A 115,343-nucleotide genomic window follows, 5' to 3' on the forward strand; every position below is an offset into this window, starting at 1 on the left:
GAGAATAATAGGTTGTTTTATAATAATTACACTTGTCCTTATTTACATAGTAGCAACATAGATATTTGAGGGTAATGTAGTCATTTTTTGTTATTAAACTTGTGAAGGTTGAATTCTTCTCAATCGCATAATGGGAAAATAAGTTTACCAAGGCTTTTAAAGCTTTGGTATTTTTAATTTTTTTATGAAGGAGATACGCTTTTCTTGAAGAAGTTAAGTTAATGAAAGGTCAGTTCGAGGTAATAGCCCAAAGGAGGAATTCTAAATGGCTGAATTAATTTATCATATTGCCACTACTGTTGATCTTTTTATTGCTGATAAGGATGGAATAGCTGATGATTCAGTATTTTTATACGCTGATGATGGTGGTGATTTTCTTGAAAGTGTACGTCAATATGATGTTGTTCTGATGGGTCGGAAAACATACGAATATGGCTTTCAATATGGACTCAATCCAGGCGAGCCTTCAGGAATAGCGCAAGTGGCTAATCCTGAATTAAAACATTATATTTTCTCAAACCAATTAAAGTTTGATTCAAATGAAAATGTAGAACTTGTTGAGGAGGATGTCGTGACATTCTGCACAAGATTAAAAAGCGATCCTATGCATGAGCAAAAAAAATATGGTTATGCGGAGGAGGGGAGCTAGCCGGAAAGCTGTTAGAGCATGAGTTAATTGACACGTTAATTCTTAAGATTAATCCTGTCATGCTTGGTGAAGGGATTCCTTTGTTTGGATTAAGTAAGCAGAAAATTAATTTGAATTTGAAAGACATCAAGACTTATGAAAGTGGAGTCATTGTACCAACATATCAAATCATTTATAGCAACTGATTAAACTAAATTTGATCATTCGAGAGATGTAGGGGCCACAAAATTTAGGTGGAAAAGTGGAGGACTCTAGCAATGAATAACAATGATGAAGTAGTTTTAGAGCCCGAATTATTATCACTTGTGTTAAGTAGAATGCTTAACAAAACGATAGTCCGAGCAGATTCTCAACTTAAGAAACTGCAAGGTGGAACATTGGGGAATGTTCAACTTGTAACAGGTAGGGCGGAAACGTCTGAAGGTGAAAATCTTCCTTATAAAATTGTCTGGAAAACACAGAAAAAATTTGAACGCTATGGGGATCCGGGATCATGGAGAAGAGAATACGACCTGCATACATCGAATTTCAGTAAAATCTTTTCTGAATCGTTGCGTTTGCCAGAGTGTTACCATGCCGAAATAAATGATGATGAGATTCAATTATGGTTAGAATATATCGATGGCGTATCTGGAGTAGATCTAACCTTGGAGATGTATAAACGAGTATCTGAGGGGTTGGGGCGATTTCAAGGTAAGCTGTATGCTGAACAACCAGACACCTTAAGGAATCTGACCAATTTAAGTGAAGTTGATTTTGTCAGAAAGAACTATCAGCGATATCGGTCATGGGATGTTTTATTTGATTATATACGTTCGGAGGATTGTGATATTTCGGCGCACCTATGTAACATGCTCATAGACTTTGATAACAATGCGGATGAGATATTCAGTAAGATTGAGCAATTACCAGTGGTATTTTGCCACCGGGATTTCTGGATAGAAAATATACTCTATACAGGTAATGCATTCGTGCTTATTGATTGGGACACCACAGGATGGGGGTACCTAGGAGAAGATCTCGCAAGCTTAATTGCTGATGAAATGGACCTTTCTCATATGATCGAAGCCTACCAAAAATGTGTTCCATTGTACTATAAAGGCCTCTCTGAATATGTGGACCTTTCTCATATAAACGACCGTTTTATGTTTGAAATAATTGTGGCGATGTTCGGCTACCGACTTTTAGAGTCGTATAAATTCGCTAATTCTCCTGAAGATAAATCATTGTATCTGAATACCTTACAGAAAATATATGAGCTAGGGGAACTGTAAGGCTTTTATGAGAAATAATTTCTTGAAAAAAGAATAATTAACATTAGTTAATTATACCTTGAGTTTTTATCATTCATCATATTCTAAGATATCCCATAAATCAGTACTCAAGTATTTTGTACCTGAATCAGGAATGATAATTAAGATGATTTTTCCTTTTAATTCGCTTTTTAATAATTTGAGTGCAGCTGCAGCATTTGCCCCTCCAGAATACCCTGCAAAGATACACTCCTCAGAGGCCAGTAATCGTGTAGATTCGATGGCTTCTTTGTCACTCACTTTAATAAAATCACTTATGATCTCTTTATTCTCATCAATAAATTTTAGTGGTACATGATACCCACCACCTTGGATAATATGAGTACCAGCCGTACTTTCTATAGAGTTATAAAATGCCGCATTTACTGGCTCAACACCAAAGCATTGGATAGGAGGAAACGCTTTTTTTAAAGCATTGGATACACCAATAAATGACCCTTCTGTCCCCATAAAATCAACGAACGCATCAATTTTAGTATCTCCTAATTGTGTAATGATTTCGGGTCCGAGACGAGTCTCACCTGTCGTCACGCTGCCAGGGTTGTTGAATTGATCAATTTTGAATGCATTATACTTTCTTGTTAACTCTTTCGTTTTTTCTTCAACAAGCTCTAAATCTTTACCCGTCACTTTTCCCTTTTGGGAATCTGGATGTTGATCAACAAGTACTACCTTAGCACCAAAAGCTTGCATCACTTGCGCCCGTTCAATGGAATTTCCTTTAGACATCACAGCAATAAAGGGATATTTTTTTAGATTACACACAATGGCAAGCCCAGTACCCATACTACCGCTTGTCAATTCAATAATAGGTTGTCCTTTTTCTAGCAAACCTTTCTCTTCAGCACTTTCGATCATTTCAAGTGCTATTCGATCTTTTTTACTTAAACCTGGTGAGAAATACTCTAATTTCGCAAATATATTTCCTTCCACATGCTTTGTAAATTGGTTCAGTCTTACTAATGGTGTTGAACCTATAGAGTTTAGTACACTTTCTGCTATTTGTAGCATATATATTCCTCCTATGTCATCAGTAATATTAACAATAATGATAGTGTTCTAAAGGTTTATAAACACAATGAACATTCGAGAATGATAAATTAGTTTGGGAGTAAGTAGAAATAAAATTTGATTAAACATTAAACTGTTTTAAATGAGTATTTGGCCATAATCATTCCATACGATGTATATAAAATATTAAATATACTCATTTAGGCTTCCAAACTAGCTTCGCTAATAATTTTATGTTTAAGCAAATGACCATTTACGTGTTACTCTCTTTGAAAACGTTAGAAAGCGATATTAAAATAAATTACGGAGAAAAAAAAGATATAAAGAGAAATCATAATACTGGCAATCAAAAGTAAAAGATTACCGTTAAATATAAAATGGTCGATCACTATTTTTTGGGGGTTTTTTGGGTTGTAGTACACATCCACCTTACGTCCTACGCGAAATGCCGGTTGAAGAGAAACTCTTGAAGTAACTTCCAACGTTTGGTTACTGTCCGTAGAAAACTGAATGGTTGGAGCGAATCCTCTTTGGCCGCTCACATGATTGTTTCTAATAATCTCACCCTCAGCCCACACCCAACGTTTTTTACGAAGCTTTATAATAATATTTATTAAGGTAAGTATAAGTGCAGGTACCCCAGTAATAATTGAAAAAGCCATGGCCACCACTTGTGCATCTGACATAATCATTCCCCCTCCTGATGTCATTTATTACTAAGTATAACTCATACACTCATTATTTTTGAGAAAGTCATTAATGTTTTCTATCTTGTTTCATATAATTCTTATTATAGTGTTTAGTAATTCTGCAATTGGGAATAGAGATGTGTATAAAAATTAATAAATCAGTTATACTGTCTAGTAATAAAATAAGTTTTATCTAGGAGGAGCCTGTCACCATGGGATAACTATGCCCATATGGTAACAGGCTCTTTTTGTGTAGGGAGGAAAAAAATGAATGTTAATGTACAATGTTTGGCTCTAAAAAGAGCTCATGGCTACCCGCTAACCCATTTAAAAGAACACATTAAATATATAGGACAGCACAATCCCGATTCATTTTACAACAAAGACGATGATAACGTCGCTAGAACATCCTTTCTCATATCATTAAATAAACAGCCAACAAAAGGAAATGATTGCGGGTACAAATTAATTGTTACATTCTCTTCTGAAGTATCGTTTATGAACGAATGCTATGTAAAACAAGTAATCAGATCTAGTATTAAAGAGTTTGAATCTACAGTGAAGTCAACAATAGATTGGATAGCAATTAATCATTTTCACAGAAGTAATGAGGAAGCTCATAGTCATATCATTATTAGAGGATATTCTGCTGGGCTGAAGGTTACGTTGCAATCATATCATTGGAAGGTGTTAGAAAAGTTATTTAAGTCAAATTTTGATAAAGCACGTAAAAGTCATGATCTAAAAATAGGAGTATAAAACGAACTTTACAAGACATTCTTATTTATAGAAAGGTGGTGGGGGGGCAGTGAAGTATAAAAAATTGGTTGGAGCTTTAATATTAGTTGTCCTCATAGCTGTATTACTTTTTAACTTAGCGATTTATAATGAAAATTATTAAAAAATATATGAGTTATAGGGACCTTGAAAACCCTGTTAATATAATAACATACCTTCTGAAGTAACCTGTCACCAAGGAATAAATATGCCTTGGTGACGGGCTTTTTTCTTGTGCGTAGCTTTTTTAAGTAAATTAATCTGCAAAGAGTTCGATGTCATCAATAGAGTCACGTGACTCTGAAAATGCTGCGGAAGCTTTTACCTTATCATCTTCATAAACAAAGTAATGATAGTCACCTTTAACTCCGTTTAAATCAAAATACACCTCAACAAAATACGGATAATTCTTAGCATTACGATTATATATAGAATTCATATGAACATTTAACATGCGTGAGGCGCCATCCTGATCAAAATGTTCCTGTACCCCTTGCTTCATCTGATAATGAATGTAAGGATTTCCATTTAAAAATAAATAGGTGGATAAGCTAATTATTGATATTGTTGCCCCAACTATGATTAAGAGTAGCTTTTTATTGTTCAATGCTGTACCTCCTAATTATGGTGGTAAGAATTTATTTTCTCATAGTTCAAAGGTGCTCTCAACCTACCTCCCTTATATATTTTTAATATATAATCTTATCATGAAGCGTGATCGCTTAAACTAAAAATATTGGAGGGGTGATGAAAGAATGGAGCATAGACCAGCGGGATTTTGGATAAGAGTGGCAGCAGCATTAATAGATATTATTATTATCTCCATGGCGGGTCAAGTTCTTTCATATATTTTCGATGAACCTCATAGGAATATAGACAATTCTGCATCAGCTAATACCTTTGCATTCATTTATATCGTTGTTTGTATTATTTATTTAACCGCAAGTAAGTATAAAGGAACACCAGGAAAACTCATATTAGGACTGCAAGTCTTAACAGTGGATCATGAGAGAATCGGTATAGGTCGCTCCATAGGTCGTTTCTTTGCCTATTACCTTTCGCTTATATTCTTCTATATAGGTTTTATTATGGTGGCATTTACAGATGAGAAAAAAGGATTACATGATATGATTTGTGGAACTCGAGTTGTATATCGAAAATAGATGAATCTTAAATCTCTGAAATAGAGGAAACTAAGAAGTACCAAGGCTTTTTGAGCCCTGGTGCTTTTTTTATATTGAAACCTAGAATTCATCATGCTAAGGAGATGTATATAGTCAGGTTAAACTTGATTTTGGTTGTGTATATAATAAAAGATCACTAGAAAATAATGTATAAAAATATCTTTAATTATGGGGGAACTCCTATACAAAATGACGTTATTAAAAAGTATAGTAAGCAAGGTAAAAGTCTCGTTTCTACTATTAATGGTATTAACGCTGCTGCAGACGGGTCTATCCTTTGGCATTCCCTGGATAAATAAAATCCTTATTGACGAGATATTAATTGGAAATCAGTTTCAGTTAATATTTTTTGTCGTATGTGCCTATCTACTGTTTTCAATTATGAGTGTCATACTATATATGTTAGTACCAAGAAAAAGTGTATTTCTAAATGAAACCATTACCCTTATGTTAAGGAATGCATTAACGCGGGGAGTCCTCTATAGTAATGTAGGATTTAGTAGTTCATCTAATAAAGGAAACATAGTGAATATTTATAGTGGTGACATACCGAATATCTCATCATTAATTACCCGCACATTAAAAGATTTAATAGAACACTCTTTAACTTTGGTCGTCATCGTTTCTGTCCTGCTCTTCATTGACTATAGAATTGGCTTGTTATCTTTAGTTAGCATGCCATTTTATCTACTATTGCCCATGTTATTTAGAAATAAGGTTGCGCAATCAAGTAAAAATGTTCAAGAGAAGCAATCAGAAATACATTCTATTATCCATGAAGGTTTGAATGGTTTAAAGCAAATTAAAATTTTTAATAAACACGAATATTTTATTAACAGGTCAAAGGATGTATTTGAAAGTATTGTGCCGCTTAAACTTAAACATGTCTTTTTCTCCACAGCTTCAAATGCCACGTTACTTATTTACTGGATTAGTATGCTAGCTGTGTTTTGGATTGGTGGAAGTCGAGTCGTAGCTGGAGATTTAAGCATCGGACTATTGCTTATATTGGTTAATTATATGGACAGAGTTGAATGGCCGATCACAAGGATCTCTCAAATCATTACCGAGTACAATTCAGGAAAGGTATCCATTAAACGCTTTGAAAAATATACCACAGTAAAAAAGGAAACAGAGCCTACACATGTAAAAGATATAGCTGTGATAAATAAGATCTCTATGAATGATATCTGCTTCAAATATCCAACTAGCTCTGCTAACACATTTGCTGAATTAAATTGGAATATATCCAGTGGTCAACGAATTGGAATAATAGGTGAAAGTGGGATAGGGAAATCAACATTCATCCATTTAATCGTTGGTTTTTTAGAACCGGATAAAGGGAGTATTTATTTTAATAATATCTCCTCTAAAGAATTATCTGTAAAAAGTATTAGAGAGCAAATTGCGTATATATCTCAAGAGAACTACTTATTTGAAGTAAGTATCAAGGAAAATATCTCCTTTGGATCAAACAAAGAACATTCACTAGAAGAAGTAATGAACGCAGCTAAGATGGCAGGGGCTCATAGCTTTATTGATGAATTAGAGAATAAATATGATTCTATATATGGTAAGGATGACACGGAATTGTCTACTGGCCAAAAGCAAAGAATAGCCTTAAGTAGAGTATTTTTGAAGAACCCAAGTGTAATCATCCTAGATGAACCTACATCAAATTTAGATAATCAAACAACAGAGTTTGTGATAGATTCCTTAATTAACTATTGTGGTGACAGGAAAATGTTAATAGTGGTAACTCATGATTTGCATACATTACGAAGGTTTGATTCAATTCTCACTTTAGAAGATGGGGAATTTAAATTAGTTAGGTGATATCTATTTTCTGTATTTTTATGTAATGGCAAGTCACTTTATAACAAAGTAAATGGTAAATTACTTATTCGGGAAAAGACATAGCCGTTATGAGTTCTCAAAAAAACAAAACAACCATATACATTGCTACTGAATATTACTAGATTACTTGGATTGCTATGGAATGAGAATAAGTTCATGCATGTATCTTATTTGGTGTGATCTTGCTTCTCGGACTGCGGCAAATCTAGATTCAATGTTAGGACCTACATTTGGTGGAATTGATTTATCTGGGGGGCAGTGGCAAAAAGTGGCTACAACAAGAGGTTTTTTAAACCAAGCCCACTAACCATATTAGATGAACCGACTGCTTCCTTAGATTCGTTCTCTGAAAAAAATCTATATGATCTATTTAAAGAAATGACTGAAGACACCACCGCTATTTTAATCTCTCATAGATTGGGAATGGCGAGTTGGGCAGATAGAATTATTGTTATGGAGGATGGAGAAATGATCGAAGTAGGGACACACAATGAGCTTTTACAATTAGATAAGAAGTATGCAAGCTTAATAAAATTGCAAAAAGAGTATTATTGTTAGTTGCTTTCAAACATTTTTAAAATACAGGCTCATCAGAAGGAGTAGATTAATTGGGTGAGACTAGAAAGATTATAATTAGTACATTAAAACGTAATAAGTATATTCTTTTCATCATTCTATTGTTCAATTTTCTAGCTTCACTGTCCTTCATGCTACAGCCAATAGCGTTTCAACGACTATTCGACGAATCTCTCCCCGATCAGAATCTAAGTCAATCAATTCTGTTAGTCATTGTCATTGTATTCATTCCGGTTATCTTTGCTTTATTTAATAGCGCTACGATTTACTTTAATAACTCATTAGGAAATAGATTAGCAAAAGAGTTGAGGATGAGAACGTTTGAACGTATATTGTATGCCAAACTACCAGAGATAGACAAGATAGGTAAAGGAGAAACGATTAATCGGATAACGCAGCAAATTGGGCAATTATGTACGGTCTTTATTGTGAATACCTTCATGACGTTTGTGACAAATGCAATCATGTTGGTTGTTACCATTGGGATCATGTTTACACTGAGTATTCCTTTAACGATGTCTTCTCTCATCGCTTTTCCTTTATTAATGATCTTGATGAGAAAATTCAGGTCAAAGACAGGAGAATTAGAATCTCATTATTATAAAGTGTTAGATAAGGGACTAGTTTATTTAAATGACTTTTTTAGAAATATTAAAACGGTCCACATTTTTAATGGACAACAGAAAGAGAAAGAAACATGGTCAACTTGGAATGATGATGTAACTGAGATTAATAAAAAATCAGCAGTGTTTCATGAGACATATTTGAATTTTATGTCGGACATTATTGTTTCTATTATGATGGGGATTGTGTACGTGTACAGCTTATATTTAGTATTCTCAGGTGAATTAACCATTGGAACGATATTAGCTTTCATCGTCATATTGCCTAGGTTATTTTCAATTTTAAAAGTATTATTTACGACTAATATTGATATGGAGAGGATGAATATAATTGAAAGGAATATAGATGAAGTATTGAATATTGAATGCATTGAAAGTGGATCTGAAACGATGATTGGCTCTATAACCCCACGTATCACCATGCAAAATGTACGCTTCTATTACGAAAACAATAACGCTGCAGGTTTAAAAAATATAGATTTAACGATTGAACCTGGTTCTTTAGTTGGCATTGTAGGAGTAAGTGGTTCAGGTAAATCCACTATCTTTGAATTGCTGCATCGACATATTGAGCCATTGAAAGGTTCAATTACTTTAAATGGGACCCCAATTGAAAATCTTGACATTCACCATTTAAGAGAAATAATAAATTACACTCCACAAGCACATGTATTATGGAACGAGACCATCATGGATAATATTATTTATCCGTTAAAGGAAGCTGAGTTAAGTCAGTCAGATTGGAATCTCTTTAAAGAAATAACAGTAAAAACACAGGTAGATCCATTCGTGAAAAGATTACCTGCTCAATACGACACCGTTATAAAAAATAACGGAAATAATTTGTCAGGCGGAGAAATCCAACGAATCATACTAGCAAGAACGTTTATGCATAAATCAAGCATATTGTTACTGGATGAATTTACTTCCGCACTAGATGCCATGACAGAAAGTGAATTAAATAAGCTAATTATGGAGTATAAAGGTGCAAAGACGATCATTATCATTGCCCATCGAATATCAACAATCAAACGTGCAGATGAAATCATTGTCTTTGAAGATGGAGAGGTATGTGAAAAAGGGACTATGGAGGATTTACTGGCCTTAAAAGGGGTTTTTTATAAGCTTTATGAGCAGCAAAAAATCTAACAAGAGTTTTATAAAGTTTGGGAATAATGATCATTATTTGGTAAAAATATTAATATAAATGGTATAATAGTATGAAAAGATAGCAAAGGCTTTCTTACATAAGGATCATTCAAAAAACGAGATAAGGGGGGATTTAGTAGTGGTGTTCTTCTTACTATTTCTAATGTTTGCGGCTTTTTCAAGTATGTTAGTTTTTTTTATCTTCGCCTTTGTGGAAGATAAATCAAAAAGAGTTAGAAACTTTGTTAAGTCAGGTATTAGTTTGTTTACATTGATTGTAATTTCATTTTTAACAGTTGTAGTGATGATTGTAGACATGAGTGATGAGGAAGCTCCAGTTTCTCAAGAAGCAACGGCTAAAGTTTCATCAGAAGAAGATCAAGAAACTGATGAGAAGGAAGACGAAGAAAAAAAAGCTGATGAACAACCAAAGCAAGAGAAAAAAGTAAATGAAGATGAAGAGAAGAAAAAGCAGGAAGAAGAAGTTAAAAAAGCTGAGGAACAAGCAAAGAAAGAACAAGAAGAAAAAGAGGCTGAAGAAAAGAAAAAGCAGGAAGAGGAAGCTAAGAAAGTCGAAGAACAAAAAGCGAAAGCGGCTAAGGAAGAAGAAGCAAAGAAAGAAGAGGAAGAGCAGAAAGCGAAAGAAGCTACAGAGACCAGCTTAACGGTTTCTCAAGGTCAAGCTATTTCTATGGCTGAAGATTATCTTAATTATACGGCATTCTCTAAACCAGGTTTGGTTGAACAATTAGTGTTTGAGGGATTCAGCCAAGACGAAGCATCTTTTGCTGTAGAAAGTGTTTCGGTTGATTGGCAGGGGCAGGCTGACGATATGGCACAGAACTACCTTGACTACACGGCATTCTCTAAATCAGGTTTAGTTGAACAATTAGTGTTTGAGGGGTTTGGTCAAAATGAAGCATCCTCTGCTGTAGAGAGTGTTTCCGTTGATTGGCAAGAACAAGCCGTTCAGATGGCTCAAAACTATCTTGACTACACCTCTTTCTCAAGACAAGGTCTAATTGATCAATTGATCTTTGAAGGATTTAGTTCAGAACACGCGAAGTACGCTGCAGATCAAATTGGTTTATAATTAATAGGTTAGATTAGGGAGTAGGTATCTTTGCTACTCTCTTTTTGTTTATTCCTCCCGCCGCTTTTGAGTGGTTCGCGCCGATAAGGGATCTCCTCCCGCCGCTTTTGAGTGGTTCGCGCCGATAAGGGATCTCCTCCCGCCGCTTTCGAGTGGATCGTGCCGATTCGGGTTCTCCTCCCGCCGCTCCACCTCTCATCTTATCCATTGAGATTAGATTGTTTTAAAAAGCGATGTTAGCTTGTTTAACTGGTGTTCAATGGAATCCAAGACATCTCCGCCTATCCAGTTTCCTGGCAAGAAATCAGGAGGTAGCATGGGGTCATTATTTATCAATTCTTCTTTAACGATTGTAAGCCTTAGATAATGCGATAATAGCAATTGATAATCAACGTTTGAGGTGTTAATGAGCTTAATGATATCATGTTTACTTTTGTCTACTACTTTAGATTTATCTTTATACATCAATGATATATTATCTAAGTCCCATACTCTTCTAGCTGCATTCGCCCCTGAAAATCCTTCATAACTAATTTTGTTAAAAAGAAATTCTTCACTTTGGATAATGGTTATATACTCTTCTATTTCTAAAGTGTCAATTTCGTCGATAATCCTATCACTTATATTCCAAGGGTAAACATAAACATTATTATATAGATGACCAAATCCCAAATTTATTAATAAAGTAACTCCTATATAACAATAACAAATAAAAATCTTTTAAAAAGATAGATTGACAACAAAAATGATGTATTATACTATTTGGTTAACCGGTTAAATGAAAGCGCTTAAATATAATATTGATGGTTAGTAGCTAGACAATAACATCAAGACTATTGGAGGGAATTTATGATTAAAGAAGCAATTTATCATAGGCCGAAAGATAATTTTGCATATGCCTATGATAAAGAAACACTACATATTCGTTTAAGATCAAAGAAAGGCGATCTAACAAAAGTTTCATTAATTTATGGTGACCCTTATGAATGGAATGACGAAGGGTGGAAAAACTCTAAAAAAACAATGACGTTAGAAGGAACTGATGAACTATTTGATATTTGGTTTGTAGAAGTGAAACCTAAATATAAACGAATGCGTTATGGCTTTGAAATAAAATCTAATGAGAATTTTTTAATATATGGAGAAGATGGTTTTATCGAGAAAGACCCTAAAAATGCTCATTTTTACTTCTGTTTCCCTTTTTTAAACGAAAATGATGTGTTTAACGCTCCAGCTTGGGTGAAAGATACAATTTGGTATCAAATATTCCCTGAAAGATTTGCTAATGGAAACCCACTGTTGAATCCTAAAAATACAATTCCTTGGGGGAGCACAGAACCACAATTTGATACTTTTTTTGGTGGCGACTTAGAGGGAATCATAAACAATATTGGTCATTTGACTGAGTTAGGTGTTAACGGAATTTATTTAACTCCTATTTTTAAAGCTAAATCAAATCATAAATATGACACGATTGATTATATGGAAATAGACCCGCAATTTGGAGATAAAAAAACATTTAAAAAGCTCATTGAAGTTTGTCATGAGAATAATATTCGTGTCATGCTAGATGCTGTATTTAATCATAGTGGATTTTATTTTGAACCCTTTCAACATGTTCTGGAATATCAAGAAAAATCTAAATATAGAGATTGGTTTCATCTTAGAGATATTAAAGTAAAGGCCTTACCTGAAGCCAACTACGATACGTTTGCATTCACACATCTTATGCCTAAATTAAATACTGAAAACGAAGAATTAAAAAAATATTTACTTGAAGTAGGTAAATATTGGGTTGAAGAATTTGATATTGATGGATGGCGTCTAGATGTAGCAAATGAAGTCGATCATCAATTTTGGAGAGACTTTAGAAAGACCGTTAAATCAGTAAAACCAGATGCCTATATACTTGGGGAAGTTTGGCACGATTCTATGCCATGGCTGCAAGGAGATCAATTTGATGCCGTAATGAATTATCCTTTTACACAAGCGGTAGTAGAGTATATCGCTAAAGATGAAATAAATTCAGAAGTATTCAAACATAAATTGATTAAACTACTATCTAACTACCCGAAAAATGTAAATGAATATAATTTCAATTTGTTAGGAAGTCATGATACTCCTAGAATATTAACTTTATGTCAGGATAATAAAGATAAATTAAAATTACTTTTTCTTTTGCAATTCTCTTTTATTGGATCACCTTGTATCTATTATGGTGATGAAATAGGGTTAACCGGTGAAGGGGATCCAAGTTGTCGAAAATGTATGGTCTGGGATAAAGACGCTCAGGATACTGATTTGTTTACTTTTCTAAAAAAATTAATAGATTTAAGAAAAAGATACTCTGCTTTTGGGGCTAATGGCCAGTTTGAGGTTATTGAATCTGCTAAAGAAACAAACCATATTATGTATTCTAAAAAAACAGTGGAAGAACAGATCATCATAACTATAAATAATTCTAATAGTGCATTAAAAGTACATTTGCCATTTGATATTTCAAAAAATGAATCAATGAATCTATGGGACAATAAGCCACAGAAAATCTCGGAAATTGAAATAGAGCCTCTTAGTTTTTCAATAATAAAACTTTAATATGCTGATGCCTAGAAAAATCATGAAGACGTATGACTAGTTAACCGGTTAACAAAAAAGGGGGTGCAAAAGCGCTAGAGAGAGGACGCAAAAGAGAGATTATTTAGTTGTTATTAAACTGGATGCAGCTTTTGCAGGACAAGAATTTCATTCTTTATTCAAATATAAATGAAGGGTCTGTGATGATGATGAAGAGAAAGCTTAGTACAGTTGGGTCTTTTGTAATGATAGGAGCAATGCTAGCTGCTTGTTCAGGACCACCACAAAGTGCACCACCTGAAACCACTCCAGCAAGTGGAGAAAATATGGACGATATTGAAATTATACCTGAAGAAGGTGCAGAACTAGTCGTGTGGGGGAACGGTGATGAGCATGGGGAGTGGGCAGAATATGTTGCTGAAAAGTTTACAGAGGAATATGGCATTCCAGTAATTTTAGAAGAGGTGAGCCATACTGAGGCACCGGGAATTTTACAGACTGATGGACCAGCAGGACTGGGAGCGGATGTTTTTACAGCACCTCATGATCATGTAGGAAATATGGATGCTGCAGGCTTACTTATTGAAAATTTCTTTCCTGAGTATTATAAAGAAAATTTTATGGATGCAGCGATATTAGGGACATCACTCGATGATACGTTATTTGGATACCCGTATGCAGTAGAGAACACAGCACTTTATTACAATAAAGATTTAGTAGACAGCGCACCAGAAACCTTTGAAGAGCTTTTAGAATTATCGAAGGATTTTACTGATACTAGATCAGACCACTATGGAATCATGTTTCCGCCAGATGATTTCTATTTTGTTTATGCGTTTCTAGGTGGATACGGGGGATATGTGTTTGGAAATGATAACACTGATCCTTCAGAAATTGGATTAAATAATGAAGGCTCCGTTCAAGCAGGTGAATTTTTGCGCGAAGTAAAAGAAGCAAGTTTGCCTCTTAATTCAGAGGATATTACATCTGATATTATTGGGACCTTATTTAATGAGGATCAAGTCATGTTTAGGATATCTGGACCTTGGGATGTAGCACCTCATACAGAAGCAGGAGTTAACTTTGGGGTAGCACCGTTTCCAACATTAAGTAATGGAGAATATCCCACTAATTTTTCAGGCATTATTTCTTATTTTGTAAATGCCTATACTGATTACCCGGATGCTGCTGCTCTTTATGCGCAGTTCGCGACAAGTGAGGAGATGCTTGAGAAACGCTTTGAGATGACAAGTCAATTACCTCCGCATACAGCATTACTAGAAAGTGAGGTTGTTTTATCAGATCCTATCTTATCAGGCTTTTTAGAACAGGCACAATATAGTCAACCTATGCCAAATATTTCCGAAATGGAAGTTGTTTGGGGGCCGATGGCAGATGCATTAACAAGCATCTGGAATACAGATCGTGATATTCAAGAGATTTTAGATAGTTCAGTTAATCAAATTGAAGAATCCATAGAAGCACAAAATAATTAACTAAAAAGAAATTCCCAAGTTCAAATACGTTAACTTGGGAATCGCTTTATTGGGAGGTAAAGGGAAATGTCTACCCCGGTTGTAGAAAAAAAGAATAATAAATCGTTCCTTGAATTAATTAAAACAAATGCTTTTAGAGCAGCTATTCTATCCACCGTATTTATGGGTTTTGGACAGTTTTACAACCGGCAATTTGTAAAAGGTCTGCTCTATTCCATTGGTTGGTTAGTAACCCTAGTTTTTTATAGTCAACCTTTCCTGTGGGCGATGTGGGGTCTTCGAACATTAGGAGAAACTCCGCAAATTCGAGAACGGGGTAGGGTTGTTTTTGAGGGGCATCATTCTATCTTCTTAATGATAGAAGGAATTATTGCTCTCTTAATAGCTGTTATTATTTTGTGTATCTATATTTCTAGTGTACGTGACGCTTATAAAGTAGGAAAAAAAAGAGATAGTGGTTTAGTACCTTATACCTTTAAACAATCTCTACAAAACAGTTGGCAGAATGGATTTGCCTATATTCTTTTAACTCCAACCATTTTCTTTACATTATTTTTAACGGTACTTCCATTAATCTTTTCAATTATGATTGCATTTACTAACTATTCCGCACCGAACTATTTGCCCCCAAGAAATTTAGTAGACTGGGTTGGATTTCAAACATTTATTAATTTATTTAATATGGAATCATGGAGTAGAACGTTTTACGGTGTTTTCACTTGGACAATTATTTGGGCCGTAGCCTCAACGTTTACAACATTTTTTCTAGGTTTTTTCTATGCGGTTTTAATTGAAACAAAAGGTGTCAGATTTAAAAAAATGTGGCGCAGTATTTTTATCTTACCTTGGGCAATCCCTGCATTCGTTATGATTCTAATTATGCGAAATATATTTAATGGCCAATTTGGTCCAATAAATAAATACATTAATAATCTAATTGATCATTATCCATTTTTAGCAGAATGGGGGCTTAGTGCCATTCCGTTTTTTTCGGATCCAACATGGGCAAAACTCACATTAATTGGAGTTAACATGTGGTTTGGATTCCCTTTTTGGATGATTTTAATGTCAGGGGTCATGACTGGAATTGATAAGGAACAGTATGAGGCAGCCGAAATAGATGGAGCTAATGCTTGGCAAAAGTTTCGCAGAATTACTTTTCCTATTGTGATGTTCTCAACGTCTCCATTATTAATTATGAGTTTTGCAAACAATTTTAATAATTTTAATATGATCTATCTTTTTACAGAGGGCCGGCCGTCGAATACAGACTATAATTTTGCAGGATCAACAGATATTCTAATTAGTTGGATGTATAAAATGACTTTAGAAAATAGCCAATTTGCAGTCGCCTCGGCAGTTGGTTTGTTAATCTTTATTGTTGTAGCGATTTTCTCTGTTTGGAACTTCAGTAAAACTAGAGCATTTAAAGAAGAGGATATGATGCGATGATGAATAAAAAGAAGAGAAATTTGAAGAGGCTCTCTATTATATATGGAATTTTAGTGTTAACAAGCATATTTATTTTGTTTCCTGTTTACTTTGTTATTATTGGCTCGCTAAATCCAGGAAATACACTGCATGCCACAAGTTTATTTCCTAATAATTTATCTCTTCGTCACTTTAGCTATCTTTTTACAGAAACTGATTATGCACGTTGGTATTTAAATACGTTAAAAATAGCTTTCTGGAATATGATTATTTCAACATTTTTAATTTTAACTTCAGCATATGCATTCTCACGCTTTCGTTTTACTGGAAGAAGAGCAGGATTGATGACAATTTTGGTGCTACAAATGTTCCCGAGTTTTATGGCCATGATTGCCATATACATTTTGTTACTACAAATGAATTTATTAGATAATCATTTAGGACTCATTTTAGTATATGCAGGTGGTTCTATTCCATTTGGTGCATGGCTTGTAAAGGGATATTTTGACGGGATGCCAAGGAGTTTAGAGGAAGCAGCAACAATTGATGGAGCAGGTCATTTAACCATCTTTTGGAAAATTATGATGCCATTATCGATTCCAATTGTGGTTTTTATTGCTGTTACTAATTTTATTGGGCCTTGGATGGACTTTATTCTAGCAAGATTAGTACTTAGATCTGATAACAATAAAACGCTAGCAGTGGGTTTATTTGAGATGGTAACTGGTCGTGGAAATACAGAATTTACTACTTTTGCAGCTGGTGCAGTACTCGTTGCTATTCCTATAACGATTTTGTTTATGTTGCTTCAGAAACCTTTAACAGAAGGGTTAAGAGCAGGTGCAAATAAAGGATAAGAACTGACTTTCTATTAAACATACTAATGTGACATCATGAGTGTCGTAGATTTCTCTTTTCATGATTTGATAAAAAGAAAGGAAGATATGATGATTTTACTCAGAAAGATCACACTATTAATGTTGATTTTAACAATGGTTGCTTGTCAATCAAGAGATCAAATAGTAAATGAAAACGTAGATGCAGGAGATTCAGTAGAAGAAGTGGAATCTGTAGAGGGAGTCGAAGATGAAATGAAATCAGAAGTATTGAGTAATGCCCTGGTACCAGAGTGGTCAAAGGATTCAGTTATCTATGAAGTGAATTTTAGACATTATACTAAAGAGGGGACATTTGAATCTTTTAAAGAACACCTTCCTCGTCTTCAAGAATTAGGCGTTGATATTTTATGGTTTATGCCGATTCACCCTATTTCTGAAGAAAATAGATTAGGCACACTAGGGTCGTATTATGCAGTAAAGGATTACAAAGAAGTTAATCCGGAGTTTGGTACGATGGACGATTTTAGAGATTTAGTGGAGACCGCACAAGATATGGGTTTCTATGTCATATTAGATTGGGTAGCGAACCACACTGGTTGGGACCACAGTTGGATTCATGAGAATCCGAATTGGTATCAACAAAATAGTGAGGGGGAGATTATCAACCCACAAGAATTTAATTGGACGGACGTTGCACAATTAAATTTTGAGAATACAGAAATGCGTCAAGAAATGAAAGATGCCATGTTATTCTGGGTCGAAGAAGTAGGGGTAGATGGATTTAGGGCAGATTATGCGAACGGTGTACCGTTAGATTTTTGGGAGGATATTAGTGCAGAATTAAACGAGATTAAAGAAGTTTTTATGCTAGCAGAAGACGATAAAATAATGGAGTTACTAAATGAAGCCTTTCTTGTAAATTGGGGCTGGGGCTTTTATCATTTGATGAATGATATTGCAAATGAAAAAAGAGGAGTAACCGCTATACAGTCCTATACACAATGGGTAGATAAAACATATCCAAAAGGTTCTTATCCAATGAACTTTATGACAAATCATGATGAAAACTCTTGGAATGGAACAATTGAAGAGAAGTTTGGTGACGCCTCAGAAGCAATGGCAGCTTTATATTTTACGATTCCTGGCATCCCGCTGATATACTCTGGACAAGAAGCAGGGGATAAAAAAGGATTAGAGTTTTTTGATAAAGATGAAATTGATTGGTCTGATTTATCACTTCAACATTTTTATGCAGATTTAATACAATTGAAAAAAAATAATGAGGCACTATGGAATGGAAGTGCAGGTGGAGAGATCACTTTTTTCAATACATCCCACAACAAGCTATTGGCTTTTAAAAGAGAAAAAGAGGATAACCAGGTCATTGTAATTATGAACTTATCTTCTGAGGAGATCGAGGCGACTATTGAATTTGGCTTTGAAGGGAATTTTCAATTATTTCAAACGAACACTAGTGAAACATTAGGTATAGAAGGAACCTATCAATTAAGTCCTTGGGAGTATCGTATTTTATCAAATGAATAAGAAGTTTTTGATATATGCAAAGACTTTGCTATACTTACAAAAAGAAAAAAACTAGAACGTATCGTATAGCAACTAACGTTAGTAGAATGAGTAATATTAACCGGTTAAATAGGAGAGGGAAATGAATAAAAAACTAACCATTCGTGACGTAGCAAAGCATGCAGGCGTCTCACATGCAACGGTTTCATACGTTTTGAATGATGTAAAAAAAGTATCGGAAGAGACCAAATTAAAAGTACTTGCGTCCATTAAAGAATTAGATTACCATCCTGATTTCACTGCAATTAGCTTATCTAAAAGAAAATCTAACATTATTGGTCTGATGGTACCGTTAATTAAAGATTCTCCAGCATCCATGTTCACTAAGAACCAATATTATTATGAACTTTTAAGTGGTGTTGAGACAGTCGCTAGAGAGAATAATTTTGACACGATGATCACTGGTGTTGGAGAACCTGAAGAGTGTAGGGACTGGGTAATTAAACGTAATTTGGACGGCTTGATTATTCTGGGTATCTTCCCTGAACAATTATATACGGAGATGAAGAAACTAGATATACCTATTGTATTGATTGACACATACGAAGAACACACGAACGAATATAATAATGTAAAAATAGATGATGAATTAGGGGGTTATTTGGCGACTAAACATTTAGTGGAACTTGGTCATAGAAATATAGGATTTGTAGGTACTAATTTAAAAACAAGCCCGGTCGATATTAGACGATTTGAGGGATTTAAGAAGGTACATCGCGAGTATAATATCTTATTCGATGAAAAATTATTATTTGAGAGCTTTGATATTACCTTTGATCATGCTGTTAGTTTAGGGGAACATATATTGAGTATCCATCAAGATATCACTGCTATCGTCACTGTCTCGGATATATTAGGAATTGGGATAATTAATGCCTTTCAAAAGAATAAAAAGCATATACCTAATGATTGTTCAATTGTAGGGTTCGATGACTTGAGCATATGTAAGTATATTAACCCAGGTTTAACTACAATTAAACAAGATATTTTAAGTAAGGGAATGGTAGCTGCAGAATTAATAGTTAAATCACTCCAACTAGGTAGCTCCTCTTTTGCAAATAAGACTGTTGAGATACCTATTAATTTAGTAGTCAGAGGTTCAACAAAAGCAATATAATCAATAGTGCAAAGCTGTGCAACGAAAAAGCGCATAGCTCTGCACTATTTTTAAAAATTGGTAAGGAAGTTCACTTTTTTCATGATGGGTTTTTTAAATGTAATTTCATCCCATCATGACTTGATTCAAACCCTAACCTTTCGTAAAATCGATGCGCGTCTTTTCTTTTTTTATCCGTAGTCAGTTCTACCATACTACAGTTTTCTTTTTTGGATAGAGAGATAGCTTCTTTAAATAATTTTTCTCCAACGCCTTTTCCTCGGTGTTTTTGATCCACTCGAACGCCTTCAATTTGAGCACGCTTCATGCCCAGCCTTGATAATCCAGGTATAAATGTTAGCTGTAAAAAACCTAACAGCTGTTCGTTTTCAACGGCCACTAATACTTGATTGCCTTGTTGATTTTCCATTTCCTGAAAGGCTTCATAATATGCTGTGGGTAAAGGGTCTTCATATTGTTCTCTTTTTGAACCTAGCTCGTCATCTGCTAGCATACGGACAATTTCTGGTAGATCATACACAATTGCTTTTCTAAAAATCATGTTTATAAGCCTCCTTGAATTAAACTTTTTTCTCGAAAATACATTTGCAACACCTATTCGCTTTGCGTCATCCCGATAATCAGTAGAAGTATGCGAATCTGGTGTATAGCCATGATTTTTATAAATTGGAATATGCAAGTGAGAATCAAAGATTTTCATAAATTCTCATTCTTGTTTTTAGACTTTAGTTTAATCCTATCAAATTATTAATTTCACAGCCAGCTGTTAGCCAACGCTTAAAAAGTATTGATGTCTACTGGGGAACAATTATCTATACAAACCTCAAAAATATATAGACTTAATTAGTATTAAGAATATAAATACTTAACTAGGAGAGGTGTATTTATATTTGTATTGAATATATATCCGAGGAGGTGTTACCAATCTTGAAGATGAAAAGTTCATTGTTTACTGTGTTCATGCTTATTTGTTTTATACTTGTTGGCTGCTTAGGTGGCACAGAAAACAACACAGTGAGTAACACAGAAGAGAACATGACAGCAGAAGAGTTTTTAACACAAAATCCAGAATCTGATATGTTTATGTTTTACGGCATTATTCATAATACAAACGTTGATTGGGTAGACGAATTGACATTAACCAAGGGTGAACAGGTAGGAGAAATTAAAGAACAGGTAGCTGAAGGAAACTATGACTATGCCAATGGAACTGCAAACAAACTGCCAGTAGGTACGATCATTTATGAAGCAAAAGAAAGAGACGATATTCTGATCGTAGAAGTAAATGGAGAAGAGAAATATTATTATGCTTTAGTAGAGGGATAAGTGTTTCATTTGTTTAATGGACTATAGTTTTAGACCTTTTGAGAGGGGATTCTATATATGGGAATTAGAAATTATTTGATTGAGGGCGTTTCAGGTACCAGCAAAACAACCGTTTGCGAAGAATTGCAGCGGCGTGGCTACCACGCTATTCATGGTGACCGTGAATTGGCTTATCAAGGTAATCCTGAAACGGGAGAGCCATCAGATGGTAGCTTACATAAAAACCACATTTGGGATATGGACAAAGTAAATTCGTTTATTAATAATCAAACTGAGGCGGTGATATTTTTCTGCGGTGGTTCTAGAAATTATTCGAAATTCATAGATCAATTTGACGGGGTGTTTATCCTTGAGGTCGATCTTGACACATTGATAGGGCGGCTTAAGGAACGACCAAGTGATGAGTTTGGAGGCAAAAAAACGGAGCGGGAATTCATTGTGCGATTGCATCAAACAAAAGAAGACACTCCTAATGGAATACTAATTGATGCTACCGCACCGATCGAGCATGTAGTGGACGAGATTATCCGTCAAATTTGAGAACATGAATCATCATTGTTAACATTTTTATTAATCGTATATTTAAAACAACACCATGGCTCCTAGAGCAATGGCGTTCTACAACTGTTAACTATATTAAATTTCGCTCTTTTTCTAATGCTTGAACGGCTGATTCAAGATCTCTAATGCGTTTTAGCATACTCATGAATAGTGGCACATAACAAATTAGTATAACAATCATAATCCCCATAACTAGAATCCCCCAGTTTTTCAAATGAAATAAAAACCTTTACAGTTATCATACCAGTTTTTATGGAACATATTGATAAATTTTTTAAGTGAGCGTTGTTTTATTAAGAAGAGAGAATGGAAGAATAATAGGAAATTCCCAATAGCGAAAAAAGTGATATCTAATACATATAAGCTAAGAGTGATAGTAATCACACTTAGCTTTGTATATTTCTGAATGTCATTTAGTTAATCAAACGATCCAAGAATGTACTAGCATCACTGTTAAACTTCCACATTACACCGAACCTGTCTATTAACATGCCAAAGCTTGAGGACCAGGGTACTGAAGAAATAGGCATGATGATAGTGCCGTCTTTAGAGAGGTTTTCAAAGTATTGTTTATTCGACTCGGGGTCACCATCTATAATACTTATTATTACATTCGTGCCTTGAGCAACCTCACCTGTCACTGCTTGCATGGAAGGTAGTACATCAGAAATCATTATGATATTCTTTTCAAATTCGACGCTAGATTCCATAATCATGTTTTGTTCATCTTCTGTGAGCGGAGCAGATGAATCTGGTGGAAGTACCCCAAAATTCACTTTCTTTACTCTGGCGTGTAACGCGGTCTCATAAAAGTTGAGTGCCTCTTCTGCTTGTCCGTTAAATTGCAAATATGCGATTGCTTTCATCATTTGTTGCCTCCTCTACGTTATATCCATAGTATAATTGGGCATAGGCGACAACAGTATGTCGTATATAGGAGGTATTATGCAAAAGATAGAACGACTTATTTCAATCGTTATGATTTTATTACAAAAAGAGGTCGTCTCGGCCACGGAATTCAGCCGTCTTTTTAATGTCTCCAAGCGTACCATTCAGCGGGATATGGATTCACTAAGCTATGCCAATATCCCGATCTTTGCAAAGCATGGTCATGAGGGCGGATATGCGCTGATGGAAGAATATAAATTTGATAAACGTTTATTAAACCATCAAGATATTGAAAATATTGTGGTAGCATTAGGTGGATTTGAGCAGCTCGTAACCAATGAAGATATTCAGATAACCATTCAGAAAATTAAAGGAATGAGCCATGTAGATTTATCCCCGAAACTTGATGTCACATTTTATGATTGGCTAGGGAGAAGCCAATTAAAAGAAGAGATGAACTTTATCATGCAATCAATTGAACAGCATCTGTTAATCGAATTTGATTATGTAGATCAAAAAGGTGATATCACACATAGAACCATAGAGCCCTATTACTTACAGCTTAATGAGATGAAGTGGTATGTAGTTGGCCACTGTTTAGAACGTGAAGACTTTCGAACGTTTAAGATAACAAGGATGACTAATTTCAAAAGAAAAGGTTTCTTTGTTCCTAGGTCTTATAAAGAGTCTAAAAAAGAAAAACAACCCGTTGAGCATCCACGCATGATTAGCATTACATTGATGATTGATGTTTCTGTTAGAGATCAATTTATTGAGAGATATGGAAAACGATCTGTAACAAGAAAAACTAACAGAAATCATATCGTAAACATCGACTTACCTGAAAACCAATTTGCCTACCAATTTCTCGCTGGTTTCGGCGATAAAGTGAAAATTATCGAGCCAGAGAGTTATATCAATAAATATAGAAACTTTTTAGAGGAAGCATTGAGGCTTTATTACTAGCTCATGCTTCCTTAGGTCGGGGGAAAAGTTCTAGCTTTCGTTAGATTTCGATCGTTTATTGGACAGCTTTAAAAATTCTTCTCTGTACACGGTGTCTACCATTTGTAGCACCCTAGCACTTGTCTCAACCCAGGGTAGCCCGCCGGATGCTTCTTTTGTGAGGTAAGCGCCATTATCATAGTCATGTGCATGTATAGCGGCTTTAAGTAACCGGTTAGCCCCCTTACTCGGATGGGGGTAAAAAAATCGCATGATTAAATGTATTGGAAAAGGCAGTCCCGAATCTTTTCCTTTTCTTGTTGTATTATTACTGCCAGGGTCTACGCTAAGTATCTGGATATCATTACTGTCTCCTGTCGTGGCAACTTCCTTTGTCCATAAAGACAGAGCTAACTTAGAGGCCGCATAAGGACCCATTAACTTCTTAAAGGTGAGTGGTTTATGAATGTAATCAAGATCAAATTCTTTTAAAAATCGGAAAGCCTCTGTTGTTGTTTGGATCACTGTTTTTTTGTTTCCTTTAGTTAATAGCTCATTTAATTCCTTGTATATGATATAAGGTACGATGGTTTGCAACTCGTAATGCAGCTCTCGATGTTGCTTTGAAAACAGTAAGCTTGAAAAGCTCCCACCCGCATTATTAAAGATCACATCCAAATGATGTTCATGTTCTTTGATTTGATCTAATACGCTTTTAAGTTCGTTAAAGTCAGTAAGATCCGCATGATAAACTCTTAAATTTCCAAATGACAAAGCCTTTTCAATTTCTTCTGTTTTCTCTACAAAATCAGATCTTATGATGACCGCAACCTGCCATCCTTCTTTTAATAAGCTTTTTGTAAGCTCAAACCCAATACCGGAGCTTGCTCCTGTCACCAATGCCGTTCGGTCAAGCTGACTTTTTGTCATGATTATGCCTCCATCAATCTGCCTGAGCAGTAGTTAATAGAGAATAGTTTATAAGTTAAAGTCAACTTCAGGTCAAGAACTTTTTTTGAAACTATTGACTTGGAGTTAACTCCAGGTATTATACTGTAAAAAATTGAAAAGGAGTGAGCGTATGTATAGCATTGCTGAGGTCTCCAAGATAACAGGTCTAACAACAGATACGGTACGGTACTATGAAAAAATTGACTTACTGCCTCCGATAAGGAGAAAAACAAATGGGCATAGTATCTATTCTGATACAGATCTCCAAACGTTTCTTTTGATCAACTGTTTAAAGAAAACGGGTTTATCTTTGGTTGAAATCAAGCCATTTCTTAGCTTATCGATGGATACGAACATTGAAGATCACCCTGAATTAGAAGCAATGATAAGCAATCATAAAAACCATATTGAACATCAAATAGCCGAGTTACAAAAGGTATTGGATTTTATTGAAGTGTTTTTCTCCAAAAAGAATACAGGTGAACATTGTCACACTCAAAATCAATCAGCGTAGATCCCTAAATGTTAACCAAATACAATAAAAGTCACCTAGCGTCCTAGGATAATTTTATATTTGTACATTAAACATGATAATATAAGGCTTTTCACCTTACTATCAACATGTTTTTTCTTTGAAAATAGGGGTAAAGATGATAAAGAGCATAATAAGACTTAGGAGTCTAAAAAACAAAAGATTAACAAATGGTGGAGGGATTTTTTTTGGCATATTTAATTCAAGTCTATGTCATTGGACGTGAAGAACCAATTTATGAATCAGAAAGATACGATGGAGATGTGAAGAAAGGTGTAAAGGCTGTTGATGGAGCTTTAACTGACAATAAGATTGTATCATTTGGACTAATGGGTGAAGATGAAATTCTCATTCGCTCAGAAAATGTCACGCATGTGGAAATAACTGAGATCAAAGAAAAATAAGAGATTTTAAAGAGTAGCGGTCTAATCTGCTACTTTTTTTCTATCTATCTGAAATATTTATGGCAATTATATGATGTCTTAAAATGGTAAAAAAGCTAAGAGAATATCGGTCCTCTTAGCTTTTTCTTAAAAACTTAATCCAGCCATTCATCTACCACATCACGGTTGTTTTCTATCCATTCTGAAGCGGCACCAATTTCTTGTCGCAGGGAAAGAAGGTCAGAAAGCTGCTCTTCTGTAAAGAAGCTATTTTTAAGCCATCTATCGACCTCTGAGAAATCCTCTTTAATCCCATTACGACCAATGTAATAAATATCATCTGTTTCTCCAAAAACTTGGTCAGGATCTTCTAAGTATTTTAAATCATAATCTTCAAACGCATAATGAGGATTCCATAACGTAACAACAATAGGCTCTTGATTCTGATAAGCGTTGTCGAGCTGCTGCATCATAGCTTGTTCAGACGATTTAGTTAGTTCAAATGATTCTAAATCATAATGTGGCATAACCTCTTCTTCTAAAATCTGCATCATGGATGCCCCTGGATCAATACCAGTGATTGTAAAATCAAATTCATCTGCATAGTCTACGGGTCCTGCAAGGAGTTAATGTCCTCCATATACGCGGGAACAGCAAGACCAAGCTTAGCATCCTCGTAAAGCATGCCTTTTTCGGTAATTTCCATCTAGTCTGTATTCAATTGGACATAGGCTTGATCCGTAAAAGGCAGCCATGCTAGAAAAGCTACATCTAGATCGCCATCTCCAGCGTCACTCTCTCCACATGCAGATAGTGTTAGAGCGCCTGTTAAAATCATTCCAGATACATTTTTTGAGTTATTCAGTTATAAAAGAAAAAACAAGATAAATCGTGTTGACGAGGTAATGAACCATTTCTCTTTTTAATGCATAGGCTAACGCATAGATAAATTAAAAAGGAGATGGCTGGAGTGGCGATATTAGACATTGATTTTACTTCACCTGATGTTGAATATTTCTCAGATATAAGCGACAATAACTTCTTTACACTTGATGAGAATAATCTAATCAATGCGTTAGGGAGAAATAATCTAAACTCACTTGGAAACGTTTCACTACTAGATATTTATTTAAGTCGCGAAAAAGTGGTAGAACCGCATTATCATCAAAATGCCTCAGAACTTGTGTATTGTATTACGGGAAGTGCTTTAGTTTCTTTTATCAATCCATTCACAAATGAGTTAAATGAAATCAAAATTGAACCTGGTCAGGTAGCAAACGTGCCTCAGGGCTGGTGGCATTATGAAATTGCCCAAGAAGATGACACCCATCTACTAGCGGTTTTTGATGCACCTTATCCTCAGGTGATCTTAGGATCGGATCTTTTAAGGCTTACTCCTAAAGACGTGTTAGCACATACGTACTGTTTAGATGAGGAACAAGTAAGCGAAGCACTTTCACCGATTCAGTCTTCAGTGATTATCGGACCTTCTGATGATTGTGCTAATCCTGCTCAGTTGCAGCGCAAACAGTCACCGACTTATCATCAACACCCAAGGCACTACCCAGCGAATCCTTACCACCAAGGATATGCTAATTACCCACCACACCCACAGCAGACTTATACTCATCCTTATAATAGATATTACTAAAGTATAAACTGATAGAATCTATACTAATTTCATCGATGTATTTTGATAGAGGCGGGCTAATGTTTTGATTGCTTCGATTGCCGCTTCCAAAAAAAACGGGGGCACTTACCTGAGGGAAGGTATTGAGATAATCCGACTACGTCGGTTTATCTCAATGAACCTTTTATCAAGGACACTGAAAAAGACGTCTTCGTTTAACCACGTAATAACAGTTTAATCTTATCACAAGGATTTCGGGAATGAGAGGTAGATCCATCGGGTGGAAAGTGATATCTATAGGAAGAAAGCCCATCACATCGCAAGAATATCTAAACTCGCGTGCGTATGTCGGTAAGCCCAGCTAACCCAACCAACATCCCTGACCATGGATGGAAAATGCACGAAAATCATCGTGTGGTGCACGAAAAAGAGGAGGGCGTGCGCGGAAGTCAGGAAGCATAGCCAATCCACTTAAATAGGAATGATATGATCCAATGTCTGATTAGAAACGTACGCGAAAGAAGAAAACGAAGCTCCAGCGGGCCAGCACGCGGGTGCGTGCCCCATCCCAGTAGCGCAGCCGAAGCTATATTCATTTTTTGATTATAACTGATTATTTATCCATGATTTCATTCATTCGAACTGCATCATACATCGTTATGGGTTTTTTATCATGAACAGCAGAGTGGTACATGGCTTGTGCTACAACGCTTGGTTTAATCCCCATTTTTGCTTGAATTGTGACAGGGAAAATCCATGAGGTGAATTGAAAAATCTTAATGGCAAACAGTTCGCCTAGTCTAAATTCTTCACGATTCCCAACTAATAAGGATGGACGGAAAATGGATACTTTGGGAATATTTAATGATAAGAGTTTATCTTCTACCTCACCTTTTATTCGCGAGTAAAAAATTCGTGAAGATGAATTTGCTCCAACCGCACTGACTAGCAGAAAGTGGTTTAAACCATGCTTCATTGCAAGTATTGCTACTTTAAAGGGATACTCGACGTCAATTTTATACATATTCTCTTTTGTTTTTGCTTGTTTAATTGTAGTCCCTAAACAGCAGAATACATCTTCTGGATCGATTGTGGGATACTCTTCCTCTAGAGTATCAAAGTTAACGATGAAGACTTGGAGTTTATTATGAGTAATTTGAAGAGGCTTTCGTGCAAGGACAAAGATTTCACTATATGTATCTTTCTGCAAGAGGGTGTCAAGTAGTTCGGTGCCAACTAAACCACTAGCTCCTATGACTAATGCTTTTTTATCGTGCAATCTTATCATCTCCAGTTTATTTTTAACCATCGTGAAGGACATTAGTTTATTTACTCATAGAATAGAATTCAACATCTGATACTGTTACAGTAACACATTTCTCAAAATAACAAATAAAGAACGTTCCTACATACGGGACGTTCTTTATTTCATTTATTTGCTTTTTTCCTGTTTATAATATTAACAAAAAGAGATTTCTCATTTAGAAAGTTCGTCTAATTTTTTCTGTAATTGTTGAATTTGCTGCTCCATTGATCGTAATCGCTTATCCTGAAGGCTACTTTGTACATTCTGATCTGCGCTTTCTGCAAGTGTCTCATCAATAGCAACTCTTGCTGCAATTGTTGCAATGGCATCACCAATTGTTGTTAGGACTCCACCTAACAGAGCCAGCTTTAAACTGAAGGCAATCCCATCGTCATTAGGATTATTTTTTAATTGATTCATTTGATCATAATTTTTAGTCATACACTCACCTATATCTTTTAATACAGTAGCTTATTCACTTGAAGCGAAATGAGTTCCAGTTATTTGAACCGTTTCTATGCAAAAAGTATAAGGTTTAACGCAGCTAAACTAATTAAAATGAGGATAACCCTTTTTATAAAGGCTGCATTTACTATATTTAATAGTTTAAGGCCAAAGTACGTTCCCAAGACAACGGCCATGGTTCCTACAAGAAGGTATGCAACTAGTGGTGAATGAAAGTCCCCATTAAATGCATGCATTGTCAGAGAGAAACCGCTGGATAGGACGGATGTCAATTGAATGCCTACTATGTAACGGTATTTGCTACTTGGATAGACTAATAAGAAGTAACTAGCAAAAAATACCCCACCTATTCCAAAAAGACCGCCTGTTAATCCAGCTAACATTCCTAAGATCAATACAACTACGTGTTTTGGTGTTGGATTTGGCACGTCAGTTTTTCCTTTTAGTTTGGATAGTATTAATTGGTAGGCAACGATAAGAAGTAGAAAAAAACCTAACCACACTTTAATTTGTTCCAATTCACCATATTCACTTAGTATAAAAAACGCCGCAATTCTTCCTACCAAAACATACACCAAAAAAGTACGTATCGGTTTCCATTCAATGTAACGATAATATTTACTAACTACCGTAATACCACTGACAACTAATAATGTTAATACAATTAAAGTCGTGTCTTTAACCGTCATAAACATCGGTAATACCGCCGCAATGGTAAGTCCTATTCCAAGCCCAGTAGCGCCTTGCAGAAATGCCCCAATAAGTACAACACTGAAAACAATTATAAGTAGAGTAATAAGATCAGCTCAATTCTGTTAGTAAAAAGGATTCATGTTTAATTCTATTTTATCAATTGTATATTTATTATCTAGGATCAAGTATCAGATGATATAAAGTTTCGTTTTACAATCGAAGAAAGTCAGATGCGAAGTGTGAATATGGGTGATGAGGGGGGCATAGATAGTTTAGAGCTTTAACGATATAGGACCGGTATTAATAACATTATGCCAGGTAATTGCCGGCACCCTGATGGCACTATTGTCCATCACATGTGTTTGATAGTCACCTGCAAATGTTCACCTGTCCAGATTGCAGTATGATAGGTATCGTTGCCTTTTGCAGCTTCTGATATGTTAAGGGTGGGGGAGAGAGGATCCAAAGAATAAAGAAACGTAGAAATGACTGAAGTAATCTTTAGAAAAAGAAGGTTACACTGTATTGTATACCTCCTTTTGGTCTCTCTTTGACCTTGGCGCGATCTTTTTATCTTTAAATGTAATGACATTTTACACTATTCAAGGTTTGGTTCTTTGATCATAATGTGAAGTTGATAGCACTATATAGAAAGAGGTGGGGAGATAGATGGGATGTCAGCGTATACCACTTGTTTTGAGATTGTTCATTGTGTTTATGGCTACAGCAATCATTTGGTGGATCGTTAGAGGAGTAAATAGTTGGTTAGGCAGCCCAACAGAGTATGATCGCACGCTTCATACCATTTCAGCGTTGATTGTATTTTTCCTTGTCATCCCTGTTATTATTCTAGCTCGAAAGTATCTGGATCGACGACCTTGGTCAGGTTTAAGGCTAACCTCTCTAAAAAAAGGTTGGAAGTCATTTGTATATGGTGGTCTCAGCTATCTAATACCTGCAGGGGCAAGTCTATTACTATTTAGTGTGTTTCTGGGAACAACGGTTACCATCCAAGCGTCATTTACAGACCTTCTTCAAGCACTTATTGTCGTCATGATCCTCATTTTTTTATATGAGGCATTACCAGAAGAACTAATCTTTCGTGGCTATTTATATCGGAATCTTAATACAGTTGTAGAAAAGTGGAAAGCCGTTTGTTTCCAAAGTGGTTTGTTTTTATTATTTGCATTAGTTATCGGAGCAGCAACGAGTATTGACAGAATGGTATTCTTTTTTGCGATCGGCATGGTTATAGGTTTGGTTCGAGTCATGACAGGAAATGTGTGGAGTGCAGTAGGGTTTCATCTTGCTTTCCAAACCTGTCAGCAAATGATTAGTAATCCATACAATCAAGAGATTGTTACGGATTCCCCTGCTCTAATAGAAGTTCTTATTCTTGGGATTATTCCATTTTCATTTGCTATTATGACTCTTAAGCTGTTTGTAAAAGAAGAACCTGATTGGCAGAGGATTGAGCCTGATACATTTGAAAAAGAGTAAGATCGAAATATTAAACTGTTCGTTATTAATCCCGAACTCTCACGTTTATGTATCATTAATAAACAATAATGGAGAATTAGGCAATGATTCGCTGGTAATTTTCTATTAGTGCTTGGTTCTTCTAGCTCATAATGAAGGTTGGGACATAACTAAACGTTCACTGTCCCAGCCTTATTAATTTATGTCGGGAGCTGATCACTTTGAAAAAATGGGATAAAGTTTTTTTGCTTTTTGTATGTATAATAATTTTTAGTGCTTGTTCAACCGGTGATCAAGTAATTGAAGAAGAGCAGCTAGTGACGGATAGCAACAGTCCGTCAGATACTGAAGAGGAGGAAATTCTAGTTGATGACGACCATCCATATGTGGGGATGTGGATAACAGAGGACGGATATATACGCCAAGAGCTCTTGCCAGATGGGCGATATGATGAAGCACGTGGTGACAGAGAGAGTGCATATACTGGAGATTACATGATAGAAGGCAACCAGATTTACTACGAGGATGATACTGGATTTTCTGCAGACGGAGAATTCCGAGATGACGTCCTCTATCATGCTGGAATGGTGTTTTATCGGGAAGAAGATCGTTAATTATGAAATGGTTTTTATGTTATACGGAAAGCAGACAAACATAAATTCGAACGATCACGTCAGTGCTGAGTATTGACGTGATCGTTCGGATTTTTTTGTTTATAAAGACGCAGGACAGACTATGATTTTAACAAAGATATTGGTAAAATTATGTGGTTAATAACAATGATTAAAAAGCTACATAGTGAAGGAAGAGACAATATGATGAACTGGGGAAGCATACTTAAATTTGGAGTCTTAGGATTATTTATAGGGATTGGCATGAGCTTGTTTATTCCAACTGTTTTTATTGAAAGCAAGACAGTAGGGACTTTTTCAAGCGTCACTACGTACCACACCACCAGTCAAACAATACTTAATATCGCAAAATATGGAGTACTAGGCGCAGGAGCATGTATCGCGTTTTCTATGGCGTATCAACTAAGAAACAGACAGGTGGAGTAGTGAGTAGGGTGCTTTAGAAAGAAGAACGGGTGGGGCAGTAAGACGTGCGAGAGTAATACCAAGAGCTGAGTCTAGATAGCAAGAAGAATGGACAGGATAGCAAGAGGTACAGGTGATTTACCAAGAGCGGAGCCCCGGTAGCAAGAAGAAGCGGCAGGACAGCAAGAGGTACGAAAGAAATACCAAGAGCGGAGCCATGATAGCAAGAAGAATCGGCAGGACAGCAAGAAGCACGAAAGAAATACCAAGAACGGAACCCCGATAGCAAGAAGAACAGGTAGGATAGCAAGAAGCACGAAAGAAATACCAAGAACGGAACTCCGATAGCAAGAAGAACAGGCAGGACAGCAAGAGGTACGAGTGATTTACCAAGAACGGAACCCCGGTAGCAAGAAGAATCGGCAGGGCAGCAAGAGGTACGAGTGATTTACCAAGAACGGAACCCCGGTAGCAAGAAGAATCGGCAGGACAGCAAGAGGTACGAGTGATTTACCAAGAACGGAACCCCGGTAGCAAGAAGAACAGGCATGACAGCAAGATCTACAGAGATTTACCAAGAGCCTTGAAGAATCTTATCTAAGATAACTTGATTCTGATGTCCATCCATGGTCGCCATTTTCCTAAAGTATATAAATGAGAAATAATAATAACCTCCCTACTGTAAATTAAAAAGCTCTTCAGCTTTAATCTAATTCAATCGTATGAGCGGTACGTCTAGCTGTTTCTTCGTCAAATAATTTTCGAACTACGTGTAATGCCATTTGAATGCCAGCAGACACTCCTGCTGATGTAATGATATTTCCTTCGTCTACATATTTTGTACCTCGAATAACTTCGATATAGGGGTAACGGATATTTAACAAATCCAAAGCTGACCGGTTTGTTGTTGCTTTCTTACCGTGAAGCAAGCCGGCTTTTGCTAAGAAGAATGCGCCGGTGCAGACTGACGCCACTAGCTTATCCTTATATCCAGCAATCCAGTTGATGATCTCCTGATTCTTTTCTACAAGCTTAATGGCTTTTAATGGCCCCCCAGGAACAATAATGATGTCGAAAGTGGGTGCGTTTGCCAAACTATAGTCAGGAAGAACTTTTAAACCGTTGTGTACAGTGATTTGCTTGCCGTAATGAGATATTGTGCTTACCTTGAATGGTTTTTTATCCAGAGTATTTGTAAAAAGCTTCATGACATCGCTCTCATTAAAAGTCGTTAGGTTAAAAACTTCATAAGGACCTGAAAAGTCTAAAGCATCTACATAATCAAACAGCAGTATTCCTACGTGATAATTGCGCTGCATTATAATCACTCCCATTTACAAAATACTATACCCCCCTTATGTATTTTTAGCAATATCCTTTTCAAAATCGTTCATAAATATCTCCTGAAGAAATGCCTCTAACATAATTCTATCACCACCAACTTCTTCATAATCAAGGGCAGTCACATCAAAATAAAGGTGTACGATATCAAAAAGTTTATCTCGTAGGCACTCAAAGTTCATTTTCACTTCATAGGTCTAACGTAATTTAGTAGTATAGTTGTTATCTAATAAATCGATTGCCCTATCAAAGTCGTAGCTCATTTGATTTTGTAAACAAAGGATTTGGATGATGTGATCACGAATATAATCTAGGTCTTTAACTGCTTTAATGAATTGACCTCTTTTAATAGCAACAGCTGCACCTCGAACAAATTGCCATATTAAGCTCAACGACTGTTCTTTGACTTCATCTGCACTTGGCTGAGACTCATGATTCAAAGTGGATGCAAGTTTATTTGAAACCGTGTTGTCTTTATCAAAAAGAACAATCCAATTGGGTTTGGTTGCTCTTAATTGTTCAAAAGACCAGACACCAAGATCTAACTCAAGATAGTGATCAAAAAAGAAGCAGGTGACAAAAATGTCTTCTTTATGACGATATGTTTTTACTTTCAGAATAGAGAATGTTGATTGCAAGTATTCACTCAGCTGCTGATTAATTGGTTCTACGTCTTCCGAATTCTTCACCACAACAAGTAAGTCAAGGTCAGAATAACGATCTCTGAAACCCGAAGACCCTGAACCTACGAGTACTAGAGCTTGTACCCTGTTTAGTGTGGATGTGAAGCGTTTTAAATCATCCATTAATGCAGTACGGTCAGAGGGTGTAAACATGAAAACTCCTTTCAAAAAATTTTATAATGTCAATATACTATTTACTCAATCTTATCATCAAGAAGATCTCTCAACTCTTGCAGCTCAGATTTAGTTAAGGTCTCTTCTTCAAGAAATTGGACTAGCATAGACTTAGTTGTGCCCTCGTAGACACGATTAACAAAGGACTTTGTCTCAGAACGTTTACATTCGGCCTCTGTGTAAAGAGGAGAGAAGGTATAGATTCTCTCCTCTTTATTTGCTTCTACCACTTGTTTTTTAGTTAATCGATCGAGTAATGTGCGAATCGTTTTTGGCTTCCAGTCCACACGCTGATTCAAATCTTTAATGATCTGATTTGCAGTTTTGGGTGACTGTTTCCATAATGCCTTCATAACTTCCCACTCTGCCTCTGTAATACTAGGCAACTCTCTATTCATTCTCGACCCCACCTTTATAAATTCCCTTATCTTCTAAGATTTTATATGTCACTTGGGCAGCTTCATAGCCCCAAGCCTCTTTATTGCTCTGTATATTCGTAGCAAAAAACCAAATGTCATCTTTCGTCTCTACAAAGCCAATGAACCAGCCATTTACCGCTTGTTGATTTACGATACCTGTGCCTGTTTTTCCATAAAAAACACCTCGTTCATCCTTTGTAAGCATCATCGAGTCCTTCACACTCTGGACTGTCTCTTCCTGAAAACCATAATCATTTTGATAAAGTGAACGTAACTGCTCTACTTGCTCAACGGGCGAAATTTTTAAAGTGGATTCTAACCAGAATGGCTTATCTGAATTGGCAATCATCTGATTCCCGTAACTTATTTGATTTATAAGCTGCTGCATCTTCTCGTACTGAATAGTTGCCTCTATATCTTCAAAGTACCAATTCACAGAATACTGCATAGCTGTATCCAAGGTTTGATTCTGATTCCATTCTTCATGTTCATACATTGTTCCATCCCATTCAACAGCTGTATCTGGATGAAAGAGATTCATTTCTAATCCGAATAGAGCACTAAAAGGTTTGAAAGTTGAATTGGGAGACACCCGCTCTTTACTGCCTTGTTTATTATGAATGGTATAACGATTCTGTTTCTCACTAAATAAAACAAAGCTTCCATCCTGCTTATGGAAGTAATCATCTAACTCTTCATAATCAGCGTTGTGATCGTCAAATTGATAGGTTGAATTTGCAGGTGTTGCTGTAGCGATCAGAGGGATCTGGGCAAGGACCAGCAATGACAAGCTGACGAAGATTAGTAAACCTTTCTTCAAGTGAACTTGTAAGTAGGCAATATGTTTAATTCGCTCTTTAATATGTGACTTCTCTCCGCCAAACTCGTTACTAATATGAGTAAAAGTTGGCTGGTTACTCTTTAACTCCATAAAACGGATAAGGGTGCGGCCGTAGGATGTCTTATGTTTCATCCCTAAGGATTGAATAACGGCTGTGTCACACACCATTTCACGGTCCAAACGCATTGATTTGAACGCTTTCCAAACAAGTGGATGAAACCAATACATGATTTGAAAAGGTATAAAAATAGCATTGGTTTTGGGGTGATGTAACTTCACATGCTGTAGCTCATGCATGAGTACATGGCGAATTTCAGTTGTTGATAGATCTTGATCCAGTTTCTTTGGAACAAGCAAATATGTTCTAAAGAACCCAAAGACAATGGGGGACTGTATGGCAGAGGTTTCAAGTAACTGTATGTTCGGATTAAATCTTATCTGCTGTAAACACCAATGAAATTGTGTGTGTACGATTGGACTTTGTACGGGTGATGCTGTCTTTATTTGATGTTTAATTTGTCTCATGGAACGAAGCAAAACAAGTATCAACAATAAAGCTCCAATGGACCATATAGACAACAGGATTAAAAAAAGCCAAGTATACTCCGTTTTATAAACAGAGGTGCTAAGATCAGCTATCCATCCTGACTGCTCTAATTGAATGGGTGAAGCGCCTTCTTGTGCACTGTCAGTTTGAACAGGTAGTGATGTTTGACTTGGAATAATTGAAAGAAGCGAGTGTAACGGTAAAAAGGGCAAGACTAAAGACGCCATAAATAGATACCATAGACGATAGCGCCATTTTACTGATAAGTAGTTTTTGAAAACAGAGCGGATTGTAAAGATGATACCAGCCATCATGGTTATGCATAGGATAGAAACAAGAAGTTTAGATAAAAACATATCCGTCCTCCCTTCTAGTATTTTTCACATTGTCATCATATCACGTGGAAAAAACATTTGACAGCATAAGATTACATTTGTAATATTGATTACAGTTGTAATCTTAATTTTAGAGAGGAATGATAAATATGAAAAGATACATAATGGCAACGATAGTTGGTTTGGTTGCATTAGCCGGTTGTTCAACAGAAGACCTTTCTCCATCGGTAGCTGCAGATGAACCTTCACTTGAGGAGCAGCTTAGTAAGCTGGAGGAGGAATATGATGCTAGATTGGGGATTTATGCATTTGAAGCTGGAGGAGAGACTGCTGTTGCCTATCAGGAAGATGAGCGATTTGCTTATGCTTCAACACATAAGGCGCTAGCCGTAGGTGTGCTCCTTCAACAAAAAACAATGGAAGAATTAGAAAAACGAATCACATACACAGAGGAGGACTTAGTTACGTACAGTCCAATCACCGAGCAGCATATTGATACAGGTCTGACATTAAAAGAAATAAGTGATGCATCCATACGTTATAGTGATAACTCCGCAGCTAATTTTATCTTTGACGAGATTGGAGGCCCGGAAGGCTTTGCACAATCGTTACGTGAGATTGGCGATGACGTGACGCAGCCCGAACGAATCGAAACAGAACTGAATGATGTGAAACCAGGAGAAACCAGAGATACAAGTACTGCAAAAGCGTTAGCCGAAAGCTTATACACTTTTTCTGTGGGTGATGGATTAGAAGAGGAGAAGCGAGAATTACTAAATGATTGGCTCATTCGTAATACGACTGGAGATCACTTAATTCGTGCTGGGGTTCCTGAAGAATGGAAGGTTGGAGACAAAACGGGATCAGCCGCATACGGAACGAGAAACGACATTGGTGTCATTTGGCCACCAGATTCTGAACCCATAATCATTGCTGTCTTATCGAGTCGTGATCAAGAAGAGGCAGATACAGATGACGAGTTAATTGCTAAAGCTACAGAAGAAGTGATAAAGAGATTTATGGAAAAGGGCAATTAACTATTCATTTTATCTAACATAAAAAGATGGAGTTGGGTAATAATCTTCAAGCTCCTTATGCTGAGGCTGGGTACTAACCTAGCCTCATTTAATAAAAATTTATATGAATATTGGTCGCATCTTCTCCTATTCAAATAATTGCACCCTCAAATCCATCTTATAATAATGAACAAGTATTGCATGGAGCTGACCCCTGTGATGATATAGGTGGGCAACGATTTCTAGTAACCACTCATATCTCGTGTATGTGACTCCCCAAAAGGAAGTAACAGGCGCTTTTAATTCCTCATCCGAATAGTTTAAATACGTTTCTTCTAGTGTGCTGTAATTGTCCAGCATACTCTTTTTTATCTGATCAAATTCTTTTATAGAATGTTTTGCATAATATTCATCCATTTCTTGCTGTGATGCGCCTGAAGCAATCAATAAATCGGCTTGACATATTAAAGCCAAATGCTCTAGTAGCTCTCTAATAGAATGTTTATCTGGTGTTGGTCTTTTATGCAAATCCTCAGGAGTTAGTTGATCAGCTATCTCAATTGTCTTAATTAATGCAAACTTAATTTGATGTAATGCACTTTTGCAGTATATGTTCATTCTTTTCTCCTCGGCTAACTCGTTTAATTTTGAATATTTGCTTCATGAATGAAATGATTACACGCCCATTCACCCTCGGTTTTAAACAAACTCATTACTAACTCACGATTAGTTGGTGGATTGATTAACCATTCTATCAGAGTTTGAATAACTTGTTCTTTGCTAGGAAAGTAGTGAGTAAATACCTCAGCCTGTTCGTTAAGTCGAGTCGTCCATATTTGAGATCGGACCATTACCATTGAATAGTAGGTGCGAATGAGCTTGCGGGCAAAATTCTTTGTGAATGTATGAAACTCTTCGACCGAAGTAGCTGTTTCCAATCGTTTACGTGCGCGAAGCAGAGCTTCACAGATATCACCATTAAAGCTGATAGCAATCTCTGAGGTTAGTTTGTATGGACCAAAGTGCTGGCCAAGGTCTTCACCGTATACACAAATAGAGATCTCCTTCAGAAACGCATTTTCATAATAATTAGCAGGGTCCATGGTGTAGTCGTAATAAGCGATGGCTATACCAACTTCTCGAACAAGTGATTGATAGATTTGAGAAAGTTCAATAGAAAGATTTTTAAGTTCGGCTAATTCCTCAGGGGTTAGATCACTATGAAACAGCGCGATGAGATCTAGATCAGACTGCACTGGAACGGCCTCGCCTCGCGGTACACTACCGTATACATACACACTGTGGAGCTGATGGGTGAAATTCATTTTTAAACTCTCAACGGATGCCTGAATACATGGCTTGAAGGTAGAATTAATCTTGTCGATACTCACGTCGCTTATAATAAAACCCTCGGCGTTTAATCCATAACCACGCTTTAACCTCAAACTTATCTCCCCCTAATTCCCTCGCTAAGTTCAATAATTTGCTTGATCACAGAACTAATTTGCTTGCTATTTTTAATCACAAATAAGTAGTCTGCTTCATCTTCTGTGGGGTCTACGATATCTTCCCCAAGAGCCTCTGCATATTGGCGCTTTAATAAATCCTCGAATGTAAGAGCTGTGTTCCTAAATATGTTGGTGCTGCGACAGCTAGTAGCCACTCTGTTCTAGATCACACGATCAGGGATATCAAGATGGACTAGAATACGAATGAATTCGACGTTATCGTATATTTCTTTAAGTAGATAATCTCTACTTTTTCTTGAACGGTTAGAATTGCTAGCGATAATATGAACATCAGAATGTTCTTTAGCATATTCAACAATGAGTCTTGAAATAGATTGCTTAAGGATATTAGGACTGGTTTGTGGCTGTATCTTTCTATAATAGGTGTTAAGAAATTCAGCATGGTTATCCTGATCAACAACCAAGGAGTTAGGAAGTTCCTTTTCTAATGCCTGTGCAAATGTACTTTTACCACTATGAGTTTTACCAACTGTAAGGATGGCGAGCCTTTTCATTGATATGAACTCCTTTCATTGGGTGAGTATGCTAATCCCCAACTACTTTATTTCTAAGGTAGTAGAGTCTCAGCACTTCACCCACTGCAAAATAGATAAGTGATGTAATCAGTGAAAATAACGCCAAGAAACCCAAAAGAAAAACAGGAGCCAGCCCGGCTGCAATATACATATTAAATGAAAATGCAAATCTCGCATCTGGCGCCTTCTGGGAGACAAAGTTAATAGCAAAAGACAGCGGAAAAAGATATAAAAACAAACCAGGTAACGTGTATATACTAATAATGAGTACATCATGCAAGAAATTCCCACCACCAAGAAGGTTATCTGTTGGCTGGAACAATGAAATGGACAGTGTAGATAATACATAAGTAATTAGTAGCGTATAGATATTATGTTTCATGATAGTCCTCATTCTTTCTCAACTAATAATGTTGAAATACCAAATAAAAACATTTACATATTTACTCTTAGATCATTTTTTTGAACATAGAGTTTGCGCGAAAATTTTTACGGTGCGTGATTAAATTAAAATCGAGTAGTCTACGATAGAAGATAGAAAACCCTCCTTACTTCTGAAAGTTCACTGTTTTTAATATCGCTCCTATCAATGCAGATAAACCAGCCACTATAAGAATACCGCCAATAATTTGAAAGCTATTTATGTATGCCTGCATCCTTGCTAAATATATTTCTGGATCGAATGTATCATATGCAGATGCTTGTACCCATGAATCAGCCCTAGACACACCGAAATGGGTACTACCTATCACCATAATCAGACCAATGGTGCATAGTAAGATGCTGATGAATAAAAATAGCTTCATAATATTACTCATTTTTAAGCCTCCTCTAAATGCCAAACTTAGAATCAGTATACAGAAAATGTTACTCTTTTTGGGAATTATTTAGTTGGTTTCTTACATAATTGAAATAGACAATTCGAGGGTATTTTCATATACTTGATTAAAAGTAAGGTATTGGATAATTAGATCTTAGAGTTAGGATGAGTGGATGGACAAGTACACAATAAAATTTTTGAAAATTTGGACACCTAGTTATTTAGTATTCTTTTCTTATGCGTTAACTATTTTTACTATGAGTTGGTTTATCTCGGAGTCTCCTTCTGGTGGAGGGGATGTTTTGGGGGTGATCATGGCTATCGGGAATTTAGTGTCTACTGTCGTGGTGGTTCTCTTTTCCGGTCTGATTGATAAGGTGAATAGAAAAAATTTTCTGCTACTTATGCAGATCCTTATGTTTTTAATCATTTTAAGTTTATTGCTACCGTATTCGGAATGGATTACTGGTTTTTTAATGGTGCTGTTTATGGCATGTGTTGTTATCACACTGGAGAGTTCGTTTTCGTTATATGGAGCAGCACTCGAGACATCTATGGCGGATTTAGCTCCAAAGCGATGGACATCTAATCGTACAGCTTTGCTTATTCAGCTTCATCCTCAACTAGCAAGAGTGATTGCACCTATGGTGGGTGGTGCTTTACTTGCAACAGGCTTGTTGAAGATGACCTCAATTGTTGCTGCAGTTTCGATATTTATATCAATCTTTTTTCTTTACATATGGTCATCCAGTCTACTTCTGTCTGATCGTAAGCTTTACCCAACAACTGAAAAAGTTTCGTTTACATCATTAATGTTGGATGTGCGAGGCGCTTGGTCATGGATTGTGGAAAGGCAATTGCTTGTTTTTCTATTAGTCATTGGCATAATTAATAGCTTGGTTGTTCCCTCCTTTTATCAGCTGTTACCTGCTTTTATCTCTGAGATGCCCATTGGAAATGATAATGATGAAGTGTTTTATGGTTTGTTTTCATCAGCATATGGTGTAGGTATGATCGTTACTTCTCTCATCTTCATAAAAATAGCTAAACGTACAAAGCGACCAGGTTTGGCATCTGCGGGTTTTGTCTTTCTAATGGCGATTGTTGTGTTCCTAGTAACGATCTTACAAAATCTCTACTTTTTAATTGCCTCAAGTTTTGTTTTAGGAATTCTATTCATCTTATTAATAATGTTTGTAGGAGGGGCTTGGTTAGATATGACTCCCTCTTCAATTAGGGTAAGAGTTTTTAGTGTTAGGAGATTAATTACGTTCGTTAGTATTCCGCTCGGCACTGTGATCATGGGATTTGGAGGAGCAGCTATTGGATATATGATTATTCTGCGTATTCTGGTCGGATGTATGATGATTGCGTTGTTGCTAAGTATTTTCTTATTAAAAGGGTGGAAGGATCGTGCGATAAGAGTTGAATAATAATGAAATAATATAACCTTAAAAACACAATTTTAATATGAATGTTTATAATTGCTCATCAGCGGAAAGAGGAGGAGTAGATGCTTATTAGAATAGAAGGAGGATGTAAACATGAGTGGAATTAAAGAATTAGAAGTAGGCACGCACTACGTGGCAGCTGATATTGATCAGTTTATTTCTAAAACGGATGCGATTGTACTCTCATCTAATGAGAACCAGTTATTTTCTCATCCTGATCGGGAATTTAAAGTAACAAATACATTTGAGGGCTTTTTTGAGCACTCCTCTGATGACGGAGAAAAGTATTATAGGTCGAAGCAAGCCTATGTTATTGAGAAGGTTTAATATGTTGCTCAAGAGCTTACCGTAGGGTTGGCTCTTTTTCTTGCTTAATTATAGATTCTCATGTATTGTTTAATTAATCAAAAAAAATTGATTAATGGAGGTGATTAGAGTGAGTGGTCAAATGGCTGATTGTAAAAGTGTTGTTACACCTAGCTTTGAGCTTCTTGAATTACGGTTTAAAGCTTTATCAGATAAAAAGAGATTACATTTGATCCACTTATTAAGCACATGGGGCCAAACATGTGTCTGTGATTTAGTAGATGAAATGGAGATGCCTCAATCTAAACTCTCTTATCATTTGAAAATCCTAATGAATGCTGATCTTTTGCACAAAGAGACGAAAGGAACCTGGAGCTACTACAGTGTTAATGAAGGGGTTATGGATCATTTATTATCCGAGGAATTATGTTGTGTGTTAAAACCGTCCAAAAAATGATCTTTCTATTTGTCTATTTAATCAAAAAAAATTGATATAAGGGAGAGGGATTTATGACATACGTGCATATTGGTATAAATGTTGAGAATTTAGCTGAAAGTAAGCAGTTTTATGAGCGTTTCTTAGGCTTACAACCAGTTAAAGAAAAAGAGGATTATGTAAAATTCCTATCAGAGGAGCCAGCGCTGAATTTAACACTGCGTGAGGTAGCGAATGTTGGAGGGAATCAGGTCAATCATTTAGGTGTGCAAGTCACTGCAAAAGAAGAAATCGGGAGACATAAGCAAAGAATAGAACAAATGGGCATACACATTAGAGAGGAAATGAATACAACGTGCTGTTATGCTGTTCAAGACAAATTCTGGGTGAGAGATCCTAACGGTATTGAATGGGAATATTTCTATACAAAAGAAGATGTGGAATAAGAACTGGAAGAGGTAGAAGAACTGATGACTTCAATTTTCTTGGCGTCCGTCATTTTTATTGGGACGCTTCTATTTGTTATTTGGCAGCCAAAAGGATTAAATATTGGTTGGTCTGCGTGCGGTGGGGCGTTGTTAGCTTTACTTGCTGGGGTCGTCAGTTTTTCGGATGTCCTTGATGTTACGGGTATTGTTTGGAATGCGACATTAACTTTTATTGCTATCATTATTATTTCGTTAGTCCTTGATGAGATTGGTTTTTTTGAATGGTCTGCTTTGCATATGGCGAGGTTAGCCAAAGGCAATGCAGTGCGTATGTTTGTGTATGTTTGCTTGTTAGGTTCTCTGGTGTCCGCTTTTTTTGCAAATGATGGGGCGGCTTTAATCCTAACGCCGATTGTTTTATCTATGGTGCGATCTCTACATTTTAATGAAAAAATGGTTTTTCCTTTTATCATCGCTAGTGGTTTTATTGCAGATGCCACTTCGCATCCCTTGGTTGTTAGCAATCTGGTGAATATCGTCTCGGCTGATTTTTTTGGGATTGGTTTTGTTGAATATGCAACAAGAATGATTGTTCCTAATTTCTTTGCATTAGCAGCTAGTATTTTGGTTCTGTATCTTTATTTTCGAAAACATATTCCTGCGAACTATGATTTTAAAGAGCTTCAAAAGCCTGCAACGGCTATTAAAGATCTGAGGATGTTTCATTTAGCTTGGGTCGTACTAAGCGTATTATTAATTGGCTATTTAGTAAGTGAGTTCCTCCATATTCCAGTTTCCGTTATTGCCAGTGTGATTGCCGTCTCATTTTTGTTGATGGCACGAAGAAGCCCGGCTGTAGAGACTCGTACCGTGATAAAGGGGGCACCGTGGAATATTGTCTTTTTTTCAATTGGAATGTACGTTGTCGTTTACGGCTTACGAAATGTTGGCTTAACTGATGTGTTATCGGATGTGATTCAAATAACGGCTGATCAGGGATTATTTATGGCGACGATGGGAATGGGATTTATTGCGGCTATCCTATCTTCTGTCATGAACAACTTGCCAACCGTATTGATTGATGCGATTGCCATTGCGGGAACGGATACAACGGGAATCACTCGAGAGGCTTTAATCTATGCTAATGTGATTGGCTCAGATCTGGGTCCAAAGATTACACCGATTGGGTCCCTAGCTACTTTATTATGGCTTCATGTCCTTAGTAAAAAAGGGGTTAAGATCTCATGGGGAACTTATTTTAAGACCGGTATCGTTATTACCATTCCCGTATTATTTATCACTTTATTAGGCCTATATATGTGGCTACTATTGATTTATTAAAAGGAGAATAACAATGAATAAGAAAACAATATACTTTCTCTGCACGGGGAATTCCTGCAGGAGCCAGATGGCCGAGGGTTGGGCGAAGCATTATTTGTCAAATGAATGGGATGTTTATAGTGCTGGCATTGAAGCACATGGCTTGAACCCTAAGGCGGTAAAGGCAATGGAGAAGGTAGGTATCGATATTTCCAATCAAACCTCGGATCTTATAGATGATCAACTTTTACTAAATGCTGACCTGGTTGTAACCCTATGTGGTGATGCAGCAGATAAATGTCCAATCACTCCCGAACATGGTACGAGGCAGCACTGGGGCTTTGATGATCCAGCTAAAGCACGGGGGACAGATGAAGAGAAATGGGCCTTTTTTCAACGGGTCCGTGATGAAATTGGTGAGCGCATAATAACGTTTCAAAAAGCGAATAGTATGAGATGATCGTTATTTTTTAAAAATGTGCTTCGGAAATAAACCGGAGCCATTTTTTTAGTTCTCATGGAGAAATGATTTCTTAGAGCTTTAACGGTATGATGGACATAAGAGTTTGATCCAACACAGCTGGATTAGTGACGAGGAGTGAGTGTTGTGGCAAATGAACCAAACCCCAAAATAGATGAGTGGATGAGTAGAGCAAAAAACTGGCGTGATGAGTTTGAAGAACTAAGAAGCATAGCTTTAGCTCATTCTGAATTAACAGAGGAAATGAAGTGGGGGAACCCATGCTACACCTTTCAGAACAAAAATGTCGTGTTAATCCATGGATTTAAGGAATACTGTGCACTGTTGTTTATGAAAGGAGCTCTGTTAAAAGACCCGCATCAAATGCTCATCCAACAAACGGAAAATGTACAGGCAGCCCGGCAAATCCGCTTTACCAATGTTCAAGAAATTATGGATAGGAGAGCGGAGATAGCGGCTTATATTCAAGATGCTATTGACATTGAGAGGTCTGGTAAGAAAGTGGAGCTAGCTAAAAAAGAGCTTGTTATACCAGAAGAGCTCCAACAGCGATTTAATGAAAATGCTGAATTAAAGGAAGCATTTTACAAATTAACACCCGGCCGTCAGCGCGCCTATACCCTTCACTTCGCTCAACCAAAAAAGGCTGAAACAAGAGAGGCGAGAGTAGAGAAATATATTCAGCATATTCTTGATGGCAAGGGCTTAAACGATTAAGGACGAGCAGCACCGAGGTTAAGGGCCTTGGTGCTTTTTTTAGGTAAGGCACTTATTATTGTGTAAATATTAATTTCAATACCTATCTAAACAAGCGGACGAAAATGGAGGGCCGACACCTGCGGGATAAAAAGGTTAAATGAGATAAATCGACGGAGTCGAGTTAGCTCATTTCCTTCCCGCGGTAAGCGTGTCCCCATTTTCGGGAGCGGCAGCCGAAGAACCAAAACTTTTGATCCAGTCGGCGCGCACTGCGCATCAATTTGCGCAGTTTCGATTTTTTTGAGCATAGGGACCTTAAATTCGCGCATTCTGGGTTAGCGAGGGAAGGAGGACGGAGGAGTATACTCAACACAAGTGACCTAATAGTAAAATCTATTGTCAAAGCATGTGCTTTTTTATGCAAAACTCTGCAGGATTCGTAAGCGATGTCTTGAAATTGATATAAGTACACATATAAAGGGGGAAGGTTTTCATGGACTCAGATGTAGCAAAAAAGAGGGCAGAAATTCCGGGGAGCGCATCAAGCATATTGGATGCAAGGACGTTACACACTTCTCATAAAAGATTATCAGAATTGGTAACAGAGGGGATGTCTGTTTTGGATGTTGGCTGTGGCACGGGCACTATCACTAAAGGGATAGCAGAAATCGTTGGTTCGCGCGGGAGAGTCGTTGGCATAGATCAGAATCCTGCATTCGTTGAAACGGCCAATGAATCCGCCCTCGACCTACCTATGCTTTCTTTTATGGAAGGGGATGTTTATGATCTTCCATTTGAAAACGAGTTTGACATGGTGACCTCTGCAAGGGTGCTGCAATGGCTATCTGACCCGGTTCGTGCTTTACGTACGCTAATAGCTGCAGCAAAACCAGGAGGGAAAATTATTATCCTTGATTATAATCATGAAAAAATTAAATGGGAACCAGAGCCTCCAGAATCTACGAAGCAATTTTATCGTGCATTTCTAAAGTGGAGAGCTGATGCTGGTATGGATAATGAGATGGCCGATCATCTTGAAGAGATGTATGGACGGGTCGGGTTGAGCCAGATACATACTCATATACAGGATGAAGTGGTGACACGATCGGACCCGGACTTTATGAAGAAAATTAACATTTGGGCTGATGTGATGACAAGCAGGGGGAAGCAAATGGTTCGGGACGGTTTCTATGGTGAATCGGAGTTAACGCTGGCTGAAAAGCAGTATAGAGAGTGGGTACAATTCGAGGCCAGATCACAATGTATGTATTTGCGAGCGGTGGAAGGTAGTAAGCAGTAGATTAGGTTATATCAAAAATAAAAAAAGCGACAAAGAGTCAATTTGTCGCTTCGTCATTATGTTATTAGTTACTGGGATGCTGTGTGAGAAATTGTGATTCAAGCAAGCTTGAATGACTTATTTGGCTCTTTAATAGCATCTCAACTACCTCACCATCAGAGCGAGGGTGTGTAACTGTCTGTTGGTACGGTTCTTGACCTTTCCCTGTAATAAAAAGCCAATCCCCTTCTTCCATCATAGACCAGGCTTTTTTAATAGCGCTAATTCGATCTGTGATAATCGTTCCTTTGTTATTAAGATCATATGTCTCTAGTTGTGCTTTTAACGTAGTGGACGTCTCATTGTTTAAATCATCCAGTGTTAAAATGATAAAATCGCTTAACTCCAGAGAGACATCTATCATGGATTGTCGTTTTGTTGTGTCACGATTTCCACGAAAACCAAAGACATGAAAAATTCGTCTAGCCCCTAATTTTTTTGCGGTTGTTAAACAATAAAAAAAGGCGTCTTCCGTGTGGGCATAATCTATAACTACTTCTCCACCCTTTGGATGTTTGTATCGTTCAAAACGTCCAGGGGCTCCCCTAAAGCTTTCAAGTGCAGAGATAGCCAGATTAACGGGAATGGAAAGCTGTAAAGCAGTAACAAAAGCCATGGTTGCATTTAATGCATTGTGTTCTCCTAATACGGATAAATGCATCATATAGCCTTGCTGCTGTTGGGCAGTAATCACGATTTGCATCAGGTCCTTTATATAGGTTACTTGCTCAAGCTCCAGATGAAAATCCTGTTCTTCTCCAAATAGCTTTATGGTCTGTATATGTCGTCTCTCTAAGTCAGCCGCAAGAGTAAGACCCCAGTCATTATTAGTATTAATAATTGCTTTCCCCGCAGGCTTCAGCATAGTAAATAAAAGACGTTTTGCTTCAAAATAATCTTCCATATTTAAATGATAATCTAAGTGATCTTGACTTAGGTTGGTGAAGATACAGCAATCAAACTCAATGCCTTCTACTCTGTGCTGGATAAGTGCATGGGAGGTGACTTCTAAAATAACTATTTGATCTTGACTGTTTGCAAGCTGCTTATAAAGCTCGAGTGAGTCTGAGGTTGTATTTTTGCTAGCGTTCTTTTCACCGTTCACTTCGTTATAGACAGAGCTGAATAGCGAGCAGGTCATCCCGTTATTTTCAAGAATATGCCGCAGCATAAAAGCGGTTGTGGTTTTTCCATTGGTTCCGGTTATACCGATAAAGGTCTTTGTATTCTTTGGATAATAGTACTGCTTTGCCACCAGTGCCAATGTTTTTCTGCTGTTCTTCACCTGAATATAAGGAACAGTCATATCTGGTAAGTTGCGTTCACCAATAATAGCCACTGCACCTAAAGAAATGGCATGATCTATATATTTATGACCGTCGGCTTCGTGCCCGGATATGGCAACAAAAAGATTGCCAGGTTTGACTTCCTTTGAATTGTTAGCTATGCCTGTAATCTCTATAAGATCAGGAACAGTATAGTTTAGACCAAGCGAATTAAGAAGATGGGCTAGTTGCATTCTAATGAACTCCTTCATGAAGTAAGTGAAATGAAATCTATAGCTGCGAGGAGAGATAGACATCTTTTTGAATAACTGAGAAAGAATTAGCTTGTCCACAAAGTCTCATTAACAGCTTTGCCGACAGGCTTTTTTACTATATGTGGTTTATATATTATTCCTAGTCAGTTACATTTATAGTCGCTTGGAAACAGAGCGATGGATCCTGTCATTTTCTCAATTAATTATGGTTTGAATTCATTAATAGGTTGTCCAAGGGAAAATGAATTATGAATGGCAGAAGACCCCTGTTATTGTACTTTCATCTCCTTAGCCTATAGTGCAGGATAATAAACATTTAGCTTCGTTTCAATCTTCTGAAGCGATAAAAAAAAATGAGGAAAAATCCCTACTATTAAATTCCTTAATAAGGGAGTTGTGAAATACGAAGGTTTTAGTATCCTGTGTAATTTTGGGTAAAGAGAAGGATTTGAGTAAAGCGCATTTAAAAATGATCAAAGAATATAATAAAGGTTGATATTATTTTTTTGATCATTTGTGTGTGATAAGTAATAAAACAAAGCCACAAACTATATTATTTCGAATGATTTGGAAGTTGAAAGGAATTATAGTTATAAATTTTTTATAGACCATTCCATGTTTTACCTAAAGTAAGAAGGGGAAGAGGTGTATTGTTAGACAATATATTAAATGGAGGGGTTTTGTGAATGTTTAAGCGAATCGATAAGCTTCATATTGATTTACCAAGACTAAGTCAACCAGATCCAGAGTCAGCAGGTGTTGTTCAGGAATTATTAGGTGGGCGTTTTGGAGAAATGTCGACCCTCAATAACTACATGTTTCAATCCTTTAACTTTCGTAGCAAGAAGAAGCTACGTCCCTTCTATGAACTTATTGCAAGCATTACAGCTGAAGAATTAGGACATGTAGAGCTTGTTGCAAATACTATAAACCTTTGCTTGGATGGCTCTGTTGGAAACGGAAGCACCAATCCAGATGATACCCCTCTTGAACCCGTTCAAGGATTAGGAAATAAATTTAATTTTATACTAGGTGGACAAAATGCAATTCCGGCAGATTCAGCAGGGAAACCTTGGAGTGGTGATAATGTTTTCTCCAGTGGAAACCTGGTAAATGACCTACTTCACAATTTCTATTTAGAATGTGGAGCTAGAACACATAAAATGCGTGTCTATCAAATGACGGATAACGAGACGGCTAGAGAACTCGTCGGATATTTATTAGTGCGTGGAAGTGTACATGCTGTCTCTTATGCGAAGGCATTAGAAGAGATTACAGGTGTTAATATGATGAAAATGCTTCCGGTGCCTGATTTAGATAATTCTAAGTTTGAGCATGCACGTAAGTACGAAGCTCTCGGAGAACATCGTAAGCTCTATCGGTTCAGTGATGATGACTATGGATTATTAAATCGTATCTGGACAGGCCCGACACCAATCGGACCTCCGGGTGAACTCGAGGTAGTTGACGGTACACCAGAAGGGGGAGAAATTCCTGATTTGGAACAGGTTCCTGAGGAGTTTGCTCCTGGCTTTGATGAAGAGCAATTTAGAGAGCTGGCCAAAAGACTTCGTTACGAAGCGGGATTATAAGAATAGATGGAAACAGCGGATCATCAAAAGATCCGCTGTTTTATTTTTGGGCTTGGTCCTTTTCTCTTAGTACCCAAAATACTAAGGGGAGCAGAACAAGAGAAAGTAATCCTCCAGTTAAGGAAAGTACCGTGAAGCTAGATGAAGCGACCACCATCCCGGACAATGCTCCACCACTAGCTCCAGCTAAGGCAATACAGACATCGACAGTCCCTTGGGTTTTTGCTCGATTATGAATGGTTGTGTGGTCAACGATTAGAGTGGTTCCGCTTATTAATCCTAGGTTCCAACCTAAGCCGAGTAAAGCGAGTGCAATCATCAGCACTGTCAGATTGTGTCCTGAGCCAAATGCCCCTAAGATTCCTGCAATTAATAAGATTATGCCCCCAGCAATGGCCATCGAGAGTCGACCTACCTTATCAATAAGGTAGCCAGTGAATAAGGAAGGCAAATACATGGCTCCCACATGTATGCCAATTACTAATCCGATTGCGCTCATGTCGTGTCCATGATGCTGCATGTGAATGGGTGTCATAGTCATAATAGCCACCATTACGATTTGAGTAATAATCATAATGGAAGCCCCTAAAAATACCCCTTTTGTGTTAGCTTTGGGATCCGAAAGTGAAGCACTATTTATAGAATGTTTTTCCTGTTTGGCAAGTTGCTTAGCGACAAGCAGAGGATCTGGTCTTAATAAGAGAAAGATGATAAGTCCAGCTAGAAAAAAAGCCCCCGCCGCCAACAGGAATGGGCCGGCTAATTCAGGAATGCCAAAAAAGGTCGCCATCTCACCAGTTACGCCAACTAAATTTGGTCCGGCTACCGCACCAAAGGTAGTGGAGACGAGTGCGATGCTGATAGCCGTGCCTCGTTCTTTAGTTTCTGCAAGATCAGTTCCAGCGTACCTCGCTTGCAAATTCGTTGCCGTACCCGAACCATAAACAAATAACGATAGAAATAATAACAAAGGGCTGTTTAAAATAGCCGCGACCACAACTCCAATGGCTCCCACTCCGCCTAATCCGAAGCCGGTAATCAATCCTAGACGGCGACCATACCGTTGCGTTAAGCGTCCAACTGAAAAAGCCGCCAAAGCAGAACCCAGTGTAAATAAAGCTGTAGGTAAACCAGTGACAGCTTCCGTGCCTAGCATTTGCTGGGCCAGAAGAGCACCAACTGTGATACCGGCTGTAAGGCCAGCCCCGCCAAACATTTGGGAAAGACTCACAATGAGTAAGGACCGTTTGAATAATCTTCTTTTAGATAGGTTATCTACTTCTCCCATGGACAACATTCCTAACAAATAAATTAAACTTAATAATATCAAAAGATCTTGGAAAGAACAGTTTTAATTTATTTGGGCATTTTGTTTTATAGTGATCTAAAGAATCATTCAAGTGAGATTCAGATTCCCATTAAATGTTAGTCGTGTTTGGAGAACAAGCAGCGTCTATTTTTATAGAATGGAGTTGGGGTATAATGTAAGACACACGCTTTAATTAGACAGGAGGAATACAAAATGGGACTGTTTACAGATCAATATAATTGGATCCAAAAAACACGCGAGACTTTATTTCAGTATTGCGAGAGCTTACCCGAAGAGGATTATGTAAAAGAATTAGAATCATTCGGAGGTGACTCCATCCGAAATCTGCATGCGCATGTTGCCGAATGCTATCAAATTTGGCTTGGAAAACGAGCGCTTGAGTTGGAGCTTTCTGAGGTGGACGCTAAGCAAATAAGAAGTGTTCATAAGATGAGAGAGCTGTTTAGACAGACGGATGAGATGATTTATACATTCTTGAGTACATATGAAGATAAGTGGGAAGCATCGATTCGTTTAAATCTTAGGGATGGTTCTTCACTTGATTTAACAGCATTATGGCTCTACACACATACAACAACACATGAGTTTCATCATAAAGGACAAATTGTCAAATTAGGTAGACAGTTAGGGTATACTCCTCCAGATACGGATCTAGTTACGCGATAGTGGAGACTTGGCTACAGCACAATATCTGAACATAGGGGAGTAGCAAATGAATGAAGTGAAGCTATTATTTTTTTCAAAGAAGCATACAGAGAAGTTGTTGGCCTTTGTACTGCCTCCAGAGCAAGAGCAATTCACAGCCTTACCAAATCAGAAGCTCGAGCAAATAGAAGGGCAATTTAGAGTAGTGATAGTAAGTGAAGATAGGCCAGTTGGTTTCTTTTTATTGAACTCAACAGAGCGGGTGAAAGAATTCACGGATCATGCAGATGCGATGATACTTACCTCGCTTTCCATTAATTATGTGGAACAAGGTAAAGGCTTTGCCAAAGAGGCAATGGGCTTGCTGCCAGTTTTTTTAAGAAGAGAGTTTCCAGAGTGTAAGGAGATTTGTTTAGCTGTTAATCAAAAAAATCTAGCGGCACAACAGTTATATACTAAGGTTGGTTTTGTAGATACAGGTAAGACAATCATGGGGCCGGTTGGTGAGCAGAGGGTCTTACGTCTGACGTTATAGTTTTTGTAATGCGTACATGACATTGCTAATGCGACCTTTAATCGATATGAGTGAACCGTCAGTAATAATTAAATTAATAAAAAGTTGAGGCTGTCCGATCCGTCATGATTCATGACGGATTGGGTAGCTTCTTTTTTTATCTTGACGTAAGCAACACTCATACTATACTATTAAATCGAAATGATTACGATTTACAAAAGGAGTGTAGAGGAATGGGAAATTTATTTGGAAAGTCGATTTTTGCAATAGCTATTATAGTGATGCTTGGAGCTTGCCAGTCTGGAGATCAAGCTTCGACTGAATCGCATGATAATGAGGAAAGTGTAAACCATGAGGTAAAGGAAGAAGTGGTTGTAGAAGGCTTGGCTGATCATTATCATACGGGAGATTCAATTACTCTAAAGGCTGTTCTAAAAGAAGAGGTTGATTCTGCAGATTGGCATTGGTACATACGAGACGATGAACATTCAGAGTGGGAGATTGTTGCTGATCAAGAAGGGAAAGATTATTTAGGAACAGCTGAAGTAGATGGACAACAAGTGAAGGCTGTTCTTTTTGATGGTCAGCATGAAGCGTATGTGCAATCAAAACCCGTTGAAATTACTATCGACGATCACGAGCACTCTCACAATCATGCTCATGATGAAGAGAGTGAAAAGATTTATGCTGGGTATTTTGAAGATGATCAAATTGAGGACAGGACGATTGCTGACTGGCAAGGTGATTGGCAATCTGTGTATCCATATTTAGAGTCTGGTGAGTTGGATGAAGTTTTCTCTCATAAGGCTAAAGAAAATGCAGATATGACAGAAGAAGAATATAAAGAGTATTATGAAGTTGGCTATGAAACCGATGTCGATCGTATTGTCATTGAAGGAGAGACATTTACGTTTTATACAGATTCCGAACAGTACTCCGCTGATTATGTGTATGATGGATACGAAGTCCTTAGGTATGAAAAAGGAAACAGAGGCGTAAGATTTATCTTCGCATTGAATGAAGAAGTAGAAGAGATGCCTGAGTACATTCAATTCAGTGATCATAGTATTTTTCCAACAGAAGCATTTCACTTTCATCTGTATTGGGGCGATGACCGGGCTGAATTGTTAGAGGAAGTAACAAACTGGCCAACCTATTATCCAACTGACATGGATGCAGATGAAATTGTTCATGAAATGATTGCTCACTAACTGGAGTAGGAAAGGTTATGCGCGATAAAAGGGTAAAGGGCGCTAAATCAGAGGCGGAATGCGCGATATTTTAAAAATTGCGCGGTAACCAAGGTCGAGTGCGCTCAAGTGACAGCACCAGCTACTGAAAATCATACATCTTGATACAAGAGAAGAGAGGTATGCAAGAGTGCCTCTTTTCTTTTTTAGGACTTGTGATTTAAAAAGTTAAATCGTATAATAAAATTAAATCAATTGATTTAATTTTTTAAATCGAATAAAAAAAACAAATCAAAAGAAGGTGTATCATGTCAAAACGAGAGATGATGGACATTTCGTTAAAACAACAGAAGATTATTTCTGATCCGCTTCGTTCACGAATCATTGCAATGCTTCATGAAGAACCAATGACGCCGAAGCAAACAGCCGAAAAACTAGGGAAAAATGCGGGAACAATTTATTATCATGTTCAACAGCTTTTCAAACACGACATTCTGGAAATTGACCATGTAGATACAGAGAAGGGTGTAGTGGAGAAGTATTATCGGTCAAAGGCAGTGCTATTTAGAGGTCCAGAGCAAGAAAAAAAATATGCTAATCATGTAGAGAGCAATAATGCTCATTTGTTACTTTCAGAGAAATTACTTGGTGAATTAACTGAGGAGTTTCGAGAATTGCTATTTAAGTATGGTGGCTTGTCTATGAAAGAAACAGAAGAACAACAGCCTTATACAGTGGAATTTCAAATAAAGCATTTTGAGAAGGAGGAAGACGAGTGAGGGGAACCTTTGTAAGGGAGCGTAACTTCCTGATTTTATTATCTGGGGTGTTTATTAATGGGATTGGCGGTGGTGTATACGCTGTATCAGGCATGCTGCTTGTGCTTCAAATGAGTGGGAGTGTGCTTTACTCAGGGATCACCTTCTTCTTTCTGACCCTTGCAAGTGCAATGGCTTTTCTGATCGCTCCTTTCGCTAATTATGTAACCTACAAAGGAGGCTTAATTGGCAGTGAGTTGTTAAAATCGTTACTTCTGGTCACGATTCCTCTCTTTTATTTTACGATTGGCCTCAATGTGTTTTATGTCATGATGCTTTTATTAATCGTTGCTTTAATATCCCAATTCAGCTATCCCATTGAATCTACGATTATGCCGATCATTGTCGGCAAAGAGAATATTGTAAAAGCTAATTCCTACATGCAAACGATCCGGGAAGGAATGAGTATTGTCTTTGTCGCAGGTGCAGGGATTCTAGTCGTTGTAATTGGACCGGTTCAAGCCATTCTTATTACGGCCATCTGTCACCTATTATCCTCTCTTACCTACGTATTTTTTACCTTTCAACAAGAATCAGCACCTACAGAGAAACAAAGTATTAACTTGCTCGTGCAAACGTATAAGATTGATTTACGAGCAGGAATTGATTATATGAAAGAATCACTAATTCCAAAAATGATTGTATCCATTGTGTTCATCAACTTTGCAATGGGAGTGATGATCCCGAACATGCCTGCGTTTGCTCTTATAAAAGGCAACGGAAACGAGGCGTTGTACGGCTTCTACCTCGCATCCTTATCACTTGGTATTATGATTGGTGCTCTTCTTGCGCCGCGAATTAAACAATATGGCTTCGGCATGCTTACGATTGTTAGCTTTAGCTTCACAGGGTTTCTATGGATGGGGGCTGCGGTTCTTCCAGCAATTCCATCAATTCTCTTCTTTTGTATTGGGGCCATTTCGATAGGTATCATAAATATTTTAATGTTCTCATCTATACAGCAGCAGGTTGAATCAGCTTTTATCGGACGTGTATTAACGGTTTTGACAAGTGCAGCCTCGATCGGTATGCCATTTGGCTCTTTAGTAGGCGGATTTATTGGTGAGTCGTTTACCGCAATTGTTCCGGTGTTCTTATGTGGCATAGCGATGATAATTTTCAGTGTGAGCTGGTTATCTAATACGCTGTTAAGGAAGCTGCCTAAAATTGATGAAGTAAAGCTCTTTCCTGCAAGAGATGTAGACGAATCCATTCAATATGAGAAATCAGTTTAGATTATTATTTCAATATCCTGAACATACACGGCTGTACCTGTTATGGAGATCTGTAGCTCATCATTCTGCTCACTCACATGGACATAGACCTTGCCGTCTTTGTTCATTTCATGACCTTGTTCAACCAAGAGTTGTTTAGGCAGGGGCGCAGCTTGATCGATGTACTTCACATAATAAGCCCCCATCACTCCGGATGCAGTTCCTGTCACTGCATCTTCTTTTGTTCCTGAGAAGGGAGAAGAGAAGTGGCGAGCATGCATATCGCTTATTTCATCTCGTGTTTCAAGACAAATTGGGTGGAGGGAGACCCTAGGCATTTCTTTCAAAATGCTAGGAAAAAGCTCTGATTGTGGGACCATCTTTTTAAAACTACTGAGTCGACTAATTGGAATAATTAGCGTCCAAATCCCTGTACTTCCATACACAATTGGCAAATCAGGATGTATTTCTTCTTCACTAATTCCAATAGAATGAGCCAAATCTGCCCTAGAACCGTTAAACTCTCTGAATTCGGGCGGTGCATGCTGCATCGTAACTTGGAAAGATACTTCGTCTTTTGAGATGTCGATAGGTAAAATGCCCACATTCGTTTCTATTTTGAGGTTCTTCTTAAACGAGGCGTTTGATTGATGCAGTGCATACATCGTGGCCATCGTGGCATGCCCGCAAAGGTTCATTTCATGACCAGGAGTAAAATATTTAAGCTTGAAGTCCGCCACCTCAGATGGAAGCACAAATGTTGTTTCATTAAAACCGACGGCTGCGGCAATCTCTAGCATTTGCTCCTCCGTATAGTTCTCTGCATCGACAACCACACCTGCAGGATTTCCCTTGCCTGGAATAGAGCTAAACGCATCAATATGTTTGACTAGTAATGTCGGCATCAGATTTCTCCTTATTATGTAGATATTTAGATCGTACCTGTACGAAAAAGAATTGTACATATTTTTTTCAGATAATTCAATGTTTTCATTGACTAACGAAAAAATATCAAGTATATTTTCGGTAGTAACTATGAAAATTATGGGAGTGATGTGAATGTTTAAGTCAGGATTAACATTGTGGTATAGTGTTGCGGATATCGAGGAAACATTATCGTTTTACAAAGATAAGGTTGGTTTTGAGGAAGAGTTTTTTGATAAGGAAAATGGAATGGGGTGTGTACGTACAAATACAATAGATAGCTTTATTGGTTTTTCTGAAGCTGAAAAGGTGATTCCTTCTACTGCAGCTGCTGTTTTTGAAGTTGAAGATATTGAGGTGGCTGTAAAGGAGCTTAAGCAACGAGGAATTGAATTTAATGGTGAGGTAACGACCATTCCAGGTTATGTTAAGTTGATTACATTTAAAGACCCAGATGGACATGATCTTGAGCTTTCACAAACTTTGATAGGCACATAATGAACCAAGCAGTTCAACTAGTAAACATCACAAGAGATCTTTCTGGCAAGTGGATGATTCCAATTCTTTTAAATGTAGAGAGTTCAGGAGGCCGTTTCACACCGCTTAAAAATGCTCTGCAAATCGCTCCTTCAAGATTAAGCGACAACTTAATAGTGATGTGTACAGCTGGGCTCATCCAGCAGCAGTCACCATTTGAAAGAAATCATCCATTACTCCCAGAATACAAACTAACAGAAAAAGGGCTCTTTATGAAGGAAGCAGCTCTAGTGCTATCGCACTCAGAAGAGCAACTGAACAAGGGGTTTCTTGCTGGTAAGGCATGGAACTGGCCAGTGCTCATCGCGCTTTATTATGAGTACCATGAATTTAATTCTATACGCAGACTCTTAGATAAGCCGACCCCACGTATAATTTCCACCAGACTTAATCAATTACATAACCAAGAGTTAGTAGAGAAGGAACTGATATCTAAACCAAGACCCAAATTTAATTACTTATTAAGCAAAGAAGCAAGACCCATTCTTCAAATGACTAACCAAAACCTATCAGGACTGTTTATTTAAAAAAGATGGAGTTGTATCCATGACATGTTTAAGGAAGTAAATAAGGAGTTGCAATCAATGAATAGTACCATTTAATCCCCATAGGCTTCATGGTTATTGTCATTGCAACGATTGGTTTTTTCGGCTATCGCTTTATTTACGGTGATCCTAATGTCATCTCGAAGTCTGATGCAGAGGTTTATGCATACTTAGTTGATGAAAAGCATTATTCACCAGCTGAAATCGCCTCTATAGAAACGGGGTATAACTTTAAAAATGAGAAGAGAACGGCATACATAACCGTTGTAACATTTAGGGATGAACCTGGCCACAACTATGAATTTGTTTATAGTGAGAAAAATGGTGTTTGGGGTATTGGTGACGTTGAAGGCGGAGGTAAACATGGTGAGTAAGAGAAGGGGCCATGTAATGGTTGATCACGTTTTTTCTAGCGGAGGTGAGGTAGTTGAGCAGAGAAGAGCAGAGTGTAGGTTTAGAGAAGATTGTTTTTATTGGCCGAACGTTTGATGAATATATGAGTATGTTTGACCTTTCATTAGAAGAGATGAAGGGGAAAAAGATTTTGGATTGTCCCGCTGGTGCGTGTTCATTTACTGCAGAAGGAAATAACAAGGGATTGCAGGTGACTGCATGTGATATTGCGTATCGATTTGCCACAGAGGACATTGCGAAAAAAGGTGAGCACGACATTGAGCATGCGATGAGACATGTGGAGCAAGCGAAAGACCGGTATGTGTGGAGTTATTTTAAGGACGTTGAGGACCTCAAACGCACCCGCCTTTATGCGTTTAATACATTTGTTCAAGATCGGTTGGTAAATCAAGAGAGGTACATTTACACAGAGCTTCCATCCATACCTTTTGCAGATAAATCATTTGAATTACTATTATCAGCTCATTTTCTATTTATGTATGATGATCGACTTAGCTATTCTTTTCATCTAGATACGATCAAAGAGTTTCTAAGAGTGGCAAAAGAAGTTCGAATCTTCCCATTAATTAATCTGGAGGGGAAACGGAGCGTGCATATTAATAAAATGGTCGCTGAGCTTAGTGAATATGGCGTGAAGGCCGAGGAACAAAGGGTTTCCTACGAGTTTCAATCTGGTGGTCATACCATATTAAAACTAACTCGGCCAACACTCAAATAAACAAGATTAAAAGTGATACATCATCCAAAAGCCGATATCACGAAAACCAATACGTTTATAAATAGAGCCGGCTTTCGGGTTATCATAAAAAAGGCAGGGTTCCTTGCCTTCATTAAGTAAAGCTTGGCAAAGGTTATGTACACAGGCTGTGGCATAGCCTTTGTTTTTATATGCATCAAGAGTGGCAACAGCAATGACCATGGCAGAAGATGAATTCTCCGCTGTCGTTGAGGCATTGGCTACAATCGAGCCCTCTTGGCGAACGATAAATGAACGGGAAAAGCCTGTCTCTAGATCCTCGCGTTTTTTCTCAACGGATAAAGGTTGACTAGCACTAAACTCAGGGATCTCCCCAAGAAATTGTACCAATTCTTCTGCATCATCCGGAATAGCTGTTTCAACTATGTTGTTGCTTTTATGTATTTCTGGAGCTACAGCTATGCACTTTGCATAATACAATTCTCTTTTAATTTGATAGGATGGTAGGAATGGTTCAATTTGTTCGGCAACTGCCTTTAAGCAGGACATAGCTCCGAACTTGGGGTCCTGTTTCATAATGCCTGCAAAAGCTGAAGCATTAAAAGTAGCCGGTGCATAAGGGATGTAATTCTCGTAATATTTCAATAGCACCGCCACGAATTCACCTTGTTCATTAAATTCGCCCCAGCAGGTTTGGAAGTCTGTCTCCATGCCAAAGGCTTCAATATCTCCAATAATAAATAGATTCTCAGCTGGCTTCTGTTTGAGGAACTGCAAGCAATTTTCAGTGTCATCCTTTGTTAGCTTCCTAATCATGTTATCTCCTCCTTTATTTAGAATACTAAATGGTAGAAGTTGTCTCAATCATTATTTAAGCATGGAGGTCTTTTATTGAATACGCGCCCTGAAAAAATTCGAATTGTTGGATCGGTAGGTAGTGGAAAAACTACATTAGCAAAAATCCTCTCTAATAAAGTGCAGATTCCTTATTATGAGCTTGATACTGTGGTCTGGAAAAGAGATTCATCTGGTGGAGATATTAGAAGAACGGAGCAGGAGCGAGATAACTATCTTAGCAGTCTGCTTAATTCTACTAGCTGGATCATTGAAGGTGTTCACTTTCAAAATTGGGTACTTCATACCTTTGACCGCGCCCAGCTTGTCATATTTATAGATACGCCTTATCTTCTTAGAATATATCGCATCACTCTGAGGTATTTGAAGCAAATTACGGGAAAAGAAGCATCTCATTACGATCCTACATTTAAGATTTTTTTAGATATGTTTAAATGGAATCACGATTTTGAATATAGTGCGAAGCCAAAACTCTTACGCTATATAAAAGAAAATAACCTTAACTGTATTACGATTAAGAATGAAAAAGAACTCAAGCGTTTTTTACAAGATATACATACAACGGATAAAAGGAATGCACAATATGCGCGCGAGTGACGATGCTGGAATTTGTTGATTAGATCGACAAACCAAGAATAGGAGTGAGTTACCAAGAAAGAAGCCCAGCATAGTAAGAAGAACGTGAGCAATAGCAATAGGAAGGAGCTCCTCACCAAGAGCGAGGGTGAGAGAGCAAGAAGAACGCGAGCAAAACCAAGAGGAAGGAGCTCCTCACCAAGAGCGAGGACGCGATAGCAAGAAGGATGTGAGCAATAGCAATAGGAAGGAGCTCCTCACCAAGAGCGAGGACGCGATAGCAAGAAGAACGTGAGTAATACCAAGAGGAATGAACTCCTAACCAAGAGCGAGGATGCGATAGCAAGAAGAACGTGAGTAATAGCAAGAGGAAGGAGTACCTAACCAAGAGCGAGGACGCGATAGCAAGAAGTTCCCGAGCAATACCAAGAAGTAGGAGCACCTAACCAAGAAGCATGACATAAAGCAGGTAAATTCCTTGTTGTTGTGTAAATACTGATTCCAATACCTATCTAAACAAGCGGACGAAAATGGTGGGCCGACACTTGCGGGATGAAAAGGGTTCAATGAGATAAATCGACGAAGTCGGGTTAGCTCATTACCTTCCCTCAGGTAAGTGCCCCCATTTTCGGGAGCGGCAGCCGAAGAAATCAAACATGATTCGTCCTCTATTTCTTTACATCGATGTAATTCACACTATATGTTTGGACTCTATTCATAGAAAAGAGGAGTTAACGCCAAACTAAGAGGTGGAGCGCCAATTTAACGAAAAACCCCTTATCATCAATACCTTCGGCGAATCCTTCTTAAAAACTTGAATACCGTATGGGGGTATGTTACATTATATATAAATAAAAAGTCATTTAAAGTAACTGGTTTTTTAAAGGAGGTTGGCCAGGTGCAGGAGACTAAGGAAGTTTCTCTACAAATTAATGGTATGACTTGTGCAGCCTGTGCAAACAGGATTGAAAAAGGGCTCTCTAAAATAGATGGTGTTCAACGTGCAAATGTTAATTTTGCTAATGAAAAAACAACGATTATATATGATCCTGAGCAAACCACTGTTCAGCATTTTAGTGACAAGATTAACAAGTTAGGCTATGAGGTTGCTTATGATAAGCAAACGTTTGATATTACTGGTATGACATGCGCAGCTTGCGCTAATCGAATTGAGAAACGCTTGTCTAAGCTTGAAGGGGTATCTCAGGTATCGGTTAATTTTGCTTTAGAAAATACAGCGGTGGAGTTCAATCGGAATCAGATTTCAAGCGTTGAGATGCAGGAGGCTGTAAGGAAGCTAGGTTTTAGTATGCAACCCAAAGTGTCTGAGGAAGCCGCCTCTAAAGGGAAGGAGGACGAAATTAAGAAGCAAACAGGGAAATTTATTTTCTCTGCGATACTATCCTTCCCTCTTCTTTGGACGATGGTCACTCACTTTGAGTTTACATCCTTCCTCTATATGCCTCACATATTTATGAATCCGTGGGTGCAACTGGCGCTTGCAGCCCCAGTGCAATTTATAGTCGGTGCCCAGTTCTACCGGGGGGCATACAGCGCGCTTCGAAACAAAAGTGCCAATATGGATGTACTCATTGCTTTAGGAACCACGGTTGCCTTCTTCTACAGCATTTTCTTAGGCTGGGAGTGGTACCAAGGTGGTCAGGTGGGCATGCCTGAGCTTTACTTTGAAGCGGCTGCCATCATTATTACGCTTGTGTTACTCGGCAAGTTATTTGAGGTGCGAGCGAAAGGCCGAACCGGTCAAGCGATTCAGAAACTCCTTGGATTACAGGCTAAAAGGGCTAGAGTGATTCGCGATGGTGAGGAGCTTGAGCTCCCTTTAGAAAGCGTAATTAGTGGGGATTTATTAATTGTCAGGCCGGGTGAAAAGATACCGGTGGACGGTATAATTGAAGAGGGTCAATCAGCTATTGATGAATCAATGCTTACAGGAGAAAGCATGCCTGTTGATAAAAACCCAGGAGATTCAGTGATTGGTTCGACCATAAATAAAAACGGTAGCCTGAGACTGAGAGCAACAAAGGTTGGAAGAGATACTGCCCTTGCCCAAATTGTAAAAATTGTAGAAGAAGCGCAAGGAAGCAAAGCGGATATTCAACGATTAGCAGACAGGGTATCTGGGGTATTTGTACCAGTAGTTGTGATGATTGCAGTAGCCACCTTTTTCGTGTGGTATTTCATCGTAGATCCGGGGAATATGAGATCAGCGATTGTTCCGTTCATCACAATTCTAGTGATCGCTTGTCCGTGTGCTTTGGGACTTGCTACACCAACCTCAGTTATGGCAGGTTCTGGTCGTGCGGCTGAATTAGGGATCCTCTTTAAAGGGGGAGAACATTTGGAGCATACACGTGCCATACAAACCGTTGTTCTCGATAAAACGGGTACCATCACAAAAGGTGAGCCAGAATTAACAGACGTGATCGTAGCAGAAGGGTTTACAGAGGGGGAACTACTAGCTATTGCAGGTTCGAGTGAGCAGGGCTCTGAGCATCCACTTGCGGAAGCGATTGTAAAAGGTGCAAAAGAGCGAGGCATTCATCTACAGGATGTAGAATCATTCGAGGCTATACCCGGTTATGGAATAAAAGCAATCTTCAATGAGGCAGAAATTTTTGTTGGGACTCGTAGGCTGTTTATTCAGCAGCAGATCGACGTTCAATTGTTTGATAAGCAAATGATCGAATTAGAAAAGCAAGGCAAAACAGCGATGCTAGTTGCTAAAAACAAACAAGTAGCTGGTATCGTGGCTGTCGCGGATTCAGTAAAAGAAACATCTACGGCAGCCATCGGGCGACTGCACCATTTAGGGCTAGAGGTCATCATGCTGACAGGAGATAATGAGCGAACAGCTCAGGCGATCGGTCAACAGGTGGGTGTAGATCGCGTGATTGCAGAGGTTGTACCGGAGCAAAAAGCAGAGGTCATTCAAAAGCTTCAGGCTGAAGGGAAAAAAGTAGCGATGGTCGGCGATGGCATTAATGATGCACCTGCACTGGCAGTAGCAGATATTGGTATGGCCATTGGCACGGGAACTGATATTGCCATAGAAGCGGCTGACCTTACATTGATGCGAGGCGATCTTCATAGTGTGGCCGACAGCATCGAGCTCAGCACAAAAACTATGCGAAATATTAAACAGAACTTGTTTTTTGCTTTTTTCTATAATTCCGCGTCGATTCCGATTGCAGCGATTGGCTTACTTGCCCCGTGGGTTGCTGGAGCAGCGATGGCTTTTAGCTCTGTATCTGTTGTCTTAAACGCCTTACGGTTGCAACGACTTAAGCTTGGCAAGAAGGAGAGGTCTATATGAAGCTTTGGGTGATTAGTGCCGTCATATATGTAGCCTTAGTTATAACGAGTTATAGTTTGATAACGGGAGAGAACCCTTTTATTAGTGGAAGTCATTCTGAGGAAGTACATGATCAACATTGATGAAGCGTAGTACAGGCCTTTCCATTGGGATTAAAGAGAAATAAAACGTAAAATAAAGATAGCAAAAACACTCAAAGGAGATGAGGAAGCATGAAATCAATTACGTTAAACGTAAAAGGAATGTCCTGCGGCCACTGTGTTCAGGCGATTGAAGGAGCTGTAGGAGAATTAGAAGGGGTAGAAGAGGTTAAAGTCAGTCTTGAAGAAGCATCTGTGAAGATTTCCTTTGATGAAAATGTAACAGGTCAAGCAAAGATTGAAGAAGTCATCGATGACCAAGGCTATGATGTTGCTTAAAAACCATTAAAGAAATCCGTACCGCTCATAGTGGTACGGATTTCTTTGTGAAGTGCGTCTACCTGCAATTTCTAATAAAAATATCTACTACAAAACAGCCAAAAGCTGACCCACAACCGCTCCTGTTACTACAACAACCCAAGGAGGAAGCTTCCAGTACGCTAGCATAAAAAATAATAACGCAGCTAAAGAGAAATCATATACAGTTAAAATAGAAGTGGTCCAAATTGGCTGGTAAAAGGCAGAGATTAAAATGCCCACAACGGCTGCATTAATGCCTAGGACCGCTGCTTTCATATGTTGATTCTTCTGTAAATCCATCCAAAATGGCAAGGTGCCAAAAATCAATAAGATGGCAGGGAGAAAAATAGCTGCTGTTGCCCCGAGCCCGCCTAGCCAGCCACCCATGTCTGCCCCAATATAAGCGGCAAAGGTAAATAGAGGGCCGGGAACAGCTTGAGCTGCACCATAACCTGCCAAAAAGGATTCTGCACTAATGAGTCCTGTTGGCACAAATTCTCGCTCTAAGAGGGGAAGAACTACATGCCCGCCTCCAAAAACTAAAGACCCTGAACGGTAGAAGCTATCAAAAATGGAGATCCATGTTGCCGAACTAGCACCACTGAGTAAAGGAAGACCAATTAATAACGAAAAGAAAATCGTTAAACAGATCGTGCCAAAGCGCTTTGATAAGGGAATATGTATGTCTCCTGCACTGTCTGTTTGCTTACCTTTAAAGAGAAACCAGCCAGCTGCCCCAGCTAATAAAATTGCACTGACCTGTGCAAGGACATGAGGGATAAGTAAGGTAATCAGTAAGGCAATCAGTACAATCGTTTTTCTTTTCATATCAGGAGCAAGATTACCCGCCATGCCAAGAATTGCATGAGCGACAACGGCTACAGCTGTAACCTTTAATCCTTGAATAAATCCTGAATCCATTAACTGATAGGTTTGTGCAATATAAACAAAGATAATTAATGCAAGTACAGATGGAAGGGTAAATCCAATAAACGATACTAATCCGCCAGCCACCCCAGCTCTCGCTGCACCGATACCAATGCCAACCTGACTACTTGCTGGACCGGGCAAGAACTGGCAAAGCGCTACTAAATCAGCATAGCTTTTATCTTCCAGCCACTTTCTCCGAACAACATATTCCTCACGAAAATAGCCAAGATGGGCGATAGGACCACCAAATGACGTGAGGCCAAGCTTTGTTGATACAATAAAAATTTCTAATAACCTCTTAAGCTGCAGCATCGAGAGCCTCTTTTCTCTTTGTTATTTTTTACTACTGTTCATACATGATTTGCCCAGTATAGTTTGTTGAATAGCCTCCTAATGCTTCAAGCTCTTGCTTAAACTCTGGAGAACGAAGGAGGGAAAGTGCATGATGAATCCAACTCTGATTCTCCGTTGTTTTAAGTATGACTAGATCGTAGCGCTCTTCAATTAAAGGTACAAAATCTACATCTAAGATACCAGCGGCTTTTTCAATTCCGACACCTACATCTGCTTTGCCTTGCTTAACTACGCTAGCTACACTGAGGTGACTTGTTTCCTCATGTTGATAGCCGATGAGACTTTCTCGAGAAATGTTGTGTAGATCTAACTGCTCGTCTAGCAGGATACGTGCGCCTGCCCCAATCTCTCTATTTACAAGTTTTATATTTTTCTTATGAAGGTCTTTCCAGGAGTAAAGCTGTTTAGGATTATGTTTCTGAACATAGAATCCTGCCTGTCTACAGATGAGGTTCACGACTATGTAGGATCTTCCAGTAAGGATCCTTTTTATATAAGGAAGATTATATTGTCCGGTCTGTCCATCAAATAGATGCACGCTCACAATATCTCCGCGTCCCTGATACATGGAGATTAAGCTATTGAGACTTCCCTGATTGGAACGAAGTGTTTTAATACCTGATGTTGCTTCTAATTGTGACCCAAGTAAGTCAAGACACATATCTTGTCCGCTAATAATAATGGAGCTTGGGTTGCTAGCGGGTGAGGAAGCCATGTCTCTTTTGTCGACTTCATAACTCATCCGGTTTCTCTGTTTATACATGTTTAATCCTTCAGAATCCACTCGCATTTGTTTGCCCACACGATAGGCAGGCAGCTCTCCTTTTTTTATTAAATCATACACGGTTAGCTTAGATACTTTTAACATCGTTGCGATTTCTTCGGTCGTATACGAGTGTTCATTCACGGCTTTTGACCTCACTTTCTCTTTAAGTTTATCAAAAAATAATAGAGAAGACAGGTTTGTTTCTAATTATAACTAGATATATCTAAATATAATTAGATATAATCAAAGGTAATAATCTGTAATTAAAAATGAGGTGAGCTACTAATGAAAAAATGGACAGGTTTAATTGGTCTTGGTTTTCTATTGGCAGGCTGTGGAAGTGCAAATGAGGAAGCAACCGATATTCATATCATGGCAGCGGCAAGCCTCACGGATGCGCTTGGGGAAATTAAAGAGCACTATGAGCAAGAGCATCAAGTGAATTTAGTTATTAACTATGGCTCGTCGGGAAAATTGAGAGAGCAAATTAGCCAAGGTGCACCAGCTGACATCTTTTTATCTGCATCTTTGTCGGATATGGAAACGCTAGAGGCAGATGGGGAAGTGAGTGAATCAGTTCATGCCCTGAAAAACCAATTGGTGATGATCTCTACTCCTGAAGCGGCAGAAGGGCTGAGCGAATGGCAGGACATTACAAACGATGATATACAGGGAATCGCCATGGGCCAGCCTGATAGTGTTCCAGCTGGCAGATACTCACTTGAAGCATTAGAGAATCAAGGCATTTGGGAAGAGATCCAGGATAGGGTTGTTTACGGGACGGATGTACGTCAGGTTTTGACCTATGTTGAGACGGGAAATACGGATGTTGGATTAGTATATCAAACAGACGCTCTTTCGTCGGATCAAATAGAGATTATTGATACCGCCCCTGAACAATCTCATGAACCTATTATTTATCCTATTGGACTATTAACAAATGCTGAAGAAAACGAGTCAGCTGAAGCATTCTATCAATATTTACAAACAGAGGACGCGCAAACGGTTTTTGAAGCGTACGGGTTTGAGCGGGGAGAGTAGGATGGAATTTTGGACACCCATATTTGTTTCTTTACGAGTTGTAGCCCTAGCAAGTGTCTTAGCGTTTATTCTTGCGATCATCGCGGCGTGGTTCTTAAAGAAAAGGAGATTTAAAGGAAAGATATTTATTGAAACCTTTTTGATGCTGCCATTAGTTTTGCCTCCAACTGTGATCGGTTTTGGACTGTTGGTGATGTTTGGGAGAAGAAGTGTCGTTGGGCAGTGGTTTGAGGTGTTATTTAATCAGCCGATTGTCTTTACATATATAGCTGCTGTTTTGGCGGCCTCTGTTGTCGCCTTTCCCTTAATCTATCAGATGCTAGTGAATGGCTTTGAACATGTTGATAATGATTTGGAAGCAGCAGCCAGACAAATGGGTGCTTCTGAAAAGCAAGTATTTTGGCATGTGACGCTCCCGCTTTCTTGGCGTACCTTAATTACAGGCTATATGCTAGGCTTTGCCCGAGCATTAGGAGAATTCGGTGCCACGCTAATGTTTGCAGGTAGCATCGCAGGAGTCACCCAAACCATTCCAACCAGCATTTATATCGCCGTCGAATCAGGAAATCAAGGCATGGCATATTATTGGGTCTTCTCCATCATTGTATTTTCCTTCGCCCTTTTAGCCGTTGTACAACGCTTAAAAAAAGATTAATGTCAGAAATCTGAGGCATGCTAATTTATTTTTTTATCCATGAGTTAGTTTTCTTTTTAAATGTAATACTAACGGTTACAATCAGAGGTGTGAATCCGTCGCTGAATAAATTGTTGCAATGGAGAATGTGCTAGCAGAAATGACACTTGAAGATGTATTGACTAGTTTACCGGAAAAGTCTAAGTAACTCTCTTTTTCCTAAAGAATATCATTCAAAATTTGGAGGGATTAGCATGAACGTAGCTGTGATTGGAGCAACAGGTAAAGCAGGTCAACTTATCGTAACGGAATTAAAAGAACGAGGACACGAGGTGACGGCAATTGTACGCCAAGCCTCTAAACTTACAGAACCAAATATAAACGTTATAGAAAAAGATGCCATAGACATTCAAACGGAGGACATCGACCCATTTGATGTAGTAGTAAACGCCATTGGCTTCCCACCTGAACATTCGGATAAGCATGTTACCTTTGGTCGGTTATTAATTGATTTATTTGCAGAAGTGAAAACAGCAAGACTGATTGTCGTAGGAGGAGCAGGCAGTTTATATGTGGATAAAGAACACACTACTCAACTCATAGATACACCTGATTTTCCGGAGATATTTAAGCCAGTTGCTGATGGATCTAGATTAAATCTGGCTGACCTTAGGGAAGTACAATCGTTTGATTGGACAATGATTAGCCCGGCTGCTGATTTTCGAGCAGATGGAGCTCGGACAGGCACCTATACAAAGGGCGGGGAAGAACTACTGCTTAACAAGTCTGGAAACAGCTATATTAGCTATGCGGATTATGCCATTGCGGTAGCTGATGAGGTGGAATCTGGCTCTGTAATAAATGGTCGCTTTACAGTCGTCGGAGAAGAGGCATAAAACAAAAACAAAAGGACAAGAGGAAGGGTTAATGCACCCATTCATCTTGTCCTTTTTAGTGTTATCTAAAATTATTTTACAGGTTCTTGCTTACTTCTTCTCACAAATAAAGCTAGAATCACCGCGGCACAGGCAAAGTAAAATCCAGTTGCAAAGCTCTGCTGTGATCCAACCGTTAAGGCTTCAACCGTTTGTTCAAGTGAAGGTTGACTTACCCCCGATAAATGGTTTTGCTGACCGTTCTCCATAATGGCAATAAATAGAGCCGCTCCAATCGCTCCAGATACTTGCATAAGCGTGTTGGCAATGGCTGTTCCATGAGGATAAAGCTTTGGCGGTAGCTGATTAAGTCCATTTGTTTGTGCTGGCATCATAATCATTGCAACAGAGATCATTAAAAAGGTGTGCTGAATAACAATGATCCAGATAGGGATTCCTGGTGTTGAAAAACGGTACGTAAACACCGTGATAGCGAGCAGTATAGTACCTGGGATCAAGATTGGACGTGGTCCAACGGCATCAAATAATCTTCCCATAATCGGAGACATAGCCCCATTGATTAGCCCACCAGGTAGCATAACAAGACCAGTTGCTACAGCAGTAAACAGTAAAGCACCCTGCATATAGATTGGCAATACAAGCATCATCGCAAACATGGTCATCATCACAAGCATCACAAGCAGAAGTCCGACTAAGAACATCGGGTAGCGGAAGACCCTAATATCAAGCATCGGTTTATCTAAACGTAACTGTCTCCAGCTGAATAACCCGAGTGAGACAAAACCTATGATTAGACAGGAGAATACCACAGGGTCTGCAAAGCTGGCATCGCCTTTCCCGGCAGCACTAAATCCGTAAACAATTCCACCAAACCCGAGTGTGGAGAGAATAAAAGAAAAGACATCTAGGCGCGGTTTAGACACTTCTGTTACATTCTTTAAAATTCTAATTCCAAATAGTAAGGATAGGATTGCTATAGGCACTACAAAGTAAAATAACCAGCGCCATGAAAGGCTTTCTACAATCAATCCTGAAATCGTTGGACCAATGGCTGGAGCAAACATAATAACTAAACCAACCATACCCATTGCAGCTCCCCGGCGTTCAATCGGAATGACGGATAGGATGACATTCGTTAATAAGGGAATCATAATGGCAGTGGCAACAGCCTGCGTTAATCTTCCTATTAATAGAAACGTGAAAGAAGGACTAAATCCACAAATGATCGTTCCGACTGTAAATAAGGTCATAGCCGTAATAAACAGTTGTCTAGTCGTAAAGCGTTGCATGAAATAAGCTGAAATAGGGATTAAGGTTCCAATGATTAACATATATCCAGTGACCAACCACTGAACCGTGCTCGAGTTTACATTAAAATCAAGCATAATGGTATTTAAGGCTACATTTAAGATGGTTTCATTAAGTATAGCTACAAATGCACCAGACAATAAGACGGCCATCAGTGGCACGACCTTTATTTCTGGCATGTCTTTTTTGGCGGCAACTTCTTCAGTTGAACTAAGAGCCATATATACTCCCCCTGTGTTCTCTAATTACGAAACGCGAACGTTCACTAAAAGATAATATCACTCTCTTTAATGAAACGCAATCGTTTCGTATTTTGTGGGATTCACTAAGAACTGGTATGATAAATACATAATTGTATGTGTAACAGACCTGTTCTCATTATCAAAAATGGGGGAACGCTTTCCGCAGGCAGGTATTGCTCTATTTCTACAAAAGGGGGATCCATATGAGTGAGATCACTGGAGATCAGGGGGAAAGTAAACGAGGCAGACCGATGGATCCGACTCGGAATCAAGTTATTATTGAAACAACACTCGATTTACTTGCTCAGGTTGGCTATGATTCGTTGACGATAGAAGCCATTGCACAGCAAGCAAGAGTAGGAAAGGCTACGATTTACAGAAGATGGCCATCAAAGGTAGAGCTAGTGATAGAAGCGATTTCTTCGATCAGTCCATTTGAATCTTTAGTAGAAAAAGTGAGAAAGAGTCAAAGCTTACGTCAGCAGCTAATAGACTTATTATGTCTTTGCTCCCAAGAAGAACACGAAGTTTACCAACAGGCAATGACAGCCATTGGTTCTGTGTTACCGCACAACAAGGATTTAGAGCTAGCCCTTCACAATAACTTTTATGAAAAAATTCGAGCAGCGATAGCTACAATTATTACCCCTTTTCTGCTTCCCAATCATGAATTGCAAGCGGAAAGATTGGACCTGTTAGCTGATGTAGGACCGGCGTTACTCATCTATCGCTCGTTCTTAGTTAGAAAATCCTTTGATATAGCCTATATTACAAGAATCGTTGATCATTTAATTCTTCCGATGCTTCAACACGATATCATCTCAAATCATGATCAAGCTCAACATGTCTCAAAATGATTAGTTGGTGAGCTTGATTTTGCGTTAGAAGGAGATATGTATGTACCTTGAAAAGATTAGTCAAAGTAACAGAATAGAAGTCGTCTCTTTTTTTGAAAAACAATGGGGCACTGATGAAATGGTTATTTCCAGCGGAGTATATCACTGCGCAACACTTAATGGATTTGTCTATAAAGTAGATTCTGCAAAGGTTATTGGGCTCATTACCTATGTTCAAAAAGGTGAGCACTGTGAAATCATCTCGTTAGATAGCATAAAAGAGAATCAAGGCATAGGGTCAAAACTTTTAGAAGCCGTTGAGAACATAGCTAAAGAGAAAGCTTGTGCAAGCATACAACTTGTAACAACGAATGATAACCTGGACGCTCTACGTTTTTATCAAAAAAGAGGGTACAGGTTAAAAGCAATCCTATCAGATGCAGTAACTAGAGCCAGGAAGCAGAAGCCTACGATACCTTATATCGGGAATGGTGGCATTCCGTTAATAGATGAACTTCTTTTAATAAAAACGTTAAACGATGGTGATCTCCTTGAAACAAAATAAGTATGATGATGAAGATTTTTTTCGTGCATACGAGAATATGCCAAGATCTGTCCATGGGTTAACAGCGGCAGGTGAATGGCATGTTTTACAAAAGCACGTGCCTAACCTTAAAGGTAAACGAGTCCTGGATCTAGGCTGTGGATTTGGTTGGCACTGCAGATATGCAGTGGGAAAAGGTGCAGCACAAGTAACAGGTATCGACATCTCTAACAACATGCTTGAAAAGGCAAAAACCCTTCATTCGAATCCTTCTATTACATATATACAGCGACCGATTGAAGAGGCGAAATTCGCCAGCAACTCCTTTGATGTGGTGATTAGCTCACTTGCTTTTCATTATGTAAAGGCTTACCGGGAAACCATTCAGCGAATATATCAATGGTTAAGCAATGGGGGCACCTTGCTATTTACAGTGGAACACCCTATTTTTACAGCAAGGGAAGAGCAGGATTGGATCATTGATGAACAAGGTACACGCTCCTATTGGCCGATCGATGATTATCAACAAGAGGGGAAAAGAATAACGAGTTTTCTTACAAAGGATGTAGTGAAATATCACCGCACCATTTCCACCTACACCAACGAGTTAATTCGAGCGGGATTTGTACTTCAAGCAATTGAAGAGCCTAAACCAACCAAGGAAGCACTACAGCAATCCGAGGAAATGAAGGATGAATTACGTAGACCTATGTTTCTCATGATGTCAGCTAAAAAACAAGAGGAGGAGCGGCATTGAACGTGTATCTGTCAAAACTAAGTGAAGGTGACGCAGAAGAGCTATTCCAGTTTGAATCTATCAATCGAGCTTTTTTTGAACAAATGATTCCAAGTCGTGGCGACCTCTACTATGAATACGAAACTTTCTATTCCTATCATTTGCAACTACTAGAAGAACAAAAAAATGAACAATGCTTGTTTTATTTAATGAGAAATACAGACTCACATATTGTAGGAAGAGTAAATTTAATTGATCTAGATGAAGAGGGCATGATGTCCATAGGCTATCGAATTGGTGAATTATTTATAGGCAAAGGTATGGCCACAGAGGCTGTAAGACTGATCATAGAAAAAGCAGCAGCACATCCAAAAGTAAAACGAATATCTGGAAAAACGACCGAAAACAATATTCCATCTCAAAAGGTGTTAGAGCGAAATGGATTTATTCTCACCGCGGCAGATGAGGATAATTTTTATACTAATGACAGAGGGGAATCCTTTCGTTTTGTTCAGTACATATTGGATGTGGAGGGACATAAATGAGTCAGGCACTGGTAGTCATTGATGTCCAAAAGGCGTTTGAACACCCTTCATGGGGAAAAAGAAATAACCCTCAAGCAGAAGAGAATATAAAACAAGTGATAGCTAGGTGGCGTGCCTTAAATTTTTCCTTTCTTCACATACAACATGTTTCCGATAATCCTACCTCACTTTTTTATAAAGAGTCAGAGCTGGTAGATTTTAAAGAAGCAGCAAAACCTCTGAGTCATGAACCTATTTTTCAAAAGTAGGTGAACAGCGCCTTTATTGGAACAGAGCTTGAACCGTATCTTCGCAGCCACGGGATTGAAAATCTAGTCATCGTTGGACTTACAACCCCGCATTGTGTCTCAACCAGCACTAGAATGAGCGGAAACCTTGGCTTTGAAACAATTCTCCTTTCCGATGCCACAGCTTGCTTCGAATTAACTGATCAACACGGGGTAGTGTACGACGCTGAAACCATTCACAATACCTCACTTGCAACATTACATCATGAATTTGCTGAAGTGATGACAACAAAAGAGCTTTTGGGTAGAACTGACCGATAGAGCGGTTGTTAGCGGGGACATAGCAACTAGGAAGATACATCGCCCCAGAGGAAAAAACATCGGAAACAAGGCAGATTCATCGCCTGGGCAACAAAACACACGCAACCAATTACCCAGCACTAAAAAAAGCGCCACCCCCACATCATGAAGGGGTAACGCTTTTTTTATGCTTTTGCAGCTATGGCTGCCCTGAACTCTTCTGTGAGCAATGGAACGATTTCGAATAAGTCACCGACAATGCCGTAGTCAGCGATTTTAAAGATAGGAGCTTCAGGATCTTTGTTGATCGCAATGATGAGCTTGGATTGGCTCATACCGGCGACGTGTTGAATGGCGCCGCTGATTCCGCAGGCAATGTAAACTTCAGGGGTGACCACTTTTCCCGTTTGGCCGATTTGCATGGCATAATCGCAATACTCTGCGTCGCAGGCTCCTCGGGAAGCACCAACGGCTCCGCCTAGCACATCTGCAAGTTCTTCTAGTGGTTTAAAGCCTTCCGTTCCTTTGACGCCGCGGCCACCAGCTATGACAACGTTGGCTTCTGCGAGGTCGATCGTTCCTGTTGATTTTTGAACAACATTCCGGATGGTTGTGCGCAGAGAATCTGGTTTTGGATAAGCAAGATCTACTCGTTCCGCATCACTTTCCGAGACCTCAGCTGCGGGTATGTTATTAGGTCGAATGGTTACAACCCACGGTGTACTGCGAAATACTTTATGCTCAGAGGCTTTACCGGCATAAATAGGACGGGTAAACACAAATTCATCTCCAGCTTTTTCAATAGCGGTTACGTCAGAGATTTGTCCGGCATCAAGCCTGGAAGAAATGATCGGAGACAGGTCACGTCCTATTGCTGTGTGACCCAAATATACTCCTTCAGAACCTGACTCTTTAATAATGTGCATGACCGCCGCGGCATATGACTCAGGATTATAATCTCGCAAGTCTTCATGGTCCATCACATAAAGGGTTTCCGCGCCGCATTTCGCTAAATTATGTGCCGCTTGATCTAACTCAAATCCAATCAAAGCGACATGAATCTGGGTTTCTTCAGAGGTTGATTGCTTTGCGGCTTGAATGGCTTCATAGGTCACCTGACGAATGCTCTGATCGCGGTACTCGGCAATAACTAATATACTTGCACTCATGAATTCATCTCCTCCTTAAAATAAATTAGATGTTGATTTTAAGTGGCTGATCAGTTGTTTTACTTGCTCAGAGGAATCTCCGTTTAACATCTCGCCTGCCGTTCTTTTGGCTGGCAACGAGAGCTCCATTCTTACGGTTTTTGGAGAAAGCTCTGCTTCCGTAATGTCTAGGTCATCCAAAGATAAGGTGGTGAATGGTTTTTTCTTTGCCTTCATAATGCCCGGTAAGCTGGGGTAGCGAGGCTCATTTAAGCCTTGTTGGGCTGTGAATAAGGCTGGTAGCACAATCTCAAGTTCTTCTGTATCACCTTCAGCATCTCGCAAAACGGTTGCTTTGCCTTGATCAACCGTTACATTTGTTATGGAGCCAGCATGGGGGATATTTAAAAGGTCTGCTACTCGAATACCTACCTGACCAGCACCGTTGTCCACGGAAAAATATCCGCCCAAAATCAGATCAAAGGATTGGGTTTGAAGGTAAGCAGCTAATACCTTTGAAAGACTAGTTTCATCAGAACCAATTCGATCATCTGAGATAAGAATGGCTTCATCAGCGCCCATCGCTAAGGCTGTTCGTAAAGCTTCAGCACTGCGTTTAGTTCCAATAGAAAGAACGTAAACGCTTCCATTTGTTTGCTCCTTAAGCTGAATGGCCTCTTCAACGGCATATTCATCATAGGGATTCAGAACAAACTGAACCCCATCCTCTGAAATAGCCCCATCTTCAATAACTACTTTTTCTTCTGTATCAAAGGTTTGCTTTACCAATACATAGATATTCATTTGAAAAGCTCCTCTCTAAAAATATTAATCTGCTCGTAACCCTTTGAGAAAAAATTCAACAGTTGGATCGACTTGCTCAGAAAGCGAATACTTTTGCCCGGAGATCAGCCAGCTTGTGACCACTTCATCCATGGCTCCAAACAATAATAGTCGAATTAGCTTGGGATCAAGTTCTTTTCTGAATTGACCTGCCTCAATCCCTTTAACAATGGTGTTCTCAAGAAGTTGAATGTAAGGCTTCACGGCCTGACCGATTTCGACTCTCATCTCCATATTGCTTTGACGTAGCTCAATTTGAGTCACATAAGCAAAGGCTGGATTAGCTTCTAGCTCTGAAAAATGAATGTGACAAATGGAATGAATCGCTTCCTCAGCATTAGATATATGCTCAAGGCTCGTGTGAAATTTCCCCACAAGCTCGCCAAGCTTTTCTCGAAATAATGAAATTAGGATATCCTCTTTATTTTTAAAATAGAGGTAAATCGTTCCGTCGGCGACGTTCGCAGCCTTTGCAATCTTTGAAACTTGCGACTTGTGATAGCCATTTTCTGCAAAGACATGAACAGCCGCATTAAGAATTTGGTTATATTTTTCTTTTTTTCTACTTGTCATGTTAGCACCTCGGTGTTAAGATTCAGTTAATTAGTGAATGAATACTCATTCATTTTTTATTATCTTATTTGAAAAGCCTGATGTTGTCAACAACAACAGAAGACGAATTATGTAGTCTTTTTGCAGATGGGAGGTAATATCTTGTTGAGAAGAGGATCTACGTAGAAAGGGTTTGCTTATTCCTGGATGAAAGGATGAGTTCTTGATGGGATGGCAGTGGATTCAATTTAGTGCATTTCTTATTGTAAGCGGTTTCAGCTTGTATATTTTTGCGATGATTTTGGTTAGTCGCTACCGAAACATAAAGCTAGGTCAGTCGACACCTATAGAAAATCAAACCAAAAAGCGCTTCGCCTCATTTAGTAAACAGGTTTTTGGACAGAGCAAATTGTTAAAGGATCCTAAAAGTGGCCTCATGCATTTGGTTGTTTTCTATGGATTTATCATTTTGCAATTTGGGGCGTTAGATATCATTGTGAAAGGCTTCGGTTACGAGGGTTTGCCAATACCAGGTTATGATGCGTTTGTGCTCATGCAGGAAGTAACAGTATTTCTTATTTTGCTTGCTGTTGGCTACGCTTATTGGAGAAGGTACGGTGAAAAGCTACCAAGATTAAAAAAAGGCTGGAAGCCAAGTATCGTCATTGTTCTCATTACCTCGTTAATGATATCGGTGCTCGGAACATTAGCCTTTGAGCGAATTCTTCATAATATTGAACCTTCATGGTATGCCCCAATTACATCCGTCTTAGCGGCACCTTTTACTCAAATGGGAGAGCTGTCAGCTACTATTTGGTTCTATAGTTTTTGGTGGGTTCACCTTTTGATTTTGCTAGCCTTTCTTATTTATATCCCACAGTCGAAGCATTTTCATCTGATTACAGCACCGATTAATATTTGGCTAGAAAAGACATCGTCTGTTGGGAAACTCCACACATTAGATTTAGAGGATGAAGAAGCAGAGTCCTTTGGTGTAGGAAAAATAGAGGATTTTACTCAGAAGCAAATGCTAGATTACTATGCCTGCGTTGAATGTGGTCGCTGTACGAATGTGTGCCCTGCCTCTAATACTGGAAAGCTCCTTTCACCGATGCACTTAATTACCAAGCTTCGTGATCATTTGACGGAGAAGGGCGCCGTAACCTCCAAGACTCCATGGACGCCGGCTTTTGCCTTTCCTGGTCCTGTTACGCATCAAGTACAAACGGTAGAAATGAATTCTACTGACTGGGGCCACGATACCATTACGAACATTCAACCTACAATGACAACACAAAAAGCGATGTGGCAGCCAACAGAAAAAAAGGTAGAAGAGCTTAATTTAATCGGCGATGTGATGACGGAAGAGGAGATTTGGGCGTGCACGACATGTCGTAATTGTGAGGATCAATGCCCGGTTGCCAATGAACATGTGGATAAGATTATTGATTTGCGTAGGCATTTAGTGCTGATGGAAGGAAGTGTTCCCTCAGACGGTCAGCGGGCGATGCAAAATATTGAGCGACAGGGGAATCCATGGGGAATTAATCGTCACAGCAGAGCAGACTGGACAGAAGAATCAGAACTAGAGAGCATTCCAACAGTGAAAGAGAACCCTGAATTTGACATTCTTTATTTTGTCGGTTCAATGGGTTCTTTTGATAACCGTAGTATTAAGGTTTCTCGCGCTTTAACGAGATTATTAAACAAAGCGAACGTAAACTTCGCCATTCTTGGAAATGAAGAGAAAAATTCAGGAGATACACCTAGACGAATGGGAAACGAGTTACTTTTTCAAGAGCTATGTAGAGAGAATATAGCCACCCTGCAGAAATATAACGTGAAACAAATTGTAACAGCTTGCCCACATACCTATAACACCCTAAAAAATGAATATCCAGAATTCGGACTAGAGAATGTTGAGGTTCTTCATCATACAGAGCTGCTGGATCAAATGGTTAAAGAAAAACGTCTGATTCCTCAGCATGTAGTGAATGAGCGAATTACCTACCATGATTCCTGTTACTTAGGGCGCTACAACAATGTTTACGACCAACCTCGAGATATCTTGAAGGCCATTCAAGGCGTGGAAGTCATTGAAATGGAGCGTAGTCGTGAAAATGGTATGTGCTGTGGTGCTGGAGGCGGCATGATGTGGATGGAGGAAGATGTGGGTAAGCGAGTGAATGTCGCTAGAACGGAGCAAGCATTAGCAGTTGAGCCAACGGTCATTAGCAGCGCCTGTCCATTCTGTTTAACAATGCTTGAGGATGGTACAAAGTCAAAAGAGGTTGAACAAGTAAAGGCGCGGGACATCGCGGAAATTCTTGAGGATGCGGTGTTTGGTCATTCGAATAAGCAATCAGCTATTTAACTGATGGGAGGTTGATCGTATATGAGTCAAACCATTCAACGTGCAGCTGTCATTGGATCAGGTGTAATGGGTGCCTCTATTGCTGCGCATTTGAGTAATGCAGGTATACCAACATTACTATTAGATCTTGTGCCAAAGGAGCTGACTGAAAAGGAAAAAGAGCGAGGTCTTGATGTAACGGATGTAAGCGTTCGTAATCGATTAGCTACTACGGCCATAGAGAAGCTGAAAAAGGTTAACCCAGCTCCCTTTTACGATAACAAAACGGCGGCTCTTATCACGCCTGGGAATATTGAAGACGATCTTGCTCGTATTAAAGAGGTAGACTGGGTGATTGAGGTAGTTGTCGAGAATCTAGCTATTAAACAATCACTCTATCAGCAAATTGAGCGTGTATGGGAGCCGGGCACGATTGTGAGCTCCAATACATCAGGTATCTCTATAAATGAGATGGTTTCTGAGTGTGGGGAGGAATTTAAAAGCCACTTCCTTGGAACTCACTTTTTTAATCCACCACGCTATATGAAGCTTTTAGAGGTCATCCCTGGTGAACATACAGAGCCAAGTGTTATCACTACAATGCAACAATTTTGTGAGAAGCAGCTCGGGAAAAAAGTTGTCATCGCAAAGGATACCCCCAACTTTATTGCCAACCGAATTGGTACTCACGGCATGCTTATCACTCTAGCCGAAATGCTGGATAAGGGATATACGATCGAAGAGGTAGATGCTGTAACAGGACCCGCGATGGGCAGACCGAGGAGTGCAACCTTTCGGACCCTTGACCTAGTTGGGATTGACACATTTTACTTCGTTTCAAACAATATGTACGAAAAGCTTTCAGACCCGGCAGAAAAGAAGTTATTTAAGGTTCCACAGCTACTTGAGGATGTAGTAGCCAATGGTTGGATTGGGGAAAAAGCAGGTCAGGGATTTTACAAAAAAGAAAAAACAAGCAAGGGGAAACAGATTCTATCGTTAAATCTCTCAACCTACGAATATGAAGAGCAATCAAAGCCTAAGGGAGCATCTCTTGACGCTTCAAAAGCGGCAAAGGGAGCAGCGAATAAGTTAAAAGCGTTGATGAACGGTAAGGATCAATATGCTGAGATGGCATGGAACATTTTAAAGCATACCCTAATTTATTCTGCAGAGAAGGTTGGCGAGATTGCAGACACCATTGTTGAAATAGATGAAGCGATGAAATGGGGCTTTAACTGGGAGCTTGGACCATTTGAGACATGGGATGCAATAGGTTTGAAATCTTCCGTTGATCGGATGGAGCAAGAGGGCTTACAGATTCCGGCTTGGGTCACTGAGTGGATAGAGAATGGAAACGAATCCTTCTACAACAAAGAGCAAGGAAGCGTGTTCTACTATTCAGATGGCGCGTTCAATCAACTGGAACAGCCTCCGGAAGAGATTAATCTGCACGCGCTAAAGGCGCAAAACAAAACCATCATCCAAAATAACGGAGCAAGTCTGATAGATCTTGGAGAGGGCGTTGCCTGTCTTGAATTCCATTCTCCCAACAATGCGATTGGTGCTGACATTTTAACGATGATTCAGCAATCAATGGATGAAGTGCGGAAGAATTTTAATGGGATGGTAATTGCCAATCAAGGACGGAACTTCTGTGTTGGAGCTAATATCATGATTCTACTGATGGAAGCGCAGGAGGAGGAATGGGATGAGGTAGATCAGATCATTCGAATGTTCCAACAAACCATGCTCTCACTTAAGCATTTTGAGAAGCCGGTTGTCGCTGCTCCACATCGCATGGCTCTTGGTGGAGGTGTGGAGGTCTGTCTACCTGCTGATCATATCACTGCATCGGCTGAAACCTACTTTGGTCTAGTAGAAGCAGGTGTTGGCTTGATTCCAGCTGGCGGAGGCTGTAAGGAGTATATGTTAAGGCTGAGCTCAGCGTTTGAGAAGACAGAGGTGGATATACAGCCTGAGGTCAATCGATTATTTGAGACCATTGCGACAGCGAAAGTGTCTACGAGCGCCGATGATGCTAAGCGTCTTGGTTATTTAAGAGCCTCAGATCAAGTGATCTTAAACGAATCCCATGTCATTTATGAAGCGAAGCAGGCGGCCTTGCGTTTAGCAACACAACCTGCATCAGCACATCATCACTCTTTCGACTTTCAGGTGCCAGGACGTGAAGGGAAGGCTGTTATGCAGCTGGGTGCCATGCAGATGCGTTTAGGAGGATATGCCTCAGATCATGATGTGGTCATTGCAAACAAATTGGCTCATGTCTTGGCAGGAGGAGATGTACCTCCAGGAACGTTGGTAAGCGAGCAATATATGCTCGACTTAGAGCGAGAAGCGTTTTTGAGTTTATGCGGGGAACCAAAAACCCAAGCAAGGATGCAGCACATGCTCACAACGGGAAAACCATTACGTAATTAAGAGAAGGGTGGGTTTCACTTGAAAGAAGCAGTGATTGTTTCAACAGCTAGGACAGCGGCTGGCAGAGCCAAAAAGGGAAGCCTCTCGGAGACACGAGTTGAGGACTTAGGCAAAGCGGTTCTGGATGCTGTAATCGAACGGGCACCAGGACTGAAGAAGGAAGAGGTAGAGGATGTCATCTTCGGCTGTGCCATGCCGGAGGGAGAGCAGGGGTTAAATATTGCGAGAATTATTTCGTTGTACAGTGGCTTTCCAGTCACCACACCTGCTTTAACGATCAATCGCTTTTGTTCATCTGGACTTCAGTCGATTGCTTTTGCCGCAGAGCGTATTATGCTTGGTCACTCAGACGTCATCATTGCGGGTGGAGTTGAGAGTATGAGCCATGTACCAATGAATGGGTTTAAGCTCTCTCCTCATCCAAAAATAGTTGAAGAAATGCCTGAAGCATATATGGGTATGGGCTTTACAGCTGAAGAGGTAGCGAGTCGATTTGAGGTCTCGCGTGAGGATCAGGATGCCTTTGCAGCGGCTAGCCATCAAAAAGCAGCAGCGGCTGTGCAAAAAGGAGCGTTCCAAGAAGAAATTGTTCCAGTTCATACCTCAAAAAGCGGCGTCTCAGAGAGTGGGGAACGCTGGGAAAAAAGCTTTGTGTTTGAGCAAGATGAAGGAATTCGTGAGCAAACCACAAGTGAGGTTCTTGCTCAATTGAAGCCAGCTTTTAAACGCGGAGGAACGGTAACGGCAGGAAACGCCTCACAAATGAGCGATGGGGCGGCCGCATGCGTGGTGATGAGTCGTGAAAAAGCCGAAGAGCTTGGTTTAAAACCACTCGCTACCTTTAAATCATTTGCAGTGGCTGGTGTGGAGCCTGAAATCATGGGGGTTGGTCCAATTAAAGCGATTCCGAAAGCTTTAAACCTGGCTGGTATTACTCAGGATGACATTGATCTGTTTGAAATCAATGAAGCCTTTGCTTCACAATGCATTCAAATTATTCGTGAGCTTGGAATTGATGAAGCAAAGGTTAATGTCAATGGGGGAGGCATTGCGTTAGGTCATCCTCTTGGCTGCACAGGAGCGAAGCTGACATCCACCTTGCTCTACGAATTACAACGTCGCGGCGGGGGCTACGGAGTCGTTTCCATGTGTATAGGTGGAGGTATGGGCGCAGCGGGAGTATTTGAGGTTCACGCATAATCATTCATTAGGAGGAATTCATATGTTAAAAACGGCAGCAGGCGGCAGCTTTATTATAGAAGATACAACAGAAGTTATGACGCCAGATCAATTGACAGATGAGCAACGAATGATTGCTGATACAACAAGGGATTTTATACAAGGGGAGGTTCTGCCCCATGATGAGCAGATTGAGAAGCTGGATTATGAGCTCACAGTCGATTTAATTCGAAAAGCAGGCGAGTTAGGTTTGTTAGGAGCAGATGTTCCCGAACAATATAACGGCTTAGAGCTAGATAAAGTCAGCTCCACCTTAATCAATGAAAAGCTAGCAAAAGCATCTTCCTTTGCGCTTTCAGTTGGAGCACATGTAGGAATTGGAACCCTACCCATTGTTTATTTTGGCACAGAGGAGCAAAAGCAACGTTACCTTCCAGATCTTGCAATAGGCACAAAGATTGCAGCCTATTGTTTAACGGAACCGTCTTCTGGATCAGATGCGCAAGGCGCAAAGGCCAATGCCGTCTTATCTGATGATAAAAGCTACTATACTCTGTCTGGTACAAAGCAATTTATTACAAATGCCGGCTTTGCAGATGTCTTTATTGTCTATGCAAAGGTTGAAGGCGAGCACTTCAGCACGTTTATTGTGGAGCGTGAGATGGAGGGCGTCAGTATTGGTCCGGAAGAAAAGAAAATGGGTATTAAGGGTTCCTCTACCTGTCCGCTTATTTTGGAGGATGTAAAGGTCCCTGCCGAAAATCTATTGTGGGAGGTGGGCAAAGGTCATCTGATTGCTTTTAACATTTTAAATATTGGACGATTTAAGCTTGCTGCTGGAAGTGTTGGAGCCGCAAAGGAAACGATTGAGCTTTCAGCAGAATATGCCAATGAGCGCACGCAGTTTGGAAGACCGATTTCATCATTTCCTCTTGTTGCAAAAAAGCTAGCTGAGATGAATGTAAAAACTTATCTATTAGAGAGTATGGTCTATCGTACGGCCGGTTTAATGGATGAAGCGATGCGAGAGATGGATAACAGCAAACCAGATGCTGGGGTGGTCGCCGCCAAGGCCATTGCTGAATATGCCATTGAGTGTTCAATTAACAAGGTCTTTAGCTCAGAAACACTTGATTCAATTGCCGATGAAGGGGTTCAGATTCATGGGGGCTATGGGTATATTCAAGAGTATAAAATTGAACGGATTTACCGTGATTCCCGAATCAACCGGATCTTTGAGGGAACCAATGAAATTAACCGTCTTCTCATACCGGGCACCCTGTTAAAGCGGGCAATGAAAGGTCAGCTTCCGCTTATGGAAAAGGCCCAGGCACTGCAGTCCGAACTGCTATCCATGGTGCCAGGAAGAAAGATTGAAGGGACGCTAGAACAAGAAGAGCACTTAATTGCGATGGCTAAGAAAATGTTCTTAATGGCTGGAGGTCAGGCTGTTCAGAAGTATCAAATGAAGCTAGAGCAGGAACAGGAGATCCTTAGCCACCTCGCTGATATGATGATCCAAATTTACGCTATCGAAGGCGCATTTGCTCGCACAAAGCAGTTGATTGAAAAAAGAGGCGAAGACAAAGCGACCATCGCTATTGCCATGACAGAAATTGCTGTACATGAGGCTTTTGAGAAAATCGAAGCTTGGGCCAAGGACATTCTTGCGACGATGGAGACAGGAGACATGCTGCGGACACAGCTATCTATTTTGAAGAAACTCGGAAGAAGAACACCGGTTAATCTGATCGCAAAAAAACGTCATATTGCTGAAAAAGTCGCGTACGCAAGTAAGTATGTCGTATAAGAGCTAACAATCACACCAAAAAGGGGTGCTGGTTATGCAGGACAGCGTCTGGCTGGAACATTATCCAGCTGAAGTACAACCAAGCTATGATTACCCTAAACAACATTTGGCACGATTTATGATTGATAGTGCAGAGAAGTACCCGGACCAGATCGCCATTCATTTCTTGGGAAAAAAGCTAACCTATAAGCAGTTATTGGATTCTACCTATCGAATGGCCAATAGCTTACTGACATTGGGCGTGCAAAAGGGGGATCGGGTAGCCATCATGCTACCCAATTGCCCTCAGGCAGTCATCTCTTATTACGGTGCACTATTAACTGGAGCCGTAGTTGTACAAACAAACCCTTTGTACACAGAAAGAGAATTAAAGCACCAGCTCACTGATTCAGGCTCGGAATATTTAATCACATTGGATATTTTATCAAAACGTGTAAATAACGTTTTACCTGAAACGGACGTCAAACACACCATCTTTACCTCAATTAAAGATTATTTACCTTTCCCGAAAAATGTATTGTATCCGCTTACACTTAGGAAGGATGGACTATCTACTCGAGTGGATTATTCAACAACCGCCCATTCCTTTAAGAGGTGCTTAATGGAGGCAGATACGAAGCCGGTTTTAGTTGAGGTAGATGCAGAGCGAGATCTTGCTTTGCTTCAATACACGGGAGGGACAACTGGACTTTCAAAAGGGGTTATGCTAACTCATTACAACTTGATTGCAAACACCTTGCAAACAAAAGAGTGGTCGTATCAAAGTACGGAAGGTGAGGAACGTTATTTAGCCGCTCTCCCGTTTTTCCATGTGTTCGGTATGACGGTCCTCATGAACCTAGCAATGAGGCAGGCGGGCATGCTGCTTCTATTGCCTAGATTTGAGGCGGAGACCACCTTAAAGCTTATCGATAAAATGAAACCAACCATTTTTCCAGGTGCACCTACCATGTATATTGCCTTGCTACACCATCCAAACATTCGTCAATATGATCTTTCTTCTATTAATATCTGTATCAGTGGGGCCGCACCACTTCCTGGCGAGGTTCAAGAGCAGTTTGAATCGATTACCGGTGGGAAGCTGACCGAGGGATATGGCTTAACAGAAGCCTCTCCTGTCACTCATGCGAATAATATATGGGGCAAACGAAAAATCGGCTCCATTGGCATCCCTTTTCCTAATACAGAAGCGAAGATCATAAACCCCTCTACCGAAGAGGAGCTGGAAATTGGAGAAGTCGGTGAATTACTGGTAAAAGGTCCACAGATCATGTCAGGCTACTGGAACGCTCCAGCGGAAACGGCAAGAGTTTTAAAGGATGGATGGCTGTACACGGGGGATATGGCTCAGGTGGATGAAGAAGGCTATTTTTATATAATGGATCGAAAAAAAGATATCATCATTGCTGGTGGGTTTAATATTTATCCTCGAGAAGTTGAGGAAGTTCTTTTTGAACATCCGGCCGTTATGGACGCGGTGGTAGCAGGGATCCCAGATGAGTATCGTGGTGAGACGGTTAAGGCCTTTTTAATTCTAAAGCAGGGTGTGCAAGTCGACATCGAGGAAGTCGACCAATTTTGTCGCGAAAGGCTTGCCGCCTATAAAGTCCCACGTAGCTTTGAAATACGCGACTCATTGCCGAAGACACTTATTGGAAAAACATTAAGACGTAAAGTGGTAGAAGAGGAATTAAATAAACAGAAGAAGGCGTAAGTAAGTTGGAAGGAGTGAGGGACATGGTAAAATCCTTATCCCTGAAGGAAGAAAGCTATTTAAAAAAGATGGCTGAAAAAGCCGAGCGTACGTTTTGGGGGTATGTTGGCTGTGAGGTAGTAGATGTGAGTAATCAATCAGTAGAAGTTAAACTAAAGGTTGAGCCTCACCACTTAAATCTTGCAGGAATTCTTCATGGTGGTGTTCATGCTACTCTACTCGATAGCGCAATGGGTCTTCACGCCATGATCATGTATCCAGAGGCCAAGATCGTGACCACCAATCTAAATATTCATTATGTCGCTCCTGTAGAAGAAGATGTCATTGTAAGGACCCAAATCGTTCATCAAACACAAACCGTTATTACCACGGAGGGGAAGCTGATGAACAGCAAGAATGAGCTGTGTGCATTAGCAACAGCCTCATTTAGGAAAGCCTAACTCTTTGGAGCATAGGCTTTTTTTTCATTCTTTTTCCTTGATCGAAGTAATATCTGCGCAATGAATGCTAGTACAGGCAGCTCGATAAGGGGGCCGATCACTAACGCTAGCGCAATTAAAGGTTGATCTGGAAAAGCAGTAATGACAATAGCCAGAGCTACGGGTGAATTGCGAGCAGTGATTGTAAATCGTAAGCTAACGGAATCCTCATAAGACATGTTTATCCACTGAGCCACAAGTTTTCCAACCCCAAAGTTAATGACGAAAAAAAGCAGAATGGGCAGAAGTAGAATATACATAACTTCCATATTTTCAAGCAAATACGTTCCTTGAGAAGCAAACATGGCAATGACAGCTAATGATAAGAAGATAATCTGAGCAGAAGAAAAGAACGGAAGTAGTTTCTTTTTAATAAAGGACTTTCTCTTCTTAAGAATGAATCTAGTAAGTACGGCTAAACCGAAAGGCAAAATAAAAACTATGACTAGACTTTCAGCTAATGTAGAAAGAGAGATCATTTCCATGGAACCAGCAAAAATGAGGAGGTAAACAGGCAGCAAAAGAACCTGTAGAACAAGATTTACTGGCAGAATAGATGTAGCCAGTGGAACATTTCCTTTGGCCATACCCGTAAATACTAGATACCAATCGGTGCACGGCGTTACCATTAATAAAATAAAACCAATCCATAAAGCAGGATGGTCAGAAAGAAAAATAGCGCCGATTGCCCATGCAAGGACTGGGGTCGACACAAAGTTGATAAAAGTACTGGCGCTAAAAAAGCGCACATGCTTAAAGGCTTCTTTTAGCTGGTGGAGTGGCACAGATAAAAATAATCCATACAGCATGACTAGTAAAAAAGGTAAGATAAAAGAAGAAGCATAGGCATTTACAGCGGCAATTTGACCAAGTGCAATGCCAATTACAACTGCCGCTAAAATAATGAGCGTTTGTAGTTTTTCAAGAATGTTCATATCTGACCGTCCTTATGTACTCTATTCATTAAGTATAACGTTTAATAAGGGGAGGGGGAAAATTGTTGGGAATAATTATTCACGTCAAAAATTTAGTATTATTTGCGATAATATCTGTTGTATGTTTCTTCTCCATTTTTAATGTAAGTGCCACGAATGAAGAACAGCCTACCATAGCTACAACTCTGTCTGCGTTTATGATCTATTACTTACTCTGGGCAGCATTCTATTATATTGATGTGAATGCTCGCAACTGGCTTGTTACCGTTCTTTCAGCGATAGGTTTTGTTATTTTATTTATAACATTATTTCCTCAATTGATATGGTTTCTTCATTATTTGATAAATGGTTGATAATGTAAGAGTTGTTGTAACCAATTCGTGTTGTAGCACGCACTATCTCAAATAGATAAAGGAGGTTCAATGATGCGAGAAGATAGATCCTGGGAAACCCATCCTAAAACAAGAGAAACAGTGGGTGAGGCTTTTGATAAAGGGGTTACTGGCAGATGGACAAGTCTCACACAGGGTGGATGCTTAACAAGACTTTTTACAATTATCATGATTGTCGGGATTCTCTTACTACTTACTTTTTGCACTCGTACGTAAACGTCTCATTCTTTTTCTAAGTCGGTAAGGTTCACTCGATAATAGGCTTTTCTAAATTCCGAGGGGGTCATTCCCTCGTTCTTTTTAAAAAGTCGCATAAAGTATTTCTCATCTTCTATACCGATAGCGTGAGAGATGCTACGAATGCTGTAGCGGGTTCGTGAAAGGAGATCCTTTGCTTTAGTCATTTTCACTAGGCTGAGATAGGATTGTAGTGACATCCCGATCTTGGATTTAAACTGACGGGAAAGATAGTTCGCATTATAGTTAAATTTCTGAGCTATCTCTGCGACAGAATAGGATTGGCCTGCATGAACATGCATCCATTCAATAATAGGTGTGAGGTTATGATCCGCAAGTTGCTCTTGTTGTTTTTGAGAGAACACTTCAATCGTCTGATTGGATAATTCAATTAAAAGCGAAGTCATGATATAACTCGCTGCTAAATATGTGTTAGAAACTCCTTTAGAAATGTCCAGAAGCTGGTTAAAAAGTATGGTGAGACGTTCAATTTTATGAGGCTCCGAGTAGGTTGGAATGTAAATAGTTGAACTAAATGTTTGGCTGGAAGGCTCTTGGATGGTTGTCCGCATCTGATCCAATACTTGCTTATTTGAAACATAGTTAGTGAGTTGATCATCCAAATAAAAATGGAACCAATAATAGGATAGTGGTTCCGTAGAATGATTCAGCCCGCGATGCTCCATCCCTTTTTTTAAAAGTAATGTGCTCCCGGGAAGTAGATGATAGGTTTGATTCTCTTGTGTGATGCTAAGTGCACCTTTCATACCTATTAATAAAACATAGCTATCTAGAGTGCGAGTAGGATGAAGAAACGGTTTAGTAGTCTCAACACGACCTGCTGATGAAAATTGGACGGGTTGAGTGGCTTGTACCATTAAATAATTTTGATTCATAATCATCCACCTCCCATGTTTACATATATCGTAAGCAACGTGTGCGAAAAAGTCCACCTATTGTATAAATTGAACTACCGACAAGCAAGACATAACCTGCTAATATTATTTGTAAGCGATTTCATAATTAGGTAGAGAGGGTGAATGAGATGAAGGTTCAACAAAAACATGATGTGAAGGTGACAGATCTATTTTGGAGTAGATATATTGATTTAGTGAAGGAGAAGGTGATTCCCTATCAATGGGAGGCTTTAAACGATCGTGTCGAAGGTGCTGCGCCGAGTCATGCCATAAAAAATTTTAAGATCGCTGCCGGCGAAGAGACAGGTGAGTTTCACGGCTTTGTGTTTCAGGATAGTGACTTGGCGAAATGGATTGAAGCGGTAGCCTACATCTTAAAAGAAAGACCCGACCCTGAACTTGAAGCGACCTGCGATGATGTCATTGCTCTAGTTAAAAGAGCCCAGCAGCCCGATGGCTATTTAAATACCTATTACACGATTAAAGAGCCGAATAAAAGATGGACAAATTTAAGGGATAATCATGAGCTATACGTAGGTGGTCATTTTATCGAAGCAGCTGTTGCATATTTTGAAGCCACTGGAAAACGCCAGCTTTTAGATGTAATGTGCCGGTTTGCAGATTATGTAGATTCAGTATTTGGCTATGGAGAGGATCAGCTGAGAGGATATGATGGGCATCAGGAAATAGAGCTTGCCTTGCTTAAGCTGTATCGAGTCACTAAAGAAGAACGTTACTTGAGGCTCAGTCAATTTTTTATTGATATTCGAGGGGAAGAGCCTCATTTCTTTGATCAAGAGGCTGTGAACCGTGGCGAAAAGCCTCACCGGTGGTATCGCAACAGCTACAGTTATTCACAATCTCATAAGCCTGTGCGAGAACAAGAGGTTGCAGCAGGTCACTCTGTAAGAGCCGTTTATATGTATACAGCCATGGCTGACTTAGCAAACGAGCTAGATGATGATGGGTTAAAGAAGACGTGTGAAACACTCTGGAAAAACGTGACTGAAAAACAAATGTACATTACCGCTGGGATAGGCTCAGCAGAATTTGGAGAGTCCTTTACCTCTGATTATGATCTGCCAAACGATTTGGCGTATACAGAAACGTGTGCGTCGATTGGGTTGGTATTTTGGGCGAAAAAGATGTTGGAGCTTGAGCCTAAAGGTAGCTATGCAGATGTCATAGAGCGTGCTATTTATAATGGGACGATTAGTGGGATTGAGCTCGATGGAACTAAGTTTTTTTATGTGAATCCACTGGAGGTCTGGCCAAATCAAGCTGCCCATCGCCACGACTATAAGCACGTAAAATCAGAACGTCAACCATGGTTTGGATGTGCCTGCTGTCCACCCAATATTGCGCGTATGATTGCTTCAATTGGACAATATGTGTACTCGGTAAAAGATCAGATCGGATTTGTCCACCTGTATATTGGAAGTCAAACGACCTTAGAGCTTGATGAGCAAAAAGTTAGAATCCAACAAGAATCTGAATTTCCTTGGCATGGAAGTGTATCCTTCAAGATAGATCCAGAGCACTCGTTTTCCGGCACCCTTGCTTTTCGTATACCTGGTTGGGCTCACACGTTTAATATGTCCATTAATGGAGAAGAACTATCCACTCAGCTAGTAGACGGGTATGCCTACGTGACACGTACCTGGGAGAAGGCGGATGAACTAAAGCTATCCATTCCAATGGACGTTAACATCCTACATCCACACCCTAAGCTAAGAGCTAATGCAGGAAAGGTTGCATTGCAGCGTGGTCCCGTTGTTTATTGTTTAGAGGAGGTAGATAACAGTGCTGGTTTATCAAGCTTGGCTATCAAAGATGACCAGGTAATTGAGCATAGTTTTGATCAAAGTACGCTTGGTGGTGTCGTTGTATTGAAAGGAAAAGCGAGAAGAACGGAGAATCTAACCAATGCTCTTTATGTTTCAAATAATGAGCTAGTGACTAAAGAGGTTGATTTTAAAGCGATCCCTTATTATGCATGGGCAAATCGTGGCATAGGTGAAATGGCGGTTTGGAATCGTAAAGCGTAAGAGTCGGAAAGAGTGACCACTTCTGAATGAAGGAGTGGTTTTTTTTGGTTAAAATAAAGAAAAAACGACTATATACGACATGATTCGATAGCTTTAGTGAGTATTTAAATGAATAGCATGTATTACAATATCATCCTGAGAGATAGACTATAGATTATTCCCTCATAACAGGTTATGACACATTTGTTGATAAATTTGTTCGTCTGTATAGTTAACGGTGTTGTAATAATATGTTTGAACGAGGAGTGGACAGCATGAAGCAAGTAATAAAAGTTTTGACAGGATGTACGATAGCTGCAACTTTAGCAGCATGTGGGAATCAAAGTAGTGGCGAAGAAAGTGTTCAAATAGATGAAATTATGGGGGTTGATCCTGGTGCTGGTGTGATGATGAATACGGAGGAGGCAATCACTGAATATGAACTAGATATTCATCTACAGCACAGTTCCGATCCCGCGATGACAGCCGCTTTAGGAGAAGCTTACGCGAATGAGGAACCCATTGCCGTGACTGCTTCTTACCCGCATTGGATATTTCTTGCTTATGATTTAAAATATTTAGATGATCCAAAAGATGTGTACGGAGATACTGAGAACATCCATACGTTTACAAGAGTAGGTCTTGAAGACGAGGCGCCCGAGGCATTTGCAGTGCTTGATCAATTTCACTGGGAGCCGGATGATATTGGTGAAGTGATGCTAGATGTATTTGAAGGCAAGGAACCAACCGAAGCAGCTGGAACCTGGGTCGAAAATCATCAAGATAAAGTGTCTGAATGGACAAATGGAGTAGAACCAGTGTCTGGTAAAACGATAACACTTTCCTATGTTTCATGGGACTCCGAAACAGCTTCAACTCATGTTGTGGCCAAAGTTCTTGAAGATTTAGGGTACAACGTAGAGTTAACCCAGCTTGAACCAGCATTCATGTGGGCATCCATTCATTCAGGTGATGCGGACGCCATGGTTGGTGGATGGCTTCCAAAAACACACGGTGCATATCTTGAAGAATATAATGACAACATTGTTGATCTCGGAGCAAACTTAGAAGGCGCACGTATTGGTTTAGCGGTACCTGAATATTTGGATATAGATTCAATTGAAGATCTTAAATAAAAATAGAGAAATGAACAAAAATCCGGACAATCATGTTCGGATTTTTATTGTGGAGAATCGGCGCGGGGAAGAGGAAAGCGGCGAGAAGGAGGGAAGAATCGGCGGGAGAGAGCAAAAAGCGGCGTGAAGGGGAGAAGAATCGGCGGGAGGAAGCGGAAAGCGGCGTGAAGGAAGGAAGAATCGGCGGGAGGGAGCAAAAAGCGGCGTGAAGGGGAGAAGAATCGGCGGGAGGAAGCAGAAAGCGGCGAGAAGGGGGCTAGAATCGGCGCGAGGCCGACGATAACGGCATGGATGAGCAAAATCCTGAGATGCGAATACAATGTTTGATTCCATAAAAAGCGATCATGCTCAACTAGTAGAAGGTATCCGCCCACCTACAGCGAAAGTGTTGTATGAAGGGGTATCATCATGTAACACACACATGGGAGGAATGTTGAATGGAAGGTAAACTCATCTTTTATTTTGTGCCTGTTCATGATTTACAAAAAGCAATTGAGCTCTACCGTGATACGTTAGGTTTTACAGAAACGTGGCGAGAGGGAGAATATACGGTATCCTTTAGTCTCCCGGGATCAGACGTTGAATTGATGATCGAGCAGATGACGGAGGGAAGTCCTACTGTGGCAGGGCCCGTTTTTCTAGTTCCATCCGTAAATCAAGTTATTCTCCAATATCAACAAAAGCTAGACTTTGTAAGTGAACCGACAGAAACGCCTGACGGGCTATGGATTAGTGCTAAGGATGATTCTGGGAATGGGCTATATTTCACAGATGAATCTAAGATAGAGGCGAGTCACACAGGCATCAACGTTTCGTAAAAGTTGGGGAGTTGAATAGACATTATGGAATTTGAAAAACTGCCACAAAATATTGGCAGCCCTGCAAGAAGAGCATTAAAAGCAAAGGGCTTTACTGAAGTTGGGCAATTAACAGAGATTACGGAGAAGGAACTTCTTGCCCTTCATGGCGTTGGACCAAAGGCTATTAGGATCTTAAAAGAGTATCTTACTAAACAAGGACAATCCTTTGCGGAGTAGCCACGCCTAAAAAAATGAATGATCCATAAAATCACTGGATAGACTAAATGGAGGTGTTTAGTAAGAAGGAAAAGGGTGAGGCCATGAGGACAACTAGGATTGCGTTTTTGTCTGTAGCTAGTAACACATTTGTTGTTGCCTTAAAAGTAGTTGTAGGGATCATAACGGGTTCTGTAGCGGTTCTTTCTGAAGCCATTCATTCTTCTTTAGACTTAATGGCTTCCCTTATTGCCTTCTTTTCGGTACGTATTTCAAAAAGGCCAGCAGATGCCGTGCATCCATATGGTCATGGCAAGGTTGAAAATGTCTCGGGTACGATTGAGACGGTCTTAATTTTTGTTGCGGGGATTTGGATTATTTACGAATGTATTCACAAAATCATTCATCCTGAGCCAATTCATTTACCTATTCTCGGTGTCATTGTCATGGTGGTAGGGGCGACGATTAATTTTGTTGTCTCAAAAATAGTAAGAAAAGAAGCGGATCGGGTTCATTCCGTTGCGATGAAGTCCAATGCTCTACACCTGTTAACTGATGTATACACCTCGCTTGGGGTAGCTGTCAGTTTACTGCTTGTGACCATAACGGGCTGGTATATTCTTGATTCAATCATTGCGATGGTTCTTGCGATTTATATTATGTTTGAGGCGTTTAAGCTAATGAAGGAAACATTCCCACCACTCATTGACTCTCGTTTAACGGATAGTGAAGAAACGGCGGTTCTAAAAATTATTGAATCCTTTAAGGATGAATATTTGGAGGTCCATCAATTCAGAACAAGACGCTCTGGCCCCCAGGAGCATATTGACTTTCACTTGGTCGTTCCCTCAGAGAAAAGTATGGGGGATGTTCATGACCTTTGTGATCGGATGGAAGAAACAATTGAAAAAGAATTCCCTCATGCTGAGGTATTCATTCACCCAGAGCCCGAGCATGAGCGGGAAGATAAGAGCTAGTCATACATGTGACTAGTTTTTGTATTTTAAAGGGAAATCGTTCGAGAATGTTTCTCTTTAGATCTTAATGGGAACAGTACGAGTAGCAATAGAAGATTAGCCGCATATAAAGGGTGAATAGTATGGATAATGGTAAAAAAATAATGTTATCGATTTTTTTCGCAATCGGTGGGGGAATTGTGACAGGTATTATTGGGACGGGTGTTCTCTTTATCATTGAGGCAATTTGGCCAGATGGTTTGTTATCAGGGTTATCCGTACCAACTACATTTCTTGTAACTGTTTTGCCAGGTATAGTAGCTGGAGTATACTGGGCGTATTTTTATATAAAAAAGCAAAAGCATGAAACCAAGCATTTAGATGATCATGTTCCCAAAAATGAAGAAAAATTCTAATGTGTAAAAAGGCTCCTGCTGAAAATGGCAGGGTCTTTTTTTGTGTCTGTAAAGAAACATCACATGCCTGTTTAAGCTTTGGTGGAAAAACGTTACAATAGGTTAAGTGCGTGGAGGTGCCAGAATGAATATACAAATTAGAGAATTAAAATCGATAGATACTTATATAGATGCTCTGAGTAAGCTAATGCAGGATACGGTCAATGCAGGAGCATCGATCGGTTTTTTGGCACCAATGGAGCAGGGTGAGGCAGAACTTTTTTGGCAGAAGCGCAACCCAAATGAATCGAGAATTATGCTAGGCGCTTTTCAAGGTAATCAACTGATTGGCACAGTGTATGTAGAGTTGGAACAAAAGCCTAACGGATCACATAGAGGGGAAATTTGTAAGCTGATGGTTCACCCAGATGCTCGCAGGCTGGGAGCCGCAAGGGCATTAATGCAGGAAATTGAGAAGAAAGCCATTGAACAGAAAAGAAGTTTACTTATTTTAGATACGCGCGAGGGTGATGCAGCCAATCGTTTATATAGAAGTCTTGGCTATCAATTTGCTGGTGCTATACCTAACTTTGCACGAAATGAAAAGGGAGTGCTGGAAACGACCAACCTCTACTATAAGATTATCAATAATAGCATGTAGACCAGAGCCGATTAGAGCCCTGGTTTTTTTTGTGGAAGGATTTACGTAAGGGGTATGGAAAGTAATTGGTATGAGGGAGGAAGACATGAATAAAGAGTGTGTGTTTTGTCATCCAGAAATTGAACCAGATCAACAGATTATTTTAGAAAATGCTAGCTGTATCTTTCTACAGCTTCAATCGGCAACCAAGCAGGGCCTACCCTTACAGGGAGCGGGGGTCATTGTGCCAAAACAGCACAGAGAAACGATTTTTGATGTGTCAGAAAAGGAATGGCAGGATACATTTCAGCTGCTTAAAGAGGTCAAGGCATGGATTGATGCCAAGTATCAGCCCGATGGATACAATGTCGGCTGGAATTGTGGAAGCGTGGCTGGTCAGCATGTCCTTCATGCTCATCTGCACGTATTACCACGTTATCAATATGAACAAATGGCCGGAAAAGGTATACGTTATCTATTTAAAAATCAATAGGAGTTGAATCAGAACCATGAAACTATTAATCATGCAGCCAAAGCTGGAGAAGACGATATTACAGTTAAAAGATGTAGTAAAACATCATGATGTAGATATGGTGATTTTTCCAGAAGGATATCTAAATGAAAATCTTGAAGAAGCAAGGCAGCTAGCGAGAGAAACACATACGATCTTAGCAGGCGGCCACCGCAGAATGGACCATCAGCCAAAGGATTATGCTCTGCTAATTGATGCAACTGGAGAGGTTCAGATTGATCGGCAGAAATATACGCCGATTACAGCTGTTACGATAAACAATGTAACCATGGGTCATATACTATGTGATGAACTGATTTTGCAAGGGTTAAAAACGGAATCAGAACAATCGATTGAATTAATTATTCATCCAATTGGCGTAGGGATGTTTAGTCAAGCGCAATTTACAGAGTGGGTGGAGAAAGCAAGGCAGATCGCGACGGAGCATCAGGTGATGGTGATTGGTGTTAGTCATCGTGACGGGATGTTTAAAGGGGCAAGTGAATCGATTCCTATCGCGTACGGCTTTCAATCAGATGGCAGTGAGCTGTTTATAGCAAACAATGATCCACGCTCAAGAATGATTGATCTTACTACAAAAAAAGTTTCAATGATTGAAGAGGTTGCACCATGATAAGACCTGCTGAATTGAAGGATGCGAAAGCATTAGCAGTGCTAACCACTCAGCTCGGGTATGAGGTTGACCCATACACAGTAGAGGAGCGCCTAACTAGAATCCTACCTACTACTACCAATGGTGTCTTTGTAAGCGAAGCAGAAGATCAAACCCTTTCTGGTTGGGCGCATGTATATGGGAAAACGCTGATTGAATTAGAGTATGCTGAAATAGGAGGTATCGTTGTAGACCATACATTTAGGAGATCCGGCATGGGGAAGAAATTAATGGACGCATGTGAGGAATGGGCAAAAGCAAATGGATATGATGAAATAAGGCTTCGATCAGGTGAGCAAAGAGCAGAGGCGCACCAATTTTATCTTGGTATAGGGTATGAGCATTCAAGTAATCAAAAAGTATTTAAGAAAGCATTAAAAGAAGGTGAGTGAGGATGACAGCTGATCAAAAATGGCGCGGTGCAGCTGCAATCTGTATAAACCAAATGGGTCAGCTCCTAATGGTACTACAGGGTAAACCCGATGAAGATAAAACATGGTCAGTTCCTTCTGGAGAAAAGCAGGGCGATGAGACATTTGCACAATGTTGTATCCGTGAGGTAAAAGAAGAGACAGGTTACAAGGTGCAGATTATGACAGAGCTTTTCTGTAAAGAGCGAGAGAATTATGAGGTTCGATACTTTTTGGCACAGGTTATTGGAGGTATGGCTCAAAGTCAGGACCCCGATGAACTTATCTATGATGTGCAATGGACCTCTCTTCAAGACCTCTCCACCAAAAAATTAACTTATCCTGAAGATCAAGAGGTGCTTAACGCTTATCTGAACAGACCGTTGTTACAATCTAAACACTTATACCTGCGTGAATGCCTACAACAAGATTGGAAGAGCATCCATTCGTATGCGTGTGATCCTCAGGTGAGCAGATATCAATCCTGGGATCCACAGACGGAAGTAGAGAGCCAAGCATATGTCGCTCAAATCATTGCAGATGCAGCGGCACAATTGAGAAATAGGTATGCCCTTGCCATTATAGAAAATGAGACACATCAATGCATTGGAGTGGGAGAACTCAGTATACGTGATCGAATGAATAGGGTCGGCGAGGTAGCGTACGTGGTTCACCCTGACTACTGGGGGAAGGGTTATGCTACGGAAGCAGCAGAGCAGCTCATCATTTTCGGTTTCCTCCAACATAAGCTCCACCGCATTTATGCTACCTGTGACCATAAAGGCTCTGAGCGGGTAATGCAGAAGCTTGGTATGAAATAGGAGGGGCTGCTCCGCGAAACGATTTTGCTAGATGATGGCTGGAGAGATTCTTATGTTTATAGCGTGCTTGAACATGAGTTTAATCCGATGAATGGTGTGAGATAAGAAATGAGTGAATCACTTCTGTAACCTCTGTTGGGTTGTCAAGATTTGTTAGATGATCTGCATTGGAAATGGTTTTAAACTCTGACCCTTTAATTGCAGACTTTAATAAGCTTTGCTGTCTGGCGACCATTTTATCTTGGTCTCCATGAAGAATTAAGGTAGGGCAAGTGATGTGATCTAATAGATGGGTACTCTCCATTTTTAAATTACCCGACCAATGTCTAAGAAAATCAGCCTTATTAATTTGACTAAAGCTCTCTCTGACATAGCTTTTGTTGGATGGATTGAATTTTGACAGTATAGACGCGGTCAGCTCTTTTGTCCAAGAATAGGGCAGGATTCGTAATGAAAGCTTACTAAAAGGTGCTCCGTATTTCTCAAACCAGTTAAAACGATTGGTGAAAGGTGTGCCGATAAGGATTAAGCCCTTAACTTTTTCTGGATAGTAGGCGGCTGTTTGGATGGAAATATGGCCGCCCATAGATAATCCACATAATACAGCATTCCTAATTTGTAGGTGGTTTAAGAGCGCATTCAGATCCTTACTAAAATCGCGAGGATTCACTTCACCTGGAGGCAACGTAGAGTGCCCATGGCCACGCACATCCCATGTTATCGTTTGATAGTTTTCGGCTAAAGCTTCTATCTGTGGATGCCATTGCTTGTGATTCATTGAATGGCCGTGTGTAAACACTACAGCCGGACCAGATCCTGAGACTTCATAATAAATCTTAGCTCCGTTTACTTGAAGGTATGGCATGCTGTTCCTCCAATGCAGGATGATTTTGAATAAAATCATGAATCATCCGTATTACTTTTTCAGGGTATTCCTTTTGAGGCCAGTGTCTAGCTTCGTCTAGTAGATGCAATTCAGACTGCTGAATCAGATTATGAGCGGTTATCGCTTCTGCAACTGGAACGGTCCGTTCCTCCTTGCCATGTATGATGATCGTTGGAACGGTAATTTCATGCAATCGCTCTTTGAAATAGCTTCTGACACCCTGTGAGCCCAAATATTCACTTTGTTGAAAAGAGAAAAAGGCTTTGCCGAGATGGGGAGACTGAGCCAGCTCATAAATATCCTCAACTAGATCGTCAATGTGCTCGGTATGGTAGAAGAGTCCGGCTTTCACAATCATTCTAATAAAGGCTTTACTCTTTCTCATTAGGCGATAGCTTAATTTATTTAGTGGGGTATTTACATAAAAATGATAGGTTATGAAATGATGATTCCATTTTTTTGCGATTCCATTTGAACTAACAAGACCTAAGGCTGATACGCGAGAAGGGTGAGTTAATGAAAAGCCTAACACAATTCCCCCACCTAACGATAATCCCATTAACATAGCCCTTTCAATCTCAAGTGCATCCATAAAATCCTTTAAGAAATTCACGTAGAAATCATTAGAATAGGTGACATCTGGTTTATATTCACTGCCGCCATAGCCAGGGAGATCAACGGCGTAGACACGTGCGCTCTTTGACAGGGGGAGAAAAACCTCTTCCCAAGATAAAACAGCAGAATCCATTCCAGCGCCATGAACAAGCAATAGAATAGGTCCATCTGTACCCGCTGTGTAATATTGAGTCGCAAAGTCATTGATCATAATACTTTTTGGATTTTTCACTGCACTCACCTCTTATTTATTTTAAATTATGAAATATAATTATAAATAAAGTTCATAATTTAAAGATACAGGAATCGTTCTTCTTTTTCAATGAATTATGAAATATTTTTATTGGATTAGTTCATTAATTTTTAGTATGCTTTGAATGAGGTGGACGATTTGAACGGATTTGAGAAACGCAAAGAACGAAAAAAAGAAATTATTTGGCGCGCTGCACTACAGTTGTATATGCAGCATGGCATACGTAAAATCAGTGTGAAAGAAATTGCAGATCATGCGAACGTCTCGCAGGTTACTATTTACAATTATTTCGGAAGCAAGGATGAATTAAGCCGATACACAATAGAAGCTTATATGAATGAACAACTGCATGCATTTGAAGATCTTGTACATTCAGAGCGCTCATTTATGGAGAAGCTAGATTGGTTTTTCTCAAAAAAAGACGATGCATTTGATTCCATGAATCTTTCATTTCTTGATACGTTTGTCTCTAGTGACCCGGAAATGGCAGAGCTTCTAATAAGCTATGAACAAAAAATCACGCCCTTGATGGTGACCTTTATTGAGCAGGGACAGGCTGAGCATTATTTTAACAAAGAGCTTTCTATAGAAACACTTCTTTTTTACATTCACCTTTTTAGCAGCCAAGCGATGAAGCAGCTTGAGCAAATGCCGGACGGAGAAGCGAAAAGGCGAGTGTATAAGGAGCTGTTGGTAGTGTTTTTTGATGGCGTTAGAGGGAAGTAGGCAAGGCAAGAAAAAAGGTGGTATTTAAATGATAAATAAGGAAGACAAAGCACTCTTTAACATGATTCAAGAGCTTGAGAACAGTCATTTAAGACCAGATATAAGAAAGTCCGTTGAGAAGCTAGGTGAATTATTAGCAGATGACTTTATTGAGATAGGCAGTTCAGGAAAGAAGTTCGGAAAAAACGAATGTTTAAAGGGGGGAGTGGCTTTAGATGAAATGACACTGCATGATTTTGAGATGCGACACTTATCTGAGCAGGCAGTCTTAACAACCTATCGCGTTCAAAATCATACAAAAAATCGTACAACATTACGAAGCTCCATTTGGCAAAAAATGAATGGGAGATGGCGGTTATATTTTCATCAAGGCACTTTGGTTAATCAATGAGAGGTCTGAGCAGGAAAATTCTTTAATCAAATTTACCCCACGAGCTTGCCTTAGAGTTCACTTAAAGGTTTACACTAAATGTATCTCCATTCTCGTCGTTACAAGCGCATAAAGATGGATGGCGAAATTTGTCTGGTTCCAGCAGAAAGAAGCTTCGTCTGTTTGTAGAACATTAAATAATAAATAGGAGGGCTTTAAACATGGACTACATAAAATTCGGCAATACAGGCATGGATGTCTCACGCATATGCTTAGGGGCAATGGGTTTTGGTGATTCCGATAAGTGGATCCACAAGTGGGTCTTAAATGAGGAGAAGAGTCGACCTGTTATTAAGAAAGCTCTTGATTTAGGCATTAACTTCTTTGACACAGCCAACATTTATTCACTGGGAGAGAGCGAGAGAATTCTTGGTAAGGCTTTAAAAGACTATGCTCGTCGCGATGATGTGGTCCTTGCTACAAAAGTAAACTTTGGCATGCGACCAGAGTCTCCAAACAGTGGAGGGTTATCGAGAAAAGAAATTATGACTGAGATTGATCAGAGCTTACAGCGCCTTGAGACAGATTATGTAGACCTATATATTATTCATCGTTGGGATTATAACACACCCATTGAAGTCACAATGGAAGCTCTGCATGATGTCGTGAAGGCAGGGAAAGTACGTTACATTGGCGCAAGTGCAATGTTCGCTTGGCAGTTCCAGAAAGCACAGCATACAGCTCGATTAAACGGCTGGACCCCGTTTGTTTCCATGCAAAATCACTATAACTTAATCTACCGAGAAGAAGAAAGGGAAATGATGCCTTTTTGTAAGGAAGAAAACATCGCAGTCACTCCATACAGCCCTTTGGCTTCTGGTCGTTTAACACGTGATTGGCAGGATACCACTTACAGGTCTGAGACAGATAATACACAAAAAGCCAAATACGATAGGATGATGGATGCCGACCGTGGTATCGTCGAACGAGTGACAGAGCTAGCGGAAAAATATAATGTGACTCGAGATAAAGTAGCATTAGCCTGGCTCCTACAAAAAGACCAAGTCGTATCCCCTATCATTGGCGCCCTAAAAGAATCACACCTAGAAAGTGCAGTCGCTTCACTTGAAGTGAAGTTAACTGAAGATGATGTGAGTTTCCTGGAAGAACTATATGTGCCACATCCAGTAGTAGGAGCATTAGAGGATCCAAAACATAACTAAGAAAAAATTAGTTACTTAACAACTAAATAGGTTATCTATAGATACACATTAAAAAAAGACGCTAACTACTTATATACGTGGTTAGCGCCTTTTTTCTAGAAATTTGGATAAAAACATGGTGTAAGAATTATTTATGATGTGTTCCAAGCATACTTAGATAGGATCCATCTCTTTAGTAACAACGTGGGCGACAATTGTTCTCATACACTTGATGCCTATCACTCACCAAGCGGACGAAAATGGAGGGCCGACACCTGCGGGATAAAAAGAAGGCCACTGAAAAAGACGTATTACCTTAAATATAAATGTTAGTTTAATGACGTGAAAAATGAACAAGGTCCCTCTTGTTACAAGGATATCGCGAATGAGAGGTAGAAACATCGGGAGGAAAGTGAAAAAAGTCTGCATACCAAGAGAAGCTGATGATTTAGCAAGAAGCAGGAGCTCATAGCTAGAGAAAAGGCCTGCATACCAAGAGGAGCAGGAGATTTAGCAAGAAGCAGGAGCTCATAGCAAGAGAGAAGGCCTGCATACCAAGAGAAGCGGATGATTTAGCAAGAAGCAAGAGCTCATAGCAAGAATTCCATCAGAAGAAAGTCGAAAACATCGCAAAGTGCAGAAAATACATCGGAAAAATATCTAAACTAGGGTGCGGAAGTCGGCAAGCACTGCCAATCCACCACCATCTCCACCCCACGTATGGAAAATGAGCGAAAATAGGTAGAGGATGCGCGAAAAAAAGTAAAATGTGCGAAAAACATCGGGTCATGCGCGGAAATATCAAGTCAGTGCGCGAAAAAACCAGAAATGCGCGAAAATCATCATCTGATGCGCGAAAAAGCGGAGTGCGTGCGCGAAAGCAAGTGAGCGCAGCCAATCCACTTAATTAGGAATGTTGGTCAATTGTCTGATTGGAAACATAAGCGGAAAAAGAAAACGAAGCTCCACCGGGACAGCACGTGACAGACCGACATTGAAATGGCGCTCTACCAGTTCAAGGTTTGAGGCCGTACCGATGGAGATTCCTGTAGCGATGCAAATGAGCTCAGTTTACATGACTTTTTCAGTGGCCTCTATAAAAAGGTTCATTGAGCTAAATCGACAAAGTCGAGTTAGCTCAGGTACTCCTGCGGTAAGCGCGCCCCCATTTTCGGGAGCGACAACCGAAGAACCAATATTTAGATCCCCTCCAATCTCCATGCGCTTCTGAAAGTGGAGTGTATTTTAAAGTGACATCCACCTTCGTTATGATCGTTATTGCTCTTCCTTCACTGATTTCTTTTCCATTTGTTTAGATGGCCAAAATGCCCATTTGCCAAGTAGGCTTGTAATGGCTGGTACGAGCAACGGGCGAACAATAAAGGTATCTAGTAAAACCCCTATTGCCGTAATTAAACCAAACTGAACCAAGACTTGAATGGGCAGGGTGGTTAGCACGGCAAAGGTTCCGGCAAGAATAACACCGGCAGATGTGATAACTCCTCCACTTTGACCAACACCTTCACGAATGGCTTGGCGTAACGGCAGGTTTCTTTTCTTCTCCCAAATATTTGAGATCATAAAGATATTGTAATCCTCTCCAAGTGCCACAATAAAGACAAAGGCATAGATTGGAATCAGCGCCGAAATACTTGGTACATCAAACCCGTAATGCAAAATGATCCAACCTAGCCCTAGCGCACTTGTGTAGGAGATAAGGACGGTGGCCACAAGATAAATCATTGCAGTAATAGAGCGTAAATAGAGTAAAAGCAGAATCGAGACAACAACCACAACTAAAGCAATAATTTTCACTTCATCTTCCGCAATAATTGTACGTTGATCAACCTGTTCAGCTGTTTGTCCACCAATCCATACACCGGCTAGATCATTCTGGAGAACGATATCTGCCGCATTCATTTGGATACGCTCTAAATCATCCATTGCTTCATTACTATAAGGATTCGCATCTAGCTCCAGCTGATAGCTAATGAAATGCTCATTTATTTCGCTAACTTCTGGCTCTTCAACCCTAGCTATACCCTCTACATTCTCTAAATCCGCAGCTACATCTACACTTGCACCTCCCGTATCAAACACCACCTGCACAGGTGCTAGATCACCTGAACCAAACGCATCTGAGATAAGAGCAAAGCCCTCGCGAGAAGGTGTATCTTCAGGGAACGAAGAAAGCGTATCATAGGAATAATCAATTTGAGTCACAAATACAGAGCTTCCAATGAGAAAAGCAAGTGTCATTAGGATCGTGCGTAATGGCTTTTTAGCTGCAAAATGACCAACGTTGTGCCAGAAACGAGATTGTTTATGAAGCTTTACTTTTTTGTTCTTCTTTTGTGCTCTTTGATTTTCCATCGCTTCTGTTCTTGGAATAAAAGGAAAGAATGCTGAACGTCCTATTACACTAAGAAGAGCAGGAACTAATGTTAATGAGGAAATCATCATAATAAAAATAGATAGCCCAAAAGGAACAGCAAAATTATGAATGGTTCCATATTGTGAAATTAATAAAGCCATTAATGCAGAAACGACGGTTAATCCACTGACTCCTATCACACCTGAAGTATCTGAGAGAGCGTGACGTATTGCTTTTAAACGGTTCTTCTCTTCGTACAAATACAACCTAAACCTGGCAATTAAAAATAAGCAATAATCTGTACCGGCACCAAACAAAAGCACGGTCATAATGGCAATTCCCTGTGAATCATATGAGATCCATCCTGATTTCGCCATCCAACCAAGAATTGGTGTAGCGACTGCATAAGCCGCGCCTACAGCTACTAAAGGAATAAACGGTAAAATAGGTGAACGATAGATAAGTAATAAGAAAATAAGTACTAGAAGAACGGTTCCAATTAATAATGAAACATCTGCATTCTCAAATAATTCTGTGGCATCTACACTAATTCCCGCAGGTCCCGTTACTCGTGCAAGTAAATCATCTGTATCAAGAGTCTGTTCAAAGGGATTTACATCAAGAATTCCAACAGCTCGTTCTTCAAATTCCATTAATCCCATTTTTGTTTCTTCGGCAGAGGCATTACTTTGAAACAAAATCGTTTGAATAAACGTGGTGCCGTCCTCTGAGATCATATCCATTAGAGCAGGTAAAGGAAAATCCTGATAGGGAATGACCATTTCCTGAGCTGTTAGTTCATCATCTGTTAAGCTCTGTGAGATTTGCTGGATATCTGCTAGATCTTCTTCCGTTAATCCGGACTCCCGATGCCAAGTAATTAATCCAGGCAGCCCGTCACTATTTGGAAAGTATTCTTCAATGACAGCTGCAGCTTGAATAGAAGGCTGATCAGAAGGAAGAGGATTCTGCGTATCGTCGGTATAATCCCCAGAAGCAGGCAATAAAAATTGAAAAGAGATAATAGCTAGCAGCCATATTCCTAATGTGATCCACTTTCCTTTTTTGCCAACAATGATACTTGCTGATTTAGTTAGTATATTTCTCATCATTCTCTCCTTATATACTTATCGGGTGATAAGGGTCTATTAATAGGTTTATACCACGGATTGGTCTAACTTATCAATTGATAAGATGAAGAGTTTATTTTTGATTGAAATTAGTGGAAATGGGTAAAGGATTTTAAATAAGGTACTTGAATATAGTAAAGAGAGTCTTTTTAAGAGGGATTCATGATTAATCCATTTCTCGCTGGTGTATTAATTTTGATGGCAATTGCAGTTGATATGTGGGTGTTCGATCAGGATCAAAAGAGGTGGGGTTGGTTAAAAGGATGGCCAAAAGCTGCAAGGGTTAGTGTTTTTGTGGGATTAGTGATTATCATGACCGTTTTCTGGGTAGCGGTAAGCTGGAAATATATTTAAAAGTTAGCGCGCAGAGTTCTTCTACAAGGACTTTGCTTTTTTTTGTGCATTCTTAAATAATTATTCTTAAGTTTCGTGCGTTCGAGGTGTATAATAAGAAATTAGAATCCTTTTATTCAATGAAGGATTACACTAGCGTACAATCAGAGAGTAGGTGATTTGATGGTGGAGAGGCCGTAGTTAAGTATGTTCAAAAGAATAGATTAACAGCAGGTTCTTTAGACTTTAAATCATTTGCGGAGGTGAATCCCTTAATTGTGAGGGAACTGATTGGAAATTGATATGATCATTAATTTATTTGGTGTGGCAGCACTTATTGCACTAACTGCCTTCTTTGTAGCATCAGAATTTGCCATTGTTAAAATACGTAGCACTCAGCTTGAACCACATCTTGAAGGTGGGAGCAGGCGGGCAATGGCTGCAAAGAAAGTGGTATCGAATTTAGATGAATACTTGTCTGCTTGCCAACTAGGTATAACCATTACAGCTCTAGGTATAGGGCGTTTAGCTGAACCGACATTTGAGCGTATGCTGCATCCGATTATTGGAGAGCTCGCTATAAGTGAAGCATTAGTAACCACAGCATCTATCGCTATTTCTTTTTCAATAGCAACGTTCTTGCATGTAGTAATAGGTGAATTAGCACCTAAGACCTTGGCTATTCAGAAGGCTGAACAAGTGACGCTTTGGATTGCGCAACCACTTATTTTGTTTTACCGATTACTGTATCCGTTCATCTGGTTATTAAACGGATCTGCACGAATTCTTATTCGTTCCTTTGGCTTAAAGCCAATGAGTGAGCATGAGGTAACACACAGTGAAGAGGAATTGCGTTTAATTCTTTCGGACAGCTATAAAAGTGGTGAAATTAACCAATCAGAATTTGATTATGTAAGTAAAATCTTTGATTTCGATGAGCGAGTGGCAAAGGAGATTATGGTACCAAGGCCAGAGATGGTCACAATCTCAATTGATGATCCGCTTGAAGACATTATCAAAACCATTCGTACGGAGAAATATACACGCTATCCTGTGGTAGACGGTGATAAAGATAATGTACTAGGTATTATTAATGTACGTGAACTATTGTCTAATATTGTTGGGGATCAGGAGCAGGCATTATCCATTCATGATTATATTAGGCCGGTCTTCTCTGTGATTGAATCTGTTCCGATTAAAGATGTATTAGTTGTAATGCAGAAGAACCAAAACCATATGGCTATTTTGTTTGATGAATACGGTGGAACAGCTGGGCTCTTAACGATGGAGGATATCATCGAAGAAATCGTTGGAGAAATTAACGATGAATTTGATGAAGAAGAAGAGCCAGATGTTGTACAATTGGATGAAAATTACTATCGAATTAGTGGACAGAAGATGATTACAGAAGTTAATGAGTTACTTGATTTAAACATTGAGGAAGAAGATGCTGATACCATTGGTGGGTGGATGCTAACTCAAAAGTATGATATCAAAGAAGGCGAAGAGCTTTCTTTTGACCATTATTCGTTTAAGGTCATTGAATTTGAAGGACATCAGATCAAAAAGATTGATGTGTATTTAACTCCTTTAAACAATGAGGAAGAGCTTTAATCAATACCTTATAGGGAAGCTTTGGGGATTATCCTCAAAGCTTTTTTTCTTTTTGTGAGTATATTAACTGACTCACGAGAGGTTAGCTTTTGGAAAACTGTGCCCATTTTCATTTTATAAGCATACATTTGGACAGAATGATTTTATACAAGGTATAGTGTGGGCACTGGATAAAAATAAAGATAAAACGACTAGTAGGAGGAAAGAACATTGACGATCGAACATATACGTGATGAATTATTTCAGCCAATGAAACTAGGTAATTTGATTATTCCCAGTCGAATTGCCTTGGCTCCGATGACAAGAGCTTTTTCCCCAAGTGGTGTGCCTGATAAGAATGTAGCCGCCTATTATCGAAGAAGAGCAGAAAATGGAGTGGGATTAATTATTACAGAAGGAACAGCGATTAATCATCCATCCGCTGTTAGTCATCCGGATATACCTCGTTTTTATGGAGAGGACGCACTTTCAGGCTGGAAACAAGTTGTAGAGCAAGTACACGAGGCAGGTGGCATGATTATTCCTCAGATTTGGCATGTAGGTGGCGCCCGGAAAATTGGGGACGCACCTAATGAAAAATCACTTCCTGTTAGTCCTTCAGGGTTGGACCTAAGTGGTACTAAAGTGACAGAGCCATTAACTGAAGAGGAAATTAAACAACTGATTGCTGCTTATGCTCAAGCAGCAGCAGATGCTAAAAGGGTTGGATTCGATGGAATTGAGCTTCATGGAGCACATGGGTATTTAATTGATCAATTTCTGTGGGAGAAGACCAATAAACGAACGGATCAGTACGGTGGAGATTTAGTAGGACGGACCACCTTCGCACAAGAAGTGGTAAAGGCATGCAGAGAAGCAGTGGGCCCAGAATTTCTAATTGTTTTCCGCTATTCCCAATGGAAGCTAGGTGATTATGGAGCCAAATTAGCCTATAATTCTGAAGAGCTGACTCAGCTACTCCTTCCAATATCAGAAGCAGGTGTTGATGTATTCCACGCTTCAACTAGACGGTTCTGGGAGCCTGAATTTGCTGAGGAGTCAGATTCACTTAACTTGGCAGGTTGGACGAAAAAAATAACAGGCAAGCCAACAATTACAGTGGGCTCATTAGGCTTAGATCATGCATTTAGAGATGAAAACGGAGCAGCCAATGAAACATCAGTAGCTGAAAATATTGAAAAGCTCGTTACGAAGCTACAGCAAGATGAGTTTGATTTAGTTGCAGTGGGTCGGGCACTCCTAGCGGATCCGGAATGGGCTACGAAGCTTAAAAACGGCGAACTGGAGCATGCTACACCGTATTCTCCAGAGTCTACAAAGACATTGTATTAAGCGGTTAGGTTCAAGGGCATGTAAACAAATGGAGAAATAAAATAATAGAAAAAGAGCGGAGAGGTATGCTGCACTCTCCGCGCTTTTTCTTAATTCTCCCAGTGAACTATATCTGATAACCGCTGCCTTGTCTTTTCTCTAGCTGGTTCTGCTGTTCTATATCCAAAGGCAACCATAACAGAAACTTTCCAGCTTCCTTCTGCTATTATGTCCTCGTTTTTTAGTAGTTCGTTAACTTTCTCTGCATGAAAGCCTTCAATTGGACATGAATCAATCCCGATTTGTGCAGCAGTACTCATCATATTACCCAATGCAATATAGGTCTGTTTGCTGGCCCAGTCGAATAGTGAACGCTCTGATTCAAAAAGATTTTGGTTATCTTGTTGAAAGGCTTTATAACGGGGGGCGAGCTCCTCTATCGTTTCTTCGGGAAGTCCTTTTATATGCTTATTAATATATGTCGCATACTCAGAATCATAGCGAGCCTCAGTATGAGCGAGTATAAGCACAAAATGGCTAGCCGTGTCTAATTGGCGTGCGGCGCCAGATGCAACATCCTTTAACTTCTCTCGTAACTCCGGATTTTGGATAATGATAAACCTCCAAGGCTCGTACCCAATAGAACTCGGTGATAGTCTTGCGGTCTCAAGAATAAATTCAAAATCCTCCTCATTTATCTTCTTACTGATATCAAATTCTTTTGTGGCGTGCCGAAAATAAAAGGCATCTAAGATTTCTTGTTTCTTATCGTTTTTTTCTGACATGTTCCCACTCCTTCTAGCAAATATGTAGTATGTTTATGGTAAAGGACAGACTTCTAGATAACAAGCAATTAGATAAGTAGAAGACAATCTGAAGGAGATAATTATGAGACAAATTATTGCGTTAGGTGGGGGAGGATTCTCGATGGAACCAGATAATCCACTTATTGATGAGTACATACTTAATCAAGCAAGCATTGAGAGACCAGCCATTTGCTTCTTACCAACGGCAAGTGGGGATCAAGATCATTACATTGCAAGATTCTATCATGCTTTCAAAGAAAAAAGCTGTAACCCAACCCACCTCTCATTATTTGAGCCGAATTTTGATCGGTTAGAAGAATTTGTCTTGGCTCAGGACATTATCTACGTGGGTGGAGGCAGTACTAGAAATATGCTTGTACTCTGGAAGGAATGGGGTCTCGACATTATTTTGAAAGATGCCTATTATAAGGGCATAATAATGGCTGGCATCAGTGCCGGGGCAAATTGCTGGTTTGAAGAAGGATTAACCGATCCCCTAAATGGTCCACTATACAAAATAGATGGATTGGGTTTATTGGAAGGGAGTATTTGTCCTCATTATGATGGAGAAGAGAAAAGAAAACCAACCTATCAAAACTTAATTAAGACCGGGCAGATGAAAGCTGGGTAGGGAGTGAACGACAGCACAGCGTTGCATTTTATTAATGAGGACTTGCATCATGCTGTCTATTCTACAGATCAAGCAGGTTATGAAAGAGTACAAATATGAGTTCAATGAAAAGAAGCTCGGACAACATTGAAAAAGTCATGGAAAAATGAGCTGGATGGCGCCGCCCTACGGTTCCAAACCGTATGGCGTCTATACATACAATAATAGAGGGGCAGGGACAAAAGTAATTAAACATAATGAAAAGACGAATGATTCTAAGTCATTCGTCTTTCATATTTTATTTTAACGAGCGTAAGGAGAACCCGAGACTCCTGTGGAAAAGAACGAGTCTGAAGACATCGAAGTGGTGGTTTTCCGTTTCGAGGGCTGAGGCCGTTCCCACGGAAAGCGAGGGATTCTCCTGGAGCGGATTTGTTGCAATGTTCGTGTTTAAAATGAAGATTTTATGTTATGTCTCAGCCTGTCTATTTTTTAGTGAAAAATGAAAGCCCCCGCTTTTAACGACTAATCTCTTGCTATACCAATCAATAGATCTAAGTCGATGGTTATTCTGTTTTGTGACTTCATTATAAAATCTTCTTTTTCCGACTTAGAGGCTTTCCATAAAAGGGGAGTCATCTCAAGTAATGATTTCATTTGGTCTTCCAGTAAAGAAACCTGATAGGACAACTTATGCTTATTAATAAGATTGAAATTCTCATTAAATAAACTCGTTGTTTCAGAATTTGAATAGCTCGTCGGCTGGTCATTAAAATGCTGACGTAATTCTTGAAGATAATAACGACCTGGCACAACTTTTATAACAATCCCATTTGGTGTTAGAATTCTTTTAAATTCTTGATAGTTTGATGGAGATAAAATAGATAGAATGCAATCAAATGACTGCTTTGTAAATGGCAAATTGGCCAAATCTCCAACAACCCAAAGCTTGTTCTCATCATGAGTAGCTGCAAGCTTGATCCCCTCTTTAGAAAGATCCAACCCTACAGATAATTCAAAGGATTGTTGACGACTTTCTATTAATCGGTGAAGATGTGAGCCCTCGCCACTGCCTGCATCTAGCACATTCTTCAGACTAATAGATTCTATAGCTTCAGAAAGAACTTGGTGCAGTGGATCATATATGGCGCTAGACAGAATCATCTTTCTTCTTGCCTCGAATAATTTTCGAGTATAAAGACGATCATTCGCGCGAGTTGTGAGATGGACATATCCCTGTTTAGCAAAATCAAAGGTATGCTTATTTAAGCAGAGTAAGCTTTTGAACTCATGGAGTTTCATGCTCTCGTTACATATTGGACACTGGAATAAATCAATGTGTTTTTGAGCAAGCTGAGCACGTTTTATTCTTTTTTTCAAAGGAGACACCTCATTCATTTATGATAGATAACAATCAAAAATGAGGCATAGCTAAATAAACCTTTAAGAATAGAGAAAAAAATAAAGGTTTACGTAGGACTATGCCATTGTTATCTATAACGAATGTATTTAATCAAGGTGTAAAACTCCTTTTATATTCAAGCTCATGGACAGAATAACAAAAAAATAAAACTAGGTAAATGAGGAAATTTGCCAGAGCAATGGCCGATAAGTAAATAGATAGAGATAAATGATAAAGCCCTTATTATTGTGTAAATACTGATTTCAACTGCGGGAAGAAAAGGGCGTCACTGAAAAAGTCACCTAGAAATGAGCTCATGCACCGCTACAGGAGATAACTTCGCTTTCCACGGGAACGGCCACAGCCCTTGAAGTGGAAGGGCGCCACTTCAATGTCGGTCTGCCGCGTTCTGTTCCGTAGGAGTCTACGTTTTCTCCTTCCGCTCATGTTCCTGATTAGACAAAATATTAAGGAAATCAAAGATTTTTGATATGAAATGAGATTTATTTTAATAAAAAACTATTTTTAGGTGGACTCGATATAAAGGTTCAATGAGATAAATTGACAGAGTCGAGTTAGCTCATTACCTTGCCTCAGGTAAGTGCCCCCATTTTCGGGAGCGGCAGCCGAAGAAACTAATTACACAAAAGCATGGACTTTATCAAATTAAATAAATTGGTTTAAGGAAGAGGAAAAGAACATGAACGAGATAAAGATATTTACCTTTGACGAGGTTATTGATGCACCCATTGAGCTTGTTTTTATGTGCTTAAACAAGGATGAACATGTGTTGCAATGGAATGAATTCGTTTTAAAAAATATTTATCCAACTGACTCAGAAGATGACCTTCGACAAGGTTCAACCTATCAGGCTGTGCAAAAGATTGGAAAAAAAGAGCTCACATTAGATGTGGAAATCATTGAATTTAATCCGCCTCATCAAGTGACTCTAAAAATAGAGACAAAAGAAGGACTGTCCTACACTAGATATCAGTTATCAGAAGATACGAACAGGACCCGATTACAAGTTGAGGCGAGCTTAATCCCTAGTAGTGTTAAGTATAAGCTGATGTCAAAATTAACTAGCTGGGCTGTACAATTTGTAAACAAGGTACAGTATAAAGCCTTTGTTGAATACGTACATGAGCATAATCATTTCACTTGGGACTTAGCGTATACTAGTGAAGACGGTGATTACTTCACATTAGGGAAAGCCATATTACAATCGAATAGCAGTTGGAGAGTCTATCTAGATAACGGAGACAGTGACAGTTATAATATGCTTAATGACCGAGGATATAAGATGGAGCATCTAGGGGTCTTTTTATTTGAAACAGACAGCTTGAGTAAAGCGCAAGAAGAATTTATTCAATGGGCGGATACTGTTTGGAAACCAATGTTATATGATAGGTTTATGGAGTCAGAATTGAAATAAAGCGGTTTTAAAGCAATTTTGGAGGTGAGTCACATGTTTCCACAGGATAATGACTATAAGGATGAAATATTTAAAACGGTATTTGAAGATGCGTATCACTGTTTTGTAGTGGTTGATAGGCATGGATTTGTAACATATATGAATAATAGTTATTGTCAATTTCTTAATGTCGATAAGGATTCTGTTATCGGTCAGCATGTGACAGATGTGATTGAGAACTCCAGAATGCATATTGTGGCTGAGACGGGTATCGAAGAAATTGCTGATCTTCAATATATTCGGGGAAATCACATGATTGCTAACCGCATCCCGGTACGAGCAAATGGTGAAATTGTGGGAGCGGTTGGCACGGTTTTGTTCCGTGATACCCAAGAATGGATGAGCATGAATAGCCATATCAAGGATCTTTTACTTGAGCTTGAACAGTTTCGTAAGCAAAAAAGAGGCCAATTTGAGGCGACTTATTCTTTACATGATATTGTCGGTAGCTCCGAAAAAATGAGTGAGCTAAAGGAAAAAGTAAAGAGAATTGCAACGGGAGATGTCTCGGTATTAATTAGAGGGGAAAGTGGAACGGGAAAGGAGTTAATAGCTCATAGTATCCATCATTTAAGTGAGAGAAATACAAAACCTTTTGTCAAAGTGAACTGTGCGGCGATTCCCGAGCACCTATTAGAATCCGAGCTATTTGGGTATCAGGAGGGGGCTTTTACGGGTGCAAAAAAAGGTGGTAAGCCTGGCAAGTTTCAATTGGCAGATGGGGGGACTTTATTTCTGGATGAGATAGGGGACATGCCACTAAGCGCACAAGTGAAAATTCTACGTGCCTTACAAGAAGGAGAAATTGAATCAGTTGGATCGACTCATTTGGATAAAGTGGACGTGAGAATTATTGCGGCGACGAATCAACCTCTGGAAGAACTCTTGAAAAAACAAACCTTTCGTGAAGACTTATTTTATCGAATCAATGTGGTTCAGCTGCAAATACCCGCATTGAGAGACAGACCAGAGGATATACCAGTACTTGCTAAATATATGCTGCATACCATCACCCAGAGAACAGGAAAACGAATTGACGATTTTAATAAAGAAGTATTTAGTTGCTTCCAAACGTATGAGTGGCCAGGGAACGCACGAGAGCTGGAAAATGTCATCGAATCAGCCGTGTATTTAACTAATTCTGAATGTATTCAAATGGAGGATATTCCGGATCGGCTCAAACGTGAAAACAAAAATCTTGATAAAGTAGGTAACCTGAAACAGCTTATGGCTGACTTTGAGAAAAAAACAATTGTACAAGCGTTATCTAACACAAGTGGCGATAAGCAAAAAGCTGCCGAACTTCTACAAATAGGGAAGTCCAGCCTATACGAGAAAATTCATAAATATCAGCTTTAAATCTTCCGGATACCCGGAAAAAATTCCAAGAAATCAGAATAACTGATACTGAAAGCGTTTTCAATAAGTTATAATCATCATCTTTCCACGTATCCGGAAAGGTGATATTTTTTTTGGTTGATAAGTTAGTCTTAAAAAGTTGGCACACTTCTTGCAAGGAGAATAATGAACACTGTTTATGAAAAAGGAGGAGGTTTTACATTGGTAGCAGATAAGGTTGTGTTTATTACAGGTGCAGCGAGTGGGATTGGTTATGAAATTGGTAGAGCTTTTTTAAAGGGGGGAGCAAAGGTAGTCTTTTCAGATGTAAACGAAGAGAAGGTGAAGGAATCGACCGATGCACTAAAAAAATCAGGCTATGATTGTGTTGGAGTAAAGTGTGATGTGACACAAGAGAGTGAATTAACAGCCGCACTAGATGAAACGGTTAGGCATTATGGAAGATTGGATGTTCTCATAAATAATGCGGGATTACAGCATGTCGCTGCGATGGAGGACTTTTCAACTGAAAAGTTTGAACTCATTACGAAGGTGATGCTGGTGGCACCTTTTATGGCGACAAAGCATGCCTTTCCGATTATGAAAAAGCAAGGCGCTGGAAGGATTATAAATATGTCATCCATTAATGGCTTAGTTGGCTTTGCGGGGAAAGCTGCTTATAACAGCTCAAAGCATGGGGTGATTGGTTTAACAAAGGTTGCTGCATTAGAGGCAGCTCCACATGGTATCACAGTAAACGCCCTCTGTCCTGGTTATGTGGACACACCACTAGTGCGTAATCAGCTTCAAGACCTAGCGAATAATCGTGGAGTTACTTTAGATAAAGCTTTAGAAGAAGTGATATACCCACTTGTTCCTCAAAAGAGGCTGCTAGCCGTTCAGGAAGTGGCTGACTATGCGATGTTTATTGCAAGTGATCAGGCTAAGGGAGTAACAGGTCAAGCGATTGTTATTGATGGAGGGTATACTGCTCAATAATTGTAAGCGCTTTACTTTATTGGTAGACTATTTGAGAAGAGGGATGGATATGATCTTTAGCATGATTGGCTTAATAGGTGGACTAACGATGTTAATCGTCTTAACGATGCGTGGTATGAATCTACTTATTGCGGCACCACTTTCAACCTTGTTCCTTGCTGTTTTTAGTGGCATACCTTTATTTCCACAGTTAGTTGCCGAGGGTGATCCTAATATGCTCGGTAGCTACATGCAGGGCTTTTCAGGGTTTGTTGCTAATTGGTTTATTATGTTTTTACTTGGATCTATTTTTGGAAAAGTGATGGGTGACGCTCGTGCTGCTGACAGCGTATCCAAGTTTGTTGTTGATAAGCTTGGAACCAAATATGCCATCATGGCTGTAGTTGCGGCTTGTGCAATCTTGACGTACGGGGGCGTTAGTTTATTTATTGTTGGTTTCTCTGTGTTTCCTTTGGCCCTTAGCTTATTTAAACAGGCAAACTTACCAAGGCGGTTTATTCCGGCCACTCTAGCATTTGGCTCGGTGACCTTTACGATGACATCCGCTGGCTCACCGGAAATTCAAAACTGGATTCCTATCCCCTTCCTAGGAACAAGTGCGTATTCAGCTTGGGAGGTTAGTGCAATAGTTGCTTTATTTATGATGGTATTTGGTTATTGGTGGTTAAAGAAGATTATCTATCGTGCAGTAGCTAAAGGTGAGCAATTTGATGCACGAGAAGGAGATCCAGTAGTAGAAGAAAAAGAACTCCCCAATCCAGGGCTAGCGGCCATTCCTTTGTTAGTAGTTCTTGTCATTTCATTTATTTTTCACGATTCGTTAGGGACGTCTGCACTCATTATTGCTTTAACCAGTGGAATTGTTGCGGCTTGGGCACTTAATCGAAAATTTCTTGATAATGTCTGGGAATCTGCTTCAGGTGGAACGATGGGTGCACTTCTTGCCATCACG

Annotated in this window: 120 protein-coding genes and 4 pseudogenes (2 of these 124 cut by a window edge); 85 read left to right on the forward strand and 39 right to left on the reverse strand. The window is 39.4% G+C overall.

Translation table 11 applies throughout. The features are described 5' to 3' along the window. The 3 genes and pseudogenes from FN960_RS13405 to FN960_RS13415 form a co-directional block, all read left to right on the forward strand. Positions 1-8, forward strand: the end of a protein-coding gene (locus FN960_RS13405; RefSeq protein WP_143849247.1) for a winged helix-turn-helix transcriptional regulator. It extends 328 nt beyond the left edge of the window; 8 of the gene's 336 nt are visible here — the last part of the coding sequence; its start codon lies off the left edge, out of view; it ends in the stop codon at positions 6-8. Positions 9-265: 257 nt separating this feature from the next. Then, a pseudogene (locus FN960_RS13410) lies at positions 266-834 on the forward strand (dihydrofolate reductase family protein). 72 nt (positions 835-906) lie between these two features. Next, positions 907-1,923, forward strand: a complete 1,017-nt coding sequence (locus FN960_RS13415) for a phosphotransferase (protein ID WP_143849248.1) — start codon at positions 907-909, stop codon at positions 1,921-1,923. A gap of 69 nt (positions 1,924-1,992) precedes the next feature. Here FN960_RS13415 and FN960_RS13420 read toward each other — a convergent pair whose 3' ends face one another. Beyond that, entirely contained in the window at positions 1,993-2,973 is a 981-nt protein-coding gene (locus FN960_RS13420) for a PLP-dependent cysteine synthase family protein (protein WP_143849249.1), read from the reverse strand. A 278-nt stretch (positions 2,974-3,251) separates the two neighbouring features. Continuing rightward, positions 3,252-3,659, reverse strand: coding sequence for a DUF3592 domain-containing protein (locus FN960_RS13425; RefSeq protein WP_185971034.1), 408 nt, complete (start codon positions 3,657-3,659; stop codon positions 3,252-3,254). Between the two features lie 270 nt (positions 3,660-3,929). Here FN960_RS13425 and FN960_RS13430 point away from each other — a divergent pair, with 270 nt between their 5' ends. Beyond that, complete coding sequence (locus FN960_RS13430) at positions 3,930-4,421, forward strand: hypothetical protein (protein WP_143849251.1); 492 nt, start codon at positions 3,930-3,932, stop codon at positions 4,419-4,421. Between the two features lie 274 nt (positions 4,422-4,695). Here the strand turns inward: FN960_RS13430 and FN960_RS13435 are convergent, their stop codons facing one another. Next, the gene (locus FN960_RS13435) at positions 4,696-5,046 is read right to left on the reverse strand and encodes a hypothetical protein (RefSeq protein WP_143849252.1); all 351 of its coding nucleotides are present in this window, start codon (positions 5,044-5,046) and stop codon (positions 4,696-4,698) included. A 148-nt stretch (positions 5,047-5,194) separates the two neighbouring features. On the opposite strand from FN960_RS13435, the gene FN960_RS13440 reads away from it, so the two are divergent. From FN960_RS13440 to FN960_RS13460, 5 genes are all read left to right on the forward strand, one after another. Next, positions 5,195-5,602 carry an RDD family protein gene (locus tag FN960_RS13440; RefSeq protein WP_143849253.1) on the forward strand — a complete coding sequence of 136 codons (408 nt, stop codon included), beginning with the start codon at positions 5,195-5,197 and terminating at the stop codon, positions 5,600-5,602. A gap of 210 nt (positions 5,603-5,812) precedes the next feature. Next, positions 5,813-7,459 (forward strand): ABC transporter ATP-binding protein, encoded by a 1,647-nt coding sequence (locus FN960_RS13445; RefSeq protein WP_185971035.1) that lies wholly within the window; start codon positions 5,813-5,815, stop codon positions 7,457-7,459. Positions 7,460-7,738: 279 nt separating this feature from the next. Continuing rightward, complete coding sequence (locus FN960_RS13450) at positions 7,739-8,038, forward strand: ABC transporter ATP-binding protein (RefSeq protein WP_143849255.1); 300 nt, start codon at positions 7,739-7,741, stop codon at positions 8,036-8,038. A gap of 50 nt (positions 8,039-8,088) precedes the next feature. Continuing rightward, entirely contained in the window at positions 8,089-9,828 is a 1,740-nt protein-coding gene (locus tag FN960_RS13455) for an ABC transporter ATP-binding protein (protein WP_143849256.1), read from the forward strand. A gap of 139 nt (positions 9,829-9,967) precedes the next feature. Next, positions 9,968-10,921 (forward strand): Ltp family lipoprotein, encoded by a 954-nt coding sequence (locus tag FN960_RS13460; protein WP_143849257.1) that lies wholly within the window; start codon positions 9,968-9,970, stop codon positions 10,919-10,921. Between the two features lie 213 nt (positions 10,922-11,134). On the opposite strand, the gene FN960_RS13465 is transcribed toward FN960_RS13460, so the two are convergent. Beyond that, positions 11,135-11,593: a PaaX family transcriptional regulator C-terminal domain-containing protein gene (locus FN960_RS13465; protein WP_143849258.1), complete on the reverse strand. Its 459-nt coding sequence runs from the start codon at positions 11,591-11,593 to the stop codon at positions 11,135-11,137. A 177-nt stretch (positions 11,594-11,770) separates the two neighbouring features. Here FN960_RS13465 and FN960_RS13470 point away from each other — a divergent pair, with 177 nt between their 5' ends. The 6 genes from FN960_RS13470 to FN960_RS13495 all read left to right on the forward strand — a co-directional run bounded on the left by FN960_RS13470 (position 11,771) and on the right by FN960_RS13495 (position 19,962). Beyond that, on the forward strand, positions 11,771-13,516 hold the full coding sequence (locus tag FN960_RS13470; RefSeq protein ID WP_143849259.1) for a glycoside hydrolase family 13 protein: 1,746 nt from the start codon (positions 11,771-11,773) through the stop codon (positions 13,514-13,516). Positions 13,517-13,623: 107 nt separating this feature from the next. Next, complete coding sequence (locus FN960_RS13475) at positions 13,624-14,991, forward strand: sugar ABC transporter substrate-binding protein (protein WP_260682002.1); 1,368 nt, start codon at positions 13,624-13,626, stop codon at positions 14,989-14,991. 66 nt (positions 14,992-15,057) lie between these two features. Next, entirely contained in the window at positions 15,058-16,443 is a 1,386-nt protein-coding gene (locus FN960_RS13480) for a carbohydrate ABC transporter permease (RefSeq protein ID WP_143849260.1), read from the forward strand. Next, positions 16,443-17,279, forward strand: a complete 837-nt coding sequence (locus tag FN960_RS13485; protein ID WP_143849400.1) for a sugar ABC transporter permease — start codon at positions 16,443-16,445, stop codon at positions 17,277-17,279. The genes FN960_RS13480 and FN960_RS13485 overlap by 1 nt, the downstream gene beginning before the upstream one ends. Positions 17,280-17,315: 36 nt before the next feature. After that, on the forward strand, positions 17,316-18,806 hold the full coding sequence (locus FN960_RS13490; RefSeq protein ID WP_260682003.1) for an alpha-amylase family glycosyl hydrolase: 1,491 nt from the start codon (positions 17,316-17,318) through the stop codon (positions 18,804-18,806). 121 nt (positions 18,807-18,927) lie between these two features. Then, complete coding sequence (locus tag FN960_RS13495; protein WP_143849261.1) at positions 18,928-19,962, forward strand: LacI family DNA-binding transcriptional regulator; 1,035 nt, start codon at positions 18,928-18,930, stop codon at positions 19,960-19,962. A gap of 79 nt (positions 19,963-20,041) precedes the next feature. On the opposite strand, the gene FN960_RS13500 is transcribed toward FN960_RS13495, so the two are convergent. Beyond that, a complete protein-coding gene (locus FN960_RS13500) occupies positions 20,042-20,503 on the reverse strand; it encodes a GNAT family N-acetyltransferase (protein ID WP_143849262.1) in 462 nt (153 codons plus the stop codon). A gap of 386 nt (positions 20,504-20,889) precedes the next feature. Here FN960_RS13500 and FN960_RS13505 point away from each other — a divergent pair, with 386 nt between their 5' ends. Both FN960_RS13505 and FN960_RS13510 read left to right on the forward strand, forming a co-directional pair. Further along, positions 20,890-21,288, forward strand: a complete 399-nt coding sequence (locus FN960_RS13505; RefSeq protein WP_143849263.1) for a hypothetical protein — start codon at positions 20,890-20,892, stop codon at positions 21,286-21,288. Between the two features lie 57 nt (positions 21,289-21,345). Beyond that, complete coding sequence (locus FN960_RS13510; RefSeq protein ID WP_143849264.1) at positions 21,346-21,828, forward strand: AAA family ATPase; 483 nt, start codon at positions 21,346-21,348, stop codon at positions 21,826-21,828. 434 nt (positions 21,829-22,262) lie between these two features. Here the strand turns inward: FN960_RS13510 and FN960_RS13515 are convergent, their stop codons facing one another. Beyond that, the gene (locus FN960_RS13515; RefSeq protein WP_143849402.1) at positions 22,263-22,715 is read right to left on the reverse strand and encodes a VOC family protein; all 453 of its coding nucleotides are present in this window, start codon (positions 22,713-22,715) and stop codon (positions 22,263-22,265) included. Between the two features lie 79 nt (positions 22,716-22,794). On the opposite strand from FN960_RS13515, the gene FN960_RS13520 reads away from it, so the two are divergent. Then, a complete protein-coding gene (locus tag FN960_RS13520) occupies positions 22,795-23,703 on the forward strand; it encodes a helix-turn-helix transcriptional regulator (protein ID WP_143849265.1) in 909 nt (302 codons plus the stop codon). A gap of 30 nt (positions 23,704-23,733) precedes the next feature. Here the strand turns inward: FN960_RS13520 and FN960_RS13525 are convergent, their stop codons facing one another. Next, the gene (locus FN960_RS13525) at positions 23,734-24,612 is read right to left on the reverse strand and encodes an SDR family NAD(P)-dependent oxidoreductase (protein ID WP_143849266.1); all 879 of its coding nucleotides are present in this window, start codon (positions 24,610-24,612) and stop codon (positions 23,734-23,736) included. A gap of 151 nt (positions 24,613-24,763) precedes the next feature. On the opposite strand from FN960_RS13525, the gene FN960_RS13530 reads away from it, so the two are divergent. Together FN960_RS13530 and FN960_RS13535 are read left to right on the forward strand one after the other, a co-directional pair. Then, positions 24,764-25,147, forward strand: coding sequence for a MerR family transcriptional regulator (locus FN960_RS13530; RefSeq protein ID WP_143849267.1), 384 nt, complete (start codon positions 24,764-24,766; stop codon positions 25,145-25,147). A gap of 206 nt (positions 25,148-25,353) precedes the next feature. Beyond that, entirely contained in the window at positions 25,354-25,569 is a 216-nt protein-coding gene (locus FN960_RS13535; RefSeq protein WP_143849268.1) for a hypothetical protein, read from the forward strand. 134 nt (positions 25,570-25,703) lie between these two features. On the opposite strand, the pseudogene FN960_RS13540 reads toward FN960_RS13535, so the two are convergent. Together FN960_RS13540 and FN960_RS23205 are read right to left on the reverse strand one after the other, a co-directional pair. Next, positions 25,704-26,144: pseudogene (locus FN960_RS13540) on the reverse strand (glycine betaine ABC transporter substrate-binding protein); the annotation flags it as partial. A gap of 110 nt (positions 26,145-26,254) precedes the next feature. After that, positions 26,255-26,386: a hypothetical protein gene (locus FN960_RS23205; RefSeq protein WP_260682004.1), complete on the reverse strand. Its 132-nt coding sequence runs from the start codon at positions 26,384-26,386 to the stop codon at positions 26,255-26,257. A gap of 132 nt (positions 26,387-26,518) precedes the next feature. On the opposite strand from FN960_RS23205, the gene FN960_RS13545 reads away from it, so the two are divergent. Then, positions 26,519-27,199, forward strand: coding sequence for a cupin domain-containing protein (locus tag FN960_RS13545; protein WP_143849270.1), 681 nt, complete (start codon positions 26,519-26,521; stop codon positions 27,197-27,199). Positions 27,200-27,791: 592 nt separating this feature from the next. Here FN960_RS13545 and FN960_RS13550 read toward each other — a convergent pair. From FN960_RS13550 to FN960_RS13560, 3 genes are all read right to left on the reverse strand, one after another. Continuing rightward, on the reverse strand, positions 27,792-28,457 hold the full coding sequence (locus tag FN960_RS13550) for an NAD-dependent epimerase/dehydratase family protein (protein ID WP_185971037.1): 666 nt from the start codon (positions 28,455-28,457) through the stop codon (positions 27,792-27,794). 198 nt (positions 28,458-28,655) lie between these two features. Beyond that, positions 28,656-28,925, reverse strand: a complete 270-nt coding sequence (locus tag FN960_RS13555; RefSeq protein WP_143849272.1) for a hypothetical protein — start codon at positions 28,923-28,925, stop codon at positions 28,656-28,658. Positions 28,926-28,999: 74 nt separating this feature from the next. Continuing rightward, positions 29,000-29,746 (reverse strand): sulfite exporter TauE/SafE family protein, encoded by a 747-nt coding sequence (locus tag FN960_RS13560; RefSeq protein ID WP_143849273.1) that lies wholly within the window; start codon positions 29,744-29,746, stop codon positions 29,000-29,002. A gap of 565 nt (positions 29,747-30,311) precedes the next feature. On the opposite strand from FN960_RS13560, the gene FN960_RS13570 reads away from it, so the two are divergent. The 3 genes from FN960_RS13570 (at position 30,312) to FN960_RS13580 (ending at position 32,179) form a co-directional block, all read left to right on the forward strand. After that, a complete protein-coding gene (locus tag FN960_RS13570; RefSeq protein WP_143849274.1) occupies positions 30,312-31,142 on the forward strand; it encodes a CPBP family intramembrane glutamic endopeptidase in 831 nt (276 codons plus the stop codon). 338 nt (positions 31,143-31,480) lie between these two features. Next, a complete protein-coding gene (locus FN960_RS13575) occupies positions 31,481-31,735 on the forward strand; it encodes an Atu4866 domain-containing protein (protein WP_260682017.1) in 255 nt (84 codons plus the stop codon). Between the two features lie 165 nt (positions 31,736-31,900). Next, entirely contained in the window at positions 31,901-32,179 is a 279-nt protein-coding gene (locus FN960_RS13580) for a hypothetical protein (protein ID WP_143849275.1), read from the forward strand. Between the two features lie 683 nt (positions 32,180-32,862). On the opposite strand, the gene FN960_RS13585 is transcribed toward FN960_RS13580, so the two are convergent. The 5 genes from FN960_RS13585 to FN960_RS13600 are packed head-to-tail and all read right to left on the reverse strand — an operon-like array spanning position 32,863 to position 36,519. Next, complete coding sequence (locus FN960_RS13585; RefSeq protein WP_143849276.1) at positions 32,863-33,477, reverse strand: DJ-1/PfpI family protein; 615 nt, start codon at positions 33,475-33,477, stop codon at positions 32,863-32,865. Positions 33,478-33,513: 36 nt separating this feature from the next. After that, complete coding sequence (locus FN960_RS22850; RefSeq protein WP_185971038.1) at positions 33,514-33,681, reverse strand: hypothetical protein; 168 nt, start codon at positions 33,679-33,681, stop codon at positions 33,514-33,516. Between the two features lie 15 nt (positions 33,682-33,696). Further along, complete coding sequence (locus tag FN960_RS13590) at positions 33,697-34,335, reverse strand: nucleotidyltransferase domain-containing protein (protein ID WP_143849277.1); 639 nt, start codon at positions 34,333-34,335, stop codon at positions 33,697-33,699. A 41-nt stretch (positions 34,336-34,376) separates the two neighbouring features. Then, positions 34,377-34,754 (reverse strand): penicillinase repressor BlaI, encoded by a 378-nt coding sequence (gene blaI / locus FN960_RS13595; RefSeq protein ID WP_143849278.1) that lies wholly within the window; start codon positions 34,752-34,754, stop codon positions 34,377-34,379. Continuing rightward, complete coding sequence (locus tag FN960_RS13600) at positions 34,747-36,519, reverse strand: BlaR1 family beta-lactam sensor/signal transducer (RefSeq protein ID WP_143849279.1); 1,773 nt, start codon at positions 36,517-36,519, stop codon at positions 34,747-34,749. Before FN960_RS13600 ends, blaI begins: the two co-directional genes overlap by 8 nt. 119 nt (positions 36,520-36,638) lie before the next feature. Here FN960_RS13600 and bla point away from each other — a divergent pair, with 119 nt between their 5' ends. Beyond that, the gene (gene bla, locus FN960_RS13605; protein ID WP_143849280.1) at positions 36,639-37,535 is read left to right on the forward strand and encodes a class A beta-lactamase; all 897 of its coding nucleotides are present in this window, start codon (positions 36,639-36,641) and stop codon (positions 37,533-37,535) included. Positions 37,536-37,661: 126 nt separating this feature from the next. Here the strand turns inward: bla and FN960_RS13610 are convergent, their stop codons facing one another. The 5 genes and pseudogenes from FN960_RS13610 to FN960_RS13630 all read right to left on the reverse strand — a co-directional run bounded on the left by FN960_RS13610 (position 37,662) and on the right by FN960_RS13630 (position 40,376). Beyond that, positions 37,662-38,132, reverse strand: a complete 471-nt coding sequence (locus FN960_RS13610) for a DinB family protein (RefSeq protein WP_143849281.1) — start codon at positions 38,130-38,132, stop codon at positions 37,662-37,664. A 23-nt stretch (positions 38,133-38,155) separates the two neighbouring features. Next, entirely contained in the window at positions 38,156-38,959 is an 804-nt protein-coding gene (locus tag FN960_RS13615) for a nucleotidyltransferase domain-containing protein (RefSeq protein ID WP_143849282.1), read from the reverse strand. Between the two features lie 2 nt (positions 38,960-38,961). After that, positions 38,962-39,537: pseudogene (locus tag FN960_RS13620) on the reverse strand (AAA family ATPase). 31 nt (positions 39,538-39,568) lie between these two features. Then, positions 39,569-39,940 carry a hypothetical protein gene (locus FN960_RS13625; RefSeq protein WP_143849283.1) on the reverse strand — a complete coding sequence of 124 codons (372 nt, stop codon included), beginning with the start codon at positions 39,938-39,940 and terminating at the stop codon, positions 39,569-39,571. Between the two features lie 166 nt (positions 39,941-40,106). Further along, the gene (locus FN960_RS13630) at positions 40,107-40,376 is read right to left on the reverse strand and encodes a hypothetical protein (RefSeq protein WP_143849284.1); all 270 of its coding nucleotides are present in this window, start codon (positions 40,374-40,376) and stop codon (positions 40,107-40,109) included. A 175-nt stretch (positions 40,377-40,551) separates the two neighbouring features. Here FN960_RS13630 and FN960_RS13635 point away from each other — a divergent pair, with 175 nt between their 5' ends. The 8 genes from FN960_RS13635 to FN960_RS13670 all read left to right on the forward strand — a co-directional run bounded on the left by FN960_RS13635 (position 40,552) and on the right by FN960_RS13670 (position 46,799). After that, on the forward strand, positions 40,552-41,811 hold the full coding sequence (locus FN960_RS13635) for an MFS transporter (RefSeq protein WP_143849285.1): 1,260 nt from the start codon (positions 40,552-40,554) through the stop codon (positions 41,809-41,811). A gap of 111 nt (positions 41,812-41,922) precedes the next feature. After that, on the forward strand, positions 41,923-42,156 hold the full coding sequence (locus tag FN960_RS13640) for a hypothetical protein (RefSeq protein ID WP_143849286.1): 234 nt from the start codon (positions 41,923-41,925) through the stop codon (positions 42,154-42,156). Positions 42,157-42,277: 121 nt separating this feature from the next. Further along, complete coding sequence (locus FN960_RS13645; protein WP_143849404.1) at positions 42,278-42,592, forward strand: ArsR/SmtB family transcription factor; 315 nt, start codon at positions 42,278-42,280, stop codon at positions 42,590-42,592. A 53-nt stretch (positions 42,593-42,645) separates the two neighbouring features. Then, positions 42,646-43,017 (forward strand): ArsI/CadI family heavy metal resistance metalloenzyme, encoded by a 372-nt coding sequence (locus tag FN960_RS13650; protein WP_143849287.1) that lies wholly within the window; start codon positions 42,646-42,648, stop codon positions 43,015-43,017. A gap of 24 nt (positions 43,018-43,041) precedes the next feature. Beyond that, positions 43,042-44,340, forward strand: a complete 1,299-nt coding sequence (locus FN960_RS13655) for an arsenic transporter (protein WP_143849288.1) — start codon at positions 43,042-43,044, stop codon at positions 44,338-44,340. A gap of 13 nt (positions 44,341-44,353) precedes the next feature. Then, entirely contained in the window at positions 44,354-44,779 is a 426-nt protein-coding gene (gene arsC / locus FN960_RS13660; RefSeq protein WP_143849289.1) for an arsenate reductase (thioredoxin), read from the forward strand. 183 nt (positions 44,780-44,962) lie between these two features. Further along, entirely contained in the window at positions 44,963-45,517 is a 555-nt protein-coding gene (locus FN960_RS13665; RefSeq protein ID WP_143849405.1) for a YdeI/OmpD-associated family protein, read from the forward strand. A gap of 475 nt (positions 45,518-45,992) precedes the next feature. Beyond that, positions 45,993-46,799 (forward strand): class I SAM-dependent methyltransferase, encoded by an 807-nt coding sequence (locus FN960_RS13670; protein ID WP_143849290.1) that lies wholly within the window; start codon positions 45,993-45,995, stop codon positions 46,797-46,799. Positions 46,800-46,863: 64 nt separating this feature from the next. Here FN960_RS13670 and FN960_RS13675 read toward each other — a convergent pair whose 3' ends face one another. Continuing rightward, positions 46,864-48,357 carry a UDP-N-acetylmuramoyl-L-alanyl-D-glutamate--2,6-diaminopimelate ligase gene (locus FN960_RS13675; RefSeq protein ID WP_185971039.1) on the reverse strand — a complete coding sequence of 498 codons (1,494 nt, stop codon included), beginning with the start codon at positions 48,355-48,357 and terminating at the stop codon, positions 46,864-46,866. Between the two features lie 707 nt (positions 48,358-49,064). Here FN960_RS13675 and FN960_RS13680 point away from each other — a divergent pair. Further along, complete coding sequence (locus FN960_RS13680) at positions 49,065-49,970, forward strand: manganese catalase family protein (protein WP_143849292.1); 906 nt, start codon at positions 49,065-49,067, stop codon at positions 49,968-49,970. A gap of 40 nt (positions 49,971-50,010) precedes the next feature. On the opposite strand, the gene FN960_RS13685 is transcribed toward FN960_RS13680, so the two are convergent. Then, positions 50,011-51,258, reverse strand: a complete 1,248-nt coding sequence (locus tag FN960_RS13685; protein WP_260682006.1) for an MFS transporter — start codon at positions 51,256-51,258, stop codon at positions 50,011-50,013. 234 nt (positions 51,259-51,492) lie between these two features. Here FN960_RS13685 and FN960_RS13690 point away from each other — a divergent pair, with 234 nt between their 5' ends. From FN960_RS13690 to FN960_RS13710, 5 genes are all read left to right on the forward strand, one after another. After that, positions 51,493-51,966, forward strand: a complete 474-nt coding sequence (locus FN960_RS13690; RefSeq protein ID WP_143849293.1) for a DinB family protein — start codon at positions 51,493-51,495, stop codon at positions 51,964-51,966. Positions 51,967-52,012: 46 nt separating this feature from the next. Next, positions 52,013-52,480: a GNAT family N-acetyltransferase gene (locus FN960_RS13695; protein ID WP_143849294.1), complete on the forward strand. Its 468-nt coding sequence runs from the start codon at positions 52,013-52,015 to the stop codon at positions 52,478-52,480. Between the two features lie 212 nt (positions 52,481-52,692). Next, a complete protein-coding gene (locus tag FN960_RS13700) occupies positions 52,693-53,670 on the forward strand; it encodes a ZinT family metal-binding protein (RefSeq protein ID WP_143849295.1) in 978 nt (325 codons plus the stop codon). A gap of 287 nt (positions 53,671-53,957) precedes the next feature. Further along, positions 53,958-54,428: an ArsR/SmtB family transcription factor gene (locus tag FN960_RS13705; RefSeq protein WP_143849296.1), complete on the forward strand. Its 471-nt coding sequence runs from the start codon at positions 53,958-53,960 to the stop codon at positions 54,426-54,428. Continuing rightward, the gene (locus FN960_RS13710; protein WP_260682007.1) at positions 54,425-55,702 is read left to right on the forward strand and encodes an MFS transporter; all 1,278 of its coding nucleotides are present in this window, start codon (positions 54,425-54,427) and stop codon (positions 55,700-55,702) included. The genes FN960_RS13705 and FN960_RS13710 overlap by 4 nt, the downstream gene beginning before the upstream one ends. On the opposite strand, the gene FN960_RS13715 is transcribed toward FN960_RS13710, so the two are convergent. After that, entirely contained in the window at positions 55,699-56,586 is an 888-nt protein-coding gene (locus tag FN960_RS13715; RefSeq protein WP_143849297.1) for a PhzF family phenazine biosynthesis protein, read from the reverse strand. The genes FN960_RS13710 and FN960_RS13715 overlap by 4 nt on opposite strands. A gap of 154 nt (positions 56,587-56,740) precedes the next feature. On the opposite strand from FN960_RS13715, the gene FN960_RS13720 reads away from it, so the two are divergent. The 4 genes from FN960_RS13720 to FN960_RS13735 all read left to right on the forward strand — a co-directional run bounded on the left by FN960_RS13720 (position 56,741) and on the right by FN960_RS13735 (position 58,819). Continuing rightward, the gene (locus FN960_RS13720; protein WP_143849298.1) at positions 56,741-57,103 is read left to right on the forward strand and encodes a VOC family protein; all 363 of its coding nucleotides are present in this window, start codon (positions 56,741-56,743) and stop codon (positions 57,101-57,103) included. Further along, a complete protein-coding gene (locus FN960_RS13725) occupies positions 57,103-57,669 on the forward strand; it encodes a winged helix-turn-helix transcriptional regulator (RefSeq protein WP_143849299.1) in 567 nt (188 codons plus the stop codon). The genes FN960_RS13720 and FN960_RS13725 overlap by 1 nt, the downstream gene beginning before the upstream one ends. A gap of 89 nt (positions 57,670-57,758) precedes the next feature. After that, on the forward strand, positions 57,759-58,061 hold the full coding sequence (locus FN960_RS13730) for a DUF3139 domain-containing protein (protein ID WP_143849300.1): 303 nt from the start codon (positions 57,759-57,761) through the stop codon (positions 58,059-58,061). Between the two features lie 53 nt (positions 58,062-58,114). Next, positions 58,115-58,819 (forward strand): SAM-dependent methyltransferase, encoded by a 705-nt coding sequence (locus tag FN960_RS13735; protein ID WP_143849301.1) that lies wholly within the window; start codon positions 58,115-58,117, stop codon positions 58,817-58,819. Between the two features lie 6 nt (positions 58,820-58,825). Here FN960_RS13735 and FN960_RS13740 read toward each other — a convergent pair whose 3' ends face one another. Further along, positions 58,826-59,614, reverse strand: coding sequence for a GNAT family N-acetyltransferase (locus FN960_RS13740; protein ID WP_143849302.1), 789 nt, complete (start codon positions 59,612-59,614; stop codon positions 58,826-58,828). A gap of 75 nt (positions 59,615-59,689) precedes the next feature. Between FN960_RS13740 and FN960_RS13745 the strand changes: the two genes are divergently transcribed. The 4 genes from FN960_RS13745 (at position 59,690) to copZ (ending at position 63,982) form a co-directional block, all read left to right on the forward strand. Next, positions 59,690-60,250 (forward strand): P-loop NTPase family protein, encoded by a 561-nt coding sequence (locus FN960_RS13745; RefSeq protein ID WP_143849303.1) that lies wholly within the window; start codon positions 59,690-59,692, stop codon positions 60,248-60,250. A gap of 916 nt (positions 60,251-61,166) precedes the next feature. Next, positions 61,167-63,563, forward strand: coding sequence for a heavy metal translocating P-type ATPase (locus tag FN960_RS13750; RefSeq protein ID WP_438799887.1), 2,397 nt, complete (start codon positions 61,167-61,169; stop codon positions 63,561-63,563). Next, complete coding sequence (locus tag FN960_RS23215) at positions 63,560-63,685, forward strand: hypothetical protein (RefSeq protein WP_260682008.1); 126 nt, start codon at positions 63,560-63,562, stop codon at positions 63,683-63,685. The genes FN960_RS13750 and FN960_RS23215 overlap by 4 nt, the downstream gene beginning before the upstream one ends. A gap of 90 nt (positions 63,686-63,775) precedes the next feature. Further along, positions 63,776-63,982, forward strand: a complete 207-nt coding sequence (copZ, locus tag FN960_RS13755; RefSeq protein ID WP_143849305.1) for a copper chaperone CopZ — start codon at positions 63,776-63,778, stop codon at positions 63,980-63,982. Between the two features lie 87 nt (positions 63,983-64,069). Here copZ and chrA read toward each other — a convergent pair whose 3' ends face one another. Then, the gene (gene chrA / locus FN960_RS13760; RefSeq protein ID WP_143849306.1) at positions 64,070-65,245 is read right to left on the reverse strand and encodes a chromate efflux transporter; all 1,176 of its coding nucleotides are present in this window, start codon (positions 65,243-65,245) and stop codon (positions 64,070-64,072) included. A 31-nt stretch (positions 65,246-65,276) separates the two neighbouring features. Further along, a complete protein-coding gene (locus FN960_RS13765) occupies positions 65,277-66,194 on the reverse strand; it encodes a helix-turn-helix transcriptional regulator (RefSeq protein ID WP_143849307.1) in 918 nt (305 codons plus the stop codon). A gap of 144 nt (positions 66,195-66,338) precedes the next feature. Between FN960_RS13765 and modA the strand changes: the two genes are divergently transcribed. The 3 genes from modA (at position 66,339) to FN960_RS13780 (ending at position 68,624) form a co-directional block, all read left to right on the forward strand. After that, the gene (gene modA, locus FN960_RS13770; RefSeq protein WP_143849308.1) at positions 66,339-67,094 is read left to right on the forward strand and encodes a molybdate ABC transporter substrate-binding protein; all 756 of its coding nucleotides are present in this window, start codon (positions 66,339-66,341) and stop codon (positions 67,092-67,094) included. Between the two features lies 1 nt (position 67,095). Then, a complete protein-coding gene (modB, locus tag FN960_RS13775) occupies positions 67,096-67,749 on the forward strand; it encodes a molybdate ABC transporter permease subunit (RefSeq protein ID WP_143849309.1) in 654 nt (217 codons plus the stop codon). A 233-nt stretch (positions 67,750-67,982) separates the two neighbouring features. Then, a complete protein-coding gene (locus FN960_RS13780) occupies positions 67,983-68,624 on the forward strand; it encodes an NAD(P)-dependent oxidoreductase (RefSeq protein ID WP_143849310.1) in 642 nt (213 codons plus the stop codon). Positions 68,625-68,695: 71 nt separating this feature from the next. Here the strand turns inward: FN960_RS13780 and FN960_RS13785 are convergent, their stop codons facing one another. Continuing rightward, positions 68,696-70,153 (reverse strand): MDR family MFS transporter, encoded by a 1,458-nt coding sequence (locus FN960_RS13785; protein ID WP_143849311.1) that lies wholly within the window; start codon positions 70,151-70,153, stop codon positions 68,696-68,698. A 224-nt stretch (positions 70,154-70,377) separates the two neighbouring features. Between FN960_RS13785 and FN960_RS13790 the strand changes: the two genes are divergently transcribed. From FN960_RS13790 to FN960_RS13810, 5 genes and pseudogenes are all read left to right on the forward strand, one after another. Further along, positions 70,378-71,031, forward strand: a complete 654-nt coding sequence (locus FN960_RS13790; protein WP_143849312.1) for a TetR/AcrR family transcriptional regulator — start codon at positions 70,378-70,380, stop codon at positions 71,029-71,031. 40 nt (positions 71,032-71,071) lie between these two features. Further along, complete coding sequence (locus FN960_RS13795; protein ID WP_143849313.1) at positions 71,072-71,575, forward strand: GNAT family N-acetyltransferase; 504 nt, start codon at positions 71,072-71,074, stop codon at positions 71,573-71,575. After that, complete coding sequence (locus FN960_RS13800) at positions 71,562-72,311, forward strand: class I SAM-dependent methyltransferase (RefSeq protein WP_143849314.1); 750 nt, start codon at positions 71,562-71,564, stop codon at positions 72,309-72,311. Before FN960_RS13795 ends, FN960_RS13800 begins: the two co-directional genes overlap by 14 nt. A 2-nt stretch (positions 72,312-72,313) precedes the next feature. After that, the gene (locus tag FN960_RS13805) at positions 72,314-72,835 is read left to right on the forward strand and encodes a GNAT family N-acetyltransferase (RefSeq protein ID WP_260682018.1); all 522 of its coding nucleotides are present in this window, start codon (positions 72,314-72,316) and stop codon (positions 72,833-72,835) included. After that, positions 72,832-73,383 (forward strand): annotated as a pseudogene (locus tag FN960_RS13810) (cysteine hydrolase family protein). Before FN960_RS13805 ends, FN960_RS13810 begins: the two are co-directional and overlap by 4 nt. A 164-nt stretch (positions 73,384-73,547) precedes the next feature. Here the strand turns inward: FN960_RS13810 and FN960_RS13815 are convergent. Genes FN960_RS13815 through fadR form a run of 3 tightly spaced genes read right to left on the reverse strand, consistent with a single transcriptional unit; the run spans position 73,548 to position 75,926 of the window. Next, a complete protein-coding gene (locus FN960_RS13815) occupies positions 73,548-74,531 on the reverse strand; it encodes an electron transfer flavoprotein subunit alpha/FixB family protein (RefSeq protein WP_143849316.1) in 984 nt (327 codons plus the stop codon). Between the two features lie 15 nt (positions 74,532-74,546). Further along, positions 74,547-75,314, reverse strand: a complete 768-nt coding sequence (locus FN960_RS13820) for an electron transfer flavoprotein subunit beta/FixA family protein (RefSeq protein ID WP_143849317.1) — start codon at positions 75,312-75,314, stop codon at positions 74,547-74,549. Between the two features lie 24 nt (positions 75,315-75,338). Continuing rightward, on the reverse strand, positions 75,339-75,926 hold the full coding sequence (gene fadR / locus FN960_RS13825; RefSeq protein ID WP_143849318.1) for a fatty acid metabolism transcriptional regulator FadR: 588 nt from the start codon (positions 75,924-75,926) through the stop codon (positions 75,339-75,341). Positions 75,927-76,131: 205 nt separating this feature from the next. On the opposite strand from fadR, the gene FN960_RS13830 reads away from it, so the two are divergent. From FN960_RS13830 to FN960_RS13855, 6 genes are read left to right on the forward strand one after another with little or no spacing between them, the layout of a single operon-like run. Further along, positions 76,132-78,279, forward strand: coding sequence for a (Fe-S)-binding protein (locus FN960_RS13830; protein WP_143849319.1), 2,148 nt, complete (start codon positions 76,132-76,134; stop codon positions 78,277-78,279). A gap of 21 nt (positions 78,280-78,300) precedes the next feature. After that, positions 78,301-80,700 (forward strand): 3-hydroxyacyl-CoA dehydrogenase/enoyl-CoA hydratase family protein, encoded by a 2,400-nt coding sequence (locus tag FN960_RS13835; RefSeq protein WP_143849320.1) that lies wholly within the window; start codon positions 78,301-78,303, stop codon positions 80,698-80,700. Positions 80,701-80,718: 18 nt separating this feature from the next. Further along, positions 80,719-81,900 carry an acetyl-CoA C-acyltransferase gene (locus tag FN960_RS13840; protein WP_143849321.1) on the forward strand — a complete coding sequence of 394 codons (1,182 nt, stop codon included), beginning with the start codon at positions 80,719-80,721 and terminating at the stop codon, positions 81,898-81,900. 22 nt (positions 81,901-81,922) lie between these two features. Continuing rightward, complete coding sequence (locus tag FN960_RS13845) at positions 81,923-83,689, forward strand: acyl-CoA dehydrogenase FadE (protein ID WP_143849322.1); 1,767 nt, start codon at positions 81,923-81,925, stop codon at positions 83,687-83,689. A 34-nt stretch (positions 83,690-83,723) separates the two neighbouring features. Next, positions 83,724-85,403 (forward strand): long-chain-fatty-acid--CoA ligase, encoded by a 1,680-nt coding sequence (locus FN960_RS13850; RefSeq protein WP_143849323.1) that lies wholly within the window; start codon positions 83,724-83,726, stop codon positions 85,401-85,403. Between the two features lie 23 nt (positions 85,404-85,426). Further along, complete coding sequence (locus FN960_RS13855) at positions 85,427-85,843, forward strand: PaaI family thioesterase (RefSeq protein WP_260682009.1); 417 nt, start codon at positions 85,427-85,429, stop codon at positions 85,841-85,843. On the opposite strand, the gene FN960_RS13860 is transcribed toward FN960_RS13855, so the two are convergent. Next, a complete protein-coding gene (locus FN960_RS13860) occupies positions 85,840-86,817 on the reverse strand; it encodes an arsenic resistance protein (protein WP_143849324.1) in 978 nt (325 codons plus the stop codon). The genes FN960_RS13855 and FN960_RS13860 overlap by 4 nt on opposite strands. 65 nt (positions 86,818-86,882) lie before the next feature. Between FN960_RS13860 and FN960_RS13865 the strand changes: the two genes are divergently transcribed. After that, entirely contained in the window at positions 86,883-87,170 is a 288-nt protein-coding gene (locus FN960_RS13865) for a hypothetical protein (RefSeq protein ID WP_143849325.1), read from the forward strand. Between the two features lie 69 nt (positions 87,171-87,239). Next, a complete protein-coding gene (locus FN960_RS13870) occupies positions 87,240-87,425 on the forward strand; it encodes a hypothetical protein (RefSeq protein WP_143849326.1) in 186 nt (61 codons plus the stop codon). Positions 87,426-87,430: 5 nt separating this feature from the next. Here FN960_RS13870 and FN960_RS13875 read toward each other — a convergent pair whose 3' ends face one another. Continuing rightward, the gene (locus FN960_RS13875; RefSeq protein WP_185971040.1) at positions 87,431-88,342 is read right to left on the reverse strand and encodes an AraC family transcriptional regulator; all 912 of its coding nucleotides are present in this window, start codon (positions 88,340-88,342) and stop codon (positions 87,431-87,433) included. Between the two features lie 149 nt (positions 88,343-88,491). On the opposite strand from FN960_RS13875, the gene FN960_RS13880 reads away from it, so the two are divergent. The 11 genes from FN960_RS13880 (at position 88,492) to FN960_RS23220 (ending at position 96,948) form a co-directional block, all read left to right on the forward strand. Beyond that, a complete protein-coding gene (locus tag FN960_RS13880; RefSeq protein ID WP_143849328.1) occupies positions 88,492-90,411 on the forward strand; it encodes a glycoside hydrolase family 127 protein in 1,920 nt (639 codons plus the stop codon). A gap of 254 nt (positions 90,412-90,665) precedes the next feature. Next, positions 90,666-91,526, forward strand: coding sequence for a glycine betaine ABC transporter substrate-binding protein (locus FN960_RS13885; RefSeq protein ID WP_143849329.1), 861 nt, complete (start codon positions 90,666-90,668; stop codon positions 91,524-91,526). A gap of 437 nt (positions 91,527-91,963) precedes the next feature. Next, on the forward strand, positions 91,964-92,344 hold the full coding sequence (locus tag FN960_RS13890) for a VOC family protein (RefSeq protein WP_143849330.1): 381 nt from the start codon (positions 91,964-91,966) through the stop codon (positions 92,342-92,344). A gap of 24 nt (positions 92,345-92,368) precedes the next feature. Continuing rightward, complete coding sequence (locus FN960_RS13895) at positions 92,369-92,563, forward strand: helix-hairpin-helix domain-containing protein (RefSeq protein ID WP_143849331.1); 195 nt, start codon at positions 92,369-92,371, stop codon at positions 92,561-92,563. Positions 92,564-92,646: 83 nt separating this feature from the next. Next, the gene (locus FN960_RS13900) at positions 92,647-93,519 is read left to right on the forward strand and encodes a cation diffusion facilitator family transporter (protein ID WP_143849332.1); all 873 of its coding nucleotides are present in this window, start codon (positions 92,647-92,649) and stop codon (positions 93,517-93,519) included. Positions 93,520-93,641: 122 nt separating this feature from the next. Next, positions 93,642-93,914, forward strand: coding sequence for a hypothetical protein (locus FN960_RS13905; RefSeq protein WP_143849333.1), 273 nt, complete (start codon positions 93,642-93,644; stop codon positions 93,912-93,914). A gap of 124 nt (positions 93,915-94,038) precedes the next feature. Continuing rightward, positions 94,039-94,554: a GNAT family N-acetyltransferase gene (locus FN960_RS13910; RefSeq protein ID WP_143849334.1), complete on the forward strand. Its 516-nt coding sequence runs from the start codon at positions 94,039-94,041 to the stop codon at positions 94,552-94,554. An 85-nt stretch (positions 94,555-94,639) separates the two neighbouring features. After that, on the forward strand, positions 94,640-95,026 hold the full coding sequence (locus tag FN960_RS13915; RefSeq protein ID WP_143849335.1) for an HIT family protein: 387 nt from the start codon (positions 94,640-94,642) through the stop codon (positions 95,024-95,026). Between the two features lie 16 nt (positions 95,027-95,042). After that, positions 95,043-95,678, forward strand: coding sequence for a hypothetical protein (locus FN960_RS13920; RefSeq protein WP_143849336.1), 636 nt, complete (start codon positions 95,043-95,045; stop codon positions 95,676-95,678). Further along, entirely contained in the window at positions 95,675-96,109 is a 435-nt protein-coding gene (locus FN960_RS13925) for a GNAT family N-acetyltransferase (RefSeq protein WP_143849337.1), read from the forward strand. Before FN960_RS13920 ends, FN960_RS13925 begins: the two co-directional genes overlap by 4 nt. 2 nt (positions 96,110-96,111) lie before the next feature. After that, a complete protein-coding gene (locus tag FN960_RS23220; RefSeq protein ID WP_260682010.1) occupies positions 96,112-96,948 on the forward strand; it encodes a GNAT family N-acetyltransferase in 837 nt (278 codons plus the stop codon). Positions 96,949-97,027: 79 nt separating this feature from the next. Here FN960_RS23220 and FN960_RS13940 read toward each other — a convergent pair whose 3' ends face one another. Both FN960_RS13940 and FN960_RS13945 read right to left on the reverse strand, forming a co-directional pair. Further along, positions 97,028-97,813, reverse strand: a complete 786-nt coding sequence (locus tag FN960_RS13940) for an alpha/beta fold hydrolase (RefSeq protein ID WP_143849338.1) — start codon at positions 97,811-97,813, stop codon at positions 97,028-97,030. Beyond that, complete coding sequence (locus FN960_RS13945; RefSeq protein ID WP_143849339.1) at positions 97,785-98,681, reverse strand: alpha/beta fold hydrolase; 897 nt, start codon at positions 98,679-98,681, stop codon at positions 97,785-97,787. The genes FN960_RS13940 and FN960_RS13945 overlap by 29 nt, the downstream gene beginning before the upstream one ends. Positions 98,682-98,840: 159 nt before the next feature. Between FN960_RS13945 and FN960_RS13950 the strand changes: the two genes are divergently transcribed. From FN960_RS13950 to FN960_RS13960, 3 genes are all read left to right on the forward strand, one after another. Next, positions 98,841-99,428, forward strand: a complete 588-nt coding sequence (locus tag FN960_RS13950) for a TetR/AcrR family transcriptional regulator (protein WP_143849340.1) — start codon at positions 98,841-98,843, stop codon at positions 99,426-99,428. Between the two features lie 28 nt (positions 99,429-99,456). Next, a complete protein-coding gene (locus FN960_RS13955) occupies positions 99,457-99,819 on the forward strand; it encodes a nuclear transport factor 2 family protein (RefSeq protein WP_143849341.1) in 363 nt (120 codons plus the stop codon). A 200-nt stretch (positions 99,820-100,019) separates the two neighbouring features. Beyond that, the gene (locus tag FN960_RS13960; protein ID WP_143849342.1) at positions 100,020-101,021 is read left to right on the forward strand and encodes an aldo/keto reductase; all 1,002 of its coding nucleotides are present in this window, start codon (positions 100,020-100,022) and stop codon (positions 101,019-101,021) included. A gap of 1,254 nt (positions 101,022-102,275) precedes the next feature. Here FN960_RS13960 and FN960_RS13965 read toward each other — a convergent pair. Continuing rightward, the gene (locus FN960_RS13965; RefSeq protein WP_143849343.1) at positions 102,276-104,486 is read right to left on the reverse strand and encodes an MMPL family transporter; all 2,211 of its coding nucleotides are present in this window, start codon (positions 104,484-104,486) and stop codon (positions 102,276-102,278) included. Between the two features lie 180 nt (positions 104,487-104,666). Between FN960_RS13965 and FN960_RS13970 the strand changes: the two genes are divergently transcribed. From FN960_RS13970 to FN960_RS13980, 3 genes are all read left to right on the forward strand, one after another. Then, a complete protein-coding gene (locus tag FN960_RS13970; RefSeq protein WP_143849344.1) occupies positions 104,667-104,858 on the forward strand; it encodes a hypothetical protein in 192 nt (63 codons plus the stop codon). A 270-nt stretch (positions 104,859-105,128) separates the two neighbouring features. Next, positions 105,129-106,451, forward strand: a complete 1,323-nt coding sequence (locus tag FN960_RS13975; protein WP_143849345.1) for a hemolysin family protein — start codon at positions 105,129-105,131, stop codon at positions 106,449-106,451. Between the two features lie 249 nt (positions 106,452-106,700). Next, entirely contained in the window at positions 106,701-107,783 is a 1,083-nt protein-coding gene (locus FN960_RS13980) for an NADH:flavin oxidoreductase (protein WP_143849409.1), read from the forward strand. An 89-nt stretch (positions 107,784-107,872) separates the two neighbouring features. Here the strand turns inward: FN960_RS13980 and FN960_RS13985 are convergent, their stop codons facing one another. Next, on the reverse strand, positions 107,873-108,547 hold the full coding sequence (locus FN960_RS13985; RefSeq protein WP_143849346.1) for an NAD(P)H-dependent oxidoreductase: 675 nt from the start codon (positions 108,545-108,547) through the stop codon (positions 107,873-107,875). 103 nt (positions 108,548-108,650) lie between these two features. Between FN960_RS13985 and FN960_RS13990 the strand changes: the two genes are divergently transcribed. Beyond that, the gene (locus FN960_RS13990) at positions 108,651-109,199 is read left to right on the forward strand and encodes a Type 1 glutamine amidotransferase-like domain-containing protein (protein WP_143849347.1); all 549 of its coding nucleotides are present in this window, start codon (positions 108,651-108,653) and stop codon (positions 109,197-109,199) included. 504 nt (positions 109,200-109,703) lie between these two features. Here the strand turns inward: FN960_RS13990 and FN960_RS13995 are convergent. Further along, the gene (locus tag FN960_RS13995; RefSeq protein WP_185971041.1) at positions 109,704-110,558 is read right to left on the reverse strand and encodes a methyltransferase domain-containing protein; all 855 of its coding nucleotides are present in this window, start codon (positions 110,556-110,558) and stop codon (positions 109,704-109,706) included. 722 nt (positions 110,559-111,280) lie between these two features. Between FN960_RS13995 and FN960_RS14000 the strand changes: the two genes are divergently transcribed. The 4 genes from FN960_RS14000 to FN960_RS14015 all read left to right on the forward strand — a co-directional run. Beyond that, complete coding sequence (locus FN960_RS14000; RefSeq protein WP_143849349.1) at positions 111,281-112,015, forward strand: SRPBCC domain-containing protein; 735 nt, start codon at positions 111,281-111,283, stop codon at positions 112,013-112,015. Positions 112,016-112,048: 33 nt separating this feature from the next. After that, on the forward strand, positions 112,049-113,413 hold the full coding sequence (locus FN960_RS14005) for a sigma-54 interaction domain-containing protein (protein WP_143849350.1): 1,365 nt from the start codon (positions 112,049-112,051) through the stop codon (positions 113,411-113,413). A 201-nt stretch (positions 113,414-113,614) separates the two neighbouring features. Then, complete coding sequence (locus FN960_RS14010) at positions 113,615-114,391, forward strand: 3-hydroxybutyrate dehydrogenase (RefSeq protein ID WP_143849351.1); 777 nt, start codon at positions 113,615-113,617, stop codon at positions 114,389-114,391. A 52-nt stretch (positions 114,392-114,443) separates the two neighbouring features. Continuing rightward, positions 114,444-115,343, forward strand: partial view of a GntP family permease gene (locus FN960_RS14015; RefSeq protein WP_143849410.1) — the 5' portion only. The gene runs 414 nt beyond the window's last position; only the first 900 of its 1,314 coding nucleotides appear in the window; it begins with the start codon at positions 114,444-114,446; the stop codon falls past the right edge of the window.

The organism is Alkalicoccobacillus porphyridii (genome assembly GCF_007293315.1).
GTDB classification, from domain to species: Bacteria; Bacillota; Bacilli; order Bacillales; family Bacillaceae_D; genus Alkalicoccobacillus; species Alkalicoccobacillus porphyridii.

Bases quoted from the DNA above. Each gene is read 5' to 3' on its own strand.
- FN960_RS13415 (WP_143849248.1), top strand. From the start codon at position 907: ATGAATAACAATGATGAAGTAGTTTTAGAGCCCGAATTATTATCACTT.
- FN960_RS13420 (WP_143849249.1), bottom strand. From the start codon at position 2,973: ATGCTACAAATAGCAGAAAGTGTACTAAACTCTATAGGTTCAACACCA.
- FN960_RS13425 (WP_185971034.1), bottom strand. From the start codon at position 3,659: ATGTCAGATGCACAAGTGGTGGCCATGGCTTTTTCAATTATTACTGGG.
- FN960_RS13430 (WP_143849251.1), top strand. From the start codon at position 3,930: ATGAATGTTAATGTACAATGTTTGGCTCTAAAAAGAGCTCATGGCTAC.
- FN960_RS13440 (WP_143849253.1), top strand. From the start codon at position 5,195: ATGGAGCATAGACCAGCGGGATTTTGGATAAGAGTGGCAGCAGCATTA.
- FN960_RS13445 (WP_185971035.1), top strand. From the start codon at position 5,813: ATGACGTTATTAAAAAGTATAGTAAGCAAGGTAAAAGTCTCGTTTCTA.
- FN960_RS13470 (WP_143849259.1), top strand. From the start codon at position 11,771: ATGATTAAAGAAGCAATTTATCATAGGCCGAAAGATAATTTTGCATAT.
- FN960_RS13480 (WP_143849260.1), top strand. From the start codon at position 15,058: ATGTCTACCCCGGTTGTAGAAAAAAAGAATAATAAATCGTTCCTTGAA.
- FN960_RS13485 (WP_143849400.1), top strand. From the start codon at position 16,443: ATGAATAAAAAGAAGAGAAATTTGAAGAGGCTCTCTATTATATATGGA.
- FN960_RS13490 (WP_260682003.1), top strand. From the start codon at position 17,316: ATGAGTGTCGTAGATTTCTCTTTTCATGATTTGATAAAAAGAAAGGAA.
- FN960_RS13495 (WP_143849261.1), top strand. From the start codon at position 18,928: ATGAATAAAAAACTAACCATTCGTGACGTAGCAAAGCATGCAGGCGTC.
- FN960_RS13500 (WP_143849262.1), bottom strand. From the start codon at position 20,503: ATGATTTTTAGAAAAGCAATTGTGTATGATCTACCAGAAATTGTCCGT.
- FN960_RS13510 (WP_143849264.1), top strand. From the start codon at position 21,346: ATGGGAATTAGAAATTATTTGATTGAGGGCGTTTCAGGTACCAGCAAA.
- FN960_RS13515 (WP_143849402.1), bottom strand. From the start codon at position 22,715: ATGAAAGCAATCGCATATTTGCAATTTAACGGACAAGCAGAAGAGGCA.
- FN960_RS13520 (WP_143849265.1), top strand. From the start codon at position 22,795: ATGCAAAAGATAGAACGACTTATTTCAATCGTTATGATTTTATTACAA.
- FN960_RS13525 (WP_143849266.1), bottom strand. From the start codon at position 24,612: ATGACAAAAAGTCAGCTTGACCGAACGGCATTGGTGACAGGAGCAAGC.
- FN960_RS13530 (WP_143849267.1), top strand. From the start codon at position 24,764: ATGTATAGCATTGCTGAGGTCTCCAAGATAACAGGTCTAACAACAGAT.
- FN960_RS23205 (WP_260682004.1), bottom strand. From the start codon at position 26,386: ATGATTTTAACAGGCGCTCTAACACTATCTGCATGTGGAGAGAGTGAC.
- FN960_RS13555 (WP_143849272.1), bottom strand. From the start codon at position 28,925: ATGACTAAAAATTATGATCAAATGAATCAATTAAAAAATAATCCTAAT.
- FN960_RS13570 (WP_143849274.1), top strand. From the start codon at position 30,312: ATGGGATGTCAGCGTATACCACTTGTTTTGAGATTGTTCATTGTGTTT.
- FN960_RS13580 (WP_143849275.1), top strand. From the start codon at position 31,901: ATGATTAAAAAGCTACATAGTGAAGGAAGAGACAATATGATGAACTGG.
- FN960_RS13585 (WP_143849276.1), bottom strand. From the start codon at position 33,477: ATGCAGCGCAATTATCACGTAGGAATACTGCTGTTTGATTATGTAGAT.
- FN960_RS22850 (WP_185971038.1), bottom strand. From the start codon at position 33,681: ATGAACTTTGAGTGCCTACGAGATAAACTTTTTGATATCGTACACCTT.
- FN960_RS13590 (WP_143849277.1), bottom strand. From the start codon at position 34,335: ATGTTTACACCCTCTGACCGTACTGCATTAATGGATGATTTAAAACGC.
- blaI (WP_143849278.1), bottom strand. From the start codon at position 34,754: ATGAATAGAGAGTTGCCTAGTATTACAGAGGCAGAGTGGGAAGTTATG.
- FN960_RS13600 (WP_143849279.1), bottom strand. From the start codon at position 36,519: ATGTTTTTATCTAAACTTCTTGTTTCTATCCTATGCATAACCATGATG.
- bla (WP_143849280.1), top strand. From the start codon at position 36,639: ATGATAAATATGAAAAGATACATAATGGCAACGATAGTTGGTTTGGTT.
- FN960_RS13610 (WP_143849281.1), bottom strand. From the start codon at position 38,132: ATGAACATATACTGCAAAAGTGCATTACATCAAATTAAGTTTGCATTA.
- FN960_RS13625 (WP_143849283.1), bottom strand. From the start codon at position 39,940: ATGAAACATAATATCTATACGCTACTAATTACTTATGTATTATCTACA.
- FN960_RS13630 (WP_143849284.1), bottom strand. From the start codon at position 40,376: ATGAGTAATATTATGAAGCTATTTTTATTCATCAGCATCTTACTATGC.
- FN960_RS13635 (WP_143849285.1), top strand. From the start codon at position 40,552: ATGGACAAGTACACAATAAAATTTTTGAAAATTTGGACACCTAGTTAT.
- FN960_RS13640 (WP_143849286.1), top strand. From the start codon at position 41,923: ATGAGTGGAATTAAAGAATTAGAAGTAGGCACGCACTACGTGGCAGCT.
- FN960_RS13645 (WP_143849404.1), top strand. From the start codon at position 42,278: ATGGCTGATTGTAAAAGTGTTGTTACACCTAGCTTTGAGCTTCTTGAA.
- FN960_RS13650 (WP_143849287.1), top strand. From the start codon at position 42,646: ATGACATACGTGCATATTGGTATAAATGTTGAGAATTTAGCTGAAAGT.
- FN960_RS13655 (WP_143849288.1), top strand. From the start codon at position 43,042: ATGACTTCAATTTTCTTGGCGTCCGTCATTTTTATTGGGACGCTTCTA.
- arsC (WP_143849289.1), top strand. From the start codon at position 44,354: ATGAATAAGAAAACAATATACTTTCTCTGCACGGGGAATTCCTGCAGG.
- FN960_RS13665 (WP_143849405.1), top strand. From the start codon at position 44,963: ATGAGTAGAGCAAAAAACTGGCGTGATGAGTTTGAAGAACTAAGAAGC.
- FN960_RS13670 (WP_143849290.1), top strand. From the start codon at position 45,993: ATGGACTCAGATGTAGCAAAAAAGAGGGCAGAAATTCCGGGGAGCGCA.
- FN960_RS13675 (WP_185971039.1), bottom strand. From the start codon at position 48,357: ATGCAACTAGCCCATCTTCTTAATTCGCTTGGTCTAAACTATACTGTT.
- FN960_RS13680 (WP_143849292.1), top strand. From the start codon at position 49,065: ATGTTTAAGCGAATCGATAAGCTTCATATTGATTTACCAAGACTAAGT.
- FN960_RS13685 (WP_260682006.1), bottom strand. From the start codon at position 51,258: ATGGGAGAAGTAGATAACCTATCTAAAAGAAGATTATTCAAACGGTCC.
- FN960_RS13690 (WP_143849293.1), top strand. From the start codon at position 51,493: ATGGGACTGTTTACAGATCAATATAATTGGATCCAAAAAACACGCGAG.
- FN960_RS13695 (WP_143849294.1), top strand. From the start codon at position 52,013: ATGAATGAAGTGAAGCTATTATTTTTTTCAAAGAAGCATACAGAGAAG.
- FN960_RS13700 (WP_143849295.1), top strand. From the start codon at position 52,693: ATGGGAAATTTATTTGGAAAGTCGATTTTTGCAATAGCTATTATAGTG.
- FN960_RS13705 (WP_143849296.1), top strand. From the start codon at position 53,958: ATGTCAAAACGAGAGATGATGGACATTTCGTTAAAACAACAGAAGATT.
- FN960_RS13715 (WP_143849297.1), bottom strand. From the start codon at position 56,586: ATGCCGACATTACTAGTCAAACATATTGATGCGTTTAGCTCTATTCCA.
- FN960_RS13720 (WP_143849298.1), top strand. From the start codon at position 56,741: ATGTTTAAGTCAGGATTAACATTGTGGTATAGTGTTGCGGATATCGAG.
- FN960_RS13725 (WP_143849299.1), top strand. From the start codon at position 57,103: ATGAACCAAGCAGTTCAACTAGTAAACATCACAAGAGATCTTTCTGGC.
- FN960_RS13730 (WP_143849300.1), top strand. From the start codon at position 57,759: ATGGTTATTGTCATTGCAACGATTGGTTTTTTCGGCTATCGCTTTATT.
- FN960_RS13740 (WP_143849302.1), bottom strand. From the start codon at position 59,614: ATGATTAGGAAGCTAACAAAGGATGACACTGAAAATTGCTTGCAGTTC.
- FN960_RS13750 (WP_438799887.1), top strand. From the start codon at position 61,167: ATGACTTGTGCAGCCTGTGCAAACAGGATTGAAAAAGGGCTCTCTAAA.
- FN960_RS23215 (WP_260682008.1), top strand. From the start codon at position 63,560: ATGAAGCTTTGGGTGATTAGTGCCGTCATATATGTAGCCTTAGTTATA.
- copZ (WP_143849305.1), top strand. From the start codon at position 63,776: ATGAAATCAATTACGTTAAACGTAAAAGGAATGTCCTGCGGCCACTGT.
- chrA (WP_143849306.1), bottom strand. From the start codon at position 65,245: ATGCTGCAGCTTAAGAGGTTATTAGAAATTTTTATTGTATCAACAAAG.
- modA (WP_143849308.1), top strand. From the start codon at position 66,339: ATGAAAAAATGGACAGGTTTAATTGGTCTTGGTTTTCTATTGGCAGGC.
- modB (WP_143849309.1), top strand. From the start codon at position 67,096: ATGGAATTTTGGACACCCATATTTGTTTCTTTACGAGTTGTAGCCCTA.
- FN960_RS13780 (WP_143849310.1), top strand. From the start codon at position 67,983: ATGAACGTAGCTGTGATTGGAGCAACAGGTAAAGCAGGTCAACTTATC.
- FN960_RS13785 (WP_143849311.1), bottom strand. From the start codon at position 70,153: ATGGCTCTTAGTTCAACTGAAGAAGTTGCCGCCAAAAAAGACATGCCA.
- FN960_RS13790 (WP_143849312.1), top strand. From the start codon at position 70,378: ATGAGTGAGATCACTGGAGATCAGGGGGAAAGTAAACGAGGCAGACCG.
- FN960_RS13795 (WP_143849313.1), top strand. From the start codon at position 71,072: ATGTACCTTGAAAAGATTAGTCAAAGTAACAGAATAGAAGTCGTCTCT.
- FN960_RS13815 (WP_143849316.1), bottom strand. From the start codon at position 74,531: ATGAGTGCAAGTATATTAGTTATTGCCGAGTACCGCGATCAGAGCATT.
- FN960_RS13820 (WP_143849317.1), bottom strand. From the start codon at position 75,314: ATGAATATCTATGTATTGGTAAAGCAAACCTTTGATACAGAAGAAAAA.
- fadR (WP_143849318.1), bottom strand. From the start codon at position 75,926: ATGACAAGTAGAAAAAAAGAAAAATATAACCAAATTCTTAATGCGGCT.
- FN960_RS13830 (WP_143849319.1), top strand. From the start codon at position 76,132: ATGGGATGGCAGTGGATTCAATTTAGTGCATTTCTTATTGTAAGCGGT.
- FN960_RS13835 (WP_143849320.1), top strand. From the start codon at position 78,301: ATGAGTCAAACCATTCAACGTGCAGCTGTCATTGGATCAGGTGTAATG.
- FN960_RS13845 (WP_143849322.1), top strand. From the start codon at position 81,923: ATGTTAAAAACGGCAGCAGGCGGCAGCTTTATTATAGAAGATACAACA.
- FN960_RS13850 (WP_143849323.1), top strand. From the start codon at position 83,724: ATGCAGGACAGCGTCTGGCTGGAACATTATCCAGCTGAAGTACAACCA.
- FN960_RS13855 (WP_260682009.1), top strand. From the start codon at position 85,427: ATGGTAAAATCCTTATCCCTGAAGGAAGAAAGCTATTTAAAAAAGATG.
- FN960_RS13860 (WP_143849324.1), bottom strand. From the start codon at position 86,817: ATGAACATTCTTGAAAAACTACAAACGCTCATTATTTTAGCGGCAGTT.
- FN960_RS13870 (WP_143849326.1), top strand. From the start codon at position 87,240: ATGATGCGAGAAGATAGATCCTGGGAAACCCATCCTAAAACAAGAGAA.
- FN960_RS13875 (WP_185971040.1), bottom strand. From the start codon at position 88,342: ATGAATCAAAATTATTTAATGGTACAAGCCACTCAACCCGTCCAATTT.
- FN960_RS13880 (WP_143849328.1), top strand. From the start codon at position 88,492: ATGAAGGTTCAACAAAAACATGATGTGAAGGTGACAGATCTATTTTGG.
- FN960_RS13885 (WP_143849329.1), top strand. From the start codon at position 90,666: ATGAAGCAAGTAATAAAAGTTTTGACAGGATGTACGATAGCTGCAACT.
- FN960_RS13890 (WP_143849330.1), top strand. From the start codon at position 91,964: ATGGAAGGTAAACTCATCTTTTATTTTGTGCCTGTTCATGATTTACAA.
- FN960_RS13895 (WP_143849331.1), top strand. From the start codon at position 92,369: ATGGAATTTGAAAAACTGCCACAAAATATTGGCAGCCCTGCAAGAAGA.
- FN960_RS13900 (WP_143849332.1), top strand. From the start codon at position 92,647: ATGAGGACAACTAGGATTGCGTTTTTGTCTGTAGCTAGTAACACATTT.
- FN960_RS13905 (WP_143849333.1), top strand. From the start codon at position 93,642: ATGGATAATGGTAAAAAAATAATGTTATCGATTTTTTTCGCAATCGGT.
- FN960_RS13910 (WP_143849334.1), top strand. From the start codon at position 94,039: ATGAATATACAAATTAGAGAATTAAAATCGATAGATACTTATATAGAT.
- FN960_RS13915 (WP_143849335.1), top strand. From the start codon at position 94,640: ATGAATAAAGAGTGTGTGTTTTGTCATCCAGAAATTGAACCAGATCAA.
- FN960_RS13920 (WP_143849336.1), top strand. From the start codon at position 95,043: ATGAAACTATTAATCATGCAGCCAAAGCTGGAGAAGACGATATTACAG.
- FN960_RS13925 (WP_143849337.1), top strand. From the start codon at position 95,675: ATGATAAGACCTGCTGAATTGAAGGATGCGAAAGCATTAGCAGTGCTA.
- FN960_RS23220 (WP_260682010.1), top strand. From the start codon at position 96,112: ATGACAGCTGATCAAAAATGGCGCGGTGCAGCTGCAATCTGTATAAAC.
- FN960_RS13940 (WP_143849338.1), bottom strand. From the start codon at position 97,813: ATGCCATACCTTCAAGTAAACGGAGCTAAGATTTATTATGAAGTCTCA.
- FN960_RS13955 (WP_143849341.1), top strand. From the start codon at position 99,457: ATGATAAATAAGGAAGACAAAGCACTCTTTAACATGATTCAAGAGCTT.
- FN960_RS13960 (WP_143849342.1), top strand. From the start codon at position 100,020: ATGGACTACATAAAATTCGGCAATACAGGCATGGATGTCTCACGCATA.
- FN960_RS13965 (WP_143849343.1), bottom strand. From the start codon at position 104,486: ATGATGAGAAATATACTAACTAAATCAGCAAGTATCATTGTTGGCAAA.
- FN960_RS13970 (WP_143849344.1), top strand. From the start codon at position 104,667: ATGATTAATCCATTTCTCGCTGGTGTATTAATTTTGATGGCAATTGCA.
- FN960_RS13980 (WP_143849409.1), top strand. From the start codon at position 106,701: ATGAAACTAGGTAATTTGATTATTCCCAGTCGAATTGCCTTGGCTCCG.
- FN960_RS13985 (WP_143849346.1), bottom strand. From the start codon at position 108,547: ATGTCAGAAAAAAACGATAAGAAACAAGAAATCTTAGATGCCTTTTAT.
- FN960_RS13990 (WP_143849347.1), top strand. From the start codon at position 108,651: ATGAGACAAATTATTGCGTTAGGTGGGGGAGGATTCTCGATGGAACCA.
- FN960_RS14000 (WP_143849349.1), top strand. From the start codon at position 111,281: ATGAACGAGATAAAGATATTTACCTTTGACGAGGTTATTGATGCACCC.
- FN960_RS14005 (WP_143849350.1), top strand. From the start codon at position 112,049: ATGTTTCCACAGGATAATGACTATAAGGATGAAATATTTAAAACGGTA.